General features: G+C 71.5%; 83 protein-coding genes, 1 tRNA gene, 1 rRNA gene and 3 pseudogenes. 65 read left to right on the top strand and 23 right to left on the bottom strand.

All coding sequences use genetic code 11. From position 1 onward, the window contains the following. From rrf to P3T35_RS31000, 3 genes and pseudogenes are all read left to right on the top strand, one after another. A 5S ribosomal RNA gene (rrf, locus tag P3T35_RS31010) occupies positions 1 to 86 on the top strand; the annotation flags it as partial. A 902-nt stretch (positions 87 to 988) separates the two neighbouring features. Beyond that, positions 989 to 1,561 (top strand): annotated as a pseudogene (locus tag P3T35_RS40480) (RNA helicase); the annotation flags it as partial. Positions 1,562 to 1,747: 186 nt separating this feature from the next. Then, positions 1,748 to 2,608, top strand: coding sequence for a tetratricopeptide repeat protein (locus tag P3T35_RS31000; RefSeq protein ID WP_218976813.1), 861 nt, complete (start codon positions 1,748 to 1,750; stop codon positions 2,606 to 2,608). 100 nt (positions 2,609 to 2,708) lie between these two features. Here P3T35_RS31000 and P3T35_RS30995 read toward each other — a convergent pair whose 3' ends face one another. Then, entirely contained in the window at positions 2,709 to 4,088 is a 1,380-nt protein-coding gene (locus P3T35_RS30995) for a DUF1015 domain-containing protein (protein ID WP_101382923.1), read from the bottom strand. A gap of 204 nt (positions 4,089 to 4,292) precedes the next feature. Between P3T35_RS30995 and P3T35_RS30990 the strand changes: the two genes are divergently transcribed. Both P3T35_RS30990 and P3T35_RS30985 read left to right on the top strand, forming a co-directional pair. Then, on the top strand, positions 4,293 to 4,823 hold the full coding sequence (locus tag P3T35_RS30990) for a tetratricopeptide repeat protein (protein WP_101382924.1): 531 nt from the start codon (positions 4,293 to 4,295) through the stop codon (positions 4,821 to 4,823). Then, entirely contained in the window at positions 4,820 to 5,851 is a 1,032-nt protein-coding gene (locus P3T35_RS30985; RefSeq protein ID WP_101382925.1) for an HAD-IIA family hydrolase, read from the top strand. Before P3T35_RS30990 ends, P3T35_RS30985 begins: the two co-directional genes overlap by 4 nt. A 52-nt stretch (positions 5,852 to 5,903) precedes the next feature. Here P3T35_RS30985 and P3T35_RS30980 read toward each other — a convergent pair whose 3' ends face one another. Next, entirely contained in the window at positions 5,904 to 6,251 is a 348-nt protein-coding gene (locus tag P3T35_RS30980) for an SCP2 sterol-binding domain-containing protein (RefSeq protein ID WP_101382926.1), read from the bottom strand. Positions 6,252 to 6,388: 137 nt separating this feature from the next. Here P3T35_RS30980 and P3T35_RS30975 point away from each other — a divergent pair, with 137 nt between their 5' ends. The 4 genes from P3T35_RS30975 to P3T35_RS30960 all read left to right on the top strand — a co-directional run bounded on the left by P3T35_RS30975 (position 6,389) and on the right by P3T35_RS30960 (position 9,293). Continuing rightward, a complete protein-coding gene (locus tag P3T35_RS30975; RefSeq protein WP_180356653.1) occupies positions 6,389 to 7,261 on the top strand; it encodes a hypothetical protein in 873 nt (290 codons plus the stop codon). Continuing rightward, on the top strand, positions 7,254 to 7,505 hold the full coding sequence (locus P3T35_RS30970) for a hypothetical protein (RefSeq protein ID WP_101382927.1): 252 nt from the start codon (positions 7,254 to 7,256) through the stop codon (positions 7,503 to 7,505). Before P3T35_RS30975 ends, P3T35_RS30970 begins: the two co-directional genes overlap by 8 nt. Before the next feature lie 13 nt (positions 7,506 to 7,518). Continuing rightward, positions 7,519 to 8,325 carry a TlyA family RNA methyltransferase gene (locus tag P3T35_RS30965; protein WP_280708661.1) on the top strand — a complete coding sequence of 269 codons (807 nt, stop codon included), beginning with the start codon at positions 7,519 to 7,521 and terminating at the stop codon, positions 8,323 to 8,325. Positions 8,326 to 8,390: 65 nt separating this feature from the next. After that, the gene (locus P3T35_RS30960; RefSeq protein ID WP_180356654.1) at positions 8,391 to 9,293 is read left to right on the top strand and encodes an NAD kinase; all 903 of its coding nucleotides are present in this window, start codon (positions 8,391 to 8,393) and stop codon (positions 9,291 to 9,293) included. 113 nt (positions 9,294 to 9,406) lie between these two features. On the opposite strand, the gene P3T35_RS30955 is transcribed toward P3T35_RS30960, so the two are convergent. After that, positions 9,407 to 10,915 carry a PLP-dependent aminotransferase family protein gene (locus tag P3T35_RS30955; protein ID WP_101385366.1) on the bottom strand — a complete coding sequence of 503 codons (1,509 nt, stop codon included), beginning with the start codon at positions 10,913 to 10,915 and terminating at the stop codon, positions 9,407 to 9,409. A 121-nt stretch (positions 10,916 to 11,036) separates the two neighbouring features. On the opposite strand from P3T35_RS30955, the gene P3T35_RS30950 reads away from it, so the two are divergent. The 3 genes from P3T35_RS30950 to P3T35_RS30940 all read left to right on the top strand — a co-directional run bounded on the left by P3T35_RS30950 (position 11,037) and on the right by P3T35_RS30940 (position 14,734). Then, positions 11,037 to 11,732: a hypothetical protein gene (locus P3T35_RS30950; RefSeq protein WP_280708649.1), complete on the top strand. Its 696-nt coding sequence runs from the start codon at positions 11,037 to 11,039 to the stop codon at positions 11,730 to 11,732. 22 nt (positions 11,733 to 11,754) lie between these two features. Beyond that, positions 11,755 to 13,488: a DNA repair protein RecN gene (recN, locus tag P3T35_RS30945; RefSeq protein ID WP_101382930.1), complete on the top strand. Its 1,734-nt coding sequence runs from the start codon at positions 11,755 to 11,757 to the stop codon at positions 13,486 to 13,488. A gap of 73 nt (positions 13,489 to 13,561) precedes the next feature. After that, positions 13,562 to 14,734 (top strand): glycosyltransferase family 4 protein, encoded by a 1,173-nt coding sequence (locus tag P3T35_RS30940; protein WP_101382931.1) that lies wholly within the window; start codon positions 13,562 to 13,564, stop codon positions 14,732 to 14,734. Positions 14,735 to 14,776: 42 nt separating this feature from the next. Here the strand turns inward: P3T35_RS30940 and P3T35_RS30935 are convergent, their stop codons facing one another. Beyond that, positions 14,777 to 16,750 (bottom strand): glycoside hydrolase family 15 protein, encoded by a 1,974-nt coding sequence (locus P3T35_RS30935; RefSeq protein WP_280708658.1) that lies wholly within the window; start codon positions 16,748 to 16,750, stop codon positions 14,777 to 14,779. Between the two features lie 641 nt (positions 16,751 to 17,391). Here P3T35_RS30935 and P3T35_RS30930 point away from each other — a divergent pair. From P3T35_RS30930 to P3T35_RS30880, 11 genes are all read left to right on the top strand, one after another. Beyond that, on the top strand, positions 17,392 to 19,068 hold the full coding sequence (locus tag P3T35_RS30930; protein ID WP_280708647.1) for a CTP synthase: 1,677 nt from the start codon (positions 17,392 to 17,394) through the stop codon (positions 19,066 to 19,068). 95 nt (positions 19,069 to 19,163) lie between these two features. Then, positions 19,164 to 19,796 (top strand): NUDIX hydrolase, encoded by a 633-nt coding sequence (locus tag P3T35_RS30925; protein WP_101382932.1) that lies wholly within the window; start codon positions 19,164 to 19,166, stop codon positions 19,794 to 19,796. Positions 19,797 to 20,235: 439 nt separating this feature from the next. Continuing rightward, the gene (locus P3T35_RS30920) at positions 20,236 to 21,093 is read left to right on the top strand and encodes a hypothetical protein (protein WP_280708644.1); all 858 of its coding nucleotides are present in this window, start codon (positions 20,236 to 20,238) and stop codon (positions 21,091 to 21,093) included. A 249-nt stretch (positions 21,094 to 21,342) separates the two neighbouring features. Then, positions 21,343 to 23,196, top strand: a complete 1,854-nt coding sequence (locus tag P3T35_RS30915; protein WP_143676937.1) for an ATP-binding protein — start codon at positions 21,343 to 21,345, stop codon at positions 23,194 to 23,196. A 274-nt stretch (positions 23,197 to 23,470) separates the two neighbouring features. Next, on the top strand, positions 23,471 to 24,613 hold the full coding sequence (gene ald, locus P3T35_RS30910) for an alanine dehydrogenase (RefSeq protein ID WP_101382935.1): 1,143 nt from the start codon (positions 23,471 to 23,473) through the stop codon (positions 24,611 to 24,613). Between the two features lie 340 nt (positions 24,614 to 24,953). Next, positions 24,954 to 26,060: a ParA family protein gene (locus P3T35_RS30905; protein ID WP_101385369.1), complete on the top strand. Its 1,107-nt coding sequence runs from the start codon at positions 24,954 to 24,956 to the stop codon at positions 26,058 to 26,060. After that, positions 26,057 to 26,638: a hypothetical protein gene (locus P3T35_RS30900; protein ID WP_101382936.1), complete on the top strand. Its 582-nt coding sequence runs from the start codon at positions 26,057 to 26,059 to the stop codon at positions 26,636 to 26,638. Before P3T35_RS30905 ends, P3T35_RS30900 begins: the two co-directional genes overlap by 4 nt. 97 nt (positions 26,639 to 26,735) lie before the next feature. Then, positions 26,736 to 27,611, top strand: coding sequence for a segregation/condensation protein A (locus P3T35_RS30895; protein ID WP_101382937.1), 876 nt, complete (start codon positions 26,736 to 26,738; stop codon positions 27,609 to 27,611). 332 nt (positions 27,612 to 27,943) lie between these two features. Then, the gene (gene scpB, locus P3T35_RS30890) at positions 27,944 to 28,528 is read left to right on the top strand and encodes an SMC-Scp complex subunit ScpB (RefSeq protein WP_280708655.1); all 585 of its coding nucleotides are present in this window, start codon (positions 27,944 to 27,946) and stop codon (positions 28,526 to 28,528) included. A gap of 53 nt (positions 28,529 to 28,581) precedes the next feature. Next, positions 28,582 to 29,769 (top strand): pseudouridine synthase, encoded by a 1,188-nt coding sequence (locus P3T35_RS30885; RefSeq protein WP_101382938.1) that lies wholly within the window; start codon positions 28,582 to 28,584, stop codon positions 29,767 to 29,769. 174 nt (positions 29,770 to 29,943) lie between these two features. Then, the gene (locus tag P3T35_RS30880; protein WP_180356655.1) at positions 29,944 to 30,924 is read left to right on the top strand and encodes a helix-turn-helix domain-containing protein; all 981 of its coding nucleotides are present in this window, start codon (positions 29,944 to 29,946) and stop codon (positions 30,922 to 30,924) included. 28 nt (positions 30,925 to 30,952) lie between these two features. Here P3T35_RS30880 and P3T35_RS30875 read toward each other — a convergent pair whose 3' ends face one another. Genes P3T35_RS30875 through P3T35_RS30865 form a run of 3 tightly spaced genes read right to left on the bottom strand, consistent with a single transcriptional unit; the run spans position 30,953 to position 35,167 of the window. Further along, positions 30,953 to 31,315, bottom strand: a complete 363-nt coding sequence (locus tag P3T35_RS30875) for a DUF952 domain-containing protein (RefSeq protein WP_101382940.1) — start codon at positions 31,313 to 31,315, stop codon at positions 30,953 to 30,955. 15 nt (positions 31,316 to 31,330) lie between these two features. Then, a complete protein-coding gene (locus P3T35_RS30870) occupies positions 31,331 to 32,917 on the bottom strand; it encodes a mucoidy inhibitor MuiA family protein (protein ID WP_101382941.1) in 1,587 nt (528 codons plus the stop codon). Positions 32,918 to 32,920: 3 nt separating this feature from the next. Then, positions 32,921 to 35,167 carry a DUF4139 domain-containing protein gene (locus tag P3T35_RS30865; protein WP_280708639.1) on the bottom strand — a complete coding sequence of 749 codons (2,247 nt, stop codon included), beginning with the start codon at positions 35,165 to 35,167 and terminating at the stop codon, positions 32,921 to 32,923. Between P3T35_RS30865 and P3T35_RS30860 the strand changes: the two genes are divergently transcribed. The 3 genes from P3T35_RS30860 (at position 35,052) to der (ending at position 38,859) form a co-directional block, all read left to right on the top strand. Then, a complete protein-coding gene (locus P3T35_RS30860; protein WP_280708638.1) occupies positions 35,052 to 36,443 on the top strand; it encodes a prephenate dehydrogenase in 1,392 nt (463 codons plus the stop codon). The two genes, P3T35_RS30865 and P3T35_RS30860, sit on opposite strands and share 116 nt — an antisense overlap. A 102-nt stretch (positions 36,444 to 36,545) precedes the next feature. Next, positions 36,546 to 37,262, top strand: a complete 717-nt coding sequence (gene cmk, locus P3T35_RS30855; RefSeq protein ID WP_101382943.1) for a (d)CMP kinase — start codon at positions 36,546 to 36,548, stop codon at positions 37,260 to 37,262. Between the two features lie 151 nt (positions 37,263 to 37,413). Continuing rightward, positions 37,414 to 38,859, top strand: coding sequence for a ribosome biogenesis GTPase Der (gene der / locus P3T35_RS30850; protein WP_101382944.1), 1,446 nt, complete (start codon positions 37,414 to 37,416; stop codon positions 38,857 to 38,859). A 128-nt stretch (positions 38,860 to 38,987) separates the two neighbouring features. Here der and P3T35_RS30845 read toward each other — a convergent pair whose 3' ends face one another. From P3T35_RS30845 to P3T35_RS30835, 3 genes and pseudogenes are all read right to left on the bottom strand, one after another. Further along, positions 38,988 to 39,647 carry a hypothetical protein gene (locus tag P3T35_RS30845; protein ID WP_143676938.1) on the bottom strand — a complete coding sequence of 220 codons (660 nt, stop codon included), beginning with the start codon at positions 39,645 to 39,647 and terminating at the stop codon, positions 38,988 to 38,990. Positions 39,648 to 39,851: 204 nt separating this feature from the next. Next, a pseudogene (locus P3T35_RS30840) lies at positions 39,852 to 40,313 on the bottom strand (hypothetical protein); the annotation flags it as partial. A 465-nt stretch (positions 40,314 to 40,778) separates the two neighbouring features. Then, a pseudogene (locus tag P3T35_RS30835) lies at positions 40,779 to 41,045 on the bottom strand (hypothetical protein); the annotation flags it as partial. Positions 41,046 to 41,482: 437 nt separating this feature from the next. Here P3T35_RS30835 and P3T35_RS40475 point away from each other — a divergent pair. The 8 genes from P3T35_RS40475 (at position 41,483) to P3T35_RS30795 (ending at position 48,574) form a co-directional block, all read left to right on the top strand. After that, complete coding sequence (locus tag P3T35_RS40475) at positions 41,483 to 41,875, top strand: LysM domain-containing protein (RefSeq protein ID WP_101382946.1); 393 nt, start codon at positions 41,483 to 41,485, stop codon at positions 41,873 to 41,875. Between the two features lie 199 nt (positions 41,876 to 42,074). Then, complete coding sequence (locus tag P3T35_RS30825; protein WP_348533445.1) at positions 42,075 to 43,019, top strand: transglycosylase family protein; 945 nt, start codon at positions 42,075 to 42,077, stop codon at positions 43,017 to 43,019. A 164-nt stretch (positions 43,020 to 43,183) separates the two neighbouring features. Next, a complete protein-coding gene (locus tag P3T35_RS30820; RefSeq protein WP_280708632.1) occupies positions 43,184 to 44,164 on the top strand; it encodes a ribokinase in 981 nt (326 codons plus the stop codon). After that, positions 44,161 to 44,901 (top strand): alpha-ketoglutarate-dependent dioxygenase AlkB, encoded by a 741-nt coding sequence (locus tag P3T35_RS30815; RefSeq protein WP_101382947.1) that lies wholly within the window; start codon positions 44,161 to 44,163, stop codon positions 44,899 to 44,901. Before P3T35_RS30820 ends, P3T35_RS30815 begins: the two co-directional genes overlap by 4 nt. A gap of 133 nt (positions 44,902 to 45,034) precedes the next feature. After that, a complete protein-coding gene (locus P3T35_RS30810) occupies positions 45,035 to 45,901 on the top strand; it encodes an acyl-CoA thioesterase II (RefSeq protein ID WP_101382948.1) in 867 nt (288 codons plus the stop codon). Between the two features lie 308 nt (positions 45,902 to 46,209). Further along, positions 46,210 to 47,040, top strand: a complete 831-nt coding sequence (locus tag P3T35_RS30805) for a DUF1684 domain-containing protein (protein ID WP_101382949.1) — start codon at positions 46,210 to 46,212, stop codon at positions 47,038 to 47,040. A gap of 53 nt (positions 47,041 to 47,093) precedes the next feature. Next, positions 47,094 to 48,377 (top strand): MFS transporter, encoded by a 1,284-nt coding sequence (locus P3T35_RS30800; RefSeq protein WP_280708629.1) that lies wholly within the window; start codon positions 47,094 to 47,096, stop codon positions 48,375 to 48,377. Between the two features lie 123 nt (positions 48,378 to 48,500). Continuing rightward, positions 48,501 to 48,574, top strand: a tRNA-Pro gene (locus P3T35_RS30795). A 115-nt stretch (positions 48,575 to 48,689) separates the two neighbouring features. Here the strand turns inward: P3T35_RS30795 and P3T35_RS30790 are convergent. Both P3T35_RS30790 and P3T35_RS30785 read right to left on the bottom strand, forming a co-directional pair. After that, positions 48,690 to 49,889, bottom strand: a complete 1,200-nt coding sequence (locus P3T35_RS30790) for a tyrosine-type recombinase/integrase (protein ID WP_101382950.1) — start codon at positions 49,887 to 49,889, stop codon at positions 48,690 to 48,692. A gap of 9 nt (positions 49,890 to 49,898) precedes the next feature. Further along, complete coding sequence (locus P3T35_RS30785) at positions 49,899 to 50,555, bottom strand: helix-turn-helix transcriptional regulator (protein ID WP_101382951.1); 657 nt, start codon at positions 50,553 to 50,555, stop codon at positions 49,899 to 49,901. Between the two features lie 93 nt (positions 50,556 to 50,648). Between P3T35_RS30785 and P3T35_RS30780 the strand changes: the two genes are divergently transcribed. Next, a complete protein-coding gene (locus P3T35_RS30780; RefSeq protein WP_280708627.1) occupies positions 50,649 to 50,930 on the top strand; it encodes a hypothetical protein in 282 nt (93 codons plus the stop codon). A gap of 104 nt (positions 50,931 to 51,034) precedes the next feature. Here P3T35_RS30780 and P3T35_RS30775 read toward each other — a convergent pair whose 3' ends face one another. Further along, on the bottom strand, positions 51,035 to 54,034 hold the full coding sequence (locus P3T35_RS30775; RefSeq protein WP_101382952.1) for a hypothetical protein: 3,000 nt from the start codon (positions 54,032 to 54,034) through the stop codon (positions 51,035 to 51,037). A gap of 184 nt (positions 54,035 to 54,218) precedes the next feature. On the opposite strand from P3T35_RS30775, the gene P3T35_RS30770 reads away from it, so the two are divergent. Continuing rightward, entirely contained in the window at positions 54,219 to 54,392 is a 174-nt protein-coding gene (locus tag P3T35_RS30770) for a hypothetical protein (protein WP_180356657.1), read from the top strand. Between the two features lie 101 nt (positions 54,393 to 54,493). Here P3T35_RS30770 and P3T35_RS30765 read toward each other — a convergent pair whose 3' ends face one another. Further along, positions 54,494 to 55,570 (bottom strand): hypothetical protein, encoded by a 1,077-nt coding sequence (locus tag P3T35_RS30765; RefSeq protein WP_143676939.1) that lies wholly within the window; start codon positions 55,568 to 55,570, stop codon positions 54,494 to 54,496. A 900-nt stretch (positions 55,571 to 56,470) separates the two neighbouring features. Here P3T35_RS30765 and P3T35_RS30760 point away from each other — a divergent pair. The 3 genes from P3T35_RS30760 to P3T35_RS30750 all read left to right on the top strand — a co-directional run bounded on the left by P3T35_RS30760 (position 56,471) and on the right by P3T35_RS30750 (position 60,824). Next, on the top strand, positions 56,471 to 57,292 hold the full coding sequence (locus P3T35_RS30760) for a hypothetical protein (RefSeq protein WP_143676940.1): 822 nt from the start codon (positions 56,471 to 56,473) through the stop codon (positions 57,290 to 57,292). 20 nt (positions 57,293 to 57,312) lie between these two features. Beyond that, entirely contained in the window at positions 57,313 to 59,616 is a 2,304-nt protein-coding gene (locus tag P3T35_RS30755; protein WP_143676941.1) for a hypothetical protein, read from the top strand. Positions 59,617 to 59,789: 173 nt separating this feature from the next. Next, positions 59,790 to 60,824, top strand: coding sequence for an NAD-dependent epimerase/dehydratase family protein (locus P3T35_RS30750; RefSeq protein WP_101382956.1), 1,035 nt, complete (start codon positions 59,790 to 59,792; stop codon positions 60,822 to 60,824). On the opposite strand, the gene P3T35_RS30745 is transcribed toward P3T35_RS30750, so the two are convergent. Beyond that, positions 60,811 to 62,154 (bottom strand): hypothetical protein, encoded by a 1,344-nt coding sequence (locus tag P3T35_RS30745; protein WP_101382957.1) that lies wholly within the window; start codon positions 62,152 to 62,154, stop codon positions 60,811 to 60,813. The genes P3T35_RS30750 and P3T35_RS30745 overlap by 14 nt on opposite strands. A gap of 371 nt (positions 62,155 to 62,525) precedes the next feature. On the opposite strand from P3T35_RS30745, the gene P3T35_RS30740 reads away from it, so the two are divergent. The 15 genes from P3T35_RS30740 (at position 62,526) to folE (ending at position 73,342) form a co-directional block, all read left to right on the top strand. Further along, positions 62,526 to 63,056, top strand: coding sequence for an ATP-binding protein (locus tag P3T35_RS30740; protein ID WP_180356658.1), 531 nt, complete (start codon positions 62,526 to 62,528; stop codon positions 63,054 to 63,056). A 202-nt stretch (positions 63,057 to 63,258) separates the two neighbouring features. Further along, a complete protein-coding gene (locus tag P3T35_RS30735; protein WP_101382959.1) occupies positions 63,259 to 63,678 on the top strand; it encodes a hypothetical protein in 420 nt (139 codons plus the stop codon). Positions 63,679 to 63,752: 74 nt separating this feature from the next. Next, positions 63,753 to 64,460 (top strand): 7-cyano-7-deazaguanine synthase QueC, encoded by a 708-nt coding sequence (gene queC, locus P3T35_RS30730; RefSeq protein ID WP_280708618.1) that lies wholly within the window; start codon positions 63,753 to 63,755, stop codon positions 64,458 to 64,460. Continuing rightward, on the top strand, positions 64,457 to 64,852 hold the full coding sequence (locus tag P3T35_RS30725; RefSeq protein WP_280708616.1) for a 6-carboxytetrahydropterin synthase: 396 nt from the start codon (positions 64,457 to 64,459) through the stop codon (positions 64,850 to 64,852). The genes queC and P3T35_RS30725 overlap by 4 nt, the downstream gene beginning before the upstream one ends. 17 nt (positions 64,853 to 64,869) lie before the next feature. Next, positions 64,870 to 65,562 (top strand): 7-carboxy-7-deazaguanine synthase QueE, encoded by a 693-nt coding sequence (locus tag P3T35_RS30720; protein WP_101385376.1) that lies wholly within the window; start codon positions 64,870 to 64,872, stop codon positions 65,560 to 65,562. Positions 65,563 to 65,716: 154 nt separating this feature from the next. After that, the gene (locus tag P3T35_RS30715; RefSeq protein ID WP_101382961.1) at positions 65,717 to 66,499 is read left to right on the top strand and encodes a reverse transcriptase domain-containing protein; all 783 of its coding nucleotides are present in this window, start codon (positions 65,717 to 65,719) and stop codon (positions 66,497 to 66,499) included. Positions 66,500 to 66,512: 13 nt separating this feature from the next. After that, a complete protein-coding gene (locus P3T35_RS30710) occupies positions 66,513 to 67,073 on the top strand; it encodes an SUMF1/EgtB/PvdO family nonheme iron enzyme (protein WP_101382962.1) in 561 nt (186 codons plus the stop codon). Next, a complete protein-coding gene (locus tag P3T35_RS30705) occupies positions 67,070 to 67,513 on the top strand; it encodes a DUF6884 domain-containing protein (protein ID WP_101382963.1) in 444 nt (147 codons plus the stop codon). Before P3T35_RS30710 ends, P3T35_RS30705 begins: the two co-directional genes overlap by 4 nt. Then, positions 67,510 to 68,544: a glycosyltransferase family 2 protein gene (locus P3T35_RS30700; protein ID WP_218976715.1), complete on the top strand. Its 1,035-nt coding sequence runs from the start codon at positions 67,510 to 67,512 to the stop codon at positions 68,542 to 68,544. The genes P3T35_RS30705 and P3T35_RS30700 overlap by 4 nt, the downstream gene beginning before the upstream one ends. Beyond that, positions 68,541 to 69,488, top strand: a complete 948-nt coding sequence (locus P3T35_RS30695; RefSeq protein WP_101382965.1) for a radical SAM protein — start codon at positions 68,541 to 68,543, stop codon at positions 69,486 to 69,488. The genes P3T35_RS30700 and P3T35_RS30695 overlap by 4 nt, the downstream gene beginning before the upstream one ends. After that, positions 69,485 to 70,051, top strand: a complete 567-nt coding sequence (locus P3T35_RS30690) for a phosphoribosyltransferase family protein (protein ID WP_180356659.1) — start codon at positions 69,485 to 69,487, stop codon at positions 70,049 to 70,051. The genes P3T35_RS30695 and P3T35_RS30690 overlap by 4 nt, the downstream gene beginning before the upstream one ends. Continuing rightward, on the top strand, positions 70,048 to 71,178 hold the full coding sequence (locus tag P3T35_RS30685; RefSeq protein WP_101382967.1) for a glycosyltransferase family 4 protein: 1,131 nt from the start codon (positions 70,048 to 70,050) through the stop codon (positions 71,176 to 71,178). The genes P3T35_RS30690 and P3T35_RS30685 overlap by 4 nt, the downstream gene beginning before the upstream one ends. Continuing rightward, positions 71,178 to 72,041 carry a 5'-3' exonuclease H3TH domain-containing protein gene (locus P3T35_RS30680; protein WP_180356660.1) on the top strand — a complete coding sequence of 288 codons (864 nt, stop codon included), beginning with the start codon at positions 71,178 to 71,180 and terminating at the stop codon, positions 72,039 to 72,041. The genes P3T35_RS30685 and P3T35_RS30680 overlap by 1 nt, the downstream gene beginning before the upstream one ends. Beyond that, positions 72,035 to 72,649, top strand: coding sequence for a PIG-L family deacetylase (locus P3T35_RS30675; protein WP_101382968.1), 615 nt, complete (start codon positions 72,035 to 72,037; stop codon positions 72,647 to 72,649). The genes P3T35_RS30680 and P3T35_RS30675 overlap by 7 nt, the downstream gene beginning before the upstream one ends. A 102-nt stretch (positions 72,650 to 72,751) precedes the next feature. Continuing rightward, the gene (gene folE, locus P3T35_RS30670; RefSeq protein WP_101382969.1) at positions 72,752 to 73,342 is read left to right on the top strand and encodes a GTP cyclohydrolase I FolE; all 591 of its coding nucleotides are present in this window, start codon (positions 72,752 to 72,754) and stop codon (positions 73,340 to 73,342) included. 279 nt (positions 73,343 to 73,621) lie between these two features. On the opposite strand, the gene P3T35_RS30665 is transcribed toward folE, so the two are convergent. The 5 genes from P3T35_RS30665 to P3T35_RS30645 form a co-directional block, all read right to left on the bottom strand. Further along, positions 73,622 to 73,888 (bottom strand): hypothetical protein, encoded by a 267-nt coding sequence (locus P3T35_RS30665; RefSeq protein ID WP_045306696.1) that lies wholly within the window; start codon positions 73,886 to 73,888, stop codon positions 73,622 to 73,624. A gap of 47 nt (positions 73,889 to 73,935) precedes the next feature. Further along, entirely contained in the window at positions 73,936 to 75,111 is a 1,176-nt protein-coding gene (locus tag P3T35_RS30660) for a cytochrome P450 (RefSeq protein ID WP_101382971.1), read from the bottom strand. 2 nt (positions 75,112 to 75,113) lie between these two features. Then, positions 75,114 to 76,361 (bottom strand): MAB_1171c family putative transporter, encoded by a 1,248-nt coding sequence (locus P3T35_RS30655; protein WP_180356661.1) that lies wholly within the window; start codon positions 76,359 to 76,361, stop codon positions 75,114 to 75,116. Positions 76,362 to 76,379: 18 nt separating this feature from the next. After that, positions 76,380 to 76,877 carry a regulator component gene (locus P3T35_RS30650; protein WP_101382972.1) on the bottom strand — a complete coding sequence of 166 codons (498 nt, stop codon included), beginning with the start codon at positions 76,875 to 76,877 and terminating at the stop codon, positions 76,380 to 76,382. 191 nt (positions 76,878 to 77,068) lie between these two features. Continuing rightward, positions 77,069 to 77,779: an SDR family oxidoreductase gene (locus tag P3T35_RS30645; protein WP_101382973.1), complete on the bottom strand. Its 711-nt coding sequence runs from the start codon at positions 77,777 to 77,779 to the stop codon at positions 77,069 to 77,071. A 451-nt stretch (positions 77,780 to 78,230) separates the two neighbouring features. Here P3T35_RS30645 and P3T35_RS30640 point away from each other — a divergent pair, with 451 nt between their 5' ends. Then, positions 78,231 to 79,052, top strand: a complete 822-nt coding sequence (locus P3T35_RS30640; RefSeq protein WP_101382974.1) for a helix-turn-helix transcriptional regulator — start codon at positions 78,231 to 78,233, stop codon at positions 79,050 to 79,052. 84 nt (positions 79,053 to 79,136) lie between these two features. Here P3T35_RS30640 and P3T35_RS30635 read toward each other — a convergent pair whose 3' ends face one another. Further along, positions 79,137 to 79,589 (bottom strand): Secondary metabolite protein, encoded by a 453-nt coding sequence (locus P3T35_RS30635; RefSeq protein WP_101382975.1) that lies wholly within the window; start codon positions 79,587 to 79,589, stop codon positions 79,137 to 79,139. Positions 79,590 to 80,019: 430 nt separating this feature from the next. Between P3T35_RS30635 and P3T35_RS30630 the strand changes: the two genes are divergently transcribed. The 10 genes from P3T35_RS30630 (at position 80,020) to P3T35_RS30585 (ending at position 88,562) form a co-directional block, all read left to right on the top strand. Further along, positions 80,020 to 80,334: a transcriptional regulator gene (locus P3T35_RS30630; protein WP_101382976.1), complete on the top strand. Its 315-nt coding sequence runs from the start codon at positions 80,020 to 80,022 to the stop codon at positions 80,332 to 80,334. Position 80,335: 1 nt separating this feature from the next. Next, positions 80,336 to 81,385 (top strand): hypothetical protein, encoded by a 1,050-nt coding sequence (locus P3T35_RS30625; protein ID WP_101382977.1) that lies wholly within the window; start codon positions 80,336 to 80,338, stop codon positions 81,383 to 81,385. After that, a complete protein-coding gene (locus P3T35_RS30620) occupies positions 81,385 to 82,092 on the top strand; it encodes an ATP-binding protein (RefSeq protein WP_101382978.1) in 708 nt (235 codons plus the stop codon). Before P3T35_RS30625 ends, P3T35_RS30620 begins: the two co-directional genes overlap by 1 nt. Positions 82,093 to 82,202: 110 nt before the next feature. After that, positions 82,203 to 82,775: a WhiB family transcriptional regulator gene (locus tag P3T35_RS30615; protein ID WP_101382979.1), complete on the top strand. Its 573-nt coding sequence runs from the start codon at positions 82,203 to 82,205 to the stop codon at positions 82,773 to 82,775. Further along, positions 82,772 to 83,812 carry a DUF2637 domain-containing protein gene (locus P3T35_RS30610; protein ID WP_101382980.1) on the top strand — a complete coding sequence of 347 codons (1,041 nt, stop codon included), beginning with the start codon at positions 82,772 to 82,774 and terminating at the stop codon, positions 83,810 to 83,812. The genes P3T35_RS30615 and P3T35_RS30610 overlap by 4 nt, the downstream gene beginning before the upstream one ends. A gap of 83 nt (positions 83,813 to 83,895) precedes the next feature. Next, positions 83,896 to 84,120, top strand: coding sequence for a hypothetical protein (locus P3T35_RS30605; RefSeq protein WP_101382981.1), 225 nt, complete (start codon positions 83,896 to 83,898; stop codon positions 84,118 to 84,120). Positions 84,121 to 84,299: 179 nt separating this feature from the next. Continuing rightward, a complete protein-coding gene (locus tag P3T35_RS30600; RefSeq protein WP_280708603.1) occupies positions 84,300 to 84,734 on the top strand; it encodes a MobC family plasmid mobilization relaxosome protein in 435 nt (144 codons plus the stop codon). After that, positions 84,731 to 86,476: a mobilization protein gene (locus P3T35_RS30595; protein ID WP_101382983.1), complete on the top strand. Its 1,746-nt coding sequence runs from the start codon at positions 84,731 to 84,733 to the stop codon at positions 86,474 to 86,476. Before P3T35_RS30600 ends, P3T35_RS30595 begins: the two co-directional genes overlap by 4 nt. Positions 86,477 to 86,570: 94 nt before the next feature. Continuing rightward, positions 86,571 to 86,966, top strand: coding sequence for a hypothetical protein (locus P3T35_RS30590; RefSeq protein WP_101382984.1), 396 nt, complete (start codon positions 86,571 to 86,573; stop codon positions 86,964 to 86,966). 198 nt (positions 86,967 to 87,164) lie between these two features. Continuing rightward, positions 87,165 to 88,562 (top strand): hypothetical protein, encoded by a 1,398-nt coding sequence (locus P3T35_RS30585; protein ID WP_101382985.1) that lies wholly within the window; start codon positions 87,165 to 87,167, stop codon positions 88,560 to 88,562. A 317-nt stretch (positions 88,563 to 88,879) separates the two neighbouring features. On the opposite strand, the gene P3T35_RS30580 is transcribed toward P3T35_RS30585, so the two are convergent. Together P3T35_RS30580 and P3T35_RS30575 are read right to left on the bottom strand one after the other, a co-directional pair. Continuing rightward, on the bottom strand, positions 88,880 to 89,179 hold the full coding sequence (locus tag P3T35_RS30580; protein WP_143676942.1) for a hypothetical protein: 300 nt from the start codon (positions 89,177 to 89,179) through the stop codon (positions 88,880 to 88,882). 29 nt (positions 89,180 to 89,208) lie between these two features. Continuing rightward, positions 89,209 to 89,430, bottom strand: a complete 222-nt coding sequence (locus P3T35_RS30575; protein ID WP_280708598.1) for a hypothetical protein — start codon at positions 89,428 to 89,430, stop codon at positions 89,209 to 89,211. Between the last annotated feature and the right edge of the window lie 120 nt (positions 89,431 to 89,550).

The raw sequence follows: 89,550 nt of genomic DNA, 5'->3' as shown, positions 1-89,550 counted from the left end.
GTTACATTCCGAACCCGGAAGCTAAGCCTTACAGCGCCGATGGTACTGCAGGGGGGACCCTGTGGGAGAGTAGGACGCCGCCGAACAATTCTTCATAGGCCGTGGCCCCAGCGATGAGCTGGGGCCACGGCCTATTTGTTTTTCCGAACACCGATGCCCAAACGCTCCGCCCGCCACTCCAGGCGCGAGGCCGGAGCTGATGCTTGACAATGAAAGTGGTGCCTGGCCGGCGGCCCGGCACCCAAGCCGCGTGCGGCGCTTCGGCGAACCGAATCGCGGCGAAGCTGATGATGTAGAAGGAGTCACCGCGATGTCGAACCCGCCCCAGGACCGCCCCGAGCGCCGCTCCGGCGAAGGCCGAGGCTACGAGCCGCGCTCCCGTAGCGGCTGGTCGAACGACCGTGGTCCGCGTCGGGACGACCGCGACGGTGGCCACCGCCGCGATGACCGTGACCGTCGTGACGACCGTCCCTCCGGTGACCGTGGCGGGTTCCGCCGCGATGACCGTCCCTCGCACGGTGACCGTGACCGTGGTGGCGACCGCGGTAGCTTCCGCCGTGATGACCGTCCGTCGGGTGACCGTGGCGGCTTCCGCCGTGACGACCGTCCCTCGCACGGCGATCGCCCCTCGCACGGTGACCGCGAGCGTGGTGGCGACCGCGGTAACTTCCGCCGTGATGACCGTCCGTCGGGCGACCGTGGCGGCTTCCGCCGTGACGACCGCCCGTCCTACGGTGACCGTGACCGTGGTGGTGACCGTGGCGGCTTCCGTCGTGACGACCGCCCCTCGCACGGCGATCGCTCCTCGCACGGTGACCGCGAGCGTGGTGGCGACCGCGGTAACTTCCGCCGCGATGACCGTCCGTCGGGCGACCGTGGTGGCGATCGCGGTAACTTCCGTCGTGACGACCGTCCGTCGGGTGACCGTGGCGGCTTCCGCCGTGACGACCGCCCGTCCTACGGTGACCGTGACCGTGGTGGCGACCGTGGCGGCTTCCGTCGTGACGACCGCCCCTCGCACGGCGATCGCCCCTCGCACGGTGACCGCGAGCGTGGTGGCGACCGCGGTAACTTCCGCCGTGACGACCGTCCGTCGGGTGACCGTGGCGGCTTCCGCCGTGACGATCGCCCCTCGCACGGTGACCGCGAGCGTGGTGGCGACCGCGGCGGCTTCCGTCGTGACGACCGTCCCTCCGGTGACCGTGGCGGTTACCGTCGTGAGGAGCGTCCGTCCTACGGTGACCGCGAGCGTGGCGGCGACCGCGGTGGGTTCCGTCGCGATGACCGTCCCTCGTACGGCGACCGTGACCGTGGTGGCGACCGCGGCGGGTTCCGTCGCGAGGAGCGTCCGTCCTATGGTGACCGCGAGCGTGGCGGCGACCGCGGCGGCTTCCGTCGTGACGACCGTCCCTCCGGTGACCGTGGCGGTTACCGTCGTGAGGAGCGTCCGTCCTACGGTGACCGTGACCGCGGTGGTGACCGTGGCGGGTTCCGCCGTGACGATCGCCCGTCGTACGGCGACCGTGACCGCGGTGGCGACCGCGGCGGGTTCCGTCGCGAGGGTCGGCCCGGTGGCGAGCGCGGTGGCCGGCCGTACGGCGACCGCGACCGTGGCGGGCGCTCGTTCGAGGGCCGGCATGGCGGCGACCGTGAGCGCGGTGGCTACGAGGACCGGCGCGGCACCCAGGAGCCGGTGCACCGGCTCCCGATCCCGGAGGACGTCACCGGCAGCGAGCTGGACGCCGATGTGCACCAGGAGCTGAGGAGCCTGCCGAAGACGCTGGCCGACGACGTGGCCCGCAACCTGGTCATGGTGGCCCGCCTGCTCGACAACGAGCCGGAGGAGGCCTACAAGTACTCCCGGGTCGCGCTCCGCCTGGCCTCGCGCGTGCCGTCGGTGCGGGAGGCGGCCGGGTTCGCCTCGTACATGACGCAGCGCTACTCGGAGGCGCTGACCGAGTTCCGTGCGGCCCGCCGGATGACCGGGCGTGCCGACCTGTGGCCGGTGATGGCCGACTGCGAGCGCGGCCTCGGCCGCCCCGAGAAGGCGCTGGCGATGGCCGGTGAGCCCGAGGTGAAGCAGCTGGACAAGGCCGGCCAGGTCGAGATGCGACTGGTCGCGGCCGGTGCCCGCGCCGACATGGGCCAGTTCGACGCCGCCGTGGTGACCCTGCAGAGCCCGGAGCTGGCCTCGAACGCCGTGCACCCGTGGACGGCCCGGCTGCGGTACGCCTACGCGGAGGCGCTGATCGCCGCCGACCGTGGCGACGAGGCGCGCGAGTGGTTCGCCAAGGCTGCCGAGGCGGACCCGGAGGGCAACACCAACGCCTCCGAGCGGCTCGCCGAGATCGACGGCCTGGAGTTCGTGGACGCGCTGGACCCCGAGGCCGAGGAGGCCGAGGTGCCGGCCGAGCGTCCGGCGGCCGGCCGCGGCTCCCGGGACACTCGTACCGACGAGGGCCAGGACAAGGTCATCTTCGAGGAGGACGAGGACGTCGAGGAGTACTACGACGAGGACGACCTGGAGCTGGAGGACGCTTCCGCCGAGGAGGCCGACCAGATCGAGCGCGACCGCGCCGCCCGTCGTGACGAGGGCGACCGGGACTGACCTCCCGCACCGCGGAACGCACTGAAGACGCACCACTGAAGGGGGTGTGGTCCCAACCCGCCGAGTAGTCGGCCGGGTTGGGATCACACCCCCTTCTGCGTCAGCCCAGTTCGAGGCTGCGCAGCACCAGCCCGGTGGCCGGCTTGGGGCCGAACGAGGTGGACTTGCGGGGCATGGTGACGCCCTGCTCGGCGAGCCGGCGGACCACCCGCTCCGCCACCGGGTGCAGCAGCACCGCGGTGCCGCCGGACTGGGCGGCCTCGCGCTCGGCGGCCACCGCGGTGTGCAGGTAGCCGATCTCCTCGGCGCTGTCCGGCACCCGCCAGACGTGCTCCAGCAGCGTGGCGTGCAGCACCGTGGCATCGAGGTGGCGCCACTCCTCGGGCCGGTCCCGGCGGACCGAGGCGTCCAGCAGCGCCTCGTCGGGCCCGGTGAGCAGGTGGTACCCGCCGGTGCCGCCGGTCAGCACGAACGCGTTCTGGCCGGACTCCTTGGCCCGGGCCAGGGCGTCCAGGGCGGCGCTGAGCGGGCCGTCGAGCCGCTGCAGCCGCCAGCCGTCCTGCTCCGGCTTGAGCGCGGCCAGCGCCTCCTCGATCGGTAGCCGGTAGAGCACCCGGTGGATGGCACGCACCCGCAGCGGGTAGCGGGCGGTGTCGACCAGCAGCACCATCCCGCGGTCCCAGGGGCTGAACGGCAGGTGGCGGTGCTCGCGCTGCAGCCGCAGGTACATCTCCCAGCGGTGGTGCCCGTCGGCGATCAGCGCCCGGCAGGTGGCCAGGTCACGGCCGACCTCGGCCAGTTCGGCGGGGTCGGTGACGGCCCAGAGCCGGTGCCGGGTGCCGTCCGAGGTGGTGGTGGTGAGCAGCGGCTCGCCGGTCACCGTGCGCTCGATCACCGCGGCCGCGCCGCCCTTGCCCCGGTAGGTGAGCAGCAGCGGCTCCAGGTTGGCGCGGGTGGTGCGCATCAGGCCGACCCGGTCGGCGACCGGGCGCGGCATCACGTCCTCGTGCGGCAGCACCACACCGGCCTCGCTGCCGCTGACCGCGAGCGCGCCGATCAGGCCGCGCTGCAGCTGGTCGCCGCTGGGGCTGTCGGCGGCGGTGTGCTGCTCGTAGACGTAGAGCGCGGGCGTCGGGTCGGGGGCGAGCACGCCGTCGCGCAGCCAGGAGTCGAGCAGCCGGGCGGCGTGCCGGTAGCGGGTGTCGCGGTCCGGGCGCTCGCCGGTGTCGTCCGGTTCCGGGCGCGGCAGGATGAGCCGGACTACGTTATGTGGATCGGCGGTCTCCAGGCTCAGCCGGCGGTGCGGATCCACCACGTCGTAGGGCGGGGAGGTGACTGCCGAGAGGCTGCCGACACGGTCGCGGACATAACGCAGCCCGCGGAATGGTGACAGGGACAGCCCCGCAGTGGCGACATGCCCGGGGTCGCCGGGGCCGCCGGCGGAGGCCGTCGCCTCGTGCCCTGCACTGGGTGCACTCATCAGTTCTCTCCCGAGGGTCTCCGGCGATGCCGGCGGAGATTCAGTTGGCCCGCCGTCGCGGGATCGCCGCGGCGCCGGTGAATGTCCGTGCTTGAGTCGTCCCCTCCGCCATGCGGTGGAGATGGTCAATCTGGGAAGGGTATCCGGGAACCAGGTTGTTCCCAGATCTTGGGGAAGAATCCGTCGATCGGAGCGAGGCCGAGCATGAGTGGTGGGCAGGGGCAGGCCGCCGGCGGGGCGGGCGAGGGGCCGGTGGCCGACAACGGGCGGCCGCTGGGGGACGTCTACGAGTGGTTCCGGCGGGGCCAGCGGCTGCTTGCCGAGGGTCATCCGGCGGCGGCAGAGCAGTTGCTGGCGCGGGCCGCGATCGCCGAGCCGGACTCCAAGAGCATCCGGGAGGCGCTGGCCAGAGCCCAGTTCGACGGCGGCCGGTACGCCGAGGCGGCGGAGAACTTCCGGGCGGTGGCACAGGCCGATCCGTCGGACGACTACGCTCAGTTCGGCTGGGGAATCGCGGCCGCGCGGCTCGGCGACTTCGAGACCTCCGTGGAGCACCTGGCGCTGGCGGTGGCGATGCGGCCGCAGGACGAGCACTACCGCAAGGCGCTGCGGCACTCCCGGGCGACCATGGCGGCCCGGGCCGGCGCCTTCGGGCCGCTGCAACCCGGTGCCCCCGGCTACGCGCCGCCCCAGCCAGACCAGCCGAAGTCGACCGACGAGGATGAACAGGCATGACGACCGCCCAGATACCCGGTCACAGCGATCAGCCGCTGGCCGTGGCGTACGACACCGCGCTGCTCGACCTGGACGGCGTGGTCTACGCCGGGGCGGCCGCGATCGACCACGCGGTCGAGGCGCTGGACGCGGCCCGGTCCGGCGGCATGCGGCTCGCCTACGTGACCAACAACGCATCGCGCCCGCCGCGGGTGGTGGCCGAGCACCTGACGTCCCTCGGGGTGCCGGCCGAGCCCACCGACGTGATCAATTCGGCGCAGGCCGCCGCCCGGCTGGTCGCCGAGAAGGTGCCGGCAGGGTCGAAGGTGCTGGTGATCGGGGGTGCCGGGCTGGTCGAGGCGCTGGCCGAGCGGGGTCTGGTGGCCGTCGAGTCGCTGGCCGACGGCCCGGCGGCGGTGGTGCAGGGCTTCGACCCGTCGGTGGGCTGGGCGCGGCTGGCGGAGGCCTCCTACGCGGTGGCCGCCGGGCTGCCCTGGGTGGCGTCCAACCTGGACATGACGGTCCCGACCGCGCGCGGCATCGCGCCGGGGAACGGCACGCTGGTGGCGGCGGTCCGGATCGCCACCGGGGTGGAGCCGGAGGTGGCGGGCAAGCCGCTGCCGCCGATGCACCGGGAGACGGTGCTGCGCACCGGCGCCAAGCGGCCGCTGGTGGTCGGCGACCGGCTGGACACCGACATCGAGGGCGCCCACAACGGCGGGGTGGACAGCCTGCTGGTCTTCACCGGGGTGACCACACCGGCCCAACTGCTCACCGCGCCGGTGCCGCACCGGCCCACCTACCTGGCCGCCGACCTGCGCGGCCTGCTGGAGCCGCACCCCGAGGTGACGGCGCTGCCGGACGGCGGCTTCGCCTGCCGGGGTGTCCGGGCCGGCGTGCTGGACGGTGAGCTGCGGCTCGACGGCGCGAGCAGCGCGGGCGACCGGCTCGACGGCCTGCGGGCGCTCTGCGCGGCGGCCTGGGCGGCGCTGGACCGTGGCGGGGAGCCGGTGGACGGGCGTAAGGCACTGGCTGAGCTGGGTTTCTGAGCGGGCCTGCTGCTCTGAGCCGCTGAGCCGCTGAGTTGTCGGGCCCAGCGGCTCAGAGCAGGGTGCGCAGCCTCAGCAGGTCGCGCAGGCCGGCCTCCAGCTTGACCCGGCCGGACGCCCAGGCCTTGGCGAAGTTCAGCTGCCCGTTGACCAGGGCGACCAGGTCGTCGCTGGTCATGGTGAGCCGGATCGCCGCCGGGCGGTCGGGCGTGCCCAGAGCCTGGGTGACGTCCTGGATCCGGCCGTCCCGCAGGATGCCGGTGAAGGTCAGCTCCAGGTCGGTGAGTCGGCAGCTGAGCGAGCGGTCCACGGCCGCGGCGCTGCGCACCTTGCCGTCGGCGGTGGCCAGGTTGCGGCTGAACTGCTCCAGCGCCACGCGGCACTCCTCGACGTCGGCCATGGTCTCGCTCTCTTCGCAGGGTCCGGTGCCGGCTGTTCGGCCACGGTACCCGGCGTCGGCAGCCGCTTGCTGCCGCGCGGCACCGGGATCAGGCGGTAGCGTCAGGACCGACGACGGTGTGGAGGAGGCAGCGGGAGATGCGGCAGGGGCTTCGGCAGTACGTGGAGTTGGCCGCCGGCCTGGCGGAGGAGGCCGGCAAGCGGGTGGTGGGGACGGCCGCCGAGCTGCTGGATCGAGCCGGCGTCGACGTGGTGGCCGCCGAGCGGACGGTGGCCACGCTGGCCCACGAGGTGGTCACGGCCTCCCGGGGCGGCATCGACCTGGCGATCGGCGTGGCCCGGACGGAGGCCGAGAAGGCCGTGGAGCGGGTCAGCCGGCTCGGGGACCAGGTGGTGAAGGTCGGCGTGGTGCTGGAGTACCTGGAGGGCAAGCTGCGCGGCCTGGAGGACGGCGATGAGCCACCGGCCGCCTCGTCGTCGGCGTGGGGGACGGCCGGCGGTGCGGGACGGGCGGACGGGCTGTTCGCGGACGACTGGGCACCGGAGCAGGAGCGGGAGGCCGGCGGCGTCGAGCGGGACCCGGAGTCGCTGCACGCCCAGGGGGCGCCGGTCACGCCGGCCGCCGAGGCGGCGGAGGCGGGGACGGCGAAGGCAGCCAAGACGCCTGAGCGGACGGCCCCGGCGAAGAAGACGGCGGCGAAGAAGGCCGCGGCCGAGCAGACGCCGGCCAAGAAGGCGACCACGGCGAAGAAGGCCACCGCGACCGCGCAGAGGGCCACGGCCAAGAAGACCGCGGCGAAAAAGACCACCGCGACCGCCAACAAGGCCGCGGCGAAGAAGACCGCAGCCAAGAAGACGGCGGCCAAGCAGACCACCGCGACCGCCAGGAAGACGGCCGCCGTCAAGACCACCGCCGCCGAGAAGACCACCGCGAAGAAGGCCCCGACCAGGAAGAGCGCGCCCAGGAAGGCCGCCCCGAAGCGCCCGGAGACCGGGGAGACCGATGTCTGACCAGCAGCCCGCCACCACCTCCCCCGAGCCCGTGGAGCCCGCCGAGGCCCTGTTCCACACCCCCGAGCCGCAGCCGCTCGGCGTCGAGCTGGTCCCCACCGGCCACGACGAGGTGGACGCCGAGCTGGCCGGCCTGTCCCGGCTGGACGGGGTGCCGACGGTGGAGCACCCCGCCGTGTACGAAAATGTCCAGCAGAGGCTCAACACGATCCTCACCTCGCTGGACGAACACGCTAGGAGCTGAACCACCCGTGGCAGTGGCACGACGCCGACTCGACGCCGAACTGGTCCGCCGCAATCTGGCCCGTTCGCGTGAGCACGCCAGCGAGCTGATCGCCGCCGGCCGGGTGACGGTCGGCGGCACGGTGGCGACCAAGCCGGCCACCCAGGTGGAGACCGCGGCCGCCGTGGTCGTCGCCAAGGACGAGAACGACCCGGACTACGTCTCCCGGGGCGGCCACAAGCTGGCCGGCGCGTTCACGGCGTTCATCCCGCAGGGCCTGGTGGTCGAGGGCCGCCGGGCGCTGGACGCGGGCGCCTCCACCGGCGGCTTCACCGATGTGCTGCTGCGCGCCGGGGCGGCCCGGGTGCTGGCGGTCGATGTGGGCTACGGCCAGCTCGCCTGGTCGCTGCAGAGCGATGACCGGGTGCTCGTGATGGACCGCACCAATGTGCGGGAGCTGACCCCGGAGCTGATCGGCGGCGAGCCGGTCGACCTGGTGGTCGGCGACCTGTCGTTCATCTCGCTGGGTCTGGTGCTGCCCGCGCTGTCGAATTGCGCGGCCCCGGACGCCGACCTGGTGCTGATGGTGAAGCCGCAGTTCGAGATCGGCAAGGAGCGCCTGGGCAGCGGCGGCGTGGTCCGCAGCCCGCAGCTGCGCGCCGAGATGGTCCGTCAGGTCGCCGGTCAGGCCTGGGAGTTGGGCTGGGGCGTTCGTGCGGTAACGGCCAGCCCGCTGCCGGGTCCGTCGGGTAATGTCGAGTACTTCCTGTGGATGCGCCGTGATGCCGCGCAGCTCGATCCGGCCGAGGCGGACCGGGCGGTGGCCGAGGGTCCCCGCTAGCGGGAGGGCCCTGGATAGGCTGCCGCAGGGCCACGGGAGATCGGGTGGACGTAGGGAGAGGGCACTTGAGCGAGGAACGTACGGTCTTCCTGATCGCGCACACCGGCCGGGAGACGGCACTGCGCAGCGTCGAGCAGCTGGTCCACGGTCTGCTGAAGGCGGGCCTGAAGATCAGGTTGCTGGAGGCCGAGGCAGTCGACCTCGATCTGCCCGAGGGCGTGCAGACGGTGCCGGCCGGCCATGGCGCGGCGGACGGCTGCGAGTTGATCCTGGTGGCCGGCGGGGACGGCACCCTGCTGCGCGGTGCCGAGCTGGCCCGGGACAGCGGCCTGCCGATGCTCGGGATCAACCTGGGCCGGGTGGGCTTCCTGGCCGAGGCGGAGCGCGATGACCTGGCCGTGGTGGTCGAGCGGGTGGTGGACCGCACCTACGAGGTCGAGGAGCGGATGACGCTGGACGTCGTGATCCGCACCAACGGCGATGTGGTGCACGAGGATTGGGCGCTCAACGAGGCCTCGGTGGAGAAGCAGGCCCGGGAGCGGATGCTGGAGGTGGTCACCGAGGTGGACGGCCGCCCGGTCTCCAACTTCGGCTGCGACGGCGTGGTGCTGTCCACCCCCACCGGCTCCACCGCCTACGCCTTCTCCGGCGGCGGCCCGGTGGTCTGGCCCGAGGTGGAGGCGCTGCTGATGGTGCCGATCAGCGCGCACGCGCTGTTCGCCCGCCCGCTGGTCACCTCGCCGAGGTCGGTGCTGGCGGTCGAGGTGCAGCCGAAGACCCCGCACGGGGTGCTCTGGTGCGACGGGCGGCGCTCCTTCGAACTGCCCGCCGGGGCTCGGGTGGAGGTCCGGCGCGGGCAGGTGCCGGTGCGGCTGGCCCGGCTGCACCGGGCGCCGTTCACCGACCGGCTGGTGGCCAAGTTCGCGCTGCCGGTGACCGGTTGGCGGGGGCGCTCGGGCGGCCACTGACGCACCCGGCAGTCCTGCGGCGGCCAGTGCCGCGCCCGGCAGTCCGTGCGGCGGCCACTGCCGCGCCCGGCACCCGTCGGGCTGCTTCACGCGCCGGCACCCGTCGGGCTGCCTCAGACCGCCAGCGCGGCGGCCGTGCCGAGGGTGCCGGCCCAGCCGAGGCCGTCCTGCCGGGCGGCCAGTTCGGCGGTGGCGGCGAGCCGTTCGACGGTCTGTGCGGCGGCGGCCGGCGGCACGGTCAGCGGCAGCCGGACGAAGCCCTCGAAGGCGCCGTCCAGCCCGAACAGCGCCCCGGGCGCGACCCGTACCCCGGTGCGCTCGCCGGCCCTGGCGATGGCGGTGCCGGACAGCCCGCCGGTGTCGACCCAGAGCGTGATCCCGCCGGCCGGCTCGGCGAACCGCCACTGCGGCAGCCGTTCGCGCAGCGCCGGCAGCAGCGCCTCGGCGCCGGCCCGCAGCTGGCCGAGGCGCAGCTCGCGCAGCTCGGGCAGCCGTTCACCGATCAGGTGGGCGCAGATCAACTGCTCCAGCACGGCGGTGCCGTGGTCGTGGTGCAGCCGCTCGGCGGCGAGTTGGCGGATCAGCGCGGGCGCCGCCCGGACCCAGCCGACCCGCAGCCCGCCCCAGGCCAGCTTGCTGGCCGAGCCGACGGTGATCAGCTGGGCCGCCCGGTCCAGCCCGGCCGTCGGGCGCGGTAGTTGCAGCGCCGGGTCCCGCCAGGCGAGTTCGGCCATGGTCTCGTCGACCACCACCAGGGTGCCGGCGGATCGGGCGGCGGCGAGCAGGTCGCGGCGCTGCTGCTCGTCGATCAGGGTGCCGGTCGGGTTGTGGAAGTCGGGGACCACATAGGCGAGCCGCGGGGCGGCCCCGCGCATCACCTGGCGCCATTCGGTGAGGTCCCAGCGCGGCAGGCCGCACGGGTCGTCGCGCCGCTGCGGCACGGCCACCAGCCGGGCGCCGGTGTTGCGCAGCGCCTGCAGCACATGGGCGTAGCCGGGGGTTTCCACCGCGACCCGTTCGCCGGGGCGCAGCAGGGCGCCGAAGACCAGCACCAGGGCGCTCATCGCACCGCTGGTGATGAGGATCTGGTCGGGGGCGGTGGGCAGGCCGCGCTGGGTGAACCGGTCGGCCACCGCTTCGCGCAGCGCCGGGATGCCGGTGGGGTAGTGGCCGTGGCCCTGGGTGTAGGCGGGGAGCTGCTCGACGGCTCGGGCGGTGGCCTCGGTGAACAGCGGCTGCGGGGCCGCCGGGGTGGCGGCCCCGAGGTCGATCACCTGGCCCGCGCCCTCGGGCGGCACCGGGAAGAGCGCGTCCACCGGCGGGCGGCTGCCCTCGGGGAGCGCCGTCCAGCTGCCGGAGCCGCGCCGGCTGTGCAGGTAGCCGGTCTCGCGCAGGGCGTCGTAGGCGGCGGCGATGGTGGTGCGGCTGACCGCGAGGGCGGCGGCGAGTTCGCGTTCGGCGGGCATCCGGGTGCCGACCGGCAGCCGGCCCTCGGTGAGCAGCAGCTGCACCTGGCGGGCCAGCGCCCGGTAGACGGGATGGCCCGGACCGGCGGGCGCCTGGGCGGTGCGCAGCAGGCGGGCGAGCGCGGGCGCGGTGACGGTGCTGTGCCATTCAGTCATGCCGAGGCCGTTCACTCATGCCGAGCAGTCCACTTCGGTCGAATTGGCCCTGTCGTAACTCCAGGTGGACTTCTCATGATGGCAGAGCGGCCTGTACCACGGCTAGATCCAAGGAGTTGAGATGGCGATCCTCGTGCTGCCCCGTGACACCGCCGGCCTCGGTCGGCGGCTGACCCAACTGATGACCGGGCTGGTGCTCTACGGGGTCAGCATGGCGATGGCGTTCCGTTCCTCGCTGGGCCAGTCCCCGTGGGGCGTCTTCCACCAGGGCGCGGCCGCCCACCTGGGGCTGTCCATCGGCACCGTGGTGCTGCTAGCCGGCGCCGTGGTGCTGCTGCTCTGGATACCGCTGCGCCAGCGCCCGGGCGTCGGCACGGTCGCCAACGTGCTGGTGCTCGGGGTGGCGATGGACGCCACCGACGCGGTGCTGCCCGCCCCGCACGGCCTGCCGGCCCGGATCGCGCTGCTGGTCGGCAGCATCGTGCTGAACGGCCTGGCCGGCGGGATGTACATCGGCGCACGGTTCGGCCCCGGCCCGCGCGACGGGCTGATGACGGGCCTGCACCAGCGCACCGGGCGCTCGCTGCGCCTGCTGCGCACCGGGGTCGAGCTGACCGTGCTGCTCACCGGGGTGCTGCTGGGCGGTGACGCCGGGGTGGGGACGATCGCCTACGCGCTCGCGATCGGCCCGCTGACACAGTACTTCCTCGCGGTGTTCACACCTTCGAGCACCCGAGCCGACGCCGAGCGCCCGGAACGAATGAACTTCACGGCCAGAGGTCGTCCTTCGTCGCGCTCCGGGGGCGAGGTCTCGTAAGGTCGTCTCCGTGTTGGACGAGATGCGGATACGGGATCTGGGCGTCATCGACGACGCGGTGGTGGAGCTGGCCCCCGGCTTGACCGTCGTGACCGGTGAGACCGGCGCGGGCAAGACCATGGTGGTGACCAGCCTCGGCTTGCTGTTGGGCGGCCGTGCCGACCCGGCCCTGGTCCGCGGCGGCGCCGAGCGCGCCGTGGTGGAGGGCCGGCTCGACCTGCCCGCCGGCTCCGCGGCCGCCGCCCGGGCGCTGGACGCCGGCGCCGAGCTGGACGAGGGCGCCCTGCTGATCAGCCGCACCGTCTCCGCCGAGGGCCGCTCCCGGGCGCACGTCGGCGGCCGCTCGGTGCCGGTCGGCCTGCTCGCCGAGCTCGGCGAGGAGCTGATCGCGGTGCACGGCCAGAGCGACCAGCAGCGGCTGCTCCGCCCGGCCCGCCAGCGCGGCGCCCTGGACCGCTACGCCGGCCAGGCGCTGGCCGAGCCGCTGGCCCGCTACCGGACCGGTTACCGGCGGCTGCGCGAGGTCACCGAGACCGTGGCCGAGCTGACCACCCAGGCCCGGGAGCGGGTCCAGGAGGCCGATCTGCTGCGGTTCGGCCTGGAGGAGATCGCCGCTGCCGAGCCGGTGGCCGGCGAGGAGGTCGAGCTGGCGGCCGAGGCCGAGCGGCTCGGCCACGCCGACGCGCTCTCCTCGGCCGCCGTGCTGGCGCACGCCGCGCTGGCCGGCAACCCGGCCGACCCCGACCTGGTGGACGCCGGCACCCTGCTCGGCCAGGCCCGCCGCGCGCTGGACGCGGTGCGCGGGCACGACGAGCGCCTCGCCGCCCTGGCCGACCGGCTGGCCGAGGTCGGCTACCTGTTCGCCGACGTGGCCGGCGACCTCGCGATCTACGCGGACGACCTGGACGCCGACCCGGCCCGGCTGGCCGCCGTCGAGGAGCGCCGGGCGGTGCTCGCCCAGCTGATCCGCAAGTACGGCTCGCCCGAGGGAGGGACCGCCGAGGTGGTCGCCTGGGCCGAGCAGGGCGCGCTGCGGCTGGCCGAACTCGACGGCGACGACGACCGGATCGAGGAGCTCCAGGCCGAGCAGACCCTCCTGCGCACCGAATTGGCTGCCCTGGCCGCCGAGGTCTCCGCGGCCCGCCAGGCCGCGGCCGGCCGGTTCGCGGACGCGGTCTCCGCCGAGCTGACCGAGCTCGCCATGCCGCATGCCCGGGTGACCTTCGACCTCACTCGATTGGACGACCCGGACGGTCTGGAGCTTGACGGCCGCTCCGTCGCCTACGGCCCACACGGCGTGGACGAGGTCGAGGTGCTGCTGGCCCCGCACCCGGGCGCGTCGCCGCGCCCGATCGCCAAGGGCGCGTCCGGCGGTGAGCTGTCCCGGGTGATGCTCGCCGTCGAGGTGGTCTTCGCCGGTGCCGACCCGGTGCCGACCTACCTCTTCGACGAGGTCGACCAGGGCGTCGGCGGCAAGGCCGCGGTGGAGATCGGCCGCCGCCTGGCCAAGCTGGCCCGCAGCGCCCAGGTGGTGGTGGTCACCCACCTGCCGCAGGTGGCGGCCTTCGCGGACCGGCACCTGGTGGTGGAGAAGACCAACGACGGCACCGTCACCCGAAGCGGCGTCAAGACCCTGACCGACGAGGAGCGGGTGCGCGAACTCTCCCGGATGCTGGCCGGCCTGGAGGATTCCGAGCTGGGTCGTGCGCATGCTGAGGAGTTGCTCGCCACCGCGCGTTCGCCCAGGGAGGGTTAACAACCGTTTATCGTTCTCCCCAGTAGTGGGCCACTCCAGTGGCGAGTTCCCTAGCGAGTCGGAGCGAGACGACGTGGAGCATTCCTCCGCCCGGGGCAGCGCGGCCGGCCCTTCCAGCGGCCAGCTGCATGTGGTGCTGGTGCTGTCCGCCGGCAGCGGCGGGATCGGCGCCCATGTGCGGTCACTGGCCCAGGGGCTGGTGGCGCACGGCGTGAAGGTGACGCTGTGCGCCCCGGCGGACTCCGACGCCCTGTTCGCGTTCTCCCGCACCGGCGCGGTCTTCCAGCCGGTGGAGATCACCGCGACCTCCGACTGGCGCAGCGACGCCACCGCGATCGGCGAGCTGCGCCGCGCCTTCACCAGCGCCGACCTGGTGCACGCCCACGGGCTGCGTGCCGGGCTGCTCTCCGACCTGGCGCTGCGCACCGCGGGCCGGCTGCCCGGGCTGCGCCCGGAGACCCCGCTGGTGGTGACGTCGCATCACGCGCTGCTCGCCACCGGCCTGGAGCGGCGCCTGCAGCGGCTGATGGAGCGCCGGGTGGCGCGGGCCGCCGACCTCGTGCTGGGCGCCTCCTCCGACCTGGTGGCCCGGGCCCGCGAGCTGGGTGCCACCGACGCCCGGCTCGGCCCGGTGGCCGCGCCGCCGCTGGCGCCCGGCACCTTGGACCGCGCGGCGGCCCGGGCGATGCTGCTCGGCCCGAACGCGCCGGACCGGCCGCTGGTGCTGGCGATCGGCCGGCTGGTGCCGCACAAGGGGTTCGGCCAGCTGCTGGAGGCCTCCCGCGAGCTGGTCGGCGGCGCCGGGCCGACCCCGCTGGTGCTGCTCGCCGGGGACGGGCCGCAGGCCCCCGAACTGCGCGAGCGGATCGCCGCCGAGCAGTTGCCGGTGCGGCTGCTCGGCCACCGCACCGATGTGCCGGAGCTGCTGACGGCGGCCGACGCCGTGGTGATCAGCAGCCGCTGGGAGGCCCGTTCGGCGGTCGCCCAGGAGGCGTTGCGCGCCGGGGTGCCGCTGGTGGCCACCGCGGTCGGCGGGATTCCGGAGCTGGTGGGGGACGCGGCGGTGCTGGTGCCCGCCGGCGACCCGGCCGCGCTCGGCGCCGCCGTCCGGGGGCTGCTCGCCGACCCGGACCGCTGCGCGGCGCTGGCCGCCGCCGGGCCGGCGCAGGCCGCGACCTGGCCCGACGAGGCCGCCACCGTGGCGCAGGTGCTCAGCACCTATGACGAGCTGGTGCAGCGCGGCTGACGGCCCCGGCCCGGCGGTCGCGGGCCGGGACCTCGACGGCGCTCAGACCGGCTGGCTCACCGGCCGGCCGGCGGGCTGGGTCTGCGGGGCCAGGTAGGCGGCGCCGCACGCGGTCAGCCGCAGCGCGGTGTCGATCAGCGGCACGTGGCTGAACGCCTGCGGGAAGTTCCCCACCTGGCGCTTGGACACCGGGTCCCACTCCTCGGCGAGCAGCCCGAGGTCGTTGCGCAGCGACAGCAGGCGGTCGAACAGCTCGCGGGCCTCGCCCACCCGCCCGATCATCGCCAGGTCGTCGGCCAGCCAGAACGAGCAGGCCAGGAACGCGCCCTCGTGACCCGACAGGCCGTCGACGTTGGCGCCGGTCTCGTCATGGGTGGGGTAGCGCAGCACGAAGCCGTCCGGGGTGGACAGTTCGCGCTGGATCGCCTCGATGGTGCCGATCACCCGCTTGTCGTCCGGCGGCAGGAACCCGACCTGCGGGATCAGCAGCAGCGAGGCGTCCAGCTCGGTGCCGCCGTAGTACTGGGTGAAGGTGTTGCGCTCCGGGTCGTAGCCCTTCTCGCAGACGTCCGCGTGGATCTCGTCGCGCAGCGCCCGCCAGCGCTCCAGCGGGCCCTCGGCCTCGCTCTGCTCGATCAGCTTGATGGTGCGGTCCACCGCCACCCAGGCCATCACCTTGGAGTGGACGAAGTGCCGGCGTGGCCCGCGGACCTCCCAGATCCCCTCGTCCGGGGCCTTCCAGTGCTCCTCCAGGTAGCTGATCAGGCGCAGTTGCAGCAGGTGGGCGTGGTCGCTGCGGGACAGGCCGATCATCTGGCCCAGGTAGAGGGCCTCCACCACCTCGCCGTAGACGTCCAGCTGGAGCTGGCCGGCGGCGCCGTTGCCGACCCGGACCGGGGCCGAGTTCTCGTAGCCCGGCAGCCAGTCGAGGTGGGTCTCGGTGAGCTCCCGCTCGCCGGTGATCGAGTACATGATCTGCAGGTTCTCCGGGTCGCCTGCGACCGCGCGCAGCAGCCACTCGCGCCAGGCCCTGGCCTCGTCGCGGTAGCCGGTGCGCAGTAGCGAGGAGAGGGTGATCGCCGCGTCCCGCAGCCAGGTGTAGCGGTAGTCCCAGTTCCGCTCGCCGCCGATGTCCTCGGGCAGCGAGGTGGTGGGGGCCGCCACGATGCCTCCGGTGGGGGCGTAGGTGAGCCCCTTCAGGGTGATCAGCGAGCGGACCACGGCGTCCCGGTAGGGGCCCTGGTAGGTGCACTGCGAGACCCAGTCGGACCAGAACTCCTCGGTGAGCGCCAGCGAGGCCTCGGCGTCGGGGACCTCCGGCGGCGGCAGGTGGGAGGCCTGCCAGGTGAGCGCGAAGGTGACCCGCTCGCCGGCGGTGATGGTGAAGTCGGCGTAGGTGGTCAGGTTGCGCCCGTAGGTCTCGGACGCCCCGTCCAGCCAGACCGAGTCCGGGCCGGCCACGGCGACCGTGCGGTGCCCGTCGCCGGGCTGCTCGACCCGGTGGACCCAGGGGACGACCTTGCCGTAGCTGAACCGCATCCGCAGCGCGGAGCGCATCCGCACCGTGCCGCTGAGCCCCTCCACCACGCGGATCATCTGCGGCACCGGCTCCTGGTCCGCCAGGTGGCGCGGCGGCATGAAGTCGATCACCCGGACACTGCCCTTCGGCATGTCCCACTCCTGCTCCAGGATCAGCGAGTCGCCCCGGTAGCGGCGGCGGTCGGCAGGCACTGCGGGGGCCGCGGCGCTGCTCGGGACCGTCCGCAGCTCACTCGAATCGGTGAACGGCGCGCGCGGCGCCGGGGCACTGTTGGTCACCGGTGCGGCCGGTGCGGCCTCCGCGGGGCCGATCCGCCAGAACCCGTGTTCATCGGTGCCCAGGAGACCGGCGAAGACGGCGGGGGAGTCGAACCGGGGGAGGCAGAGCCAGTCCACGGCGCCGTCTCTGCTGACCAGGGCGGCGGTCTGCATGTCCCCGATAAGTGCGTAGTCCTCGATACGGCCGGCCACGTGAATCTCCAGTTCGCGGTAGTGCTCGGCGGTCGCCGACCGGGGCGAGAGCGGCTCCTGCGGCGCCGGGGAGGGCGCTGGCCCGGGCGGGCGCCCCCGGTGGCCGCTGGTGGCGGCTTGGCGGGGGCGGGCCGCTCGGAGCCGATCGGGCTCCGGGGCCTGGGCGCTGCTGGGGAACGGGTGGAGCAAGGGAGTCCGGTCGCGCAGCGGGAACGGAAGGCCTCGTCCAGGCCCTCGTCCTCGGCGTGCTCTGCTGTCGGCGATGCGTCCGTGCAGGATACGACGGCGGAACGGGCCTCAGCACCCGGAAACGATCAGGTACAGCCGTCTGCACAGGACGAGTCGGCGAAAGTAGCCCGGTCGGGTGAGAGCGGTGGTTGAACGGGGGATCCGGCGGTGATCATTCCGGGCCACTGCGCAGTGATCCGACTGGCTCCCGCAGCGGCCGCGGATCACCCGGGCGGACCAGCGCAGAGGCGTGCGACCGCGCGACGTCCACCGCGCTGATACCCTGGTACCCCGTGGACTGGTGGGATCAACCGCCCCGGACCCGCTGACTGACGACCCCGGATTCACCCGGAGGATCAGTCCAAGGCGTCCGTCTCCACCAGCGTCAGCTTCGACACGCGACCCACGGGAGCCCCCTCTTGGCACAGCCCCATTCCGGCAAGACGGCCAACGGCCGCGCCGTGACGACCAAGCACCTCTTCGTCACCGGGGGTGTCGCCTCCTCACTCGGCAAGGGGCTCACCGCCTCCAGCCTCGGTGCCCTGCTCAAGGCCCGCGGCCTGCGGGTGACGATGCAGAAGCTCGACCCGTACCTGAACGTGGACCCGGGCACCATGAACCCGTTCCAGCACGGCGAGGTGTTCGTCACCGACGACGGCGCCGAGACCGACCTGGACATCGGCCACTACGAGCGGTTCCTCGACACCAACCTGCACGGCTCGGCCAACGTCACCACCGGCCAGGTCTACTCCACCGTGATCGCCAAGGAGCGGCGCGGCGAGTACCTGGGCGACACCGTGCAGGTGATCCCCCACATCACCAACGAGATCAAGTCCCGGATCCGCCGGATGGCGACCGAGGACGTCGACGTGGTGATCACCGAGGTCGGCGGCACCGTCGGCGACATCGAGTCGCTGCCGTTCCTGGAGGCCGTGCGCCAGGTGCGCCACGAGGTCGGCCGGGACAACGTCTTCTTCGTGCACGTCTCGCTGCTGCCCTACATCGGCCCGTCCGGCGAGCTGAAGACCAAGCCCACCCAGCACTCGGTGGCCGCGCTGCGCAACATCGGCATCCAGCCGGACGCCATCGTGCTGCGCGCCGACCGCGAGGTGCCGCAGGCGATCAAGCGCAAGATCTCGCTGATGTGCGACGTGGACGAGGAGGCCGTGGTCGCGGCCATCGACGCCAAGTCGATCTACGACATCCCCAAGGTCCTGCACGGCGAGGGCCTGGACGCCTACGTGGTGCGCCGGCTCGACCTGCCGTTCCGCGACGTGGACTGGACCACCTGGGACGACCTGCTGCGCCGGGTCCACGAGCCCCAGCACATCGTCAAGGTGGCGCTGGTCGGCAAGTACATCGACCTGCCGGACGCCTACCTGTCGGTGACCGAGGCGCTGCGGGCCGGCGGCTTCGCCAACAACGCCCGGGTCGAGATCAAGTGGGTCACCTCGGACGAGTGCGAGACCCCCGAGGGCGCCCGCGAGCAGCTCGGCGACGTGGACGCGATCTGCATCCCCGGCGGCTTCGGCGACCGCGGTGTGAACGGCAAGGTCGGCGCGATCACCTACGCCCGCGAGAACAAGATCCCGCTGCTCGGCCTCTGCCTGGGCCTGCAGTGCGTGGTCATCGAGGCGGCCCGGAACCTGGCCGGACTGCCGGAGGCCAACTCCACCGAGTTCGACCCGGCCGCCAAGCACCCGGTGATCTCCACCATGGCCGAGCAGCTGGCGATCGTCGACGGCAAGGGCGACCTGGGCGGCACCATGCGCCTGGGCCTCTACCCGGCCAAGCTGGCCGAGGGCTCGATCGTCCGCGAGGTCTACGGCGGCGAGCAGTACGTCGACGAGCGGCACCGCCACCGCTACGAGGTCAACAACGCCTACCGGGCCGACCTGGAGAAGACCGGCCTGCAGTTCTCGGGCCTGTCCCCGAAGGGCGACCTGGTGGAGTACGTCGAGTACCCGCGCGAGGTGCACCCCTACCTGGTCGCCACTCAGGCGCACCCGGAGCTGAAGTCCCGCCCGACCCGCCCGCACCCGCTCTTCGCGGGTCTGGTGGCCGCGGCCATCAAGATCAAGACCGGCGACCAGTAAGAGCGACGGTTCATCGGACGGCGGTTTCCCGGTTGACCGGGGAGCCGCCGTTCGGCGTTAGATTATGTCGTACTGACGAGAAGGGGAGGGTCGGCATGATCAAGGACATCGCGGAGGAATTCGCGGTCCGGTCCAGCTCGCAGCCGTTCCAGGGGAAGATCACGGGGGTGCGCAGCGACGAGGTGCGGATGCCGGACGGCTCCTACGCCCGCCGGGACTACCAGACCCACCCCGGCTCGGTCGCCGTGCTGGCCCTGGACGACCAGCAGCGGGTGCTGCTGGTGCGGCAGTACCGCCACCCGGTACGCCAGCGGCTCTGGGAGCTGCCCGCCGGGCTGCTCGACGTGCCGGGGGAGAACCCGCTGCACGCCGCCCAGCGCGAGCTGTTCGAGGAGGCGTACTGCAAGGCGGGCGACTGGCGGGTGCTCGTCGACATCTACACCTCGCCGGGCGGCAGCGACGAGGCGCTGCGGATCTTCCTGGCCACCGGGCTGTCCGAGGCCGAGGGCGAGAAGTTCGACGCCCATGGTGAGGAGCTGGAGATCGAGACCGCCCGGGTGCCGCTGACCGAGTTGGCCGAACTGGCCCTGGCCGGCGAACTCCACAACCCCACCCTGGTCACCGGCACCCTCGCCCTGCGGGCGGCGCTGAGCGGCGGCGGCCTGGGCGCCCTGCGCCCGGCCGACGCACCGTGGCCGGCCCGGCCGTTCACCGCGGGGGGAGCCTGAACGCGGACCACCGGGCCGCTCCCGGTGCTCCGGAGTAGGGGCGACCGGGCAGGCCCGGTGGCACGGCGGTGCGGGCGCGTCCCGGCAGCCTGGCGGCAGGGGCCCCGCAAACCGCGCGGTGGCCCTGCCGGGCAGGTGGGGTGTTCGGCCCCCTCAAGGAGCGTGCCGACCGGCAGCGCTCTCCCCGGGCAAGAAGTGAGGAGCGGCTCGGGCCGCCCCGGATCGATGCGTAAGCCGTCGATCGGCGCGCCGGAGGCCCGCAGCTCACCATACGAGACGGTAGTTCCGCAGCGAATAACGATTCCCTTCCGAGGGCTGTCTGAGAGCTCTTCCTGGTCCTAGGCTGCGGCGCGTGTCGATCCTTCGAAGATTTCGCACTTCCGGTCCGCGGCTGCTGCCGGAACTCGACGACGTCAAACTCGGTCGAGTACGGCGACAGGTGAATTCCCCCGGTCTCCCCGGGCAGGACGAGATCCTGGTCGACCACGTCGAACGGCTGCTCAAGGAGGCCGGGGACGACTGGGACCGCCGTGCGCACCGGTTCGCCGTGCTCGCCGACGCGGCTGCGCCCTCGGCGTTGGCCCGCTCCTGGCGGATGCGCCGCCCGCGCAGCGCCGACGCGCTGATCTTCGAGGCCTGGGTCGAGTTGGTCCGCGGCCGGGCCGAGGGGAAGATGGCCGACCTGCAGGCCGCCGCCGACCACTGCTACCGCGCTGCGGACGCCGCGCCGGAGGACCCCACTCCCTGGGTGGTGCTGCTCGGGACCCTGCGACTGGCCCGTGCCGACACGCGCGAAGTCTTCCCGGTGTGGTACGAGGTGACCTCCCGCGACCCCTGGCACCGGGAGGCCCACCTGCAGATGCTGTACTACCTCTCGCCGGAGGAGTGCGGCTCGCGCAGCAGCCAGTCGGACTTCGTGCACGCGGTCGGGGCCGCGGTGCCGGCGACCGCACCGGCGGCCGGTGTCGAGCTGACCGCGCTGGTCGAGGACCACGCCCGGGTCACCGCCAAGGGCGGCGTGGAGGCGCTGCTGGCCCGCAACATGTGGTCCAACAACCGCGGCACCACCGCCTTGGGCACCGCCCTGGCCGACTGGCCGCACCCCGGCCGGCTGCAGCACGCGGCCGCCCTGGCCGACCTCAACCTGCTTGTGTTCGCCTTGGTCCAAGCCGGCCGGGTACGTGAGAGCACTGAGGCCTTCCGTCTGATCGGCGACACGGTGACGCCCTGGCCCTGGTCCCTGGACGGCGACCCGGTCGGCCAGTTCGGCTACTGGAGGGCCAAGGCCCTGGGCTGACGCGGGGCAGCGGGTCAGCGGGCCGCGGTGGCGATCAGGCGGCCGCCGCCGCGGGCGAGCGCGACACCTGGGAGGCCGTCGGCCGGTGAGTCGCCCGCAGAGCGGCGTGGTCACGGCGGCTTCCACTCGCCGGCGCGACTGTCCGGGTGATTCGGCGCTCGGCCGGATGGCTGGCCCCTCGGCAGCGGGGCGTCGGCGAACTACGCTTCGCTGACGGGAAGCTGGGCGACTGGGTCGGGAGTGGCGCTGGTGGCGAGGGAGACGGCGACGATGGGCGTGCGGCCCGCTTCCATGGGGGTCCCCCCGGCCGAAGGCTGGGGGAGGCCGGCGGCGCCCGCGCCCGGGGTGCCCGAGCCGTTCGTGGGCCGGGCGGCGGAGTTGGCGGCGCTGGCGCTGCGGCTGCGGGGCCCGGCGAGCGGGGGCGGCTGCCGGGTGCTGCTGGTGGCCGGGCGGCCCGGGTCGGGGCGGACGTCGCTGGCACGGCGGTTCGCCGCCACTGCGGCCGGGGATCGGCGGGTGCTGGCCGTCCGGCTCTCCGATTCCGATGGCACCCCGCATCCGCCCGGGCTGGTGGCCAAGCGCTTGCTCAGCGAGCTCGGCGAGGAAACGGAGGCGCTCCCGCTGCCGGCCCCCGAGCAGGAGGACCCGGCCTGCGCCCGCCTGCGCGAGGCGCTGACCGGCCGGGACACCCTGCTGCTGCTGGACGATGTCGCCGATGCCGGGCAGCTGCGCCCGCTGCTTCCCGAGGAGCCGCGCTGCCTGGTGCTCGCGGTGGCTGCCCGCCCGCTGACCGGGCTGGCCGACCGGTTCACCGTCGACCCGGTGATTCTGCGCGGCATCGACGAGTCGGCCGCCGTCGACCTGCTCACCGCGCTGGTCGGCGGCACCCGGATCAGCTGCGACCCGGTCGCCGCCGCCGAGTTGGCCGAGGCCTGCGCGGGCCGGCCGGCACCGCTGCGGCTGCTGGCCGGCTGGTTGCGGGCGCACCCCAAGGTGGCCGTGCCCGAGGCGGGCGCCGCCCTGCGCGCGGTGGCCGAGGAGCGGGGAACCGGAGCCGGGGACCCCCTGGTCGCCGCCCTGCACCTGCGCTACCGCGCCCTCCCCGTCGCCCAGGCCCGCCTGCTGCGGATGCTCACCCTGGCGCCGGGCGGTTACGGCGACCCGCGCACCGCTTCCGCGCTGGCCGGCTGCCCGGCGCCCGAGGCCGTGGTGGCCCTGCAGGCGCTGGCCGAGCAGGAGCTGTTGGACCCGGCCGAGCCGACCGCCGACGGCACCGCCCGCTACCGGGTGCCCGGGCGGTTCCACGCCGAGCTGGTCGCGCTGCGCGAGCAGCACGACCGCCCGGCCGCCCTGCAGTTGGCCCGGGCCCGGCTGCTGGAGCGGCTGATCCGGCTGGTGGATTCGGCGCGGGCGCTGCTGGACCCGGCCGTGCCGGCCCCCGACCCGCTGCCCGGTCCGCTCCGGCTGCGCGGCGCCGCGCAGGCCCGGGCCTGGCTGGCCGGCGAGCGCGAACTCCTCCTCAGCACCGCCGAGCAAGCGCTCGCTCAGGGCGACCTGGACGGCTCGGTGGCCCGCCTGGTCGGCGCCCTGCTGCGCACCCTCCCGCTCACCGGCCCCGGCCGACCGGGCCCCGCCGACGCCTACCGGCTGCACCAGCTGGTCCTGGAACTGGCCGAACGCCAGGCCGCACCCCGCCGGGCCGCCGCCGCCCTGCTCAACCTGGCCGACCTGCGGGCCGCCGCCGGCCACTGGGGGCCGGCCGCCGAGCTCTACCAGCGTGCCGTCGCCCACACCCGGGAACCGCGCGACGACGCGGCGGCCGCCCGGGCCCTGGAGGGGGTGGGCGAGTGCCGTCGCGCGCTCGGTGAGGCGGTCCGGGCCGCAGACGCCTACGGCCGGGCCCTCGTCCTGCGCCAGCACCTGGACGAGCCCGCCGCCCAGGCCCGGCTGCTGGTCCGGATCGCCGAGGCGCACGCCGCCCAGCGCCGCACCGCCGAGGCGGTCCGCGAGTACCGGGCCGCGCTCGCCCTGCTGCGCCGCCTCGGCGACGACCGGGGCGTCACGGCCGTGGCCGCCACCCTGGAGAAGCTGCACTCCGGCTGACCAGCGGGCATCTCCCGGCGTCCTTGCGGTGACCCGTGCACTGTTTGGGAGATTTGCCTGGAAGATCGCCATTCGTCAGGAACTTCCCAGAGCAAGCCTACGAATCTGCCAATGGGTCGAGACGATTTAGTCACTTTGGAAGGCTGACGGATCAGCTGGGCTTCATTACACTCGACTTAGTCGCGCAGTGCAGCGTGTCCCGGCCCGGCCGTGCCCATGCCGGAGGCATGCCCCCGCGCACCCACCCTCCGGTCTTCCCCCGGTAGGGACCCCCATGGCAAGAGGGACGTGTTTAACCGTGACCAAGGTCGGCATCCCCCGCGAGGTCAAGAACCACGAGTACCGCGTGGCCATCACGCCGGCCGGCGTGCATGAGCTGGTCCGCAATGGCCACGAGGTCTTCATCGAGGACGGCGCCGGCGTCGGCTCCTCCATCCCCAACGAGGAGTACGTGGCCGCCGGTGCCACCGTCCTCCCCACCGCCGACGAGGTGTGGGCGACCGCCGACCTGCTGCTGAAGGTCAAGGAGCCGATCGCCGAGGAGTACCACCGCCTCCGCAAGGGCCAGACCCTCTTCACCTACCTGCACCTGGCCGCCGACCGGGCCGGCACCGACGCGCTGGTCGCCTCCGGCACCACCGCGATCGCCTACGAGACCGTCCAGCTGGCCAACGGCGCGCTGCCGCTGCTCGCCCCGATGTCCGAGGTCGCGGGCCGGCTGGCCCCGCAGGTCGGCTCCTACCACCTGATGCGCCCGGCCGGCGGCCGCGGCGTGCTGCCGGGCGGCGTCCCCGGCACCCACCCGGCCAAGGCCGTGGTGATCGGTGGCGGCGTCTCCGGCTGGCACGCGGCCACCATCGCGATCGGCATGGGCTACGACGTGACCCTGCTGGACCGCGACATCAACAAGCTGCGCGAGGCCGACAAGATCTTCGGTACCAAGATCAAGGCCATCATGTCCAACTCGTTCGAGCTGGAGAAGGCCGTCGTCGAGGCCGACCTGGTGATCGGCGCCGTGCTGATCCCGGGCGCCAAGGCCCCCAAGCTGGTCACCAACGAGCTGGTCGCCAAGATGAAGCCGGGCTCGGTGCTGGTCGACATCGCGATCGACCAGGGCGGCTGCTTCGAGGACTCGCACCCGACCACCCACGCCGAGCCGACCTTCCAGGTCCACAACTCGGTCTTCTACTGCGTGGCCAACATGCCGGGTGCGGTGCCGAACACCTCCACCTACGCGCTCACCAACGCCACCCTGCCGTACGTGGTCGAGCTGGCCAACCGCGGTTGGAAGGAGGCGCTGCGCCGCGACGCCGCGCTGGCCAAGGGCCTGAACGTGCACGAGGGCCAGATCACCTTCCCGGCGGTCGCCGAGGCGTTCAACCTGCCCTCCGTCTCCCTGGAGAGCGTGCTCGCCTGACACCGCACCACGCGCTCGCCTGACGTTCGATCAGGCGTAGCGGAGGCATGTCGTGAGCCCCTGGTCGGCGGTCGCCGGTCGGGGGCTTCGCCATGCGTCAATCAGCTGTGGGCTGGATCACCCACCCCTTGACAGAACCCGGTCGGATGGCCGACACATCGGTCCTACTACCGTGGATTGTGTTGCTGCGAACGCCCGGAACGGCCTAGAGTCGCAAACCGTCGGCATGGTGTCAGGCTGACGAATCGACATAATGCCCTGGATGCCCAAGGAGGTAAGACGACTTGTGAATGAGTCGACATTTGCTCCCGGGGGTGGTCAGCCAGGTCTGGCGGAGCACATCACCGGACAGCCGACCGACGACACCGGGGCCGGATATTCCACCGTCGGGGCCGAGGAGATCGGCACGGTGGCAGTGAGGACCTTCGAGGCGCGCCAGGCCGCCGCCCGCACCCCGGTCTACGAAGCGGACCTGTCGGCCCAGCAGCTGGGCTACTCCGAGTTCGCCGCCTACGGCTCCTACGACGACCCGGACGCCGAGTATGAGCCCGACCCCGAGTACGCCGCCACCCTGGCCCCCGACGCGGCCCGCCAGCGCCGCGAGCGGATCGGCCCCACCGGTCGCCCGCAGCCGTACTTCCCGATCCCGGCCCCGCTCGCCGAGCACGGTCCCGCGAAGATCATCGCGATGTGCAACCAGAAGGGCGGCGTCGGCAAGACCACCTCCACCATCAACCTGGGCGCCGCGCTGGCCGAGTACGGCCGCCGGGTGCTGCTGGTCGACTTCGACCCGCAGGGCGCCCTCTCGGTGGGCCTGGGCGTCAACCCGATGGAGCTGGACGTCACCGTCTACAACCTGCTCATGGAGCGGGGCCTGACGGCCGATGAGGTGCTGCTGAAGACCGCCGTGCCCGGCATGGACCTGCTGCCCTCCAACATCGACCTGTCGGCCGCCGAGGTGCAGCTGGTCAGCGAGGTGGCCCGGGAGTCCGCACTGGCCCGCGCGCTCAAGCCGCTGCTGCCGGACTACGACTACGTCATCATCGACTGCCAGCCCTCGCTCGGCCTGCTCACGGTCAACGCGCTGACCGCCGCCCACAGCGTCATCGTGCCGCTGGAGTGCGAGTTCTTCGCGCTGCGCGGCGTCGCCCTGCTGACCGAGACCATCGAGAAGGTCTGCGAGCGGCTCAACCCGGAGCTGCGCCTGGACGGCATCCTCGCCACCATGTACGACTCGCGCACCGTGCACAGCCGCGAGGTGCTGGCCCGGGTGGTCGAGGCGTTCGGCGAGCACGTCTTCCACACCGTCATCGGACGGACCGTCAGATTCCCGGAGACCACCGTGGCCGGTGAGCCGATCACCACCTACGCCACCAACTCGGTGGGTGCCGCCGCCTACCGCCAGCTCGCCAGGGAGGTGCTCGACCGGTGCCGCCCCGTCGAGTGAGCCTCCCGGGGGCCGACGAGCTGTTCCGCACCACCGGGGGGATGGCGCTGTCGCCCTCCCTGGCCAGCCGTCAGAACGCCGAACCGGCGGACGGCAGCGGTGCCCGGCAGCCTGACGCCGCCTCGGCTGACGCTCCCTCGGGTGGCACCGGTGCCGCGCCCGCCACCGGGCCCGCGGTGGGGGCACCCCCGGCCGAAGGCTGGGGGAGGGTGCCCGCCGGTCGGAGTACCGAGAGTGCCCCGGCCCCGGCGCCCCGCGTCGTCCCCCAGGGCGGCACCGCGGCCGCCCCCGCCCCGGCCGGCCCCGAGGACCAGCAGGCCGACCCGCTGCGGCGCCGCCCGCGCGGCCGGGCACCGCGGCGGCCCAGCGGCCGTGAGCGGCACGACGAGAAGATCACCGTCTATGTGTCCGCCGAGGAGCTGATGGACCTCGAGCACGCCCGCCTGGTGCTGCGCGGCGAGCACGGGCTCGCGGTGGACCGCGGCCGGGTGGTGCGCGAGGCGATCGCCGTCGTGCTGGCCGACCTGGAGCAGCGCGGCGAGGCGAGCATCCTGGTGCGGCGGCTGCGGGGCCGCTGAGCCGGTCCGCGGGCCGGGCGCGTGCCGCCGTACGGCCGTGCGGCCGTTGAGCGCGTACAACCGGGCGGGGTCACCTCGCGTGTGAAGATGGACCGCCATGGCCACCACCACCGCCCCCGACACCGCACCTGAGCAGGACCAGCCGCGCGGCGCCCCACGCGATCAGTCCTTCACCGTCAGGCTGGCCAACTTCGAGGGCCCGTTCGACCTGCTGCTCGGCCTGATCGCCAAGCACCGGCTGGACATCACCGAGCTCGCGCTCTCCAAGGTGACCGACGAGTTCCTGGCGCACATCCGCGCCATGGGGCCGGACTGGGACCTGGACCAGGTCACCGAGTTCCTGGTGGTGGCGGCCACCCTGCTCGATCTGAAGGCGGCCCGGCTGCTGCCCGCCGCCGAGGTCGAGGACGAGGAGGACCTGGCCCTGCTGGAGGCCCGCGACCTGCTGTTCGCCCGGCTGCTGCAGTACCGGGCCTACAAGCGGGTCGCGGCGGTCTTCGAGCAGCGCTGGGCCGAGGAGGGGCGGCGCCGCCCGCGCACCGTCGGCCTGGAGCCGCACCACGCCGAGCTGCTGCCCGAGGTGGTGATCCACGTCGGGCTGGAACGATTCGCCCAGCTGGCCGCCAGGGCGATGACGCCCAAGCCCAAGCCGGTGGTCTACGTGGACCACATCCACACCCCGCCGGTCAGCGTGCGCGAGCAGGCCCAGCTGGTCGCCGACTACCTGGCCGCGCACGGCTCGGCGGTCTTCGCCGACCTGGTGGCCGACGCCGACAGCGAGCTGGTCGTGGTGGCCCGGTTCCTGGCCCTGCTGGAGCTCTACCGGGAGCGGGCGCTCGCCTTCGACCAGGCCGAGCCGCTGGGCTCGTTGACGGTCCATTGGGTGGCCGAGGCGGACCGGGCGGCGATCGAGGTGACCGACGAGTTCGACCGGCCCGCCGGCGAGCCGGAGAAGGAGAAGGAGCAGCGGTGAGCACCGTGCCACCCCCCGGGGTCCCCGGCGACCGGCCGGCCCGGCGCAGCCTCGGCCTGCCCGGTCAGTCGCGCGACGACGAGTGGCTGGAGCCTGCCTACCCGGCGGAGCCGGTACCCGATGCCTGGGCTCCGGCTGAGCCGGTGCCGGACGTGTGGGCTCCGGCTGAGCCGGTGCCGGAGGTCTGGGCCCCGACCGAGGCGGAGCCCGTGGCCGCCATCCCCGAGCAGCCGGGCGCCCCCGAGGCTCCTGAGACCTCCGATGCTTGTGAGGCCACTGAGGCTACTGAGGCTACTGAAGCCACTGAGGCCACTGAGGCCTCCGAGGTCGCGCTGCGCCCCGGTCTGGAGGCGGTGCTGATGGTCGCCGACGAGCCGATCACCGAGGCCCGCCTGGCCGAGGCGGTCCAGTACCCGCGCGCCGAGGTGGCCGCCGCCCTGCGCGAGCTGGCCGCCGAGTACGCTGCCCAGGACCGCGGTTTCGAGCTGCGCCTGGTCGCCGGCGGCTGGCGCTACTACAGCAGCGCCGCCTGCGCCCCGGTGGTCGACCGCTTCGTCCTGGACGGCCAGCAGGCCCGGCTCACCCAGGCCGCGCTGGAGACTTTGGCGGTGGTCGCCTACCGCCAGCCGGTGTCGCGATCCCGGGTTTCCGCGGTACGCGGTGTGAACTGTGACGGCGTGATGCGTACCCTGGTACAGCGAGGCCTGGTGGAAGAGACCGGGACCGAGCCCGAAACAGGTGCGATCCTGTATCGGACGACGAGCTACTTCCTGGAACGGATGGGGCTGCGCGGCCTGGACGAGCTTCCGGAACTGGCGCCCTTCCTGCCCGAGGTCGACGACGTGGAAGCGGAGTCCCTCGAAGGCACGGCGATCGCGGACGCGGTGGCCGCCGCAAGCGCACGGGAAGCGCAGTGAGGTCGGCCGGGCACGACTTGCACTTCCCGAGAACGACGACGTACGGACATTTGATGCGTAGTAGCGGTAACGGCAGGAACAGCGGCGCGGGCGGCCGGGGCGGCAGCGGTCGCGGGGGCGGCTCCTCCTACGGCGGCGCGCGCGGCGGCGGTGCGTCCCGGGGCGGCAGCGGTGGCGGTGGCGGCTTCCGCAGCGGCGGCAGCGGCGGTGGCCGCGGCGGTGCGGGCGGCGGACGGCAGGGCGGCGAGCGGCGGGACGACCGGCGGGACGACCGGCGGGACGACCGCCGCTATCCCGACCGTCCGATGCGCCCCGAGGAGCGGCGCTACGACCGCCCGGAGTACGGCGGCGGCCCGAACGCCGCCCCGTCCCGCGGTCGCGGCCCCGCGCAGCGCCCGGGCGCCAAGGGCGGCCAGCGCCCCGCCCCGCAGCGCTCGCGCGAGCTGCAGGCCCGGATCGAGGACGCCGTGCTGCGCCGCCACGAGCGGCCGGCCGCGGCCGCCCAGGGCGACGGCGGCGAGGCCGGCGAGCGCCTGCAGAAGGTGCTGGCGCGGGCCGGTGTCGGCAGCCGGCGGGCCTGTGAGGAGCTGATCGCGCAGGGCCGGGTCGAGGTCAACGGCGAGCTGGTCACCGAGCAGGGCAAGCGGGTCGACCCGCAGCACGACGAGATCAAGGTGGACGGCCTCACCGTGGCCACCCAGTCCTACCTGTTCTTCGCGCTCAACAAGCCGGCCGGCGTGGTCTCCACCATGGAGGACCCGGACGGCCGCCAGTGCCTGGGCGACTACGTGAACAACCGGGAGACCCGGCTGTTCCACGTCGGCCGCCTGGACACCGAGACCGAGGGCATCATCCTGCTCACCAACCACGGCGAGCTGGCCCACCGGCTGACCCACCCCCGGTACGGCGTCACCAAGACCTACCTCGCCGCCATCCAGGGCCCGATCCCGCGCGACCTGGGCAAGCAGCTGGCCAAGGGCATCGAGCTGGAGGACGGCTTCGCCCGCGCCGACGGCTTCCGCGTGGTCTCCAACGTCGGCAAGAACTACCTGGTCGAGGTCACCCTGCACGAGGGCCGCAAGCACATCGTGCGCCGGATGCTGGCCGAGGCGGGCTTCCCGGTGGAGAAGCTGGTCCGCACCCACTTCGGGCCGATCGCGCTCGGCGACCAGAAGTCCGGCTGGCTGCGCCGGCTGACCAACCCCGAGGTCGGCCAGCTGATGCACGCCGTCGGCCTGTAGGGTCGCGCGATCCCCGCGAAGGGGCCGGGCACTCCGCCCGGCCCCTTCGTACTGTCCGGCATGTGGTCGCCACGGCGGTCGGGTTGTCAACCAACCACTCCGTGGCACAAGATGGCCATGAAATCAGCACTCAACGAATGGCGTGAACTCGCCATGCTCGGGGGAGGGGTCGTCATGTCTGAAGCGTTCGGCGCGCTCGGGCTCTCCGAACCCGACGGTCAGGTTTACGCCGCCTTGGTGGCGGCGCCCCGCTCGACCGCCGCGGACCTCGCCGAGCGCTGCGGGCTCACGGTGCAGCAGAGCGGCAAGTCGCTCAGCCGCCTCGCGCAGCAGGGCATGGCGACCCGGGCCCCGGTGGAGCGCGACCACTACCTGGCGGTCGCCCCCGACGTGGCGATCGGCACCCTGATCGGCCACCGGGAGGCCGAGCTGCGCAGCGCCCGGGCCGAGATGCACCGGCTGATGGACGCATTCCGCGAAGCCTCCCGGTACACCGACCCGGCTCGCTCGGTGGAGGTGCTCACCGGCGCCGAGGCGATCGCCCAGCGGATCGAGTACCTGCAGGACACCAGCGTGCAGCAGGTGCGCGGCTTCGACTGCCCGCCCTATGTGCAGGACGTCGCCGCCAACCTCGTCCACCAGCGCCGCAAGCTCATCGAGGGCGTTCGCTACCGCGCCATCTACGACCGCGAGGCGGTGGCCTGGCCGGGGCGGTTGGAGGACGACATCCTGGTCGGCGTGCGGGACGGCGAGGAGGCGCGGGTGCGCACCACTCTCCCGATGAAGCTGATCATGTCGGACGACCGGATGGCGATCATCCCGATCAGCGTCGGTGACAGCGTGCTGGACGCGGCCTATGTGATTCACCCGTCCGCGCTGCTGCAGGCGCTGGACCGGCTCTTCGAGGCCGAGTGGGAGCGGGCGGTGCCGCTGCAGGCCACCCTGAACTCCGAGGTCGGTCCCGCCGAGCCGGACGAGGACCACCGCAAGCTGCTCCCCCTGCTGGCCGCCGGCCTCACCGACGAGTCGATCGCCCGCTCGCTCGGCTGGAGCGCCCGCACCACCCAGCGCCGGCTCCAGGCCCTGATGCGGGAGCTGGGCGCCAGCACCCGCTTCCAGGCCGGACTTTCGGCCCGCGAGCGCGGCTGGCTGTAGCACCGGGCGCGCTCGCGGGGGCGGCGGGTCAGCTCCAGGGCAGGAAGCGCGCCCAGCGGCCGTCCGGACCGCGCTCCAGCTTCTCCAGGCCGACCACCGCGGTGCGGTTCAGCCGCCCGTAGATGTGCGGGAAGAGCACATCGGGAGCGGTGCCCGGCGGGCGGTCGCCGGTCGGGGCCTCCCAGCGGATCATCGGCTCCACCCGGTCCTCCTCGATCAGCAGCGCCATCAGCGGATCCGGCGCCGCGGCGAAGAACACGTTCGCCACCGCCAACGCCGTCGGCTCGTCCGGCGAGCAGTGGATGTAGCCGTCGGTCAGCAGCGAGGTGGCGCTGTACGGCCGACCGGGGTCGCGAAGCCAGTCATCCAGGGGCGCGAGATGCAGGATCATGTGTCTGTTGTACCTCTACAGCCCCGTGACTCTGGTGGAGGCGGCCACCTCGTAAACCAGCGTGACGGTCCGTCGGGCGTTCGGCGCCAGCGGCAGCCGCCAGCTCACGATGCCCTCGGCGTCCAGCTCTGCCGGGCGCGGATCGCAGCTCTGCTCGTGCAGCCGCACCTGGACCGCCGAGACCTCCGAGACCGGGATCCGCTCCCGCACCGTCACCAGCTGCTCGCCGGTCACCCCCGGAGCCGTCGGCCGGGAGACGTGCACCCGCACCGTGCGGGTGACCGTGGTGCGCCGCCCCGCCACCGGCAGGCCCGTACTGCCCTGCTCCTCGACCACCTCGCGCACCAGCCGGTACTCGTCCGAACCGGGGAACGCCAGCTCGACCACCGCTCCCGGCGCCGTGTACGGCAGCTCACCGCGGCCCAGGTAGCCGCTCTCCCGGACCAGCTCGACGGGCCCGGCCAGCAGCGGCCCGCCGCTCTCGTTGCGCACCGACACCACCTCGCTGACCAGCGGCGACAGCTCCGGCGCCGCGACCAGCTCGGCCGCCGCCGGGCCCGTGAACGAGCCCAGCGGCACCCGGTGCGCCCGGCCGTCCCCGGCCACCGAGGCGGGCGCCGGAGCGGTGAGCACCCGGACCTCGCCGCGGTCGTCCACGCCCGGCAGCTCGGTGGTCGGCTCCGGGCCGGCCGCGCCCAGGGCGGCGATCTCCTCCTCCCGCACCTCCACGGCCACGGTGCGCCGCTCCTCGGCGGTGAGCGGCCGCAGCGTCAGCCGGTCCTCGTGCAGCAGCGGCGGCTCGGCGGCCAGCGTGGAGCGGGCGGTGGACAGGGTGAGGCGCACGTCGGTCCAGTCCTCGCCGGTGGCCTGCCAGACCACCGCGTCCGAGGCGAGCCGCAGCCGGCCGCCGCCGAGCACCGCCCGGTAGGCCGGCCGCCACAGCGCGCAGGCCGCCAGATGACGGACCGTCAGAACGGTGTCGACGGCGTCCTCGGCCCGCACCGTCAACTCCAGGAAGCAGCGCAGTTCGAGCGGTCGGGACTCGGTCTCCTCCAGGGCGCCTGCCACCTGGCGTTCCTGCGCGGCAAGTTGGGCCAGCCGACTGATCAACTCGCGCTGCCGCTCGGCCTGTTCGTCCTGCTCGGCGCCCAGGCCGTCCAGCTCGGCCGCCCACAGGTCCGGCTCCGCCGCGCCCAGCCCGGTGCCCTCGGCGACCTCGCGCAGCAGCTCCTCCGACAGCTGGCCGAGCAGCGCCAGCCGGGCCGCCACCCGCTGCTGCTCGGCGGAGCCCGCCCGGATCGCGGCGCGCAGCTCGTGCAGCCGCTTCCGCAGCGGTGAGTCGGCCTCGTCGGGCCCCGCCGGGCGCGGCTCCCAGCTGCGCACCAGGCGGGCGTCCAGCACCTGGGCGTGCGAGCTGCTCAGCTCGGTGCGGAGGGTGTGGTCGACGGCGAGCGGGGTGACGGGGCCCAGGCGCAGCCGGTGGGTGCCGGGGGCGAGCCCGAGGCGGGCGGTGCGCTCCAGGTGGGCGCGGTCCTCCAGGCAGGTCGCGGCGGTGACCGGGAGCGGGATGGCGGTCGGATGCGTGGTCCGGTCGTGGGTCACGGGTCAGCCGCTCCTTCGGTTGCCGCCGGTCAGGGAGCTGCCGGCCGGGAAGCGGATCTCGTATCCGCCGGTCAGCCGGGTGCGCCCGCCCGGCGCCAGCTCGACCCGCCAGCGGCGGGTGCCGCGCGGGTGCTGCGGGTCGTCCGAGGGCTGCCACGCTGGATCGGCGGGCTGCTCGTCCACCCGGATGTCGCGTTCGGCGCTGACCGGGACCCGCTCCCGGACCTCCACCGTCACCGGCCGCGACAGCTGGTTGGCCAGCTCGATGTGGATCCGCTCGCTGACCACCGTGGTCGCGCCGCGCAGGCCGGCCGTGGACTCCTGGGTCTCGGTGCGGCAAGTGGCCCGCACGCTCTGCGCCACGCCCAGGCCGATCCGGCGGCGGGCACCCGGGGCGAGCGTGGGCAGGGCGGTGCTCAGCAGGAAGTCGCCGTCCACCGTGACGTCCAGCGGGCCCGCCAGCAGGGCGTGCGCGGTGTCGTTGCCGAGCAGCAGGGTGGCGTAGACGGCCGGGTCCACCGCGGGCACGCAGACGTACTCGGCGGTCAGCGACACCGGCAGCTCGGTCAGGCTGACGGTGTGCCAGGTGCCGTCCGAGGGCACCACGACCCGGGAGGCGGCCTCGTACCGCTGGTCGAACGAGCCGGCCGACTGGCGCGGGGGCACGGCGTGCGGCGGCAGCGGCGGGACCGTGCGGTCCAGGCGGGCCGCGGCGTACCCGGCCGCGCCGGAGCCGGCCCCGGCCGGCTGGAGCCGCCCGCGCTGGGACGGTGCGCTGTCCGGGCCGGCCAGCGTCAGGGCCGCGTAGTCGAGCAGCTCGGCGGCCGGGACGGGCGGCGCGGGCGGTGGTGGTGGCGGCGGCGGCGGGGGAGGCGCGGGCATCGCGCCGCCGGGGGCGGGCGCGGCCATCGCGGCCATCGAGCGCATCCGGTGCGGGCCGGCGGCGCCTGGGGCCTGCGGGACGGGCGCGCCGGGGGCCTGGGGGACGGGCGGTCCGGTGAGCGGGGGCGGTGCGCCGTAGCCCTGCGGGGCCGGGGCGGGCGCCGCTGCGCCGTAGGCGATCTGGCTCGGCGCCGGGGCGGCGGCGCCGCCCGGGAAGTCGTCGGGTTCGATGTGCGCGGCGTGGCGAATCGGCCGCGTCGCGGCCGGCGGCGCCGGCCGGGGTGGCGCCGGCGCCCGGTCGTAGTCCGCGAACAGCGCGTTCAGCCCGCTCGGCGGCTCCCGCCAGCCGGACGGCGCCGGGGCCGGCTGGCGGCGCCCGATCCGCAGCGACCGCAGCTTGGGCAGCTCGGCCGGGCGGAGCAGATCGGCCGTGGAGAGCGCCAGCCGCACCCCCGTCCAGTCCTCACCGGTGCGCTGGGCGACGGCCGCCCGCAGCGTCAGCGTGCCGACCGCCTCACCCTGCCGGTGGCTCAGCTGGTAGCTGGGCACCCAGCACGCCCCCGGCACCCGGTACTCCAGCTCGACGGTGACCGTCCCCCAGCCTTCGGCCGGGGGTACCCCCATGGTGGGCCGGGGCAGTGCGGGATCGTCCGGTGCCAGGGTGACCAGCACGGCGGTGCCCGCCGCCACCGTGCGGTCCGGCCGGTCCCAGGAGACGCGCTCCAACTCGTCGACCAGCCGGGCGTGCTCCCGCTCGGCCCGCTCCAGTTGCTCCCGCACCTCCTCGGCGGACTGCTGCAGCGCGGCCAGCCGGCCGTCGACGAAGTCGGCCAGCGCGCGCAGCGCCGCCACCGGGGCCCGGCGCAGCTCGGCCGGCCGGCCCCGGGCCGGCTCGGGCGGCACCGCGCGCAGCTCGGCCGTCCGCGTGATCCGGGTGTCCAGCAGCTCCGCCCGCAGGCGCAGCGCCGCGACCCGCTCGGCGGCCGCCGTAACGAGCTCGGGCAGCTCGGCCCGCTCGGCCGGCTCGGTCCGTTCCGCCGGCCCGCTCGGCGCCGCCTCCAGCGACGGCCGCAGCTCGGTGATCCGCCAGCCCGCCGGCGCGGCCGTCAGCCGGGCCCGCACCGTGCCCGGCTCCAGCACCGCCGGCAGGCCGGTCAGCCGCAGCCGGACCGGCCCCTCGGCGGGCAGCGCCACGCCGGCCACCCGGGTGCAGAGAGCGCCCGAGGCGTGCACCACCACCGCGTCCAGCACCGTGGGCGCACTGACCGCGGTATCGGCTGACGGTGGGTCGATTGACGGTGGGTCGGCTGACGGCGAGTCGGTGGACGGGGGCTCAGCCGGTGGCGGGTCGGCTGCTGGGATCGGCACGGGAGCGTCGCTCCTTCACGTTGCGGGCCGGCAGTTCCACGGTGGTGCTCGGCCAGTCTGCCCTGTGGGACTGACGGCTGTCCTGGTGATCGGTTCGGATCGACGGGGCTGGGGAAGCGGCCGCCGGGGCGGTGCGCAAGGATGGGGGCGTCCGCCGTCCGTCCCCCGCAGTGCAGGAGCCTCCACCACCATGCGCACAGCCGCCGTCGTCGGCACCGGTCTGATCGGCACGTCCGCCGCGCTCGCGCTGACCGCCCGGGGGATAGCGGTCTATCTGGAGGACGCCGACCCGGACGCCGCCCACACCGCCGCCTCGCTCGGTGCGGGCACTACCGACGAGCCGTCGGAGCCGGTGGACCTGGCGATCGTGGCGGTCCCGCCGGCGCTGGTCGGCACCGTGCTCGCGGACTGCCAGCGGCGCGGCCTGGCCCGCAGCTACACCGACGTGGCCAGTGTGAAGGCCGGGCCCCGCGCCGAGGCGGTCGCGCTCGGCTGCGACACCGCCCACTACATCGGCGGGCATCCGATGGCCGGCCGTGAGCAGTCCGGCCCGCTGGCCGCCCGGGCCGACCTGTTCGAGGGCCGCCCCTGGGTGCTCACCCCCACCGCCGACACCACCACCGAGACGCTCAACGCCGCGCTGGAGCTGGTCGCGCTCTGCGGTGCCATGCCGGTGGTGATGGACGCGACCGCGCACGACCGCGCGGTGGCACTGGTCTCGCACGCTCCCCAGCTGTTCTCCTCACTGGTCGCGGCCCGGCTGGAGCACGCCGACGAGACCGCCGTCCGGCTGGCCGGCCAGGGTGTGCGGGACGTGACCCGGATCGCCGCCTCCGACCCGCGGATGTGGCTGGACATCCTCTCCGCGAACGCCGGCGTGGTCGCCGACGTCCTTGAGGAGCTGGCCGTCGACCTGAACACCGCCGTGGGCGCGCTGCGCTCGCTGGCCGGCGATGACGAGACCGGCCGGCGGAAGGGCACCGACGGGATCGAGAGCGTGATGCGCCGCGGCAACCACGGCCAGGCGCGGATCCCGGGCAAGCACGGCGCCCCGCCGACCCGCTACGAGACCGTGGTGGTGGCGATCGGCGACCAGCCCGGCGAGCTCGGGCGGCTGTTCCGCGAGGCCGCGCGGGCCGGCGTGAACATCGAGGACGTCGCGATCGACCACTCGGCGGGCCGGCAGGTCGGCCTGGTCCAGCTCTCCATCGCGCCGACCGCCACCCACCAGCTGGTCAGCGCCCTGGTCGAGCGCGGCTGGGACGTGCGGGACTGAGTCCCGCGGACCGCGCAGCCTCCGGCCTCGCCGCCGGGGGAGTGGTCGCGGTCGTCTAACCTTGAGTTATCTCCCCCGGGTGTCGAGAAGAGAGGTTCCCCCGTGGACACTGCCGGCCGAGCGCACGCCCCGGTCGTCGTCGCCATCGACGGACCCTCCGGCTCCGGCAAGTCGACCGTCTCCCGTGCGGTCGCGGCCCGGCTGGGCCTCAGCTTCCTGGACACCGGTGCCATGTACCGGGCGATGACCTGGTGGATGCTGACCAACGGGGTCGACACCGCTGACGCCGAGGCCGTCGCGATCGCCTGCGGCAAGCCGGTGATCGTCTCCGGCACCGACGCCGACGGCCCCACCATCACGGTCGACGGCGTCGACGTCTCCGGCCCGATCCGCGGCCCCGAGGTGACCGCCCAGGTCAGCGCCGTCTCGGCGGTGCCGGCGGTGCGGACCCGCCTGGTCGAGCTGCAGCGCGACTGCGCCGGGCTGGCCCCGCGCGGGATCGTGGCCGAGGGCCGGGACATGGGCACCGTGGTCTTCCCGGACGCCACCGCGAAGATCTTCCTCACCGCCTCCGCCGACGCCCGGGCCGAGCGCCGGGCCGCCGAGCTGCGGGCCAAGGGGGTGGACGAGGCGACCATCGCCGCGATGGCCGCCGACCTGGTCCGCCGCGACACCGCCGACTCGTCCCGCAGCACCTCGCCGCTGACCCAGGCCGAGGACGCCGTGCTGGTCGACACCAGCGCCCTGACCCTCGACCAGGTGATCGACGCCGTGGTCGAGCTGGTCGCCGAGCGTGCCGAGGGCCTGACCGCGGCGTAGCGGCCGCGGCGCTTCCCGTACCATTGGGTGTTTCGCCCTGAGATTCTCTGGGTTTCTGAGTTTTTTCGCGCTGCCCGGCCTCCATGCCCGGGCAGGTACGCACGGCCGCGCCCGGTGACGGGGAGCGGGCCGGGAATTGGAACAGACAGCAATGAGTAACGAGCACATCGCCGGCCACGGCGCGCTTGACGACGCCGAGTACGCCGAGTTCATGGCCCTCGCCGAGGGCGAGGGCTTCGAGGACGGCGACCTCGACCTGGAGGCCGGCGCCCATCTGCCGCTGCCGGTCCTCGCCGTGGTCGGCCGCCCCAACGTCGGCAAGTCGACCCTGGTCAACCGGATCATCGGCCGCCGCGAGGCCGTGGTCGAGGACCGCCCCGGCGTCACCCGCGACCGGGTCCAGTACGAGGCCACCTGGAACGGCCGCCGCTTCAAGGTGGTCGACACCGGCGGTTGGGAGATCGACGTCCTCGGCATCGACGCCATGGTCGCCGCCCAGGCCGAGCTCGGCATCGAGACCGCCGACGCGGTGCTCTTCGTGGTGGACGCCACCGTCGGTGCCACCGACACCGACGAGGCGCTGGTCAAGCTGATCCGCCGCTCCGGCAAGCCGGTGGTGCTCTGCGCCAACAAGGTCGACGGCCCGTCCACCGAGGCCGAGGCCGCCTACCTCTGGTCGCTCGGCCTCGGCGAGCCCTACCCCGTCTCCGCCCTGCACGGCCGCGGCTCCGGCGACCTGCTCGACGCCGTCCTCGCCGTGCTGCCCGAGGCGCCGCCGCAGACCTTCGGCGTCGCCCTCGGCGGCCCGCGCCGGGTCGCGCTGATCGGCCGCCCCAACGTCGGCAAGTCCAGCCTGCTCAACAAGGTGGCCGGCGAGGAGCGCGTGGTCGTCAACGAGCTGGCCGGCACCACCCGCGACCCGGTCGACGAGCTGATCGAACTCGGCGGCAAGACCTGGAAGTTCGTCGACACCGCCGGTATCCGCCGCCGGGTGCACCTGACCGCCGGCGCCGACTTCTACGCCTCGCTGCGCACCTCCGCGGCCCTGGAGAAGGCCGAGGTCGCGGTCGTTCTGATCGACGCCAGCGAGACGTTGGCCGAGCAGGACACCCGGATCATCTCGATGGCCGTCGAGGCCGGACGCGCCGTGGTGGTCGCCTACAACAAGTGGGACCAGATGGACGAGGAGCGCCGCTACTACCTGGAGCGCGAGATCGAGAAGGATCTCGTCCAGGTGCAGTGGGCGCCCCGGGTCAACGTCTCGGCGCTGACCGGTCGGCACATGGAGAAGCTGGTTCCGGCGATCGAGACCGCGCTGGCCGGCTGGGAGACCCGCATCCCGACCGCCAAGCTGAACGCCTTCCTCGGCGAGCTGGTCGCCGCCCACCCGCACCCGATCCGGGGCGGCAAGCAGCCGCGCATCCTGTTCGGCACCCAGGCCGGCATCAAGCCGCCGCGGTTCGTGCTCTTCGCCTCCGGCTTCCTGGAGGCGGGCTACCGGCGGTTCGTCGAGCGCCGGCTGCGCGAGGAGTTCGGCTTCACCGGTACGCCGATCTCGATCTCGGTGCGGGTGCGGGAGAAGCGCAAGAAGAAGTAGACCTCATATAGAGGGGATACACAGGTGCCCCCTATATAGAGGAGTGGGCCTGGCGACTGGGGAGAGTCGCCGGGCCCACTCTGCTTTGGTGGCGGCCCCCTGCGGCGCGGTGTATCGCCGGGCGGCGGTCAGCTGCGGCCCGGGGGGAGGGAGAGCAGGTTGCCGCGGTGCCGACCGGGGGTGGCGACCGCGGCGGGCGCGAGGTAGCCGGCCGCCACCCAGCCCTGGCCGCTGGTGGGTTGGGCCTGGGCCGGGCCCCCCGGGTTCTGCTGAGCCTGCTGAGCTTGGTGAGGCTGCTGAGCCTGGTGGCCCTGGTGGGCTTGGTGGCTCTGGTGGGCTTGGTGGCCCTGGTGCGCTGCCGGGTGGGACGAGTGCGACGGGTGCGACGGTGCTTGGGGCTGATACGCATGGGGCGACTGGGCGTTCGGTGCCTGTGAGTTCGGCGCCTGCGAGGGCTGGTGCGCCGGTACGAACTGCGGTGCGCCGGGCAGTTGGCCGGCGAAGGCCGGGAACGGCTGGTGCTGCGGCGAGCCCCCGTACGGCTCGGCGGCGGCCGGCGGCGGGTAGGCGGCGCGGGATTCGTAGGGGCGGTTCGCGAAGCCGGTGAAGCGCAGCTCCTCCTCGTTGGAGCGGTCGCCGGGCAGCGCACGGAAGAGCCGACGGTACTCGGAGTAGAGCTCGTCGTAGATCGGAGTCGGAGCGGGGGCTACCGGATGCTCCCCGTCGTACGACGGCCTCATCGCCGGGATGCTCCGGAGGGCGGTGGTGTGGCGGAGGGCCGAGGTCACGTCGTAGCTGTACACGCAGGGCCCAACGAGCGAGTCGGGTCGGGGATGCGGGTCCGCCACCGGGCATCGGCGCCGGCAGTGCGCCGCGCGCCCGGGGGTGGACCCGGGCGCGCGGTGTGGTGCGGGGCGGACGTCGGGTGCTGCTTCTCGTGCCGACGATGCGTCAATGCGCCTCGTGGATCGGGCACTTGGCAGCTCGGCTGATCAGGTGCCGGCCAGCGGGAGGGTGGCGGCGACCAGCAGCCCGCGGGCGGCGGCCCGGTCCAGCGCGGTGCGCAGCAGGTCCTCGCGGGGCTGTCGGCCGATGGTGCCGGCCGGCGCCGCGTACATGATCACGGTGGACTGGCTGTTGGCCGCGTTCCGCCATGCCTCGGTGACCACCAGCGGGGCGTGCGCCTGCCACCAGGCGCTGGTGCCCGCCGCCGAGGGCTGCAGGATCGAGTGCAGCCGCCCCATCGCGAACAGCACCGACCAGCCGCTCAGCCGCGCCGGCGGCTCGTTGACCTCGGGGACCTGGTGGAAGCCGTTGTCCAGCAGCAGCGGCAGGAACTCGTCGGTGCCGCTGGCGCTGCCCGGACGCCCGACCGGCCCGGTGGGTTCGACCACGATGGCGGCATGGCCGGTGTCGCCGCAGAGCACCAGGCCGCAGGTGACGCCGAGCACGGCGGGCTCGCCCGGAGCGGGCACCCGGGCGGCCGAGTCCGGCGTCGGCGCTCCGGTCGGATAGGGCGAGCCGACTGGTGCGGTGGGCACGGTGGCCGGTCGGGGGACGGCGGCCAAGGGGGCGGTCAGCGGATCGAGTAGCGGAGCGGCCAGCGGATCGCCGAGCGGGGCCGTCAGCGGGTCGGCGAAGGACGGGGTGGGCAAGCCGCTCAAGGAGCTCAGGCCGTTCAAGGAACTCATGGAGCTCATGGAGCTCATGGAGCTCAAGGAGTCAGGCCGCGGGTCGGTGAGGCGGGTGGCGAACGGGTCGATCGGCGGCGGGCTCAGCGGGTCGGTCATCGGGTTCGCCTGGTTCGTCGGGTTGGCCGGGTTGGCCGGGTTGGCCGGGTTGGTCGGGCTCGTCAGCGGTGCGGTCAGCGGGTCCGACGGCATGCCGGGGGGCAGGGGAGCGCTGCCCTGGGTCTGGTTGATGCTGCGCACCGCGCCGACCAGCTGCGCCTCCGAGACCGGGACCACCTGTGACGGGATGCAGCGGGCGTGGGCGAAGGCCAGCACCGCCGTCTCCTCGCCCACGAACAGCACGGTGCTGGTCCGCTCGGTGAGGCTGTCACCAGGGGTGCGACATGACGTGCAGTCATAGCTGTCAGGCGCGTGGGCCCCGCCCAGTAGGCGGTCGGCCTCGTCATCGCCGATCTCGGCGCGGACCTCATCGCTGACATCGAGCAAGCGCGGCAACAGGACTCCTAGATCAGTCGGCTGGGCGGTATGAACGCCCCGGCGCGGCGCGGGTGGGCCCGGCCGCCATTACCAACGGAGTGGTGTGGTCGGAGTCACGGGTTGGGCCGTCGAGTGTCGGATTTTGGCGCTGGAGTGACTGCTTGTGGTTCACGAATGACTACGTTCTGTCGATAATGTGCGCGAGGTCACAGGATTTGAGAAGTGACCGATGCCACGCGAGAAAGGGGTTTGAGCCTCGCAAATCATGGCAAAACGGGCAGGTGACCTTGGAAAGCCGTGATCGTTACCTCGGGTAACACCTTTCTGACCTGGTCTGATCCTGAACGGGTCATGAATTTGTTGATTCCGTGCTGGTGGCCCACCTAGCTTTCTCTCCGGTGCAACGAGCACCACCCGGGTTCACCCCCAGCGCACCCGCAGTCGGGTGCCCGCCGATGGCCACTCGTACAGGCCGGTCGGTGCGTGGCGGAGTGGCCAGGGCGGCACGTACGTCGGACACGTACCCGGCCGCCCACAGGACGTGGCACAGCGCAACAGGCTCCTCACCGGGCCTGGTTCCGCAGCAGGCCCCGGTCAAGCAGAACACCGCCCCGGCCCCGCAGCCCGCGAAGCCGGCCGCCCCGGCCGCGCCGAAGTCGGACAACGGCTACCACGGCCACAAGGCCGCCACGGGCAACGGTGGCAGCTACACCGTCAAGAGCGGTGACACCCTGAGCGCCATCGCCGCTGCCCACGGCACCGACTGGCACACCCTGTACCAGAAGAACGCCTCGGTCATCGGTGACAACCCGAACCTGATCTTCCCGGGCCAGGTCCTCTCCTTCTGATCCGTCCGAGTCTCCTGCTGATCCTTTGGTTGGATCTGCTGGGCTCTGATGGTGCGTCGGACCGCCGCTCCCCTTTCCAGGGGAGCGGCGTTTCGGCGTTTCGGCGACGATCGGCGTGTCGGCGCGCTGGTGCGCCTAACGGAGGAGTAAGGGGCGCTTCTGGCTCGCGGGCTCGTGGCTCGGCGGTGAGAGTCGGAGGGTGCGCTATCGAACACGTGTAGTTACCGGTATCTGCCTCTGCCTCTGCGGTGTCGGGGCGGCCGGCCTGGCGGCTCCCGCTTCCGGTTCCGGGCCGGCTCCCGCTGCTCCGGCCCCGCGCTCGGCTGCGCCCTCGGCGTCGGCCGGGGGTGGGGTGGCCCATGAGGTGCCGGGAGGTGGGGGATTGCCCGCCCGGTGGTCGAAGGGGATACCCCTCGTGCCGGGGCTGACCGGCCGACCGGGCCAGGGGCCTGCGGGCCCGGCGGCTTCGGGTGGTGCGCGGGTGCCCACTGCCGGGTGGACGCCTGGTGGTTCGCCCGCTGGCTCGCCTACCGGTTCGCCCGGTGGCTCGCCCGCACCGGGGGTCACGGGGGCGCCCACGCCGCCGGCTACCGGCCGGCCGGTTCCGGGGCCTGCTAGCCCGATCGCCTCGGGGGCTGCCGGCCAGCCTTCGCAGGAGCCCGCCGATCCGTCTGGCCCGTCCGGTCCGTCCGGTCCGTCTGGCCCGTCCGATTCATCCGATCCATCCGATTCGGAGGCGGCGAGTGCGGCGGGTGACGAGGCGGCGAGCCCCTCTGCGTCTCCCTCCAGGTCCACCCAGCGGCCCGTCCTGGACACCCCGCGCCCGTCAGCTCCGGAGCCCTCCGATCAGCCCGACCCCGAGCCCGCCGGCAAGCCCGGCCCGGCCGGGGCTGGGGCGGATGCCATCTGGGGCCGGCTGGCCACGTGCGAGAGCGGCGGTGACTGGCGTGCCGCGACGGGCAACGGCTACTTCGGCGGGCTGCAGATCTTGCCCGGGACCTGGCGGACGGCGGGTGGGCTCCGCTATGCGTCGCGTCCTGACCTGGCGACTCGGCAGCAACAGATCGAGGTGGCCGAGGAGATCCGGGCGCGCCAGGGGTGGCGGGCATGGGGTGGCTGCGCCCAGGACCTGGGACTGCGGTGACGCCGCTGCCGGGTGTGATGGTGGTCGGTTGTCGTGGTGCGCCCGGGGTTTGGGGGTGCGGTGACGCCGCTGTCGGGTGTGATGGTGGTCGGTTGTCCTGGTGCGCCCGGGGTTTGGGGGTGGGGTGACCCGGCGGGCCAGGTCGTGCGGGCGACAATGTGGGCGTGGCCAATACCGTGGATCATGCAGTCGTGGTGGTGGGGAGCGTCAACCTCGACCAGGTGATCGAGGTCGGGGCGCTGCCCCGGCCCGGGGAGACCGTGCGGGGCGGGCCGGTGCTGCGCCTCGGCGGGGGCAAGGGGGCGAACCAGGCGGTGGCCGTGGCTCGCCTGGGCGCCTCGGTGACGCTCGTCGGCGCGGTCGGCTCCGACGCGGACAGCGCCCGGTTGCGCGAGGAACTGGCCGCCGAGGGAGTGGCCGTCGACCGGCTCGCCTCGGTGCCCGGCCCGCCCGGGCAGGCGATCGTGCTGGTCGATGCGGCGGCCGAGAACTGCATCGTGGTCTCGCCCGGGGCCAACGCTGCCGTCGGGCCGGCCGAGGTGACGGCGGCCCGCGACCCCCTCGCCCGGGCAGCCGTGGTGCTGGCGCAGTTGGAGATCGGACTCCCCGCCGTGCTCAGCGCCGCCCGGCTGACTCGTGGCACCTTCATCCTCAACCCCGCCCCCGCCCCGACCGGCGACGGGCTCCCGGAGGAGCTGTGGGGCCTGATCGACGTGCTGGTGCCGAACCGAACCGAGCTGGCCAGCCTGAGTTCGATGAGCGAACTTACGAGTTCGGTCACTGAACCCATGGCTCCAACGACCGAACCAGCCGGTCCAATGACCGAACCCGCCCTCGCCGAGCTGGTGCGCCAGGCGTCAGCCCTGCCCTGCGAGCGCGTGGTGGTCACCCTCGGCGCCGCCGGCGCCCTGGTCCGTGAAGGTTCGGCCATCGAACTGATCCCGGCGCCGACCACGCACGCCGTGGACACCACGGGCGCCGGCGACACCTTCTGCGGCGCCCTCGCGGTGGCGCTCGCCGAGGGCCGCCCGCTGGCAGCGGCGGCCGGGTTCGCGGTGCGGGCCGCCGCGCTCAGCGTCACCAGGACCGGTGCGCGCACGGCCATGCCGGCCCGGGCGGCCCTCGACACCGCAGACGGATCATGACCGGCGAACTGTTCCCGCGCCCGAGCCGCGAGCTCGCCCCCGGTGCGGTACTGCTGCCCGACTGGCTCGACCTGGCGCAGCAACGGGAACTTGTCGCCGCCTGCCGGGAGTGGGCCAGGCCGCCCGCCGGACTGCGCCGGGTGCGGCTGCCCGGCGGCGCCGAGATGTCGGTCCGCCAGGTCTGCCTCGGCTGGCACTGGGCGGTGGTCCCGCGCTGCCCGACCTGCGGTGTCGCACGCAAGGCCGCCGAGGGGTGCCCGCGGCACTGGTTCCCGTACGCCTATCTGCGCAGCACCGCCGACGGCGACGGCACCCCGGTCAAGCCGTTCCCCACGCCGCTCGGCCTGCTGGCCCGGCGTGCCGTGGCCGCGGCCTACGGCCGCCGGGTGGCTCAGATCCCCGGAGCGCCCGACTACGCGCCGGACGTCGCCCTGGTCAACCACTACGGCGAGGGCGCCCGCATGGGCCTGCACCAGGACCTCGAGGAACGCACCGACGCCCCCGTGGTCTCGTTCTCGCTCGGGGACAGCTGCGTCTTCCGCCTCGGAAGCAGCAGTACCAGGAACCGGCCCTGGACCGACGTGGAACTGCGCAGCGGTGACCTGCTCGTCTTCGGTGGCCCCGCTCGCTACGCCTACCACGGTGTGCTGCGCACCCTCCCGGGCACCGCCGACCCGGCCCTCGGCCTGTCCGGCAGGCTGAACATCACCGTGCGATGCACCGGATTGGCGGATTGACAGCCCGAGCAGTCGGTGACGACACCCCGCTCGCCTGGCGGGCGGGAATTCCGCGGCGCCTCATGGACTTCTGAAAGGAAGGCATCGGTGCGACGCGGGCGTCACCAGCGTCCCCGTGCGGAGAGGAAGCGCCATGGGAACGCCTGTTGATCACCTGGTCGATCTGCTGGACTTGGAACAGATCGAGCTCAACATCTTTCGAGGGCGCAGCCCCGAGGAGTCGTTGCAGCGCACCTTCGGCGGGCAGGTGGCTGGTCAGGCGCTGGTCGCCGCCGGCCGCACGGTGGGCGACGACCGCCCGGTCCACTCGCTGCACGCGTACTTCCTGCGCCCCGGCGTCCCCGGCGTCCCGATCGTCTACCAGGTCGACCGGATCCGGGACGGCCGTTCGTTCACCACGCGTCGGGTGCTCGCCATCCAGCAGGGCCGCAGCATCTTCGCGCTGACCGCGGACTTCCACTGTCCCGAGCCCGGCGGCATCGAGCACCAGGTCCCGATGCCGGACGTCGCCCCGCCCGAGGCCTTGCCCAGCGCACTGGAGGAGGTCGGCGACCGCCTCGGCGAGCTGCCGCCCTTCATCAGCCGCCGCCAGCCGTTCGACATCCGCTACGTCGAGCGGCTTCGCTGGACCCAGGAGGAGCTGGCCGACGTCAAGGCGCGCAGCGGGGTCTGGCTCCGAACCAACGGCAAGCTGCCTGACGATCCGCTGATCCACGTCTGCGCCCTCACCTACGCCAGCGACATGACGCTGCTGGATTCGGTGCGGGCCCCCGTGGAGCCGCTCTGGGGCCAGCGGAACTTCGACATGGCCTCGCTCGACCATGCGATGTGGTTCCACCGCCCGTTCCGCGCCGACGAGTGGCTGCTCTACCAGCAGGAGTCGCCGATCGCGCACGGCGCCCGCGGCCTGGCGCGCGGTGAGATCTTCGACCGCAACGGTCGGCTGGTCGTGTCCGTGGTGCAGGAGGGCCTGTTCCGTCCGCTGGTCGACAGGAGCTGAGCAGGCACCCACCCTGGCGGGTGAACGTGCGGCGCGGATGCCGTCCCCTCGGTGTCCCCTGGGGCCCGGTTTCGGAGGGTTCGTCCACAATCGCGTAGCGAGATTCGTTCGGATCGATGGCCGCCCGTATCGATGACCGCCTGCAGGATCCCCGGATCGGCAGCCGCCTGTCTCCAGTAGCCGACCGCACCGAGGAAGCGACCGCACCGAGGAAGCGACCACAACGAGGAAACCGATTGCGCCTGGGACACCGTCCAGGTTGAGGCACCGCCCGTGTCGAGCAGAGTCGAGGAGAGGAGAGCCGGCCGATGACCATCGATGCCGAGGAGTGGCAGCACTGGACCGAGGCCCGTGCCGCCAGCGTCAGCGCCCCACACGGTGTGCTCGCACTGACCGGCACCCATTGGCTGACGGCTGAGCCGGATGCGATCCCCGGGATTCCGGGTCAGTGGTCGGTGACGCCGGAGGGGGTGCGCGTGGTGGCCGCCGCCGCGGACGGCCTGCGGGTCGGCGATGCCGCGCTGGACGGCGCCGCGGTGCTGCCCCCCGACACCCACCCGAGAGCCGGTACCGCCCGCTACGGCCACCGGCTGCTGGTCCCGATCGAGCGGGAGGGCGACCTCGCCCTGCGCATCTTCGACCCCGAGGCGGAGAACCGGATCACCTTCGCGGGCATCGCGGTCTTCCCGTACGCGCCCGAGTGGTCGGTCCCCGCCGTCTTCACCGCTTACGAGAGCGGCGACCGCATGGTGACCGTCCCCAACGTGGATGGCCGGGACCGCCCGATGCCCGTGGCCGGGCAGATCACCTTCCATCTGGGCGGTGAGCCCTACAGCCTGACGGTCAGTCGGGCCGGTGGCGAGGGGGCCGCCCTGGCCGGTGTGATCGCCGACGCCAGCAGCGGCACGGACACCTACCGGTTCCGCTTCATCACGCTGCCCGAGCCGGATCGCGACGGCCGTACGGTGCTCGACCTGAACCGCGCCTTCCTGCCGCCCTGCGCCTTCTCCGGCCACTTCATGTGCCCGTTCCCGCCGCCGGGCAACCGGTTGCCGATCGCGGTCCGCGCCGGCGAGAAGTCGGTCCTGCGGGGTGGGCCCACGCACAGTCAGGACGGCGAGTTGGAGATCGCGGACTGAAACCCGTACCCCGACTACTCCAGGGTGGGCCGTTCAGGCGACGATAGGTCGCTGTGTCGACCAATCATCCAACCAATGCCACCCTGGAGCCCCCGCCCGCGACCCCGCGCCGCCGGGTTCTCGCCGACCTGACCCCGTTGCGCTCCAGCGCCGACTACCGGCGGGTCTGGTTCGGCCAGTCGGTCTCCTCGATCGGCCAGCAGATGACCGCCGTCGCGGTCGCCGTCCAGGTCTACGCGCTCACCAGCTCGGCCTTCGCCACCGGCGTGGTCGGCCTCTGCTCGCTGATCCCCCTGGTCGGCTTCGGCCTCTACGGCGGAGCCGTCGCCGATCGGGTCGACCGGCGCAAACTCGGCCTCATCGGCTCGGCCGGACTCGCCGCCGTCTCCGCCGTGCTGTCCGCCCAGGCACTGCTGGGCCTGCACCAGGTCGGCGTGCTCTACGCCGCCGTTGCCCTGCAAGGCGGATTCTTCGCCATCTCCGGCCCGGCCCGGTCCGCGATGATCCCCCGCCTGCTGCCGCCGGAGCAGCTGCCCGCCGCCAACGCGCTCAACACGGTCAGCATGAACCTCGGCATGACGGTCGGCCCGATGCTCGGCGGCCTGCTGATCGCCTCCTACGGCGCCCAGGCCGCCTACCTGACCGACACCGTCGCCTTCGCCGCCGTGCTCTACGCGATGTGGCGACTCCCCGAACTCCGCCCGACCGGCACCCCCGGAGCCCGGGCGTCCGTCCTGGACGGCCTGCGCTTCCTGCGCGAGCAGCCCAACCTGCGCACCAGCTTCCTGGCCGACCTCGCCGCGATGATCTTCGGCCTGCCCCGTTCGCTGTTCCCCGCCCTCGCCGCCTCCAGCTACGGCGGCCACGCCGGCACGGTCGGCCTGCTGGTCGCCGCCCCCGCCGTCGGCGCCCTCAGCGGCGCCCTGTTCTCCGGCTGGATCTCCCATGTCCACCGCCACGGCCTGGCCGTCCTGGCCGCCGTCGCCGCCTGGGGCCTGTCCATCGCCGGCTTCGGCCTCACCGCCGGCCACCTCTGGGTCGGCCTGCTGCTGCTCGCCGTCGCGGGCTGCGCGGACACCGTGAGCATGATCTTCCGCAACACCATGATGCAGGTGGCCGCCCCCGATGAGATGCGCGGCCGCCTCCAGGGCATCTTCATCGTGGTGGTCGCCGGAGGCCCCCGCCTCGGCGATTTCGAGTCCGGCACCGTCGCCGCCCTGACCTCGCCCGTCACCTCCGTGATCACCGGCGGCCTGGCCTGCCTCGCCTGCGTCCTCCTCCTCGCCGCCCGCCGCCCCGCCTTCCTCCGCTACGACGCCCGCCACCCGACCCCCTGACTGACCTGCACCCATACCTGGCAGCGAGCACCCCCCACCGTGCTGTATTGTTTTCCACGTCGCCGAGAGATCGGTGCGAAGGTCGCAAAGCAGATCAGCCAAGGCTGATCGGCGGCGAGACCACGGGACGTGGCGCAGCTTGGTAGCGCACTTGACTGGGGGTCAAGGGGTCGCAGGTTCAAATCCTGTCGTCCCGACTGGAGTTCGCTCCATTGTCGCAGGTCAGGGCCTTGTTTCACGAGAGTGAAGCAGGGCCCTTGATCGTTTTCTGGGCCTGCCTCTCACAACTTCTCACATCGGTAATGATCATGGTCAGCCGAGCAGCTCGCCCAGCTTCTCCGAGCCGGCCCTCAGACTCTGCGGGTCCGGGTGGACATAGACCCGCTTCGTGAAGCTGAGGTCCGTGTGACCGGCCCAGGCGGACACCACTGTGTCAGGGACGCCGTTGTTGGCCATCCAGGAGAGGGTGGCGTGGCGGGCGTCGTAGAGGCGGACCCTTCGGACGCCGGCGGCCTCCATGAGTTTGTACGCCTCCCGGCGGAGCTTGTCCGTCTTGAGGGGCTTCCCGAGCTCGTCCACGAGAACGTATCCACTGTCGGCATAGGCCGTTCCAGCGGCGAGTTTCTCGGCTGACTGGATTGCCTTGAATGCCTTGAGTGCCTTGTGGGCGGGGGCCGGCAGTGGGAGGGTGCGCTTTCCGGCCTCGGTTTTGGTGTCCTTCTCGACGACCTTGTTCCGGCTTCCTTTCTCCAATGCGCGGTCGTAGACGATGGTGCGCGTGTTCTGGACGGCGATCGTGCCCGCACCGTCGAGGTCGACGTCTTCGTCCCAGCGGGCGCCGCAGACCTCCGCGGGGCGCTCGGCGATGAGCGCCAGCATCATGGCCGCGTAAAGGCGGTGACCCTTGATTGCCGCGAGGAAGGCCTTGACCTCGGTCTCGTCCCACGGGACGCTCTTGGGCTTGGCCGCCTCCGCCTTCTTCTTGGCTTCGCGTGAGATCGTCACGTGCTGGGCGACGTTGCGCACCACCAGACCGCGACGCACGGCGAGGTTCAGGGCGGCTCGAAGGCGGCCCAGTGCGAGCCGCACGCTCCTGATGCCGAGTCCGGTCCCGGGCTTTCCGCCGCGGCGCCGACCGCTCGTCAGCATCCAGTCGACCAACGCCTCGATGCCCTCCTCGGTGAGGCTCTGGAGCTCCTTCTCGCCGCTGTGGGTGCGCACCGGGACCATTGCGCTCTCGTAGTTGGACGCGGTCCCTTCTTCGACGTCGCGCGTTGCGCTCTTGAGCCAGATGTCCAGCAGTTCGTTCAGGGTCATCTTGCTCGGAGCCACGAACGATCCGCTGCCGAGCTCGTGACGAATGCGGGAAAGCTCGGCCAGGGCCTCCTTCTTGGTCTTGAAGGTCCGGGTGAGCTGCTTGCGCTTTCCTTCGGGGCTGACGCCGATGTCGACGACCAGGCGATAGCGGACGCTCCCGTCCTTGTGGGTGATCTTGCGTATGGGTTCTTTCATGTACTTGCTTCAGTCCTTGGCTTCGTGTGAGTCGTCCTCGGCATGGTCGACGGCCGAGAGGTCGTCGGGGAGAGCGGGTGGGACGAGTCCCCGCTCACGCATCCGCGTCCGGAAGGAGGCCAGCTCCTTGCGGTCGGTTTCTGAGTACTCCTCATAGCCGGCGGCCAGTTCCAGAAGAGTGGCCTTGCGATCCGGGGCTGGCGTGGTGCTGGCTGTCCGGCGGCGTTCCGTCGCTAGCGTTGCTGATGCTCTGGCAGCGGCGACCAGGTCGGCGTGTGCCCGGAAGGTGTCCAGCACTTCGCGAGCGCTCCCCGGTGGTGAGGGGTCTGCAGTCGGTGTCTCCCCGGTGAACCACGCCACTGCGTCCCAGGCAGAGACCACGCGGCCGGGTAGAACCTCGACCGTCTCCGCGGCGCCGAGGGGAAACAGTAGGAAGACCGGCGGCACCCCCAACACGTCCGCCAGGACGGTGAAGTCGGTCAGCGTGATGGTGCTCCGGCGGCCCGACTCCAGGTTCTTGATCGTTTGGTCGGTGATCTCCGGCAGGCCACGGTCGGCGCACCCGTCCGCGACGGCCGACATTGTGAGGCCAGCGGCCTTTCGAGCTGCTCGCATGGTCTGTGCTACCCGGGCGGTGGAGGTCGATGACCATTGCTCTGGTGTCATGAGTGCACTTTAAGGCACCAAAAAGTGCTGCTGCAACTCCGTGATACAAAATGACGGCATCGCCAGTGCACGATTTGAGAACAGGAGGGTGTCATGGCGACACCTACGTCCGGCGGAATGAGCGCAACCGAACTACTCGCCCTTCCGGTGGCGATCGACCTCGACACGGCCAATCGAGCGCTGGGGATCGGCCGGTCTACTGGATACGCGCTCGCGAAGGCTGGCACGTACCCCGCCAAGGTCCTCCGTCTCGGCGGTGCCTACCGCGTGGTGACCGCGGACCTGTTGCTGTTGCTTGGCGTTGCCCGTTCCGGCGAAGCAATTGAGGGCCAGGGAGTCATCAAGGGACGAACGGCGCATGAGCTGTGCGCGTGACCTACAGACTGAAGTGATCGGCTGCTGATCAGGAGATAGACGGGGACGACATCAGCACGACTGCCCGCGTGACTCCTGCCGCCTACCGGCTCAATCAGCGGCGGCTACGCTCCCGCGTCCGGGGCGGCGATGTCGTCCAGCCTGGTCAAACCCCGATGGATGAACACGATGTCGTTGATGCGCTCTACCGCCTCCGGAGCGATGCGTGCCAGCGCTGGGAGAGCGTGAAACCACCCGTCGTCTTCCAGGGCTGCCCGAACGAAGCTGGCTGCGTACTCCGCCGTGGCATCCGTGCTAGGAGGCGCGATGAGCAGCGCGAGGGAGTGGAGGACGTGCACGAGGATAATCCTGGGCGAGTGCCACAGCGGGCGGAACCCTGGCGCTGTCCAGGTCAGGTAGTCGGCCACAGCGGCGAACCCGCTGGCCCTGGCGATCGGATTGTGGTGGTCGAGGGCGGCTCGCCGGGCTCCGTCGAAGTCCTCGAACACGGCCCGGGCGATCGCGAAGGCTCCTGGTTCAAAGTGCCCGGGAGGGGCACTCGCCGCCGACCGCTCCAGCTTGGCCAGCAGCTCCATGGCGGGCTCCCGCTCGCTGCGGGCCTTCAGGAGGCAGATCACCAAGAGCTCTTCCAACTCCAGGGCGGCCAGTTCCTGAGCTGAGGTTCTCTGATCGATCGTTTGCTCGATCCGGGCCGCGCATGCCTGGTCGGCATTGGCGATGGCGGTCAGAAGCTCCGCCAACTTGCAGATCACCCCAGTTCCTTGCGTGGCGTCAGAGACTAGGCGCTCCAGTGCCCGGTCCACGAGCTTGACGGAACTGGCCGCGTCGTGGAGGCGGAGGCCGGCGGCGACACCAATCAACGCCCGGGACCCGGCGGAATAACTGGTCTGGGTGAGGTCGTAGGCAAGCGCCAGCGCGGCGTCCCGCTCCCCGGCGCAGGCGAGCGCCTCAGCGGCCGCTGCTTGAGCTGCGGCTACCTGGTGACCCGGAGCGCCGGCGAAGGGGGAGAAGTTGCCGGCGCCTTCCAGTCGTCGTGAGCGGTCAGCTGCCTCGTGGGCCAGTCGGCGGGCTTCGGGAAGGTGTCCTGCGGCTGCCGCCTCGATCGCGATGCCCGCCAGTGCGCGGACTCCTTGCGGTAGGTCCCCCAGGCTTACAGCCAGCAGTTCGGCGTCGGCGAGTCGGCTCACTGCGGCCAGTGCCCAGGCGAGGACGTCCAGTTGGGCCTCCCGCGGGTTGAGACTCGATGCCGGCGGCGCGTCGATGGCCTCCTGAAGTCGACGCTCGGCCTCCTCGGTTCTGCCCTGCCGGGCCATCTCCACGGCCTGTTGGGCGGCTGTCTCGGCCGACGTGGTCTGCGGGCCGTTGAGCGCGGCGAGAGCTTTCGAGCGGATGTCGTTGCCCCCCAGGCCGCTTCGCACGGTCGGCGGAACCGAGGCAATGAGGGAGCGGGCATGTTCCGTCTGGCCGGTGTCGATCAGCGCCTGCGTGGAGCTGGTCAGTGCGATTTCCAGCTCGAAGAGGTCGGGCCGTTCCCCCGTCGACGGCTCCGAGCTGGCCAGTGTCTCCTCGATGAGCTGGGCCGCCTGCCGGGCAAGCTGGGCGGCTTCTTCGCGGCGGGCGTCGGCGAGCACCGAGGCCGCGGTGGCACGCACGTAGCCGGAGAGGAGAGGTGGCAGTTCCGAGGTGGCGTGCTCACCGATGCGGGCGTACATCGCGGCCGCGCGTGCCGGGCTCGCGGCTGCGGCGATCGCAGCCCATGCTGTGATCGGAGACGCTGGATCGGCCGGATGGTCGATCTGCTCGATGCTGCGTTCCGCCTGGTCGAGCAGGTCCTCCGCGAGGTCGGCTGAGCGAGTCCGGATGGCGAGCGAGGCCTTGGAGCGCATGACGCACGGCAGCGTGTCGTCCCCGGACCATGGCGGTGGAGACAGGGTTGCCAGCAGGTCGAGCTCGTCCTGGTCCCGGCTGGCCGAGATCAGGGCCACCGCGGCCTCGCCCGCGGCGACCTCGGCGTCGTACTCGTCCCCGCTATCGGCTTCGCTGCGGGCCTGGAGGGCCAGCGTCGCGGCCTCCTGCGCGGCGTACACTGCGCTCTCCTGGTCGGACTCGGCCAGAACCCCGGCCAGCGCGGCGAGCCGGCGCGCCCTGTCGGCGGGACTGGCGGCGGCACGGGCGACCTGCAGCGCTCGTGGCACGTGGCCCAGTCGGGCGAGCGCCTCCGCCAGGCTCGGCGGCAGCGCGTCGGCGCCTTCGCTGAGCATGTCCCGGGAGGCTCCCAGCGCCGCCAGGGTTCCGAGATCGACCTCGCTCGCGCTTCGCGTGATCCGTCGCCGCGTCAGCTCCAGCTGGGCGAGCGCGGCATCGGCCGACGAGCGGCGAAGCAGTTCGAGCTGACGGAGCGGGTCGAGAACGAGTCGGGCCAGCCGCTCAAGGTCGCCCGCGCGGTCGAGCAAGGCCGGGTACGAGTAGATGAAGTGGCTCACGACCTCGATCTGCTGTGGTGCGCCGCGCACCACGAACTCCGCGAGCAAGGCTGTCTTCCCGGCCCACGGCGCGGCCTGCCACCACGCATACGGAGACCGGACCTCGGCATCCAGCGGGGCGCAGAACGCCCGCAGTTCCGCGAACTCCTCCTCACGGTCGATCAGGACGTCTGGTAGTACGTGTTCCTTGACCCAGGCGTCCTGCTCGCGCAGGGCCCGGTCCCGTTCCACCGGACCGGCCGCGTTCGCCGCCAAGCGGGCCGAGGACCGCGTGACGACGCCGGACGCACGTGGTGGTCGACCGCCCTTGCCGCTGCGCTCGGCCTGCACCGCCCGCAGCAGGCCCTCCCATACCGGCCTAGGCAGCCGAGCCGGGCTCGGCCCCTTCTGCTGCTTCTTCTCCTGATTGACCGCCTCGGCATCGAGGTACTCGATCAGTACGAAGAACCGCTCGGTCGTGGCCTTCGACGGCGCGTTGACCGTGTGCATCCAGCCGGACAGGGTCGAGTCCGGGACGCCGGTCTTGCTGAACACGGTGCTCTGGATGGGCTTGCCGGCAGCTTCGTACAGCGCCCTCAGGGTCGAGCTGAACCTCTGAAGCGCAGGGCCGACCTGGGCCACGCCCCCTCCTCCACCCCTGTGTCCACGGACCGGAAACCTCCGGAAAACCCGTCGTACCGCGTTGACCAGCGTAGTCACCGCTGGGATCTGATGCGGGACTTCGCCGGAAACCCACCGGACGTTGGACCTTCCTGGTGCACCCGGCGACAGGCGCCGGGGCATCACCGCCAAGGAGGACGCAGCCATGAACACGCTGCCCGCCCTGCTCGCCTCCGGTGCCGCGCTCGCCGGCATCACCCGCACCGTCCAGACCATTGCGGTGCTCACGCTCACCGCCGTGTCGGTCCTTGCCCGCAAGCCCCAGCGGCGCCGGGACGCCCGCCGTGCTCTGGCGCTCCTCCTGCGCCGACGCTTCTGACTCACTGGCGGGATGGGGCTACCCGACGAGGTTGGGCAGCCCCACCCCGCCCCACCGTCGTCCGGGCGGTGGGGCGGGGTGGGGTGCTCTTGGGGCGATGGTCAGGAGATGTGCGAGAGCCCGGCAGGCGGGCTGCCCGGCCCGTCCCCGGCGCACGAACCGGTGCCGGCGGATTTCGCGATGCTGTACGCGGTCGCAAGGTCGCTGTTGAGGCTGTCGATTGCGCTGTTCGTCGTGGTGACGGCCTCGGTGTCGTGCTGCTGGGCGGTGGTGATCGCGTCGCTGGCCCCGGGCGTCGCCGGAAGCCCGGCAGTGTTCAGTGCGGCCTCTGCACGCTGGACGGCCTGGATGTCGGACCTTGCCGAGGTGAGGGCGCTTTGCTCGCGGCCCACGTCGTAGGAGGCCGCGGTGGTCACGTCGTAGCCGACGTTCGTGCTCGCGTCGTAGTCAACCGTGACTTGGATGTTGTAGCAGTTGTCGCCGTTGCCGTTCCCGATGTCCCGGCGCTCTTGCTGCAGGTCGGAGTTCGCCTTGTCGAGGTCGGCCCGGACCGCCTTCGCGTTCGTGAACGCGTTGTTGTCCGCTTGCAGGGTGCTGAGGGCCTGCTGGGCGCTGGTCTGGAGGCTAGCCTGGGACTGCTGCTGCTTCTCCTGCGCGTCGGCGCTGCTGACCGTCTGCTGCAGCTGGGACAAGGCGGTGTTGTAGTCGGTGGCGCTCGCCTGGTGGTAGGTGATGGACCGGATGCTGCCGTCCTGCTGGATCACGTTGACCGTGAGGTTGCCGCCCGTCAGGACGCCCTGATCGGTGCGGTCGGCGATGTCGAGTGTGACCGCGCTGCCGTTGACCTGGCCGCTGATCGGGCTGGTCGCGGGCTTCACGGTCTCGTCGGGCGGTGTTCCGTTGGCCGCGGCCTGCAGGGCGGTGCCGCTGAACTCGCCCCTGCCGTCTGCCTGCCACTGCAGGTAGGAGACCGTACCGGAGTCGGTGTTGAGGAAACCCACGGTGCCGGGCACCTGCACCGGCGAACTCGCAGCACCGCTTGTGCCGCCCGCAGGTGCGTCGGAGACGGTGCCGGCCTGTGTGGTTGTGCTGGGGACGGCGGAGTGCGAGCTGCTGCAGCCCGCCAGGACGGTCGCCGCGGACAGCACTAACAGGACAGGCACAGGTCGGCGGTACATCGGCGGTTCCTCCCGGCGGCAGACGCGCGGGCTCGAACCTCGGTCAAGCGCGTGTGTGGCTTCGGCGCCTGGCAGGCAGCCGTGTGCCTCACGCTGGACCGGAGAGGCTGCCCGCGGTGGCGGAAACGATATCCAGTGCGACAACCCGTCGTCCCCCGATTGCCGGTATGACGGCGTGAAGCCAGCCGGGCGCCCACCGCCGCCGCGGCCCTCGTCTGTGGGCCAGGCGCCGAAGGGGCCGGGCGATCTTGCGCTACTGAACGACTGGGCGTGGAGTCAGGCCCGGCTGGTCCACGGCTACGCCACGATCCGCGAGATGCCCAAGCCCGAGGCAGCACTGACGAGGCGTTGGTCGCCAGTGTTCGTGATCCTCAACGGCAGCGATCAGCCTCGCGACCGGCTGCCCGCCGTGCACCTGGTCGACGCACAAAGCCGTGCAGTCGTTCGGCAGGTTCACCAGCGAGGCGTTCACCGTGGGCTGGGAGGCCAAGCGCATGACTTGTCCCGGCCAGGTCGGCGGCTGGCGGTCTCGACTTTCCTCGCACGGCATCCCGGTGGTGCAGGTCCGATTTCCCGTATCCGTTTGCTGGCCCTGCCCTGACGTTCAGACCTGCGCTTCCCCGAAGGCCGGCCGGGCCGGGAGATCATGCCGCGAGAGAAGGACGCGCTCGACGCCATCCAGAATCGAGACAGCCGTCGACCAGGTCGGGGTGGAGCAGAGTACGCGAACGTCCCACCTACCCCACCCATGCTTGATAAAGTCCCTCACTCCCACACGCCAGAGCAGCCCGGTGGATGTGCTGACAATGACTCAGGCGACAGGAAAGTCCGGGGGCACGGTGGTCTGCTTGGTGCAAGAGCCCATACCGGTGTCCTCCCTTCAAAGAGCACGGAGCAGCATTGGTTACCGGATCGTTTCCTTCGCACTTCGACGGCTCGGTCCCCTTCGGGTCGAAGGAGGGGCTTCGCGCGTACTTCGGCCGAAATGTGCTGAATGGCCTGGTTGGCGGTATCGACGGCTACCTATCGGGACAGCGACACGGACCGCGCAGCCTGGGCCCCGCGATGTTGGGCGGCTTCATGTGGCTGGACGACCAAGAACTCCTGGATCGGATCTCTGCGTTTCCGGCCTCATGCGTCGTCATCACCAAGCAGCAGCGGGGTAAGTACCAGCAGGCTCGGCTCGACAAGCTCAAGTTGTTGGCCGAGCAGGGTCCTGGCTTCCCCGCCGGGGCATTGCCCGAGTTGTCGGGCATGTACTTCCGCGAAAATGGGCAGGCCCCCGTCGTTGGCCCCGGCACCCATCTGCCCAGTCCGCGAGTACCAACCCTGCGTACGATCGGCTACCGCAAGGACGGCAAGGATCTGGTACCCATCCTTCACACCAAGATGGTCCTGCTCGGCGAGTTGTGGTGGCACGACGAAGACCCGCTCGGCGGTGCTGCCGACGTGATCGGTTTCCGCCCAGTACGCCTGTGGTTGGGCAGTGCCAACGGCACCACCAGCTCACGCAGCAACCTCGAGTTCGGCCTCTGGCTGGACGACCCCACCCTCCTGCGCGAAGCGAAGCGGTTCCTGGCCGAGGTCATCCGGCACTCTGAAGGACTCGATCCGGACGGCAGCCACTTCGAGCCAGAGCTCACCGAACCGCACTACGACGATGACGCCTTTGCCGAATACCTCGGTCAGCGCTTCCGCGATGAGGGCGAGTCTCTTTGTTAAACACCTCACGCCCCGGCACCGTGGCAGCACCCGGCTCCCCGGACTTCGCCTTGCACACTCTGGGTTGGCGTGCCTTCCAGGACCTGTGCGCGGTAGTGCTGCGCGAGGTGTGGGGGCAGTCAGTCCACTCATTTGCGGACTCCAACGACGGTGGACGGGACGGCGCGTTCTACGGCACGTGGCAGCAGCCAGCGGACACGACTGGCGTTCAGGACCTGCCCGTCGGACCGTTCGTCCTGCAGTGCAAGCACACCAAGAAGGCTGACGCCACGCTCTCGCCATCGGACCTCGATGACGAGTTCGACAAGGCCCAAGCGCTGGTGCGGAGGGGGCTGTGCACGAGCTACGTCCTGCTGACCAACGCGCGAGTCAGCGGCACCTCCGAAGCCACCATCCGCGAGCGGCTGCTCCAGGCGGGCGTCCTCCATCCTCTGGTCCTTGACGGCCAGTGGGTGTGCGACACCATCGCCGGCAGCCAGCGCCTGCGCACCTTCGTCCCCCGCGTCTACGGACTCGGTGATCTCTCTCAGATCCTCGACGAACGCGCCTACGTCCAGGCGCAGTCGTTGCTCGGTTATCTGCAGGAAGACCTGGCTACGTTCGTCGTCACCGACGCATACCGCCACGCTGTTCGTGCTGTTCAGGACCACGGGTTCGTTCTGCTGCTCGGCGAGCCCGCAGTCGGGAAGTCGGTGATCGCTGCGACGCTGGCCATGACGGCCCTGGACTCGTGGGGTTGCCTGACGATCAACGCTCACAACGCCGAGGACCTCGTACGGCACTGGAACCCCCAGGAGTCGAACCAGTTCTTCTGGATCGATGATGCCTTCGGCGCTGTGCGCCACGAGCCTCAGCTCACCGACAGTTGGTCACGCCACATGCGCCAGGTCATGACCGCGGTTCACGGCGGAGCCAAAGTCGTCCTCACCTCTCGCGACTACATCTACCGCGATGCGCGCCCGTACCTGAAGGAGTACGCCTACCCCCTTCTTCATGAGCAGCAGGTCGTCGTCGACGTTGCGCAGCTGCCCTTGGAGGAACGCCGCCAAATCCTCTACAACCACATCAGCCTCGGCGACCAATCACCAGCAGTCCGAGCAAAGTTGAAGCCCCATCTGGAGGCGGCTGCTGCCCAGGAACCGTTCCACCCAGAAGTCGCCAGGCGTCTGGGCCAACGAGCATTCACCCGTCGCCTGAAGTTGAGTGGGCCCGGCATCTCCCACTTCATGGGCCACCCCACCGAGTTCCTGCGCACCATCTACGCCCAGCTCGGCCCCGATGAGAAGACCGCGCTCGCACTGACTTACCAGGCAGGGAATCAGTTGCCGGCTCCGCTCTCGCTCGGCCCAGTACAGGAGGCGATCATCACTCGCCTGGGCAGCACACCTGCCGGTGTGAGCCGAGCGCTGCAAGCACTTACTGGCACCTTCCTCCGACTGGCCGCCCCGCTCGGGGAAGACACAGGTCAGGGCTGGTCCTTCCGCCACCCCACTCTGCAGGAGGGGTTTGCTGAATTCATGGCGGCCGACCCGAACCTCCTCGGTATCTATCTGTCGGGCTTGGACTGGGAAGCCGCACTGACCAGGCTCGACTGCGGCGGCGACGATCAGCGCGGCACTCTCATCCGAGTGCCGACGACGCTCTACCCAGCCGTCGCTGACCGCCTGCGCCTCATTCAGCCCCAGCTCTCCAGGGAATGGGCCGTTCAGCTGATGTGGTGCAACTTCTTCGCCACCCGCTGCTCAGATACCTTCTTGAAGCACTACATCGAGAAGGACCCTGACTTCATCCCTCGCATGACCCGCCTCGGTTCCTTCCTCGACTCCAGGCACGAACCCAAGGTCCTTGCCCGTCTCCACCGGGCTCACCTTCTCGGCGCGCAGGAACGAAAGCGCGTCCTGGAAGCGGTGGCAGAACTAGCCGTCGAGACGCCCGATGCTGCTTGGCTGCGCCGTCCAGAGTGGCAGGAGATCCTCTCTGATGACGAAAGGCATCGACTCCTTCAGCGCGTCAAGGAGAAGCTCGTGCCGGACCTCGCTTGGACCCTCGACTCCTGGCGAGGTAGCTGGATGGAGACAGACGACCCTGCAGCGTTCTACTCAGCCCTGGAGACCGAGCTCACGACCTACCGTGAGGCGTTCGAGAGCATCGATCCCGTCGCGGCGTCCGCCTTCGAGCAGGCGCTAGTCGAGGTAGAAGAGATGGTCACGTCAGCATACGAAGACCCAGACACACCCCCACGCACCGGCCACCAACCCCATGAAGGAAGTCCAACCCGCGACATGCCATACGGGAGAAGCATCTTCGACGACATCGATAGCTGACAGTCGCGAGTCAACTGGACTGCATCTGGAAGCAGAGCATCCTAATGACCACGTTCGTACCGGCCTACCTGCGATGTACCAGACACGCCAGCCGGCTGCCGTCCCGGCCGTCAGGGACGGCGCCCGCAGGACGAGGTAGCGCAGCACACATCGAAGACGGCAGGATCACGGGCATGCGGATTCTCGTACTGGGCGGTACCTGGTTCCTTGGCCAAGCAGTCGTTGCAGATGCCCTCACGCGAGGGTGGGAGGTGACCACTTTCACCCGCGGTCGCTCCGGCTTGCCGGTGTCCGGAGCAAGAGCAGTCCACGGCGACCGGGAGAGCGTGGAGGATCTGGCACGGCTCGCAGGTGAAGGGCCGTGGGACGCCGTGGTCGACACGTCTGCCTCGGAGCTCTCCACGCGAACGGTCCTCGCCGGCGCCCAGGCATTGGCGCCCGTCAGCGGCCGCTATGTGTACGTCTCCACCGTGTCCGTGTACGAGGGGTGGCCCAACGAGCCGCTTACCGTGGAATCGCCCATTCTCGACAGCCTGCCGGACGGCAGCGATGAGTACGGCCAGATGCCGGCGGGCTGGACCGGGGCGAACTTGCGCTACGGAAGGCTGAAAGCCGGCACCGAGCGGGCAACTCTCCGTGCCTTCGAACCGGAGCGAGTGACGATCCTCCGCCCTGGCGTAATCCTTGGTCCCGGTGAGTACGTTGGACGCCTGCCGTGGTGGCTACGCAGGGCCCAGCGAGGCGGACGGATCCTGGCGCCGGGTGATCCGGCCAAGACCATCCAACCCGTTGATGTTCGAGACGTAGCCGCCTTCGCACTCGAACAGACCCAGGCGGACGGCCACCAATTGCACAACGTGACCGCGCCGATAGGTCGGGACACCATGGGGAGCTTCCTCCAGGCGTGCCTCGACGTCACGGGGAGCACGGGAAGGCTCGTCTGGGTGCCCGACGAACTGCTGCTGCACAGCGGTGTCCGCCAGTGGAGCGAGATCCCGCTGTGGCGCACCCACCCAGGCGTTTGGAACATTGACGCCGCATCCGCCTGCGCGGCCGGCTTCGTGAGCCGACCGCTTGCGGAGACGGTTGCCGACACATGGGAATGGCTGCGCCAAGGCAACTTGCCAGTACAGCACCGACGTTGGGACCTGCACGGCATCGCAGCGGAGAAGGAGAACGCGATCCTGGCGCAGGTCAGCTCGATGTAGGTCCACCGATGGCGAACCGCGTCACCCCCGTGCCCAGGAGCCGTGTCGCGGCTACTGCGGTGAAACCCTCGACTTGCTCGGCCAGCGCCGCCGCTGCCGGGGTGCCGTTGTAAACCGGCGAAACCAGTTCAGCTCGAACTGAATTGATTCGGTCGATCAGCCCGGCGCCACGCCACTCCCGAGGGAGCGCAAGGACTGGCCGGAGTTCGTCGGCTGCTTCATCCAGCTGTCGACGAAGCAGCAGCGCCATCGCCAGGTCGGTACGGGCCTGTGCGGCAACGACGCGCGGGGTGGTGGTCGGGGCGCCTTGGGTGATCAGATCCAGTGACCGGCGCGCCGACTGCTCGGCGCCTTCGCCGTCGCGGAGCAGGAGCAGCGTCGTGCTGTTCGACATGGTCACCCGGTCGAGCGGGAAGTCGAACTCGCCGCCGATGTCGTCGTGGACGTCGTCCCGTGTCGTACCGCGGTCCTGCAGGCTGGCCAGTATGGCCTGCTGAGCATCGGCGGCCCGGCCGAGGTGCGCGTAGGCACGGGCGGCAATGGCGGCCAATCGCGTCTGGCCGGTGGCGCCGACACCGCCGAACCGCTGAGCCTTCTCGACGTGCTGCACCGCGACCGAGGGGTTCCCGCTCCAGTATGCGAGGACGGCGAGGTAGCCGTAGGAGTATGCCTGTAGGGCGTCATGCTCGGACACCTGGCCGTAGAGAGCAGATGCGCGAACCAACTCGACGGCGACGGGCAGCGATCCCAGGTCGAACGCGCTGGTGGCCAGAAGTGCGGAGGCTTCGCCGGCGAGGATGTATAGCCGCCGACGCTGGCTGAGCACCTGCGTGCGGTCGAGCATGATCTTGGCCAACCCCAGCAGCTCTTTGCCCTGGCTGTAGACCTGATGCGGCGGAGTGGAGTCAGTTGAGCGAATGAGCCGGACCAAGTCGTCCTCGACTTGGTCCAAGCTCAGGTCGGGAAGCACCTGCGCAGCGGCCTCGGTGGCGTGCGAGTGGGCATCGCGAGCAGTCATGCGAAGATCGCTTTCGTCGGGCATCTGTTCGGATGGCCCGGCCACCCGCTCGCCGGACCATGGTGAGAGGAGGGCGGAGATCGGCTCATCGAACATCCGCTCCAGGATCGCCGGGGCCGGATTCCTGGGGCGACCGGTCTGACCGTCCCTCCAACGCGAGTAGGTCAGCGAGGACACCGTGACACCCCTGAAGGCGCGATCGCCGGTCTCCGCCAGCAGCGCGGCGGCCACCTGTCGATACTCCCTCTCGAACTCGGGGAACTGCATCCCACGCTGGTCGATCCGGACCTTCAGCAGTGTCACCTGAGCCATCTCGACCTCCGCTGTCTCCTGTTGGCACCGGACTGCTCACGCCACTACGTGCCTACCACCAAGCGATGTCCAGCAGTAGCTCACCGCTCGAAGTGATGTCGAAATGATCGATCAATGATGGTCCGTCACCCTGACGGCAATTCAAATGCTGGGGTGAATGATGTGGTTCTGAATGCCAGCGAGCGGCACTCTGTGATCTCCGCACCTCACGGTCAATGAGGCAACCGGTCCGGTCGCCGCTGCATTGTCGCAGTTCGTGGGCCGCCGCTGCCTCAATACGCAATGGAGGTTTCGCAGTGCACCGCCTTCTGGAGTTCGAGGTCCCGGTGCGATACGCCTCGGTGGGAGTCGCTCGCAACGACCTGATCCGCATGGTCACCCAGGTGGCCGGCATCGCACTGGACGAGGACCGGCTGTACGCGCTCCGGGTCTGCTTCTCCGAGGTCATCGCGAACGGGATCGAGCACGGATTCCTCGACCAGCCACCCGGTGACGCCAGGGTGCTGGTGGTCGAAGGTGATCTCGACAGCGATCAGAACCGGCTTCGAGTCACTGTGACGGACGGGGGCCGCCTTTCTCCGACGATGAAGGAGGCGGTGGAGGACTTGTGGGCGACCGGGGGGCGCGGCCTCGCGGTGGTCAGGGGGTACTCCGACGGAGTCGGGTGGGGATCGCGGACCAATGCCGACGGTGACACCACTGGGTGGTCAGTGTGGTTCGAACTCCGAGTGCAGATCCAGGAGATGACGCACCCTGTCGGTTGCGGCGAGGTGCTGTCCGGGGTCGATGCGCACAGCGGCGCGAGCCGCAAGCAGTCGGCCGGGAGCATACGCGCTGCGGCCCGGCGCGGGCTTCGCCGTGTCCGATCGTTCCGCGGGGTCGCGGAGCGTTACGCCGCTTAGGCGCGTCGGACCTCGTCCGATCGTCGCCAAGGAACCAGCCTCTCCGAACGCCGAACGGCCAACCTCTCGCGCCGATTGGCGGTTCGGACTCCCGCGCCTGCTCCAACCTGCCGAGGGCCGCCCAGTGACTGCTGATGTCCAACCGCCGCTGCCCGCGGCTACTGCTCACCCGTCCAGTGAAGTCACGGGTCGCATCCATGCCTTGCAGGTTTTCGGGACCGTGGCCTTGCGCTGGGACGTGCCGGTGACCTTGGGCAAGGTTCCCCGCTTCGGATACGAGCGTGCTCTGCTCTATCTAGCGGCTGAGCTGTGCTGGTGGACCGGCCAGGACCCTCTCGACGATCCCGGCCCCGAAGAACTGGCGGAGTGCTACGCCGAGCTGAACGCCTCCCTGCCCACCACCGGCCCGGAGGGGTTGGTCGGTGAAGTCCTCGCCGCCTGTGTGGAGCACCTGAGAGCGGCGGGCCGGTTGCAGGGCGCGGCGCCGGCCATTCGGTTGCACCGCGTCCGCAGCGCCTGCGTCGATGCGGCCCTCGCCCGGCTGCTCTCCACCAGCCCCAGGCTCGTGCCAGCGGCACCGAAGGTCATCGACGGCCTGGTGCTTTCCTCCGAGATCAACTGACCAACACGCTCCGGCTCTTGCCCGGAGACGACTCACTCCACCCTCCACCGCGGAGGACTACCGAAAGTATGGAGATGACAGGACAAGCACCGCGCCACGCCGTAGTGATCGCGTCTGGCGGGCTCGACAGCACCACCGTGGCCTACTGGCTCGCCGACCGGGGAAGCGAGCTCACCCTGCTGAGCTTCGACTACGGGCAGCGGCACCGCACCGAGCTGGAGTACGCCGCGCGGATCGCCAGGCACCTCGACTCCCGGCACGAGGTCGTGGACTTGAGCGGGCTGGGCCGACTGCTGACCGGCTCGGCCCTTACCGACCTGGGCGTGCCGGTCCCGGACGGTCACTACACCGCCATGGCCATGCGCAGCACCGTCGTGCCGAACCGCAACACGATCATGCTGTCCGTCGCGGTCGCCGCGGCCATCGTTGCCGGCGCGGACGCCGTCGCGTTCGGTGCGCACAGCGGGGACCACGCGATCTACCCCGACTGCCGCACCAGCTTCTTCGACCAGTTCGAGGCGGTCACGCGGGCGGGGAACGAGGGGTTCCTGGGGGAGGGGTTCGAGCTGCTGGCGCCGTTCATCGACCTGACGAAGGCGGACATCGTGGAAGCCGGACGGCAGTTATGCGTGCCGTTTGAGGACACCTGGTCCTGCTATAAGGGCGGCGAGATCCACTGCGGGACCTGCGGAACGTGCACCGAGCGGATCGAGGCGTTCGCGCTGGCGGGAATCAGTGACCCCACCGTCTACGCCTCCGCCGGCCAGGGGGTGGACCAGTGAGCGCGGTGATCGGCGAGCACCGGATCGGCAAGCAGTTCCGGTTCGAGGCCGCGCATTACCTGCCGGGCCTGCCCGAGGGGCACCAGTGTGGTCGGTTGCACGGCCACTCCTACACGGTGGAGTTCGTCCTGACCGCGGACCGGCTGACGGGGCCCGGGTTCGTCGCCGACTTCGGGGACCTGGCACCGGTCAAGAAGATGATCGACAGCACCCTGGACCACCAGGTCCTCAACGAGGTGCTGCCCGAGGTCGTGCCGACCTCGGAGAACCTGGCCGCCCACCTGGCCGGCTGGTTCGTCGAGCATGTCGAGCCCGGCCTGCCTGGCCGTCTGGTGTCGGTGCGGGTGTCCGAGACCGCGACTAGCTGGGCGCAGTTCGAGGTTGCCCGGTGAATGCGACCGTCCAGGCGATGCCGGCTGGCCGAGGATTGCTGATCGCGGAGACCTTCGGTCCCACATTCCAGGGCGAGGGCCCGTCAACCGGTCGGCAGGCACTGTTCGTGCGGCTCTCGCGCTGCAACCTGCACTGCCCGAAGTGCGACACCCCGGAGACGTGGGACTGGGCGAGGTTCAAGCCGAGCGAGGTCGCCACCCGGCACAGCGTCGAGGACCTGGCGGCCTGGGTGGCGGCGTGCACGGTGCAGCGGGTGATCGTTTCTGGTGGCGAGCCGCTGCTCCAGCAGGCCGAGCTGCTGCGGCTGCTCCAGTTGCTGCCGGACCGGAGGGTCGAGATCGAGACCAACGGGACGATCGTCCCGCTGCCGGAGCTGGTGGACCTGGTCGAGGCGTTCAACGTTTCCCCGAAGCTGGCCGGGTTCGCGGCCCTGGGCGACCAGCCCATCAACGGGGCCGTGCTTCGGGCGCTGGAGGCGTCCGGCAAGGCCCGGTTCAAGTTCGTCGTCAGCCGCGTTGCCGAGCTGGACGAAGTCGCCTCTGTGGCAGCCGAGTTCGCTCTCACTGATGTGTGGGTGATGCCGGAGGGGACGAGTAGCGGCGCGGTGATCGAGGGGATGCGGGAGCTGGCCGATGCCGTGCTGGCCCGCGGCTGGAATCTCAGCACCCGTCTGCACGTGTTGATCTGGGAGAACCAGCGTGGCCGGTGACAGCAAGAAGCCCGAGTGGGGCGGTCCTTCCCGTTCCCCGGAGCCGCGCGTGTTGGTTAGCGGCCAAGCGTGTAGAAGGGGGAGCGGGAGCCTGCCCGCCACTCGGGCAGTGCCCAGCATACCCAACTCCGGGGCTGCGCGCGCCCATTCGCTGATGTCGTTCCTCGTGGAGCCCAAGCACCTCAAGCGGGCGGCCCACGCCTGTATGCGCCGGGGCGGTGCGCCCGGCGCGGACGGGATGTCCTGGGCGCAGTTCCGCATCGGTATGCCCCACCGGCTTCGCGAGCTCGCCGAGCAGCTGCGCGCCGGCACCTGGCGGCCCAGCCCGGTGCGGGAGGTGGAGATCACTGCCTACACCGGAAAGGTGTTCACGGCGGTGATCCCGACCGTCAGCGATCGGGTGGTGCAGCGGGCGATGCGCAACGCCATCGAACCGGTCCTGGAGGCACGGGCGTTCGCCGACTGGGTGTCCGGCTATCGGGTCGGCCGTAACCGGATCACCGCGCTGCGGGACGCCGACCGCCACCTGCGGGACGGGTACCGGTGGGTGGCGGACCTGGACGTGCGCCAGACCTCCGCCGGGTCCAGTGCCGATGAGGTCACCGCCTGGCTGGCCGAGCACGTCGCCGATGGGACCTTCCTCGATCACTTCTGCAGGGTGCTGGAGCCACTGCCGTACCCGATCGTGCCCGGGACCGCGCTGGCACCGACGCTGATCAACCTGCGGCTCTCCCGCGCGGACGCGGCCCTGACCGGCTACCGGGTGGTGCGGTTCGCCGACAACTACGTGCTGTTCTGCCTAGACGAGGACCAGGCCCGCGAAGCGATGGCAGCCGTCGAGCAAGCCCTGGCCGGCTGCGGACTGGAGCCGCATCCGGACAAGAGCCGGATCCGTTGCGGCGTCAACGCCGAAGACCTGTTCCTGATTGCCGGATGAAGGGAGGCGCACCATGGAAACCACCGCCGACCACCAGGTGGTGTGGATCCCGATCCCGGGCGGCATCTGCCTGTTCGGCGACCGGCAGCGCCGGGTGAAGGTGCCCGACCTCGAATGGACGGCCACCCCGCTCACCTGCGTGCAGACCGGGCAGCTCGGTGGAGCGCTGCCGCTGACCGGTATCGTCCAGGCGCAGGCCGCACGGCTGGCCGCCGACCTGGGTGGTCGGCTGCCTCGCTCCTCGGAGTGGGAGTGGGCCGCCGCCGGGCCCAGCCGCAGGCTCTACCCCTGGGGCGATGTGGATCCCGGGTCGGCCCGGGCGAACCTGCGCGGCGGCCCCGGCCAGCCGACCGAGGTCGGCGCCTACCCGGCCGGGGCGACACCAGACGGATTGCTCGACATGGGCGGTAACTGCTGGGAGTGGACCTCCAGCCCGACCATCGGCGGCGGCTTCGTCATCCGAGGCGGTTCCTACAACTCCCTGCAGCTGTACGCGCAGTCCACGTTCCTGAACGCAGCCCCGGCCGAGCTGGGCTCGCCCGGCATCACCGTACGGGTGGTGAGGGCGGCATGAAATGGGACCTGCTGATCGCGGGCTGCTCCCGGCGCAAAGCCCCCGAGCGCAGGCCGCTGCCCGCGCTGGAGCGGTACACCGGCGGCATCGCCCCGCACCTCCGCACGCGGTTCGCCGGCCACCGGACCGCCCGCGACCGGATCCGCTTCCTGTCCGCCGAGCACGGCCTGGTCCACGCGGACACCCTGCTCACCCCCTACGACCGGCAGCTGACGCCTGCTCACGCCGACCGGCTTCGCCCGCTGGTCGCCGAGCAGCTAACCCGCGAGTTCAAGGCTGAGGGCGTACCGGACCGGGTGCTGCTCGTGCTGGAACCCCTCTACCTCGTGCCGCTCGCCGACCTGCTCGAACACCCTGGGCGCCCCACCCTGCACTGGGTCCACGACCCGCGCGGCTGGGCCGAGACCGCAGCCGTCCTGGATGAATGGAGGTGGCCGTGACCGACACGCTCGCGGGCGCACTCAAGACCCGCTCCAACGACCACAGCCACCTCACCGGCGCTTTCCACGGCCGGATCGGGCTCGGCTGGCACCAGCCCACCCCGGCCGTGGCCGCTCAGGGCCGCCCGCTGTCGGTGGTGCTCCCGGCGCTCAATACCGCCTACGCACTGCCAGCGGTGCTGGACGCGCTTGCCGCGCAGCGCACGGCCGGACCCGTGGAGGTGATCGTCGTGGACGACGCGTCCACCGACGCGACCTTCGAGATCGCCCGCCGGCACCCGGCGGTCACTACCGCGGTCCGGCTGGCGGCCCGCTCCGGTTCGGCCGCCGCACGCAATGCCGGCGCCCGCCTGGCGCAGGCCGAGAACCTGCTGTTCGTTGACGCCGACATGGTGCTGCCCACGCACGTACTCGCGGACTTCGCCGCCCGCGCTTGCCCGGAGACCGTGCTGACGGGCTTCCGCCACAACCTGCCCTACCAGAGCGGCCCGGGCGGCCTGGTGCTCCCCGACAGCCCGCCACAGCTGGCCGCCGACCACCGCGTCACATGGACACCACCGGTCAACACCCGGCTGCTGTACTCCGGGATCACGCTTACCGAGCCGCTGGACGGCCGCCCGCTGGACGCCACCGACGACTTCCAGAACCTGGGGCACGGCCGGTTCTACTACGACTGGGACCTGCCCAGGATGGCCGTCACCGCGCTGCTCGGTGTTCCCCGCGAGCGCTTGGTGGACGTCGGCGGCTTCGACGCCGCCTTCGGCCAGATCGGCTGGGGCATGGAGGACACCCACCTCGGCGCCGCGCTGATCGCCGCCCGCTGCCTGGTCATTCCGCTGCGCCAAGCCGTCGGCTACCACCTGGACCCGCCGGACGCCGCAGCCCAGTGGCAGACCAAGGCCGCCGCCTGGCCCGCCACCCTCGCCCACTACCGGGCCCTGCTCGCCCAACCCGCTCCGACAGGGCGAGGCCGCGACTTCGCTACCGCCACCGACAAGCTCGTGACCGACGCAGAGGTGATCACCTCATGATCCGAACCTTCGCCGCCGCCGCCATCAACGGCACCATGGTTGTCCACGACCCGGCCGTGGGCACCAACCACCTGCCGCCGCAGCCCTTGCCGTCCGGCCGGATCGCCCTGGACGAGCACCAGGTCGCGGCCTGGCCCGAGGCCCAACCCGGCCAGCTCACCCCGAAGGCACCGCTGAGCATGTGCTGGTCGCCGATCGTCCGGTGCAACCTCGCCTGCCCGCACTGCCTGGACGACAAGAGCGTTCGCGAGTCCAGTGCGGAGGAGCGCCAGCAGCTGGCCGGACACATCACCGCATCCGGCGTTCTGGGCGTGGACCTGTCCGGTGGTGAGCCGCTGCTGCTGCGCGACTTGCCCGACCTCGCCCAGGCGATTCGTGCCGGCGAACGGGCCGTGGTCAGCTGCACCACCAACGGCTGGCACCTCGCCCGGCGTGCCCAGGAGTTGGCCCCCGCGCTCGACGCCATCCGCGTCTCGCTGGACGGCGCCACCGCAGCCACCCACGACACCTGGCGGGGTACCGACAGCCACAGCCGGGCGATCGACGGCACCCAGGCCGCGGTCGCCGCAGGCCTGCGGGTCCAGTTCCAGATGGTGCTGATGCGCTCCACCTACCACGAAGCCCAAGCCCTGCTGGACCTGGCCTCCCAACTCGGCGTCGGCGGCGTCACCTTCCTCCAGCTGCTGCCGATCGGCGAAGGCCAGGCCATCGCCGACGACCAGATGCTCACCGACGAGCAGGCCCGCGCCGCCGTCTACTCCCTCACCGTCCCCGACGGCGTGCGGGTGCGGCTGCGCACCCGCGGCAGCGCCGACGGCTTCACAGTGCTGCGCGCGGACGGCTACGCCTGGCGCAACACCGGCGGCGCCACCAGCATTACCGCCTTCCTGCCAGTCAACGGCCCCGAGGATCTGCACCTGCCCACTGCCGCGAGCGCCTCGTGACCGACACCGACCAGCAACCCAGCCACGGGCGGCGCCTGTTCACTCGAACCAGCCCCTACGCGCCCACCCTCTACCAGTGCTACGCCGCCGCTCGCCTTCTCGCCGAGTCCACGGCCGGCTGCCAGCCGCCGGTGACCGCCGTGGTGGGCATCGCCAACGGCGGCATCAGGCCTGCCACCGTGATCGCCGACCAGCTCGGCGTCCCGCTGCACCTCGCTATCGCCCGGCACAACCAGACAGACGAGCTGTGGCAGCAGGCTACCGGCGAGGTGACCGTGACCCTGCCCGGCGCCCTGCCGCGGCGATTCGGGGGAACCGTGCTGCTGGTCGATGACATCGCCGGCTCCGGCGCCACCTTCGCCGCCGTCACCCAGGCCTTGGGCCCGCTGCTTGCCGACTCGGCAGTCACGAAGTCCCTGGCGCTGTGCCGCAACGCCGGCTGCAGCGAAGGCCCGGACGGCTGGGTCTGGGACGTGGACGACTGGGTGGTCTTCCCCTGGGAACAGGGCTGCCCCGACGACGCCCGGCGGCTGCCGGTGCCCAATAAAGTGAGGACCCTATGACCACGCCCGCGTCCCGGGGAGTGCTGCTCGTCCTCGCCTCCTGGACCCCTGACGCCCCCGCGGGAATCGAGCGCGCCACCGCCGCGCTCGCACTGGGCCTGGCGCAAGCCGGGCACCGGCCCGTCATCGCGACCGCCGCCCCGCAGCCCGCCGCGCCCGGCCTGCCGGGCGTGAAGGTGGAGCACCTGCGCCTGACCGGGATCAGCTTCCCGTGCGACGACGAGACCCTGCGCCGCGCCGTCACATGGCAGGACAACGCCCTCGGCCAGCAGATCCGCGACCTGATCATCCGTCACCGAGCAGATACCGTCCTGTTCACCGACGCGCTGTGGGGGCTGGGCCGCTTGCGCGGAGACCTCCCTGGCTACGTCCGCCGCGTCCTGGCCGCCCACGTCCAACCCGCCACCCTGGACGCCGGCCCGGCGCTGGCCCGCGCCCACCACGTCATCGTCCCGTCCGCCGTTGTCCGTGACCAACTGGCCGTCTCGACTGCAGCAGCGGTGAGCGTCGTGCCCAACGCGTTGCTCCCGGACCCGGCACTCGGCCTGCCGAGCCCTGAACGGCGCGAGGAACTGCGCGTGGCCGGCCCGGTCAGGGTGCTGGCCCGGCTGGGGGCGGAGAAGGGCGTCGCCGAAGTCCTCGAAGCCGCCGCCGGGTGGGACCGCCCGCTGGAGATCGCGCTCGCCTCGGCCGGGTTCGAGGACACCGCCGGCTCCCAAGCCGCGTTGCTGGCCCGCTGCCAGGAGCTGGCCGCCTGGCAGCCCAACGTGCAATTGCGCGGCGCGCTCGCCTGGAACAAGGTGCTGCCTTGGCTCGCCGACGCCGCCGTCGTGATCGTCCCCAGCCACCGGGAGACCTTCGGCCTGGTCGCGCTGGAGGCCATGAGCGTTGGGACGCCCGTCGTGGCCTACCAGGTGGGCAACCTGCCCGCGCTCATCGAGCCGACCGGCCACGGAGACCACCTGCTCGTACCCCGCGACGCGGGCCCCGCAGCCCTGCACAAGGCGGCACAGACCCTCCTGGACGATGACATACTGTACGGAGCGACTACACAGACCGTGTACCGGCGGGCACAGGAGTTCACGCCCCACCGGATCGCCCACCTCTTCATGGAGGCGATCTCGTGATGCCCGCAGCCGCTATCACCCCCGCTCCGCTGCTGCTCGTGGACGGCTTCAACGTCCTGTGGGCTGGCACCTTCGGCTTCCCCGCCGAGATCCGCTCCCGCGACAAGACCCGCGAGCTGACCGGCCTGTTCGCATTCTTCGCCCTCCTGCGCGCCACCATCCGCGACGACCTCGACGTCAACCCGCCCGAGGTCGTGGTCGTCTTCGACGGGGAGCACGGCAGCGCCGCGCGCGTCGCCGCGGACCAGGACTATAAGGCCAACCGCGAAGCCACTCCGGAGGCCCTCAAGCCGCTCCAGTTCCTCGCGTCCGTCAAGGCGGGGCTGGACCTGCACGGCATCCGCTGGGTCGAACTCCCGGACCAGGAGGCGGATGACGTGATCGCCACCCTCGCCACCGATGCCGCGCCGACCCGGCCAGTGCGGATCATGTCCCGGGACGCGGATTACTACCAGCTGCTCACGGATCAGATCCGGATCATCAACCGCAGCCGCAAGGCCACCGCACGGCTGATCACCGCGACCGAAGTCCTCGAACGCTACGGCGTCACCCCCGAGCAGTGGCCGGCCTTCCGCGCCCTGACCGGCGACGCCTCCGACAACATCCCCGGCGTCCGCGGAGTCGGCCCCAAGGTCGCCGCCCAACTCCTAAGCGACCAGCTGCCACTGGAGAAGCTGCCAAACTCGGACCGGTTGACCGGCGCCAAGGGCCGGGCGATCACCGAGGCATGGCGCGACGTGAAGCGCTGGCGCGACATGATCACGATGAAGCGTGACCTGGACGTTCCGCTCACCCCGACCGGAGAGGTCAGCCCGCAGCTGCCCAAGCCGGCCGAGGTGGTCGAGAAACTGGGGCTGTGGTGAGCACCCCGGGCTCGGTGCTGGCCCTGTTCGCCCACCCTGACGACGCTGAGCTCTGGGCGGGCGCCACCCTGGCCCACCACGCCGGCCACGCCACGGTCACCGTCGCAGTCCCGTACCGGGACTCGATCCGGGACGCCGAAGCCGTCGCCGGTGCCGAGATCCTAGGAACCGAGCTGCGCCAATTGCCCGCCCTCGACACCCCGACGATCCACCAGCTGCTGATGGAGACCCGGCCCGAGATCGTCATCACCCACCCGCTGCGCGACGTGCACCCCGAGCACCGGGCCGTCGCCGAAACCGTCCTTGCGGCCTTGCCAGAGCCGGTGATCGCCACCGGTTTCCCGCGAAGCCTCTACGCCTGCGACACCTACAACTCTCTGACTCTGGACGGCCCGGTACGCGCCGACCGCATCGTTGACGCCACCACGATGTTCACCACCAAGATCCGGGCGCTGCACGCTCACGCCTCCCAGCCGATCGAGGAGCACTTCGGCCCGATGGCCGAGCAGCTCGGCCGGCTTTGGGGCGGCAGGATCGGCACGCAGTACGCCGAGGCGTTCACCACCCTGCCCATCCTCGGCCGCCTGCCTGCGGCCACCCGGCTCTGACCGTACCCAGCGCCAGGGCTGCAACCGGGCTGGTCCACACTCGGGCCCAGACCCGTCACCACCATCCGATGGCTTCAACTGTCATGCCCTGAAGGGGACACCGTGGCATCCATACCCGCACCTGCCCGCCGCCCGGTCAACACTGAGCGCGTCGAACTCCTGACCCGTGACCTGCTGATCGCCCTCGGCGAGGACCCCGACCGCGAGGGCCTCGCTGAGACACCCCGCAGGGTCGCCGCCTGGTGGAGCGAGTTCCTCGACCGCGACCACGGAAAGCTCGGGACCACCTTCACCCACGACACCACCCACGACGACTTCGTACTGCTGCGCGGCATCGAAGTCTGGTCGCTGTGCGAGCACCACCTGCTCCCGTTCCGCCTGAACGTCTCCATCGCCTACGTCCCCCAGGCCCAAGTCCTCGGCTTGTCCAAGCTCGTTCGCCAACTTCACCTCCACGCCGCTGCGCTGCAACTCCAAGAGCGCATCACCGACGCCGTCGCCAACGACATCGCCAAGGCCGCCGGCACCGACGATGTCGCGGTCTTCGCGGAAGGCGAGCACCTGTGCATGAGCATGCGCGGCGTCCAGGCGGGCTCGGTGCGCACCATCACGTCCTGCCGCCTCGGGCGTACGGCGAGCGACCCCGAACTGGCCCGACGAATCGAGCGGTTGGCGATCGGGCCTGGACAGTAGGCGAGCACCGGATCATCCGTCGCTCAGCCGGGACCGTCCCGCCCGATGGCGCATTCCTCGGGGTGCCGATTCTTGAGTCCCGGAGCATTCACCTGGCCGTCGCACGCGAAGACCGGCGAGCGTCTGAACTGGCTGCGGCTGCCCGTCAGGGACAAGCTGTGGCACGGCCAGCGCGGTGACACGGGCGGCTTCAATCAGGAACTCCTCGGGTGGAAGCCGTCCCCGTACAGTCGGTGTTCCACGCCGACCCGCTCGCCCGAGCCGCCGGCCTCCCTGAGCTCACAGGCTTTTCAGCACCGCCTGGCACTCCCGGCAGCGCTTGTCGTACAGCGCGGGTGGGTACCAGGGTTCGCCCGGCCTCGCGGGTCGGTAGTGGGCGTGTTCCATGGCGTCGGTGTCGAGACCGCAGAGCGTCCGTGGTAGCGGGTCCTCGGGCGCGTCGGGGTCGGCGCCGGCGGCGTGCACCAGAAGAACGACCGGCTCGACACCATCGGGTCCGATTTCCTGATCAGGCTCCAGCTCAAGAAGAACGACGATCGAGGCCATGCCCTGACCCTGCGGCACAGCGGAAGCGGGCGCATCCCGGGTTCGGCCTATGGCAGGACGGGCAACGTCTCAAGGCCCCGCATAAGCCGCGTGTGCCGCCACTGCAGCTCGGCACTGGGCACGGCCAGGCGAAGCTGGGGGAATCGGGCGACGATGCGCTGGAAGGCGATCCCACCCTCGGCGCGGGCGAGGGGCGCCCCGAGGCATCGGTGGATACCGTGCCCGAAGGCGAGGTGCCCCTTGGCGTCCCGGTCGAGGTTGACTCGGTCCGGATTGGCGAAACGTGCGGGGTCGCGGTTCGCGGCGCCGGGCGCGATCAGCACCGGCGAACCCGCAGGAATCTCGGTGCCGCCGAGGCTGATGGCCTCGGTGGTGAACCGGAAGGTGGCCATGCTCACCGGGGAGTCGAACCGGAGAAGCTCGTCCACGGCCGTGTCGGCCAGGTCAGGCTCATCTCGCAGGCGGTGCAACGCATTCGGCGTCTGTAGCAGGGCCAGGAGACCGTTGCCGATCAGGTTGGTGGTGGTCTCGTGCCCGGCCACGAGAAGGAGCACTGCGAGGGAGACGAGCTCGTCCTCGCTGAGACGGTCCTCACCGTCGCGGGCACGGATCAAGTCGTTGAGCAGGCTCTCGTCGGGGGTGCGGCGCTTGTCCGCGATGAGGTCCGCCATGTAGCCCGCGACGGCGTGCGAGGCGGAGTCGATTCGTTCGGGCTGTCCGGCCGCGAAGAGTTCGTTGGACCATGTGCGCACCGCTCTGCGGTCGGCGTCGGGAACTCCGAGCAGTTGGCAGATGACCGTGACGGGCAGCGGGATGGCGAGGCTCTCGATGGCGTCGGTCCGTTCGCCGGGCACCCACGCGTCGAGCAGTTCGTCCGTCAGGCTGGCGATGTACGGGCGGAGCCGCGCGACGGCCCCTGGCGTGAATGCCTTCGTCACCAGACTCCGCAGCCGCGTGTGCTGCGGCGGATCGGTGGCCAGCATGCTCTGGGATACGGCGGGGTGCAGGTTGCGGCCGGTGTCCTTGCCGGCGAAGAAGGCCGCCGTGTCCTTGGACATCCGCGGTTCGGCGAACGCCTCCCGGGCTTCGGCGTAGCCGGTGACGAGGTAGCTCGACCGCCCTCTTCCTCCGGGTACCTTCTGGACCGGGGAGGCGCTTCGGAGCGCGGCGAAGGTCTGGTACGGGTTGCGGAAGAAGCCGGGGTCCTGAAGAGGGTTGCTCATGCTCATCCCTGTGCCGTCTCGAGCATCGGGGCCTCGCGGGAGGCCGTCCGGACGATGTCGCTTGCGGCGTACGCCCGCGCCACCGAGCGTAGCCAGATGGTCTCAGCGCGGAGGTTTCCCGCCCGGGCGGCGGTTCCAGGAGCTTGCGGTGCCAGAGTGAACTCCGGCTCATCGCCAGAGTGCATCGCCCGGAGGGCCGCTGCCAGGACCGCTGCCTCGACCACCGCGTCACCGTCGGCAGTGCCGGCTAGGTTGCGACGCTCTACCTCGCGGGTGGCTGCCTGCTGGACCGTAAGCGAGCGGTAGGGGCGCAGAGTGAGGATGCCGTCGTTGATCTCGACGACGCGACGGTGGAGCAGGAAGTCGATCTCGTTGTCGATCACGGCATCGTCATCAAGGATGATCTCAGGGAGGGCTGCGGTGAAGTCCTGCCACAGGGGATTTAGATCGGCGATCGACTGACGCTCCCAGCGGCGGCGGAGGAACTGCGTGAGCGGCCAGAGCGCGGCCGGCAGGGTCAGGCCGGCGGTGATGAGGAGCACGCCGACGGCCGGAGCCGTGACACTCAGAGCGCAGTGCACCGGTGTGACCAGGCTGGTGCAATGCGGGCCGCCGGGGATGACATCCCAACCGAACAGGGCTCCAACGGCATTGACGGTCTTGTAGGCGGTGTAGAGAAGGGCGAAGACGCAACCGACCGCCGTGGTGCGCAGCCCGATGCGCTGGCTCTTCCGGGTGGCGGTGCGTGATCGGGCCCACGTCTGGGCGAGGCAGTCGTAGACGGCGTATCCGAGGAACGCGATGTACGCGGCGGAGTAGACATGCAGGGAGACCGGTGCCTCATCGAGCTGGCCGTGGAGCTCGGCGGCACTCCACATCAGGGTGCGCGGGGTGACCGCGAAGGCTACGGCCATCGTGGCGACAGCCAGGGCCAGGAGCCGGAGCCGCCACCGAAGCCGGCGCCGAGCCTCGTTCGCGTCGTGGTTGAGGAAGAGGAGCACCGAGGCGACGCTGGCTGCCGCGGACAGGGTCGCGGAGTTGCTCACCAACCGGGAGAAGTCCGGCGTGATGGAGTCCTCCAGAGCGCGGATCGCTGGCTCGTAGGCACTGAAGGCGACCGCGAAGCACCCGAGGAAGGCGGAGACGCTCAGGGCGCCGGCGGGACGCCGGCTGGGGCGGCGTCTGAACGCCCAGTAGAACGATGCAGCCAGCAGCAGAATGGGCATGCCGCCGAAGATGGCGCTGATCATGGAGATCGTTCCTTCGAGTCAGGTGAAGATCGCATCCCAGCGCTGGTCGGCGGCCACCGGCCGACGGGCTGGGAGGAAGCGTTCGCGGTACACGCGCTGGCGGATGAGCGTGGCCATGTACTCGGCCTCGCGCTCGTCCGCGGTGGTGTAAGCCGTACGGCCGGACATGCGCTGAATGAGGGTCGGGTTGAGCCCGATGGCTGCGGCGGCGCCGTCGCCGAGGGAGAGCGAGCCCGGGTGGTCGCAGAGAATGTGGCTGATCTCGTGCGCCAGGATGTGCATCTGGTGGGCAGGCGAGGTCCCCTGCTCGACGTACAGGATGTCGGCGGTGGGTGTCTCGACCCGAATGCCGCAGGGCGTGTCGGCGCTGGTATTCAAGCCGAGGGGCTGGAGGACGATCGGCTTTCCTCGCATGAGGGCGACGGCCTCGCGGAGCTGCTGGGTACCGAAGCGGTGCGGCAGTTCGAGGCGGGCGAGGCGCTCCTCGCAGGCAGCCCGAAGGTTGCTCTTGTCCATGATCTTCCCTTACGGGGCACAGGCGTGTCGGTCAGAAGGCGGCCGAGTAGAGGGTTTCGCATGCAGCGGGGAGATCGACGGTGAGTCGGGCATCGCGATGAGCATCGCCGTCTGCCGGGCTCCCAACCTGCCATGGTCGGGGTGCCGGCAACCGGTTACGACATGGTGACGCGCCCTCTCACAGCCGAAGCTCAGTGCCCCATGGCGACGCCGCCGTCGACGGGAATGACAGCTCCCGTGATGTAGCCCGCGTCCTCACTCGCCACGAAACGCACCGCCGACGCGATCTCCCGAGGCTGGGCGATCCGACCAAGCGGGACCTGGGCGACGATTTGGTCCAGGCGCTCCTGCCCGAGAACCGAAGTCATGTCCGTCTCGGTGAGGCCGGGGGCCACCACGTTCGACGTGATGCCCCTGCTCCCGTACTCGCGAGCCAGAGAGCGCGCGAAGCCGATCAGACCCGCCTTGCTCGCGGCGTAGTTGGACTGGCCGGCCTCGCCTGCCATGGCGACGGCGGACGAGATGAAGACCAGCCTGCCCCCTCGGCGCGCGCGGATCATCGCACGCACCGCGCGCTTCGCGCAGCGGTATGCGCCCGTGAGGTTAGTGTCGATCGTTGCCGCCCAGTCCTCCTCCGCCATGCGAAGGAGGAGGCAGTCCCTCGTGACACCAGCGTTGATGATCACGACGTCCGCAGGCCCCTGCTCGGCTTCAACAGCCGCGAAGGCGCGCTCGACATCGTCCGGGATTGTCACGTCGCACTGCACCGCGAAGAGACCGAAGGGCGGTTCGCCGGAGCGGTAGGTAATGGCGACACGGTCGCCGTCCTCGGCCATCTGCCGCGCCACTTCCAGCCCGATTCCGCGACTGCCACCAACCACTAGAACCGATCGACCGGTCATTCCCTGCTCCTTCACGTGCAAGCCAGAACTACGCCGGGCAGGAAGCAGGTCGCTGACGGACACGTGCGGAACTGCTGCTTCCGGGAATCGGCGCTTCCTCACAATGCACTGCCATGAGCGGAAGTCCCACTTCCGGGAATCGGCAGTTCCGCTCACGGAGCGTCGCCGAGAGTACCTGCTGGTTGAAGTTTCAAGGTGATGTGAGGTGGTTGGGATGAAGTGGCAGGCATGCGCCAGTGGCCCGGATGGAAGCCGGATCGCTTTGTGCAATTGGCCTTGAAACTCGATTGCCACCTCTCGGGCCGTCTCGCCAGATGGGCGACATGTTGCACACGCTCCGTAAAGCTGATCTTGATTTCAAGATTTTCTGACACCATGTCGCTTTTGGCGTGATATGGGCCACAAGATCAAATAAAGAAGATCGCCCACGACCCCCGTAAAATCACCCGTTATGAGCGCGATCGAGGCGGCGGGAGCCGCAGAGGACCCTTCTGAGTCCCTGGGCGACCTGCTCCGGTACTGGCGGGGTCGCCTCGACCCCCAGCGCATCCCCGGTCTGGTCCGCGATGGCCGGCGTAGCCCCGGGTTGTCTCAGAGGGAAGTCGCCCGCCTTACTGGCGTGAGTGATCGGTGGTACCGCGAGCTGGAGCTTGGGCGCCAGGCCAACTTCTCCGAGGACTTCCTGGACCGGCTTGCCTTCACGCTCCGCCTGTCCGATGTCGAGCGGCATGGCCTCTACCTGCGCGCTATCGGTCGAGCCCCTGCGCCGCGGGGCAGTGCTGACGCCAAAGCCATCCAGGCGCTGGACGGCCCTATGCAGCGGCTCCTGGACAGTCAGCTTCCCCATCCGGCCTACCTCTCCGACGAGGCGTGGACCATCTTCGGGCACAACAAGCCGCAGGCTGACTGGTTCCCGTGGATCCCCTACGAGCCCAACCTCATGAGGTGGGCCTTCCTCTACCCCGAGGCTCGCGAGCAGCTGGTGAACTGGCGAGACGACTGGGCGCGCCCCTTTCTGGCGCAGATCCGTTTCGCTTGCCTCCAACTCCCCGAGAGTGAGCCCCTCAAGCAGCTCAAGCGAGACATCCTGAAGGGAAACCCCGAGGCGCGCGAGATCTGGGATCGGCACGAGGTGATCGAGCATCCGGACGGTCATGAACGCCGACTGAGGTTGCCCTACCACGGCGACCGGGAGGTCGCTGTGAATATCATGGCGCTGGCTCCGCTTCGCAGTAGCACTACGCGGTTCATAGTCCTGCAGATGACTGACTAGGTCAGCGGACTGAAACAGCAGTGGGCGCACTCGAGCGACTGGCTCGAATGCGCCCACTGCTGTTTATGAAGCGACGCGCGTAGATTATTCGTTCAAATCAAGGCCCAGGAATTCATCGCCGGCCGGGAGTCCTTCGAGATGCCGGGCTTGCTGGATGACGGTGTGCACCATCTTGAGGCTTGTGGGCGACAGGCCGGCGGACCGCAGCGCAACCTGCGCGATCTGCTGGTCCCGCATCGCGGCCACGAGCTTGATCTCGGCCTCGGTGCGTTCGGCCACCTCATCGTCGAAGAAGTAGCCGGCGGGCACACCGAAGAAGGCCGCGAGCGCCTTGATTGTTTCCATCTTCGGGTTGCCGCGCGCGCCGGTCCGGAGCTGCTGGATTCCGCTCGCCGTGATGGCGCCCTCGCCGTTGCCGGCTTCCTTGAGGGCTTGGGCGACCTCGGCGTACGTGTACGGGCCTCGGTTCTCGGGGTGGACCTCCTTGAACAAGTGGTCCAGCCGCTCGGCGAAGGTCCGCCCTGCTCTCTCGGTCATGTCCACCTCCTGTCGTCCCGACGAGTCTAACCACTGGAGTGTGTCGATCGGAACCCGGGAGCCCTTTGATCGACACAGCAGTTGACGAGGGGGCGCAACTGGAGTGTACGTTGATCCCGCACGAGATCACTCAGCAGTTGATACGCGCTGGTGAGGCCGGGTGGAAACCACCCTGGACTGATCGCGAGCGTGGCTCGTATGGTGCTGCTCCCGCCGCGAAGGGCGGGGCCACGAAGGGGAGGGACAGACGATGCGCGGACCACCGTGAACCACGAACCGGGGTGGAAACGAGACCGGCGCCCTGGAGCTACCAACTCCTGGACGCCGGGGCCGGCACTCCGAAGGGCACCGAATCACTACCTCGCGAGCGGCGGGACTTCTTTTGCACGAGAGACCGCCGCGCGCGCTCCTACGAATCCAGGAGTATCACATGCCCAGCCTTTCAGGGGAAGCCCGCTACGGGGCGCCCAGCTCGAGCCAGCAGCGGCTCGGCGCCCAGCTCGCGGACATGATCCCGGGCGCAGTCGCCGTCCACGTCAGCCTCACCGACCCACGCCGACCGTGGCCCCACCCCTACACGGTGGCGATCGACGAGCGCGGCGAGCAGCTCGAGCTGAGCCGCACCACTACCAAGGTCGCCGCCCGCTGGGTGCTGCGCACCTGGCCGGAGGCGGACTGGACGCGCCCGCACAGCCTCGACCTCGCCACCGGGCAGCTCGCCGTCGCCGCGGTCCGGGGCCGCTGACATGGCGCGCATCCGATCGGTCAAGCCGGAGACCTGGGTCTCCGAGACGCTGGCCGAGGTGTCGATCCCGGCCATGGTCACCTTCCTCGGGATGACCAACCACGCCGACGACCACGGCCGCCACCGCGACAACGCGGCGATCGTCTACGGCCTCGTCTGGCCGATGCGCGAGGAGATCAGCCGCGCGGACGTCGAGGACCACCTGCGGCAACTCGCCACTGCTGGAGCGGTCTGCCGATACACCGGCTGCGACGGGCGGCGGTACTTCCACTACCCGACCTGGCGCAACCACCAGAAGATCGACAAGCCGTCGCTCAGCCGTCTGCCGGCCTGCCCGCACTGCGAGCCGGAGCGGTGCGGCGTCTGCAAGGGCCCCTGCATCCAGCGGGCCGCCCTCGCTGCCACCCCGGTAACGCCAGCCGAGGCCGTCGCGAACGCTCCCCGAGTGTTCGCCGAAACCTCGGCGAACACTCGGGCCGCCCTCCAGCAGCCGAACGAGCCCAGCCCGGCACCCGCCGCGCTGACGGTTCCCGCCACCGCCGGAGCATTCGCCCCGGCGATCGACGCCGAGCCAAAGCCGGTCCCGGCCTCACAGAAAACCGCAGGTCAGACGGCATTCGCCGAAGCCTCCCCGAAGGCTCGCCGAAGCCTCCCGGAGCCCTCGGCGCCTGGATCTAGGATCTTGGATCCTGGATCTTCTTTCCCTACGGGGCGCCAGGCGCCCGACGCGGACACCGTCTCGGCAGGCCAGCTGGTCGGCGAGTACGTCGCCTCCTGCGCCGAACGCCCGCCGGGCAGCGTGATCGGCCACCTCGGCAAGGTCGTCAAGACCCTGCTGGACGAGGGCATCGCCGCTGACCACGTCCGCGCCGGGCTGCGGCGGTTCGCCGAGATCCAGGGCCACCCCTCCCGGCTGCCGAGCCTGGTCAACGACGCCATGAACGCACGGGGCGCCGGTTTGGTGCGGCCGGGATTCCGGCCTAACGTGCCCGCTCACCAGCCGTGGACCAACCCGGTCGACGCTGCCACCGCCTACGCCGAGGAGCTGTGATGCGTACCCACCGCGACCCGCAGACCCTCGCCGACGCCCCCTCGGTGCTCGACCGGATGGCCAAGATCCTCGCCGCCCGGGGCATCGACCAGCACGCGGTCGACGCCCTCCCGGACGAGCCGGAGCCCTACTCGGCTGAGGCGGCGCTGTCCGCCGGGCTGCCGCCGCGCTACCGCGACGCGCTCGCCACCAACCCGCAGGTCCTGGCCTGGGTGCGGGAGATCGCCGCCCAGGCCACCGCCCCGAGTCTCGGTGCCCGCCGCCAGGTCGCCACCGGCCCCAGCCTGCTGATGGCCGGAGTCGTCGGCGCGGGCAAGACCCACGAGGCGTACGGCGCGGTCCGCGCCCTGGTGCAGGCCGGCATCGGCGTGCGCTGGCGCGCCACCACCGCCGCCGACCTCTACGCGGAGCTTCGGCCCAGCTCGGACACCGACTCCGAGCGGGTCCTCGCCGCCTACAGCCGGGTGCCGCTGCTGATCCTCGATGACCTCGGCGCCGCCAAGAGCTCCGAGTTCGTCGAAGAGCAGACGTACCGGCTGATCAACCGCCGGTACAACCACATGCTCCCGACCCTGATCACCACTAACCTGCAGATCAGGGACCTCAAGGCCCACCTCGGTGACCGAGTCACCTCCCGGCTCGCCCAGATGACCGCCCGGGTCGAGTTCGAGCTGGTCGACCGCAGACGCCTCCAGCGCGCCGCCTGACGGCCCGCCGCGCCCGGCCGCCCCACGGCGCGCCGCCAGACCTTCACCGACCCAGCGCCCTCTCTGCCGACGCCGACCTCGCGCGCGGAGAGCGATCGGAGCAACCCCTCATGACCACCACGACCAGCCCTGCCCGCCACCGCTCGCTCGGCGACTACACCTGGCAGGACCGGGCCGTCTGCACCCCGACCGAGTACAACCCCGTCGACCCGGAGACCTTCTTCCCCGGACCGGAGGAGGCCGACAAGATCGCCACCGCGAAGGCGCTGTGCACCCAGTGCCCCGTCGCCCGCATCTGCCTGGACGCCGCCCTGGAGACCGGCGACACCCACGGCATCCGGGGCGGCTACACCGAGGAGGAACGCGAACCCCTGCACGCCAGGATCAACGACCGCCTCGACTACAGCCGCGTCAACGCGACCCTCGCCGGACGCGACATCCACCTCACCAAGGCCGAGCGCCGCGCGATCGTCCTCGCCGGCTACCGCCAGTGCGTCCCCGTCGACCGCCTCGCCTGGCTCCTCAAGATCAGCCCCGAGCACGCCCTCAAGCTCTACCGCGAGACCCGCCGAGCCATCCGGCACCGGCAGATCGCCGAGGAAGCCACCCGCGCCGCCTCGGCCGACCACGGCACCGTCAGCACCGCGCAGCTGACCTGCGCCGACTTCGGGACGGCCGCATGAGCACCACCACCGCCACCGCCCCGACCACCGCCCACGTCACCGCCTGGGACCGGGCCGTCGTCATCGCCCTCGGCGCCTCCGGCTGCGCGCTGAGCTTCTCCGCACTCCAGCAAATGGCCGTCGCCATCCACGTGAGGGGGCTCCTCACGTTCCTCTTCCCGATCATCGTCGACGGCTTCATCGCCTACGGGGTCCGCGCGCTGCTGGTCCTGCGCACCGCACCGCTGAGGGCCCGGATCTACGTGTGGACGCTCTTCGGCGCGGCCACCGGGACGAGCCTGTGGGCCAACGCCCTGCACGCCGTCCGGCTGAACGAGCAGAACGCGACCGCCGGCTTCCGGCTGGGAGACACGGTGGTCGCGGTGCTGTCCACCATCGCCCCGCTCGCCCTGGCCGGCGCCGTCCACCTCTACATCCTCATCGCCCGAGGACCGGTCAGCCCCACTGACCGGGACGGTCACGCTGACCGACCGGCCGCGACTGACCGGGGTCAGGTCACCCCTGACCCCGGTCAGGTCACCACCGAGGAGTTCGGACTGACCGAGCGGCCGGTGGCACTGACCGCCGGTCAGGACAGCGCCGGTCACCCCGCCCCCGGTCAGCCGGTCAGCCGCCCGGTCACCGACCCGACCGCGCAGCCGCAGCTGACCCCGGTCAGCGCGGTCAGCCTGACCAAGCCCTCTGACCTGGGCGGTCACCCGGACACCGACCGGCCGGTCACTGACCGACCGCGAGTCGAGCCGCCGGTCACCGCGACGCCGGTCAGCCCCACCGAGGCCACCGGACAGCCGGTCAAGCCGCCGGTCACCGCCCCGCCGGTCACTGACCGGGACGCTGACCGCCGGCCTGACCTGGACACCGAGGACCTGTTGAAGATCGCACGGCAGGCGGTCAGGCAGGAGGACAAGCTGACCCGCAAGGTGGTCGCCCAGGCGATCCGCGGTCAGCAGATCCCCCTCTCCAGCGACACCCTGACCCAGCTGATGGCCCAGCTCCGCGAACAGCACGGTCAGCCGGTCACCGCCAACAGGGACTGACCGACCTCTGACCGCCGGGGTGACCGACCAGGCCACCCCGGCGGTCACCCGCCCGCACCACCGCCGAAGGGGAGCATCCCACCATGCGCACCACCCCCGCCACCTGGGCCGAGGCGGACTCCTGGCTCGCCGTCCTGACCCAGCGCGGCCACCTGCACCGCGTCGAAACCGGCCCGGACGGCGCCCGCAGCGTCCAGCGCGGCCGGCACTCCCGCCCCTGGACCCTCCACCACCCCGTCCTCGCCCTCGACTTCGTCGAGGACCTCCTCCTCGACATCCGCCAGCGCGACACCGAGGCCAGCCGATGACCACCTCCGACCAGGACGGCACCACGCAGGCACCGGAGAGTGACCGTGATCAGGCTCCTGGCGGAGCAAGTTGTGGGGTAAGGAGTCCTTACCCCGCCCCCGCCCCGAAGGGGGCGGAGGCTCCCCGGTCGTCGGCAGACCCAGGGGGGCCTGCCGACGACCGGGGAGTCGGCCCAGGGGTGCCGACGAAGGGGGAGAAGCAGCAGACCCCGCCGAGCGCCGAAGCCGTCCGCGCCGCGCCGCGCCGCCGCCTGCGCCAGAGCGTGCCGCGTACCAACCGCATCTGCCCTCGATTCAGCGACCCCGAGTGGTCCCTCCTCCAGCGCGCCGCCGCCCGAGCCGAACTCGCTCCCGGCGGCTACACCGCTGCAGCCGCCGTGTCCGCCGCCGCCAGCACCGACCCCAGCGCCGCGGTTGCCGACTACCGGCGCGGCATCCAGGAACTCATGGAGTCCAACCGCCAGCTCGGCGCCGTGGGCAACAACCTCAACCAGCTGGCCCACTACGTGAACGCCGGCGGCCAGCCGGGCGCCGAGCTGCGGCAGCTCCTGACCCGAGTCGAAGCCTCCATCGACGCGGTCGACGAGGCCGTCGACTGGCTGGTCCGCCGGTGATCCCCAAGATCCGCACCGGCACCGACCGCGCTTTCCCCCTCATCGACTACCTCTTCGGCCCCGGCAAGCACGAGGAACACACCAACCAGCACCTCGTCGCGAGTTGGAACAACTTCGCGCCCGACCCGGGCCCCAACCCGGAGCGGCACCAGGTCGCCAAGCTCGCCAACCAACTCGACCAACCGGTCAAAGCCCTCGGCAAGCAGGCACCGGCCAACAAGATCTGGCACTGCTCACTGCGCACCGCCCCCGGCGACCGCCACCTCGACGACGCCGAGTGGGCCGCCATCGCCCGGCGCATCGTCCGCGCCACCGGCATCGCTCCCGAGGGAGACACCGCCGCCTGCCGCTGGGTCGCCGTGCGCCATGCCGAGGACCACATCCACATCGCCGCCACACTGGTCCGTCAGGACGGCCGCCTGGCCGCCCTGAGCTTCGACAAGCGCAAAGCTCAGGCCGAGGCCCGCCTCATAGAGAAGGAGTACGGCCTGCGACAGCTCAACCCGGGCGACGGCACCGCCGCGAAGAACCCGACCAGCCAGGAACAGTGGAAGGCCGAGCGCACCGGCCGCACCGAGACTCCGCGCGAGAGCCTGCGCGAAGCCGTGCGCCAGGCCGTCGCCGGAGCCGCCGGCGAGGAGGAGTTCTTCACCCGGCTGCGCGAGGCCGGCCTTCGGGTGAAGCTGCGCAACGCCCCCTCCGGCGACGTCCTCGGCTACAGCGTCGCTCTGCCCGGCGACCGCAACCGCGACGGCGAGCCGATCTGGTTCCCCGGCAGCACCTTGGCCCCCGACCTCTCCCTCCCGCGCATCCGCCGCCGCCTGGACACCGCGCCCGCCACCGCCACCCCGGAGCCGGACAACCACCCGACCCGCTCCGGCCGCTCCGCTCCCGCGCGCCGCCGCCGAGAAGCCGCCGGCACCGCCGAGCGCGCCGCCGCGGTCCTCGACCAGGACGACGACGAAGCCGCCGCCCACCTCGTCGGCGCCGGCGAACTCCTCGACGCCCTCGCCCAGACCTCCCCAGCCGCCACCCGCACCGAACTGCGAGATGCCGCCCGCGCCTTCGAACGTGCCACCCGCAGCCACGTCCGCGCCGAGAAGGCCGACATCCGCGCCCTGCGCTCGGCCGCCCGCGGAATAGTCCACGCCGGCAGCGCGCTCGGACGTGGCGAGGACGGCGGCACCACCGCTATGGTCTTGTCCACGCTCGTCCTGGTCGCTCTGGCCGCAGCCCGCTGGCACTCCGCGAGGGGCCACGCCCAGCAGGCCGCCGCCTCTCGCCAGGCCGCCGAACACCTGCGCACCGCCTACCAGCAGGCCGCCGCCACCCCCATGCGCACCATGCGCGAGATCGGACGCGCCCTCCCGGAAGGCGAGCGCCGCCGCCACGACACCACTATCCGCACCGTCCTCGGCAATGCCGACCCCCAGCAGGGCCCGGCCCACGAGCACGACGCCCTGGCCGCCGTACTCGCGGAAGCCGAGAAGGCCGGCCACGACCCCAAGACCCTCCTGGAGAAGGCCGTTGGGCGCCGGGAGCTGGAAACCGCCCGCAACACCACCGACGTCCTCGTCTGGCGCATCCGACGCCTCGCCGACCTGCCCGCCAACCCTGAACGCTCCCGCACTCGTACGGCCGCCGGCACCCGGGCCCGGACCACCCCGGCACAGGCGCCCACCACCCAGCCGGCACCGGCCCAGCCCGTGACCGACCCGCGCCGCCCGGCACCACGCCGCTGACCCGGCAACGCTCCGAGCAGCCGTTCCGAAACCCCTCGACACCTGGTTCCACCAGGTGTTACGCAAGTACCCGAGCACCGCGAACGGAGAGCACGTGACCAGAACCGAGCACACCACCACCGCTCCGACCCCGATCACCAACCCGGTCCCGGTCGGCTCCGATCCGCTCCGACAGCTGGAGTACGAGACCCAGACCCCCAGTGGCCCGGAAGCTGTCCGGGGCATCCTGCACCCGGCCGAACTGGCCCTGCGCGGCATGCCGGTGACGTGCTCCGCCTGCCGGGCCCGCCGGGACTGGCTGCTGCTCAACCACCGCCGCGACGTGTGGGTGTGCTGCCGCTGCGGCAACGACTGGCTGGAGCCGGAGATCACGCGCAAGGACTTCGACGCCCTGATCGCCGACCCGACCTGGACCCGCCACCCCTCGACCGGTGCCGGGCGGGTGGCCCTCGGGTTCGACGGCACCTTCGCCGGCATCTACCTCGACTAACGAGCGGTAAGACGGCACCGCCCCACTGCTGTCGGCGGCGCCGTCTACCGTAGTTGGGTGAAGTATCGCGCCCATAAGTGGAACTACATGCACCCACATGACGGCACGGCATGTGCGGGCTGTTGCTTGGGAGCTCTGCGACCAGAGCCGGAATATCTGAGGGTGCAAAGCGGTGAGGACCTAGGACCGGCGACAGGGTTGGAGTATCTGGTCGAGGAGGATGGTGCCCTAGTCGAGGAACATTTCCTCCGTCTGCTGGCCGAGTCATCCTTCCTCCGTAACGCGAAGGGGCGGCGAGCGAGTCCGGACCTTGTGGTGTGGGTGTCGCTGCTCCGCCGCCCTGACCTGGTGGCCCGCGTGATGCCGGTCCCGATGGCGATAGCGGCGGGCGTGGCGGAAATGCGTCTAGAGCACTACGGTCGGCAGGCCGAGTTCGAGGACAGGAATGCCATGGAGAAGCTCGCCGATCTGGTGGATCGGCCATTGGCGGACTTGTGGCGCGATCTTGCTCTGCTGAGCGTGGAGCGCTCCGCAGTGGAGGCACTTGGTCTTCGTGCGCGAGTTGAGCGGTTGGCCAGTAAGCAACCGGAGTTGTGGGTACGGTCACTTCCCTGGATCCTTGCGGTCGGCAGCGAACTCGACGGCTTGGACGTCGGCGTTACCCTGGCGTTGGCTGAGCAGGACCAGAACGTGGCAACGGCTCTGTCGGAGGCCGTTCAGAGCCCCGTGAGGAGCGTTCGACGGCGAGCCGAAGGCGTGAAGGCGCTTGCGGAGGGAACAGGACCCATTGAGGAACGCCTTCTGGACGCGCTGGGGAGTTCGCTGGATGCCCGCCGCTCCTGCTTCCCGAGACCTCTGGAGGCACCGTCCGCTACCTGGCTCGCCAGCCGTGATCTCGAAGATCTTCTCCGTGGCGCTGTGCGCTCGGCGGCCCGGGACTTCACGGGTTTGGTTGCCCGGGGTGGCGCGGGCGACGAGGAGACCCTGACGGCACGCCTGTTGGAGAAGCTGACCCAGGGAGTCGGCCAGCAGACAGCCGCGCACCGACGACTCATCTCCTCCACGCCGGAACTGAGCCTCGGCAGCCGGCAGGAAACCAAGTTCGCCGAGAAGGGAAGCGGTGCTGACGTTGGGATCCTCCTGAAGGTCAGTCTTCCTGGTCGAGAAGTAATCGAGGTTGCTGACCTGGTCCAGGTCAAGAAGGCCAACTCGCTGATTCCCAGCGCCTCCGGCGGTGAGGCGTGGCAGATCAACCGCCTTCAACTAGACCAGCTGCTGCGGGTGAGCCCCACTGCGGTGTACTGGCTGATCGCAGGTAGCGGTGACGTTATGGCCGTTCCAGCAAAGGTCCTTTTAGTCACGGGCCTGATGAAGACCGGAGGATCGGCTCGATTCACTGTCGGTCACTCGGACATCCGGCACGCTGCTGTGGGACTCGAGCACTACTTCACCGACCTGATCACGGGTTTGTGGCTTGGTAGTACCAGCGATGAGACGGTCGCCGCAGCTAAGGGGCTCGATCCCCGAAACCGGCCGGAGTTCTTCCTCACGATCGACGTCATGTTCACGCAACAGCGCGATGAACTGAGGGGGTAGACGTACGTCCCCTTCGGTCCTGGGTCGCCGGACCGCTGACGGACGATGGGCCGCGCTGACAGAAGCTTTAGCACCACCAGTACGGAAGGCACAAGTGCGACTAGCTATCTATTTTCACCGTGGAGCAGCCCGGCGCGTATCGGGGCGGAGATCAGTACAGAGTGTGCCCGCACTTCGGCTGAAGGCCAGGAGGCATATGGCACAACTGAAGCAGATAGCAGAAAGGACCGCCACCGGCATCGGTGGCGGTCCTTAGCGCTGCTGTTCAGCGCCCCTAGCCGGGAGGCGCGGCGGACGGGGGAGTTGGCCGTCGACAGTCAGCCGGCGAAGACTGAGCCGTACAGCGGCCGGGCGCAGGCCGAGCTGGTCGGCGAGGGCCTCGGGGCCGAGGGCGGGGGCCTGCCGGAGCCGCTCGAGGACGGCGTGGTCGGTCCGGTGCTCGGTGCCTCGGACGTGCGGTAGGCGGCCAGCGCTCCGCCACCCAGGGCGAACAGCCCAACAGCGCACACCGCGTAGGCGTCGGCTAGGGCGGCCGGGACAGCGGTGGCGGCGCCCAGGGCGGCGAGGGTGCAGCAGGTGATGAGCGCGCCGGGGCGGTGGATCGGGCGATCGGTCACCGGTGGGCGGTCTCCTGCGGCTTGTCCGCTCACGGGCACGGTTGGCCCGGGCCGCGGAAGTCGCAGCCGGGGCAGGCGTCTTCGCCTTCGATGTGGCCCTCGTACCAGCCGTGGACGGCTGCGTGCAGGATCGCCTGCTCGACGCTGGCCTCACCGGAGTTCACGGAGTTGACGGCGTTGGCGACGATCAAGGCGAGTACAGCGGAGTCGGGCGCGGGGAACGGGGGCGAGGGCATCGGCGAGGTGGGCACGGCGGACTCCGTCAGCTGCTGGTGTTGGGCTTGATTCGCTTTGACGGACACCCCTGATCAGGGGCTTCGGCCCCGGTAAGGATGATGTCCATCATGGAGAGCATGGGGAAGAAGAAGCCG

This window comes from Kitasatospora sp. GP30 (assembly GCF_029892145.1).
Classification (GTDB): Bacteria; Actinomycetota; Actinomycetes; order Streptomycetales; family Streptomycetaceae; genus Kitasatospora; species Kitasatospora acidiphila.
The sequence above is the reverse complement of the archived record's forward strand: the minus strand, read 5'-3'. Positions and strand labels throughout refer to the sequence as shown.

Coding starts and splice junctions, on each gene's coding strand:
- P3T35_RS30995 (WP_101382923.1), bottom strand. CDS start 4,088: ATGAGTGCACCCAGTGCAGGGCACGAGGCGACGGCCTCCGCCGGCGGC.
- P3T35_RS30990 (WP_101382924.1), top strand. CDS start 4,293: ATGAGTGGTGGGCAGGGGCAGGCCGCCGGCGGGGCGGGCGAGGGGCCG.
- P3T35_RS30985 (WP_101382925.1), top strand. CDS start 4,820: ATGACGACCGCCCAGATACCCGGTCACAGCGATCAGCCGCTGGCCGTG.
- P3T35_RS30980 (WP_101382926.1), bottom strand. CDS start 6,251: ATGGCCGACGTCGAGGAGTGCCGCGTGGCGCTGGAGCAGTTCAGCCGC.
- P3T35_RS30975 (WP_180356653.1), top strand. CDS start 6,389: ATGCGGCAGGGGCTTCGGCAGTACGTGGAGTTGGCCGCCGGCCTGGCG.
- P3T35_RS30970 (WP_101382927.1), top strand. CDS start 7,254: ATGTCTGACCAGCAGCCCGCCACCACCTCCCCCGAGCCCGTGGAGCCC.
- P3T35_RS30955 (WP_101385366.1), bottom strand. CDS start 10,915: ATGACTGAATGGCACAGCACCGTCACCGCGCCCGCGCTCGCCCGCCTG.
- P3T35_RS30950 (WP_280708649.1), top strand. CDS start 11,037: ATGGCGATCCTCGTGCTGCCCCGTGACACCGCCGGCCTCGGTCGGCGG.
- recN (WP_101382930.1), top strand. CDS start 11,755: ATGCGGATACGGGATCTGGGCGTCATCGACGACGCGGTGGTGGAGCTG.
- P3T35_RS30925 (WP_101382932.1), top strand. CDS start 19,164: ATGATCAAGGACATCGCGGAGGAATTCGCGGTCCGGTCCAGCTCGCAG.
- ald (WP_101382935.1), top strand. CDS start 23,471: ATGGCAAGAGGGACGTGTTTAACCGTGACCAAGGTCGGCATCCCCCGC.
- P3T35_RS30895 (WP_101382937.1), top strand. CDS start 26,736: ATGGCCACCACCACCGCCCCCGACACCGCACCTGAGCAGGACCAGCCG.
- P3T35_RS30885 (WP_101382938.1), top strand. CDS start 28,582: ATGCGTAGTAGCGGTAACGGCAGGAACAGCGGCGCGGGCGGCCGGGGC.
- P3T35_RS30880 (WP_180356655.1), top strand. CDS start 29,944: ATGTCTGAAGCGTTCGGCGCGCTCGGGCTCTCCGAACCCGACGGTCAG.
- P3T35_RS30875 (WP_101382940.1), bottom strand. CDS start 31,315: ATGATCCTGCATCTCGCGCCCCTGGATGACTGGCTTCGCGACCCCGGT.
- der (WP_101382944.1), top strand. CDS start 37,414: ATGAGTAACGAGCACATCGCCGGCCACGGCGCGCTTGACGACGCCGAG.
- P3T35_RS40475 (WP_101382946.1), top strand. CDS start 41,483: ATGGCCACTCGTACAGGCCGGTCGGTGCGTGGCGGAGTGGCCAGGGCG.
- P3T35_RS30815 (WP_101382947.1), top strand. CDS start 44,161: ATGACCGGCGAACTGTTCCCGCGCCCGAGCCGCGAGCTCGCCCCCGGT.
- P3T35_RS30810 (WP_101382948.1), top strand. CDS start 45,035: ATGGGAACGCCTGTTGATCACCTGGTCGATCTGCTGGACTTGGAACAG.
- P3T35_RS30805 (WP_101382949.1), top strand. CDS start 46,210: ATGACCATCGATGCCGAGGAGTGGCAGCACTGGACCGAGGCCCGTGCC.
- P3T35_RS30790 (WP_101382950.1), bottom strand. CDS start 49,889: ATGAAAGAACCCATACGCAAGATCACCCACAAGGACGGGAGCGTCCGC.
- P3T35_RS30785 (WP_101382951.1), bottom strand. CDS start 50,555: ATGACACCAGAGCAATGGTCATCGACCTCCACCGCCCGGGTAGCACAG.
- P3T35_RS30780 (WP_280708627.1), top strand. CDS start 50,649: ATGGCGACACCTACGTCCGGCGGAATGAGCGCAACCGAACTACTCGCC.
- P3T35_RS30770 (WP_180356657.1), top strand. CDS start 54,219: ATGAACACGCTGCCCGCCCTGCTCGCCTCCGGTGCCGCGCTCGCCGGC.
- P3T35_RS30765 (WP_143676939.1), bottom strand. CDS start 55,570: ATGTACCGCCGACCTGTGCCTGTCCTGTTAGTGCTGTCCGCGGCGACC.
- P3T35_RS30750 (WP_101382956.1), top strand. CDS start 59,790: ATGCGGATTCTCGTACTGGGCGGTACCTGGTTCCTTGGCCAAGCAGTC.
- P3T35_RS30745 (WP_101382957.1), bottom strand. CDS start 62,154: ATGGCTCAGGTGACACTGCTGAAGGTCCGGATCGACCAGCGTGGGATG.
- P3T35_RS30740 (WP_180356658.1), top strand. CDS start 62,526: ATGGTCACCCAGGTGGCCGGCATCGCACTGGACGAGGACCGGCTGTAC.
- queC (WP_280708618.1), top strand. CDS start 63,753: ATGACAGGACAAGCACCGCGCCACGCCGTAGTGATCGCGTCTGGCGGG.
- P3T35_RS30720 (WP_101385376.1), top strand. CDS start 64,870: ATGCCGGCTGGCCGAGGATTGCTGATCGCGGAGACCTTCGGTCCCACA.
- P3T35_RS30715 (WP_101382961.1), top strand. CDS start 65,717: ATGTCGTTCCTCGTGGAGCCCAAGCACCTCAAGCGGGCGGCCCACGCC.
- P3T35_RS30710 (WP_101382962.1), top strand. CDS start 66,513: ATGGAAACCACCGCCGACCACCAGGTGGTGTGGATCCCGATCCCGGGC.
- P3T35_RS30705 (WP_101382963.1), top strand. CDS start 67,070: ATGAAATGGGACCTGCTGATCGCGGGCTGCTCCCGGCGCAAAGCCCCC.
- P3T35_RS30695 (WP_101382965.1), top strand. CDS start 68,541: ATGATCCGAACCTTCGCCGCCGCCGCCATCAACGGCACCATGGTTGTC.
- P3T35_RS30685 (WP_101382967.1), top strand. CDS start 70,048: ATGACCACGCCCGCGTCCCGGGGAGTGCTGCTCGTCCTCGCCTCCTGG.
- P3T35_RS30680 (WP_180356660.1), top strand. CDS start 71,178: ATGCCCGCAGCCGCTATCACCCCCGCTCCGCTGCTGCTCGTGGACGGC.
- P3T35_RS30665 (WP_045306696.1), bottom strand. CDS start 73,888: ATGGCCTCGATCGTCGTTCTTCTTGAGCTGGAGCCTGATCAGGAAATC.
- P3T35_RS30660 (WP_101382971.1), bottom strand. CDS start 75,111: ATGAGCAACCCTCTTCAGGACCCCGGCTTCTTCCGCAACCCGTACCAG.
- P3T35_RS30655 (WP_180356661.1), bottom strand. CDS start 76,361: ATGATCAGCGCCATCTTCGGCGGCATGCCCATTCTGCTGCTGGCTGCA.
- P3T35_RS30650 (WP_101382972.1), bottom strand. CDS start 76,877: ATGGACAAGAGCAACCTTCGGGCTGCCTGCGAGGAGCGCCTCGCCCGC.
- P3T35_RS30645 (WP_101382973.1), bottom strand. CDS start 77,779: ATGACCGGTCGATCGGTTCTAGTGGTTGGTGGCAGTCGCGGAATCGGG.
- P3T35_RS30640 (WP_101382974.1), top strand. CDS start 78,231: ATGAGCGCGATCGAGGCGGCGGGAGCCGCAGAGGACCCTTCTGAGTCC.
- P3T35_RS30635 (WP_101382975.1), bottom strand. CDS start 79,589: ATGACCGAGAGAGCAGGGCGGACCTTCGCCGAGCGGCTGGACCACTTG.
- P3T35_RS30630 (WP_101382976.1), top strand. CDS start 80,020: ATGCCCAGCCTTTCAGGGGAAGCCCGCTACGGGGCGCCCAGCTCGAGC.
- P3T35_RS30625 (WP_101382977.1), top strand. CDS start 80,336: ATGGCGCGCATCCGATCGGTCAAGCCGGAGACCTGGGTCTCCGAGACG.
- P3T35_RS30620 (WP_101382978.1), top strand. CDS start 81,385: ATGCGTACCCACCGCGACCCGCAGACCCTCGCCGACGCCCCCTCGGTG.
- P3T35_RS30615 (WP_101382979.1), top strand. CDS start 82,203: ATGACCACCACGACCAGCCCTGCCCGCCACCGCTCGCTCGGCGACTAC.
- P3T35_RS30610 (WP_101382980.1), top strand. CDS start 82,772: ATGAGCACCACCACCGCCACCGCCCCGACCACCGCCCACGTCACCGCC.
- P3T35_RS30605 (WP_101382981.1), top strand. CDS start 83,896: ATGCGCACCACCCCCGCCACCTGGGCCGAGGCGGACTCCTGGCTCGCC.